Genomic DNA, 107,715 nt, shown 5'->3' on the forward strand with positions numbered 1-107,715 from the left:
GAGTTTAATTTAACTGTGCTGGCGAGTTTACTGGCTATTATTGGTTATTCATTAAATGACTCAATTATTGTTGGCGACAGAGTCAGAGAGCTTTTACGTATTCAACCAGACAATCAACGCATTAACACCCATGTTGTGATTAACGATGCAATTGGTTCTACCTTAACGCGTACGTTGATCACCTCAGGCACAACGCTTGCGACTATTGCCTGCATTTGGTTGCTTGCTGGTGCTGCATTAACGGGCTTTGCCATTGCGTTATTTGTAGGCATTGTGGTGGGAACCTTCTCATCGATTTGTATCGCCGCTACCTTGCCGCAGTTATTGGGGTTAAGTTCAGAAAATTACACCCAAACACTGGATGATAAAACCAAAGCCTATATGGATATGCCGTAAGTCAGTTTTATAACTTACTTTCATCAGCCGCTATTTTTCCATAGAATAGCGGCTTTTCTGTTTTAACTGCTTTGATATGAATAAAACACACGTAATTGAACATTTACGCTTTGCGCTAGAGGCACAACTGCAAAACGCCAAAGCAGCGGCAAAAGCGGCTCATGACGCTGCAACTCACGAAGAAAGTGTCGCTGAAACTCAATACGATACCTTGGGTTTAGAGGCTGCATACTTAGCGCAAGGGCAAGCTGAGCGAGTTAATGAGTGCTACCGTGACATACAAGCATTCAATACAGTGTTTAAAGAAAGCGAGTTTAATAAGGTTCGTGAAGGGGCATTAGTGTGTCTTATCGATGAGCAAGATAACGCAAAGTGGTTTTTTATGGGCCCAAGTGCTGGTGGCCTAGTGGTCACCGTAAAAGAGCAACCGATTTATGTTGTAACCCGAGAAGCGCCGTTAGGTAAGCAATTGATTGGAAGGAGCCTTGATGATGAAGTTGAACTCTCTATTGCTGGCAATAAACAGTTGTACGCCATAGAACAGTTAATTTAATTAATGGTATTTTTAATCAGTAAATTTAATCTTCAAGTAAAAAATATCTCGTTGGTCACAAAGCAAAAAAACCTCTATAAATCACATCAAGCTTAATGCTTATACCAATACGCTAAATTACACAATTATTGTGTATTGGTATTTCAAGCACCCATCTAGTTAAGTGAAGTTTAGCCTCATGCGTTCACTTAATTGGCTGGGTGTTTTTCATTTTATCTATGGCTTAATTTAGGAAAAGTCGTGTTTAAAACCTTGATTGTGGTTGATAACAATGAGCAACGTATTGCTCAAAATTTCGAAAATGTCATTACCTTTGACACCTACTTACGTGATTACCCAAAACATAATGAGCCAAAAACACGCATTTTAAACTTGTGTGATACAGGGCAGTATTTAAGTAAAGGTTATTATTGTTCTTTGCTTGCTGAAGCAAGAAAGCACCAGGTATTACCAAGTGTAAAAACAATTAATGCGCTACGTAGCGATGAGCACAGCACGCGTCATAAAGCGCTTGCTGGTGGCACTGTATTTTTTGGTCACACAGATAAAGAGCAGCAAAGTAAAGCAACCAAAGCGTTATTCTCGCAATATCCTGCGCCTATTTTGGTGTGTGATGAGCAAGGTGTTGTAAAACAAGGCACAATTGCATCATTAGATGACACTGGCTTTACAGAGTTTGTAAAACAACTCAGCAGCTTTACAGAGTCAGTGTGGCGTATTCACGATAAAAAACGTCGTTATCGTTGGGATATGGCTATATTGGTTGATCACCAAGAAAAAGTGCCGCCAAGTGATAAAGATGCCATTGCTAAATTTATAAAAGCAGCCGCTAAGCACGGTATTTATGCTCAAGCACTGACATTTGATGAAATTACCAATATTGCACAATTTGATGCGTTATTTATTCGTCAAACCACAGCCATCGACCATCCAACCTATCGTTTAGCGAGTAAAGCACAAAGCTTAGGGTTAGTGGTCATAGATGATGCAGAATCGATACTGCGCTGTTGTAATAAAGTGTATTTGCACGATGCCTTTAATTATCAAAAAGTGCCGAGTTTAAAAACTCACGTTGTGGCTGATACACGTGAAGAGACAATTGAAAGTTTAGAAGCAAACTTCAGCTATCCGCTGGTATTAAAAATGCCAGAAGGCTCTTTCTCAAAAGGCGTATTTAAAGTCGCTAATCGTGATGAGTTAGTTGCTAAGTTAAAAGAACTGTTTGAGTTCAGTGCACTGGTGCTTGCACAAGAGTACATGTACACCGAATACGACTGGCGTGTCGGTGTGTTAAATGGCCGTGCAATTTATGCGTGTCGTTATTTAATGGCGCGTAATCACTGGCAAATTTACAACCATGATGCAAAACGTTTCTTCTCTGGTGGTTTTGAGACCTTGCCAACCTTTGAGCTACCTAAAGTGGTACTTGATGCAGCATTAAAAGCCTGTAAAACAGTGGGTAAAGGTTTGTATGGTGTTGATGTTAAAGAGCATCAAGGTAAAGCATACGTGTTAGAAGTGAATGACAACCCGAGTATCGACCATAAAGTCGAAGATGCTTATTTAGGTGATGAGCTTTATATGATCATTATGGATGAGTTTAAACAACGCCTAGAAGCACGAGGCCGCGGTTAATGAACGCATCTGTTTGCCAAATCCGTTTTGCTCAGGCAACGGATTTGGCGGCCCTTGTAGCGATTGAAGAACAAAGCTTTAGTCAAGATAGGTTAAGTAGCCGTAGCTTAAAACGCTGGATCAGCGCAACTCACGGCTTATTGATGGTGGCTGAGGTAGATAATCAACTAGTTGGTTATGGTTTAGTGTGGTGCCATAAAGGGACGCGGCTTGCTCGGTTATATTCACTGGCGGTTTTGCAATCTCAGCAAGGCAAAGGTATTGCTTCAAAGTTACTACTTGCGCTTGAAAATGAAACGGCTAAACGGGGCCGTTTATACATGCGTTTAGAAGTTGCGGTAAACAACCAATCAGCAATTCGCTTATATGAAAAACTGGGTTATCAGGTGTTTGGTCATTACAGTGATTATTATGATGACCATAGTGATGCCCATCGAATGCAAAAAAACATTCGTCGTAATATCGAATTTAATGCCGATAAACACACACCTTGGTACCAGCAAACTACCGAATTTACCTGTGGCCCAGCGGCGTTATTAATGGCAATGTCATCATTGAATGATACCGCAATGAGCCAACTCAAAGAGCTGGATATCTGGCGTGAAGCCACGACTATCTTCATGACTTCAGGGCATGGTGGTTGCCACCCTTTAGGGTTAGCGCTTGCTGCAATGAAGCGTGGCTTTAAAGCCGATGTAGTTTTAAATACCCGTGATACCTTGTTTATTGACGGGGTAAGAAGTGAAAAGAAAAAAGCCATTTTGCATACAGTACACAATCAGTTTGTAGCCGAAGCGATAGCTGCAAAATTGCCAGTACGCTATCAAGAATTAACCTTGGCTACCATTGAAGATTGGCTTGTTGAGGGTAAAGCGGTGGTGTTATTGATCAGCACTTATCGGTTTGATGGTAAAAAGTCACCGCACTGGGTGTGTGTAACGCATATTGATGAGCATTGCTTGTACGTGCATGACCCGTTTTGTGAAAACGAAAAGCAATTGGCGATTGATTGTCAGCATGTGCCAATAGCTAAAGCCGATTTTACTAAAATGGCTAGTTTTGGTTCATCACGTCTCAGTACTGCGATGGCCTTTTATTTATAATTTTGATTGTTAGTTTGATTTGGAAGTGCAGTGACACTGAGTAGTTTATTTGATATTGCCCCTTATTCTTGGTCAGCAATAGGTAGCGCCGCTTTTTGCGGCGCAATTATTGGTATGGAGCGTCAATTACGCGGTAAACCTGTGGGTATTCGTACTTCAGCGCTCATTGTGTTGGGTACTTATTTGTTTCTATCAACAGCGTTTATGTTGCATGGGGAAGATATTGATCATTCACGTGTAGTTGGCCAGATCATTACTGGTATCGGCTTTTTGGGTGCAGGGGTAATGCTTGCAAAAGATGGCGCGGTTGTTGGCGTAACATCCGCTGCGACAATTTGGGTGTTAGCTTCAATTGGTGTTGTCATTGCTACTGATAATTTACTCGCTGCGATAAAGCTATCAGTACTGGTGGTGGGTATTTTATATGGCGTAGATGTACTTGAAGCTAAGTTTAAGAGCTTAGGGCGCGGTGTACATGCCCGTGTAAAACGCTATTCAAAGTTGTATTATCGAAAAGAAAAGTGAAATTAGAAGGTAATAGAGGTTAGAAGTTAGAAGTTAGAAGTTAGAAGTTAGAAGTTAGAAGTTAGAAGTTAGAAGTTAGAAGTTAGGAGTTAGGAGTGAGTTTCTAACCATAGGCCTTTAAATGCTTTAGGTAATAATATACTTTGGGCTCATAAGGCACAAAGAAAGGGACTTATATATGAAATTACACTTGCTTATTCTGATTCCATTCTGTTTTGCTATAAGTTCTACGGTTAATGCGATTGTACCAAACACTGAATATTACCAATCAGCGCTAGTGCACATTACTCAGTTAAATGAACAACTTTCGAAAGTTGAAATTGCATTGAAAACAGAACATAACAAAGACGTTTATCAACAATAGCAAAAAAACTTACAAGATGAAATTGTATTAATCCAAAAGCGAGTTGCTTTATACAAACAAATAGAGCAACAAAATTTGATCATGTATTCAAGCACTCATACAACAAAGTAGCGAATGGAAAAAAGTTGCATAATTAAGCCCGCTAGTTTAGAAGATTTGTTACTTGTCGATAGTCAAATTCCTGAGTTTGATGGCCGAAATACCCTCAGTAAATTACAAGCAAAGTGTGCAGATGTTGAGTATTTAATTTTAGTAGCCTTTATCGATAATGAGCCTGTGGCCTACAAACTGGGTTATGCATTAGATTCAAATACTTTCTATAGCAGGCTTGGCGCAGTAGCGCCAAAGTGCAGAGGAAATGGGATCGCACAGGCATTATTAAACGCACAAGAAACATGGGTTCAAGAGCACAATTACCGAGCTATTAAAGTTAAGTCGATGAACCGTTTTCCTGCAATGCTGAGTATGCTGATTAAAAATAGTTATGCAATAGTGGGTTATGAAGACAGAGGCTGCCCACAAGCTAGCAAAATTTTATTCTCCAAAGTCTTTGATTAGCCTAATAAATTCTAGACTACTCATACTCGGTGTGATGCCATTTTTAAACGTTTGACCATGAATATTGGCCATCTCGCCTGTTGTTAAAACAAGAATACTTCCGTCACTGAGCTCAAACGGAGTATTGACGGTAGCTAAGCCACACGTTTTCTCGCCAACGAGTGTTACATTTTCAAGCGATGATAGGCCAATTGCCAATGCTTCTGCAGAACTTGCGACACTAGAGTCAATCAAAACATAAATCCCAATAGGCTGATGTTTTAAATGATAGGTATCTGGTTGGAAATTGATTTTTTGTAGCGAGCTTTCATGGGCTATTCCATCTTTAAAACCAAATCTAGTAATGCTTCCAGATGACAAATGGAATTCACCTAATGTCTGTGTAGCGTCGAAAAAAGGGGAAAGTGCTTGTAACATCGGCCACATATTGCCACCGCTATTTTTTCTTAAATCAATAATCCAGTATCGAGAGTTTTTGTTGTCTTGAGATCTTATTTTATTGATTGAATTACGAACATATTGAGATTTTTCTTTTGTGGTTGTTATACCAATACTGGAAACCTTTAGATAAGCAAGTTTACCTTTATGAAAATGCTGCTTAATTTTGCTGTTACTAACACAGCGTTTTTTGGCGCTGAAAAAAGTTATATTTGAATCTTTATCCTTGAGATAAGTATGAGGTTCATTGAGTGATTTAATAAGCGCTTCAACGTTTGGAGTTTTATAGCCCAGATAGTCTGATTTGTATGAATAATCACTGGTACGGACAAAGTGCTTGTTGATTAATTGCTTAACTTCATCATAGTTTGGCTCTGCTCTAACAAAAGAAGAAATTTGAGTAAATAACATCAATGTAAAAAAGTATGATTTCTTCATTAAAACTTACTTAGGCAAACTAATTAAAAAGTGGGCGCCTAGATCACTTTCTTGTACGCAAATATCGCCTTGCAGTTGTTGGCTAACTATTTTCTTCGCTATGCTGAGGCCAAGCCCTATACCTGATTGGTTGTTTTTACCTTTATAAAATGGGGTGAAAATTGAGCTTAATTCAGTGCTACTGATACCGGTGCCGTTATCGGTGTAGTGAATTTTTAACACCTCATCAAAATCAAAAATATCAATCTCTATTAGAGGGTCTGCAATATTGTTGAATGCATGCTCAATTGAGTTTTGCAATAAAATGAACAGCACTTGCTTGAGTAAGTCTATATCAACTTCAAATTGGTTATGAGGGTTTTGATAATTAATATCTAATTTGATACCGCGATGTTTTATTTGCTCTTCTAAGTGCTTATACAATGACTCAGAGAGTTGCTCTAACGTCATGATTGTTTTGCTTGATTGCGACTTGGTATAAAGCAAATCTTGTAAAATACGTATCTTATAAGCACATGAAGTTAAGTTTCTGTCTAGTAGTTCATTGGTATTTATCAATGTCTCTAAAGTATTTTGCAGTGCCTGTTGGCTAAGTCGTTTTTTTATAAGTCTGGTTTGTGTTTCTTTGACAGCAAGTTGTGTAACATCTACTGCGGTAATACAGTTACCGAGTGGTGTGTTGAGCTCGTGGGCTATCCCTCTAATTAAAGTGGCAAGTTCAGCAAACTGTTGCTGCTCAAACGCTTGTTTTTGCTGATGCAATAATTTCAGTTGGGTTTCGAAGCTTTGCTTAATGGTTTCGAGTAGCTTTATCACAGGCTCATTATATTCATGGGGTTTGCTATCAAGGATACAGATTGTGCCAAATGGGGTGGTGTCTCCTGCACATATAGGTAAACCTAAATAAGAAATCATATTAAGCTTGATATCTGGGTTTTCTTTCCAGTTCTCATCAATAAGTGCGTTTGGTATGTTCAGTAAGTTCTGCGTTTTTACGACATGCTCACAATAAAGGCCTGAATCTTCTAACTCTTCACTGTCACCAATTTCATAAGGATTATCTTGGTTATTGTTTTTTGAAAACACACTAATAATATTGTTTTCTACTTTCATTACTAAGGCGACGGGCACATCAGCAAAAAGGGCTAAAACTTCGAGGGTTTTATTCCAACTTTGCACTAATTCATCATAATCAAGCTGATACATTTTTAGACTCAAACAAATACCTATACAACTAACTAAAAGCTTAGTAATAATTTTTAATTCAGCAACTTAAATATGATTAATCTGACCTTTGCTTGGAACATTTCCGGCATTTTAGCTTTAGCCAAATAGTTTTCGTCTAACGACTGTGCGATATTCACTGGGTGTTTGTGAAAGCACTTTCTTGAATACCCGTGTTAAGTGACCTTGGTCGTTATAACCAACTTCAAGTGCAACTTCTTGAATAGACAAATTTGAAGACGCTAATAACTCTTTTGCAGTTTGTACCCGCAACTGTTGCCAATACTCCACAGGAGTTTGGCTGGTGGCTTGGCGAAAACGGCGTGTAAAGGTGCGGTAGCTTAAACTAAATTGTGCTGCAATTTCTTGCAGAGTCAGTTCAGATGTTAAATTGTTTTTTAACCAAAATTGAATTTGTGCAATGAGTTCGTCTGGGTGTTTATCAACGGCACCCTCAAGGTAGCGCTGATCTTCATAGGGCTTACGAATTTCATGGGAGAAATTACGCTCAACATGTTGCGCCGCTTCTCGGCCGTAATATTGACTAATAATATGCACAATAACATCGGCAAGGGCATTTAGACTCGCAACTGTATACATGCGCTCAGATTGTGTGATGAAAAAGTCAGGCTTAAGCTGCACTTTAGGGTAGTCACGTTTAAATTGTTCTGCGTAATGCCAGTGGGTGGTAGCTGGGTGGCCATCCAATAAGCCTGCTTCTGCAACTAAACAATTACCTGTACCTACTCCAATGATATGACTGCCTTGTTGCCAAGAATCACTAAGCCAGTTCACCAAACTTTGCTGTTTGCTCACCACTGGGCGTGGGTTTCGCCAAATCCCAGGCACAATAATCAAGTCACTAGCAGGCGCGGTGACGGTTTCGCAATCGGGCATAATTGAAAGCCCAGTACGATTAGGGATCGCTTTTAAACTACTTGCCACTAAATTGATGTTTAGAGGTTTAAATTCGTTCTGCTGACGATGGCTTTTTGCAAAGGCCTCACCAGCTCTGAGCATTTCGATAGGCAGGGTTAAACTGGTTATTAGTAAATGGGGATAAACCAAAATACTAATTTCAATGGCTTTTACTTGTTGAAGTTTCGTCACTCAAATTGCTCCGACCAGTTGTTTTTGGCCTATTATGCATGTTATTTGGCTATTTAAGCATAAAGCGTGTTAATTAATCCATTTAAACTTGGTTTAATTCTCATAACACGTTTTCTCAAGGTTTTTTATGACAGCATTACCCGTTATTGTTGGTATGGGTGGTATTAATGCCGCTGGCCGCACTTCTTTTCATCAAGGTTATCGTCGTATCGTGTTAGACAGCTTGGACGCTAAAGCCCGTCAGGAGACATTTTTAGGCTTAGCGACATTAATGAACTTAGTCACTCTTACTGAAGGTGTACTTAAAGATGCCCAAGGCAATACCATTGCCGAATCAGACATCGAAGCTAAGTTCGGTGATCAAATATTAGCTGGCACACTTATTCGTAAAATTGAAAAAAACCACTTCGATGTGGATGCGACTCCATGGCAGCAAAAAATGACGTTAACAGCGTCAGATGAACAGCAGATTGTTTTTGAAACGCGCCGCCGTGATTTACCAACTCCAGTACCAAGTGCTTGGCAAGTTGAAGAATTAACTGATAAAAAAGTGAAAGTCACAATTAGTGCTGATCTTGCTATTAAACATGACAGTACGCGTGATAATCCAATTAAAGCGGCCGGTCAATTACCAACAGGTTTTGAACCTTCGGCTATGTATAACAGCCGTTATCAACCAAGAGGCTTGCAAGCGACTATCTTTGCCGCAACCGATGCGATTCGTTCGACAGGTCTGCCATGGCAGCAGGTAATGAATAGTGTTGAGCCTGATCAAATTGGCACTTACTCAGCTTCTGTGGCTGGTCAAGTTGATGATGAAGGATTTGGTGGACTTATTCGTGCGCGTCAGCAGGGCGACCGTGTGAGTACAAAACAGCTTGCACTTGGCTTAAACACTATGTCTACTGACTTTATCAATGCTTATGTAACAGGCAATGTGGGTACAACCTTTACTACATCAGGTGCATGTGCAACGTTTTTATATAACCTACGTGCTGCAGTAAACGATATTCAAGCGGGTCGTACGCGTGTAGCCATAGTGGCGTCTGTTGAGTGTGCAATTACTCCGGAAATCGTTGAAGGTTTTGGTAATATGAGCGCACTTGCTAATGAAGAGGGCCTAAAGCGCCTTGATAATACAGATGTGGTTGATCATCGCCGTACCAGCCGTCCATTTGGTGAAAACTGTGGCTTTACAATTGGTGAAGGCGCACAAGTTGCTATTTTAATGGATGATGCATTGGCATTAGAGTTAGGTGCTGATGTGTTAGGCAGCGTTGCAGATGTGTTCGTCAATGCCGATGGTATTAAAAAATCAATTACAGCCCCGGGCCCAGGTAACTACATTACGATGGCCAAATCTGTTGCACTAGCAAGCAGTATTGTTGGTCAAGAGGCGGTACAAAAACGTAGCTTTATTTTGGCTCATGGCTCAAGTACACCACAAAACCGCGTAACAGAATCACTGATCTATCATAAAGTGGCAGAAACATTTGCAATTGATAATTGGAAGGTTGCTGCGCCTAAAGCGTATGTTGGCCATACCATTGCTCCAGCTAGTGGTGACCAATTAGCTATGGCATTAGGTGTGTTTAGTCACAACATTATGCCGGGTATTACGACAATCGATAAAGTGGCAGATGATGTGTATAGCGAGCATTTAGACATTCGTACTGAACATTATCAATGTGATGCAATGGATATTGCCTTCATTAACTCAAAAGGCTTTGGTGGTAATAACGCAACGGCGACTGTGTTATCACCAGCAATTACATTAAAGATGCTTGCAAAGCGTCATGGTGATGAGGTTATGGCGCAATATCAAGACCGTCATACTCAGGTAGCCAAAGCGCAAGCTGACTATCAACAACACGCTGATTTAGGTCATTATGAGCTAATTTATCGTTTTGGTGATGGCTTAATTGATGAAAATGGTATTGAATTTAGTGAAGATTCAATGACAATCCCTGGTTTTGATAAAAAAGTTTTATTATCTAAACCAAACCCTTACCAGGATATGTTTTAAGATCAAGGCATGTTTAAGCACATTCTTGACAGCAAGGCGCTTTTAAAGCGCCTTTTTTAGTGCTATAAACGTTCCTATCTAAGGGATTTGGAGCCAATATCATGATTAAATTCACTAAACTCGCAGCACTTTGTTCACTTATCGCATTACCAACACACGCTTTAGCACGAGACGTCAATGACTTAGGTGTTGATGTTCAAGCTGCTACCTCTGCCTATATTGTTAAAAATTCAAACAAACGTTATCCAGGTAGTTATAACGGCTCTCGTCTAGAAGGCTGGGCATTAATGTCTTATGTGGTTGATACACAAGGTAAGGCAAAAGACATTGAAGTGATTATGGCATCTGATACTCGGGGTAGTGAAGAAAATGCAGAGAAATACTTAACCAATTTAGAGTTTGCACCTGCCACAAAAGAAGGCAAAACCGTAGAAGGGGGTTACCTGTTTTCATTTGAAGTAGGTAAGTATTTTAATGGTTACTCAAATGACAAAGCGAGCCGTGGTTTTATTAATGAATACGATGAAATAAATAAAATGCTGCAAGCAAAAGAGTTTAAAAAAGCTGAGCAAGCATTGGCTGAGTTATACAAAGATCATACTAAAAACACCTCTGAACAGGCATTATTTGCATGGTTGAAAAGCCAATATTATTATCATCAACAGCAATGGTTTGGCTTTGATGAGCAGTTGTCTGTAGCCTATTTACTGCGAGCTAAGTTACCAACAGATATACAATATCTAGTCGCTAAAAGTGCTTTACAATGGTACAGCTTCAAGGGCGATTTTAATCTTGCTTACAATGCTATTTATGCGTTAGATAATATCGAGGGTAAACAGTTTTCAGAAGAAAATAAACTTGCCACTATCAAGCAAATTGATGACCTATTGGCGCGAACACCGCAGATTAATTCACAAATCAATGTTTCAAAAGATAAGCTGTCATATTTATCTTTATCTCGCGGTTCTATCAAAATAGAAGGCGCGAGCGATGTTTCTAAATTACAGATCCGCTGTGCAGATCAAGTCATTGACCTTGAAGCAAGTGAATCGGTTAACTATGTCATTGATGAGCAAAGCAGACGTTGCGGTTTATTAGTTAAATCTGCAAGCCCTGCTGAGATTAAAGTTAAACAAACTGGCTATGCCATAGTTAACTCAAAATATGACGCTAGTTAATTGTTTACTTTAAGCGCTTAACATATCTTAGCGTTACGAAATTAATCAACGCCATTAAAAAGGCGATTTCGTAACGACTAAATGCCACAGCAATGCCAATAAGTCCCATGTTCCAAATACTGGCTGCTGTGGCTGTTCCATAGGTAGAGTTTTTGTTCTTCAAAATGGCACCACCGCCAATAAAACCAATACCCGTGATAATCCCTTCGAGTACTTTTGATTCTGCCTCTGAACTTGTTAAAACAGACATGCCGACTAATGCATAACCACATGATGCAACAGCGACTAATGGAAATGTTCGTAGACCTGCACCATTACTGGTTTTTTCTCGATCAAAAGCCATTGGAAGGGCAAGTAAATAGGCAATACCTAGATGAATTAAATTATCGAGAATTTCATACCAATCAATATTAAAGTCCATGCTTTGTTCCTTGCTATAAAGATTATGATAGCTTTGCAATATCAATACCCGATCAACAAATTAAATAAAATGAGGAAACTAGGGACATGTAGCCGGGTTTTAAAAAGTAGGGCTTGCTATAATTTGCGATTTTTACGCAGTGCTATGTCATTTTTTCAGCCTTTTGGCTGTTTGAATTTCAGCCATGCTAACAGTATGCTAAACACGCTGACAAAATAGGCTTCACATTGAAACATTCCATCTCCTCTCTTGAAAAAACCGCGCTTGCACTGTGTATGTTTGGTGCACTGATTGCTGTGATTTTGCCTGATGTTATCACTGAGCAAGTTCAGCCGTTTGTACAAATGCTGTTAAAATGGACTGGTAGTAGCTTTTTCTTATTGGTGAATTTTTTATTGTTTGCCATCATTATTTTAGCCATTAGCCCACTCGGTAGCCGTAAAGTAGGTGGCGAACATGCTGCTGTTGAGTATTCAAACTTTGGCTGGTTTGCCATGTTGTTTGCAGCAGGAATGGGCTCTGGCTTGGTTTTTTGGGGCGTAGCAGAGCCTGCATTACATTCTCTCGACCCACCTCTTAAACAAAGCTTATACCCAGATAGACTAGCCAGTAGCCTCGCTTTAACCCTAGTGAATTGGGGCGCTCATGCTTGGGCACTTTATGCAGTATTTGCGCTAGTGCTTGGGGGATTAACGCAATACAGTGGGAAGTCAGGAGATATTTGTGCCCCTGTTTTAACGGCGCTTGGTAATCGCATTGATAAGTCTGCAAAATTTACTGTGTCGTTTATTGTAAAGTTAATTGCGGTAATCGCTATTTTTTTTGGTGTCGTCGGCACCATAGCTAATTCCACTTTACTGATCAGTAAAGGCGTTGAAATAGAGTTGGGGGTTACTTCAACTTTATTAGTGGGTTCATTAATCGTTTGTTTGTTAACAGTTATTTATTCGCTGTCGGTTAAATTTGGATTACGACGCGGGGTACAGTCACTAAGTATATTTAACGTACTTCTAGCATTTAGTCTGCTTTTTTGGTTGCTACTAGTGGTGCCAATTGAGCCTATTATAAAGATTGCTTTAGATGGAACAGGCTACTATTTACAGTTGCTTGCAACTGGCACTTGGCAATTTGATAGCCAATTAAAAGCGCCTGACTGGGCCGCTCATTGGACATATAACTATTATTTTTGGTGGTTAGCGTGGGGGCCATTTGTTGGTGTGTTTCTAGCCAAAATTAGCCAGGGGCGTAAAGTTTGGCAATTTATTTTGGCGGTTGTGTGTATTCCAACTTTAGTGACTATTATTTGGTTTGCGACCTTTTCGGGGGCAGCAATTGAATGGGATAGACTTAACCAAGCGGGCATTTTAGTTGCTATAAAACAAGATTACAGCCAAGGCTTATTTGTATTTTTTAATCAACTAGACTGGCAAGGAACCGTGTTTATTTGGGCAAGCTTATTACTACTGTTGATATTTGTTGCCACATCCGCTGACTCTGCGATTTTAGTCATAAGAGAGCTGGTCGACTCTGAGCAAAGTAACCGTGTGACACTCTACGCATGGTGTTTAGCATTATTCATATGTAGCTTTGCATTATTGCTGCTACAAGATGAACCATTAAATCGTAGCGTTGCAATTTTAGGCGCTTTACCTTTCTTGTTAATATTCCTATTGCAATTAGTTGGGTTTCTAAAAGAGTTTATTCGCGATATTTGTGATTAATCTACAGTTTTTTACAGTTAAATTACGCGTTTGTTATTATGCTTAGAAAATAAGCTTAAGTGTATTGGAGGATCGATGCTTAAATCTTTGTACGTAATACTATCAGTTAGTTTACTCAGTGGCTGTACTGCAGTTGGCTTAGTTGCAGATGGAATTGGCGGGCGCACGAGTCAAGCACAGCCGGCAAGCGCCTATGCAGATAAAAAAGATAATAACCGAGTTAACTATGGCATGACCATGACGATGCTAGGTTATGAAATCGACAAAGCAATTATTGAAGGCCTAGAGAGCGGTAGTAAAGACAAAGACGTTGAGCTTAAATGTCGTCAAATTAGTCGCGCAGTAAAAGAATGTGTTGAGGTTAAAGCTGAGCCAAAAAAAAGACCTACATTAATGGATAGTTTTAACAATGAAGATTAGCTTTTCAAAACTTGTTATTTGCTTAATTAGCTACCAATTAGTGGGGTGTACAGTGGCGGGGTCAATAGTCGATGGCTATGCAAAAAACTCACAACCAACAAATCTTGCAACTACAAATGCAAATCAAACTAACAGTACTGTAACCGATGCTGAAGGCTTTTCATTCGCAAAGTTAGGCTTTGAAATTGATAGCGCTGTTATTGGTTTACTCAAACCAAAAGAACAACAACCGCAATTAGTTTGCAGGCAAATTACACGCAGTATTAAAGAGTGTGAGGAAGTTAAGCCCTCACACTAAAAATTAAGTATTAATCACAGATACTTTTGATGAAACATCAGGTGTTCGTCAATAAAGCTGCTGATAAAGAAGTAACTATGATCATAACCCGCGTGCATGTTGATCTCAGCTGGGTAATCTTTTTCGTTTACGACAGCAAATAAGTTCTCAGTTTTGAGTTGCTCAGTTAAGAAGTTATCGGCCTCACCTTGATCAATACGCATCGGTAAAAAATCATCAGCGACGGCATTTTTCATTAACTCACAGCTGTCGTATTCAAGCCAACTTGCTTTATCACTACCTAGGTAATTACTGAACGCTTTTTCACCCCAAGGGCAATTAATCGGGTTCACAATCGGGCTAAAAGCACTGGCGCTGACGTATTGTTTAGGGTTTTTAAGTGCAATCATCAATGCGCCGTGACCACCCATAGAATGACCAGCAATGGCTTTTTTGGTCGTCACAGGGAAGTGCGCTTCGATAAGTGCAGGTAACTCAGAAACCACATAGTCGTACATGTTGTAGTGCACATTGTAAGGCGCTTGAGTCGCATTGACATAAAAACCAGCACCTTGACCAAAATCGTAACTTTCATCGTCAGGCACATTTTCACCGCGCGGGCTAGTATCTGGAGCGACAATCGCAATACCTAGTTCAGCCGCTTTTTTAAATGCTCCGGCTTTTTGCATAAAGTTTTCATCTGTACAGGTTAAACCTGACAACCAATACATCACTGGCACTTTATTCGTTTCGCTGGCACCTGGCGGTAAAAAAATCGCAAAGCGCATAGCACAATGTGTGCTGCTAGCTTGGTGGGTATATTGTTTATGCCAGCCACCGCTGACTTTTGTTGAGCTTATGTTTTCTAGCATAACCAAATCCTTGAAACAAAGGCGCTAGGAGTCAACCTAGCGCCAAATTAAAAGATTAATAATGAATAACTGAGCGGATGCTCTTACCTTCGTGCATTAAGTCGAAAGCTTCATTGATATCTTCAAGTTTCATGGTGTGTGTGATGAAATCGTTTAAGGCAAACTCACCATTCATATAGCGCTCAACAATCTCTGGTAACTCAGAGCGACCTTTAACGCCACCAAATGCACTACCGCGCCATACACGACCTGTTACTAGTTGGAAAGGTCGAGTAGAGATCTCTTGGCCTGCACCTGCAACACCAATGATTACTGATTCACCCCAACCTTTGTGACAACACTCAAGAGCAGAGCGCATTACATTAACGTTACCGATACATTCAAATGAGAAATCAACACCGCCGTCAGTCATTTCAACGATAACTTCTTGGATTGGTTTGTCAAAGTCATTTGGATTGATTAAATCAGTTGCACCTAGTTTAGTAGCAAGATCAAACTTACTGGTGTTGATATCAACACCAATGATACGGCCAGCGCCCGCCATTTTCGCACCGATAATCGCCGATAAACCGATACCACCTAAGCCAAAAATAGCCACTGTATCGCCTTTTTGAACTTTTGCTGTTTTAGTAACAGCACCCATGCCGGTTGTTACACCACAACCAAGTAAACAAATTTCTTCAAGAGGCGCTTCTTTGCTTACTTTAGCAAGTGAAATCTCTGGTAATACAGTGTACTCAGAGAAGGTAGAGCAACCCATGTAGTGATAAATTGGTTGACCATCTTTATAGAAACGCGTTGTGCCGTCAGGCATTAAACCTTTACCTTGCGTTTCACGTACCGCAGAGCATAAATTTGTTTTGCCCGATTTACACATTTTACACTCGCCACATTCAGCAGTGTAAAGAGGAATAACATGATCGCCTACTTCAACATGTGTTACACCTTCACCTACGGCTTCAACAATACCGCCACCTTCATGGCCAAGGATTGCTGGGAAAATACCTTCAGGGTCTTCACCAGATAAAGTAAATGCATCGGTATGACAAACACCTGTAGCAACAATCTTTACAAGCACTTCGCCTTTTTTAGGCATCATTACATCCACTTCTTCAATTGATAGTGGTTGATTTGGACCCCAAGCGATAGCCGCTTTTGATTTGATAAAATCAGTCATAACGTTCCCTTATAGTTGTTGGAAGTAAGTATTAAACTTAGTCTATTTTATTTGTTTCTCAATGAATGATAATCTTCGTTTTATTAAAACACTTTTACAGTATGGTAATAATGAATCGTTGGCACGGAATTGATGAGTTTTTAGCGGTAGCAGAAACAGGCAGTTTTACAAAAGCAAGTAAACTACTGGGTATGTCAGTGGCCCATGTAAGCCGGTATGTCAGTCAATTAGAAGAGCGATTAAACACACAATTGTTAACCCGAACAACCCGTAAAGTGGTGCTAACGCAAGAAGGGCAGGTGTTTGCGCATCAAACTAAACAATTACAGCATGCCATGGATGATGCCACGGCACTGCTTGCAGAGCAGCAACTGACACCAAAAGGTAGTATAAAACTAACAGCTCCTGTGATGTATGGTGAAAGTTTCATCATGCCTGCGGTACATTCGTTTATGCAAAAGCACCCAGATATTGAAGTGATCAGCCATTTAAGCAATGAGCAAGTCAATCTTCTAGAAGATGGGTATGATCTCGCTATTCGCCTTGGTCATTTAAAAGATTCATCTTTAAAAGCTCGGCGCATTAGTCAGCGCAGGCTTGTTATTTGTTGTAGCCCTGAATATATCAATAAATTCGGCCAACCACACAGTGTAAGTGAATTACATCAGCACAATTGCCTGATTGGTAATAACAGTTACTGGCGGGTAAAAGAGCAGGGCCAAGACAAGCACATCAAAGTGGCAGGGCGTTTGGCCTGTAACAGTGGTTGGGCATTGGTTGACGCTGCAATAAAAGGGTTAGGCATCGTGCAACTACCAGATTACTATGTCAATGAACACTTAGCCAATGGCAGGTTGACTGCTGTTCTTTCGAATGTTGCTCCTGAACCTGAAGGGGTATGGGGGGTGTATCCACCAAGGCAGTTTATCGCAACCAATGTAAAAGCATTACTTGACCATTTGGTTGCTACTGTTCAAGTATCAGATTTATAATTATTTTTTACAATTTCGCGCATCCCATGCTAGCTAAATCTATGCTAACATGAGCGCATATTTAGCCCTTGGAATACCCATAATTTATTATGTTTCAACCTGTTAGCCTTTTTATAGGGCTGAGATATAGTCGCTCCTCAAAGGGCAATGCCTTTATCTCATTTATTTCATTTTTCTCTATCGCGGGCATTGCTATTGGTTTAATGGCCTTGTTTACAGTCAGTTCAGTAATGAATGGCTTTGAAAATAACCTTAAAACCAACATGCTTGGTTTAATTCCCCATATTGAAGTATCAGCCGAAGATAACTCGAAAGAAACCATGTTGCAGTTAAAGCAGCAACTAGCAAATTCTCAAGATGTTAAACAAGTTAACCTATACCGCCATGGCGAAGCCATTTTACAAACTAACCAAGATTTGCATGGTGTGTTGTTACAAGGGCTCTATGATGAAGGAAGCTCCATCTATAACGTAAAAGATAAAATTGTTGCCGGCAATTGGTCACAAGTAATGGACAGCAACTACCATATTGCGATTAGCCGCTACTTGAGTCGAAAATTGGGTATTTCGCTTGGGGATAAAGTACGGGTGATCATGCCTAATGCCAGTTCGTATACTCCCCTTGGTCGAGTACCGAGTCAGCGCTTGTTTACCGTTGCTGCACTTTATGAAACACAGTCAGAAATTGATATGTCATTGGCATTTACCAGTGGCTATTCGTTAGGCAGAGTTTTAAAACTAGCAAAATCAGCAGCACCCAATTTGAGTGTATCGCTGTATGAACCATTTGCTGTTGAGCAAGTATTGCAATCTCAGTTAGCTATTTTAAACGATTACACAGTGACTGACTGGCGAGCTAGCCAAGGCACACTATTTGCCGCTGTGGCAATGGAAAAGCGCATTATGTCGATGTTACTTGGCTTAATCGTGCTCGTTGCGGTGTTTAATATCGTTTCAGCATTAACCATGATGGTCAGTGAGAAGCAAAGTGAAGTCGCTATTTTACAAACACTGGGTTTAACTCCGTTACAAGTGCAGCACGTGTTTATGATCCAAGGCTTATATAACGGCCTTATCGGTACCAGTATTGGTGCGTTACTTGGTGTGCTATTAAGTAGCAACATTAATGAATTATTGAATATGTTTGGCATCAATTTACTAGCTGGTGTGAGTTTACCCGTTAAATTTGATGTTATGAGTTTGAGTTTAATTGCCGCAGGGAGTATTGCGATGAGCTTTTTAGCTACCTTGTATCCTGCCAGAAAAGCTGCAAAAGTGAATCCAGCAGAGGTATTACGTTATGAGTGATTTAGTTATCAATTGTCAGCAGTTAAATAAAGTCTATCAAGATGGCGATAACGAGGTTGCGGTATTAAAAGGGGTTGATTTAGCACTTAAACAAGGCGAAATGTTAGCCGTTGTAGGGAGCTCTGGCTCTGGCAAAAGTACCTTATTGCACATATTAGGCACCTTAGATAACGAAAGCTCAGGCAAGGTTGAAATTAAAGGTCAGCAAGTTTCCAAATTAAACCGTAAACAACAAGCCTGTTTCAGAAATGAAAATTTAGGTTTTATTTATCAATTCCATCATCTATTAATGGAATTTACTGCCATCGAAAATGTTGCAATGCCACTATTAATTAAAGGCTTAAGCGCAAAAGCGGCAACCGAAAAAGCCCGTAACATGCTAGATAAAGTAGGGTTATCTCATCGTAGTGAACATAAACCTTCGGCGTTATCAGGTGGTGAGAGGCAGCGGGTTGCAATAGCACGCGCATTAGTAACTGAGCCTGCTTTGGTGCTTGCCGATGAACCAACCGGTAACTTAGATAAACAAAACGCAATTAAGATTTACGATTTAATTAAAGAATTAAATACTAGCTTAAAAACCAGTTTTGTTGTGGTAACCCATGATTTAGAACTTGCAGATAAACTAGGTAAAATTGCCTATTTAGATGATGGTAAGCTTGCAATTAAAGAGTCTCAGCATGTTGCTTAGTGCCTTTATTTCAAAACGCTTTCGTGCCCATAGTGGCCAAAAAGACGGACAAAACGGTTTTGTTAGTTTTATCGCTAAAGCATCGACAATCGGCATACTTTTAGGTGTCGCTGTGCTAATTGTTGCTTTATCAGTTATTAATGGTTTTGAGCAGCAGCTAGTACATCGGCTTTTATCGGTTGTACCTCAGGTTGAATATGTTGCCCCTAACAAACCAATCAATAATTGGCAGTCAAAAGTTACACTACTGCGCTCTCAAGCCGGTGTAACAGGTGCTGCGCCGTTTATTAGTGTCAACGGCATGGCGCAATATAAAAGTGAGTTAAAAGCAGTTGAAGTGCGTGGTGTAAGCCCTGAATTTGAAAACCAAGTGTCGGCGTTAAACCAATTTACAGAAGGGCGTTTAGTTAGCCAGCTACAACAAGAAGATGTGCTTTTAGGCCAACAAATTGTTAACCGATTGGGCCTTAAAATTGGCGACCCAGTTACCTTATTAATCCCACAGATAAACCAGCAAAGTAACACTTTATTGGCGCCAAAGCGTGTTAGCTTGAATCTTGCGGGTATTATAAAAATGGGTGGCCCAATTGATGAAACGGCGGCTTTCATTCGCCTTGATAAAGCGCAAAGTGTGTTGAGTTTTGAGCAAAACCAAGTAACCGGCTTACGATTACAAGTAGCTGATGTGTTCGCAGCCCATCAAACGGCGATGCGTGTGGGGCAAATTATTCCTGATTATGTCTATGTCTCGAGTTGGTTTAGAACCCAGGGTAGCTTATATCAAGATATTCAAATGGTTCGCACTATTGTGTATATCGTGGTGTTTTTAATAATTGCGGTAGCGAGTTTTAATATTGTTTCGTCATTAGTGATGGAAGTACGTGAAAAACAGGCAAATATCGCAATTTTAAAAACCATGGGCGCACAAGATAGCACCATTTTAGCAACCTTCGTAATGCAAGGTTTTACACAAGCTTTAATTGGTGTGATCTTAGGCACAGTTATCGGTGTGATGCTTGCATTAAACATCAGTGAACTGTTCACTTGGGCAAGTAACTTATTTGGCGATAACCCGTTACAAGGGGTTTATTTTATAGAGTTTTTACCCAGTAAATTAGTTTGGCAAGATATCGTTATCACGGTGATTGTTACATTTGTTCTCGCTATTTTGGCTACCTTATATCCTGCGTGGCAAGCCACCAGGGTAGATCCGGCAAAAGTACTGGGTAATTAAGAAGAGTTTATGAATAAGCAAAGGATTATCGATTTTTGGTTTGAGGAATTAGGCCCAGAAGCTTGGTATCAGCAATCAGATGAAGTTGATGCCTTAATTACACGTGAGTTTTCAGAATGCCTTTTGCAGGTTATCGCTGGCGAACATGCTGACTGGCGAGTTGATGCTCAAGGCTCTTTAGCTGAAATTATCGTGTTAGATCAGTTTTCACGCAATATTTATCGTAATACGGTGAAAGCGTTTAGCCAAGACCCACAAGCACTATGCTTAGCGCAAAGAGCAATTGAACTTGGCTTTGATAAAAAATTACCTGGCTCTCAAGCTGCGTTTATTTATATGCCGTTTATGCACAGTGAATCGAAAGTCATTCATCAGCAAGCTGAGCAATTGTTTAAAGGCATGAGTAATTATGAATTTGAACTAAAACACAAAGTGATTATTGATAGGTTCGGTCGTTACCCACATCGCAATAAAATTTTAGGTCGAGAATCAACAGCTGAAGAGCTGCAATTCTTAACAGAGCCTAACTCTTCTTTCTGAGTTGACTGAATAGTACGCAAGTAAATTAAAATGCTCTTTGATTGCCCGTAAACACTTGCACAGCGCCATTTTAAACCTTAAAGTGTCAGAAATGTTGTAAAAGAGTAACCACCATGGAACAAAAACAAGCAAGACCATTAACACCAGAAGAACAAGCCGAAGCGCAAAAACAAAGTGTTATTTGGCAAAGAGAATGTTTCCAAAATGCACAAAAGCATTTAGCTGAAAAAGGCGTTATTCCGCAAACTGTTGTAGAAAAAGAAAGCCGTTTTATTGCCCCATTAGTAGCGATTTGGAAATTTAAAGCACAAAACGGTAAGAGCTATTGGGTGATCACGGGTCGTTTACCTACCGATCACGCTGAAGCAAGTGCAGCAAATAATGCACGTGAAGTGTTACGTTATTTCTCAATGCAGTGGCAAATGAAGGCTGATCAGCTAATGCAATCAGGTGCGGTAGATAAAACCAAAGTTGATTTTGCTAACCTGTTAATCAACCGTGCTCATGGTTTATATGAGCTATTTGAAAAAGAAGAAATGTGGCAAAACGAGCCTGCATAACTTCTAATAAAAAAGCTGAATAATGTTATTCAGCTTTTTTATTTAACATATACCTTAATGCACCAAAGTGAATGGCCGCGTATCAAATTGCTTAATAGGGCAGAGCATTCGCTGCCTTGGAATACCAGCCTCCATAAATACTAAGCCATCAGCCGAAAAGCCATTTCGTTTAAATCTATCTACTTCGTTCAATATGCAATTAATGCTGACGCAATCACAACCTTGCTTTTCAGCCATGCCTACTAAGTAATTCAATAATGATTTGTAAACCGAACGGTTACGATGTTCAGGTAAAACAGCAATTCGCCCAATGAGACCATCATTACATAAACGTCCAGTAGCAACTGGGCATTTACACTCGTCGGTCACGAGTACGTGATGTGCTGTTTTATCTAAATGATCAAACTCAATGTCTTTAGGAATATGTAGTTCGCATACAAATACTCGCTCTCTGATCTGTTGTAAGAGTTCCTTGTCGATACTCCATTCAACTTCATCTATTTGATAGCTCATAAACACACGCTCCTAACAAAACCAAATACCCTCATTTAAAAGTGTAGTAAAGGTTTTCAAGAAAATGTGATTATTTTTTGAACTATTTATGTCAGCAGAGGTCAAGTAGGTTTGATCTGTGAGCTTTGTTATTAATTCAAGGTCAGTTAAATCATGCATATAATTAACACCATTAATACTTAAAAGTATTTTATCGTCAATTACTTGATAAATGGCACGGGTACCACCTAAACGCTCAAAAACAACGTCCTCATCATTAAGTAAGTCATTTACGTCATCTAGTGTATATGGCTCCTCTAAAGGCGCTAAATCCATGTCATGTTTTGGCTGACTCATACTGTTACCAAGCCAAGTCTTGAATACTGCGTCATCATTAATCGCAGCAATCATAAGTTGCTTTACTTTTTCTGCTTCAGTTTGGTTAAGTTCACCTTTAGATGAACGCAACTTAAGCTCTGCATCACCATATCGTTGATTACCAAGCTCAGTATCGATGAGGTGATCGGCAAATTGTGATAATAAATCGCGTTGATTTGGCGCTCTAAAACCTACAGAGTAATTAAGTGCATTTTCAACTGCGTAACCTTCATGTGGGCAACCTGGTGGAATATAGAGAATATCTCCCGGCTCTAACACACAGTCGATCACTGCAGGAAATTGCTCAACTTGTAACAGGCTCTTATTTTGTGCAAATTGCTTTAAGTTCGCATCAGGTAAACCAACTCGCCAGTGGCGCTTTCCTTCACCTTGAATAATAAACACGTCGTATTGATCTAAATGCGGACCCACGCCACCACCTGGGGTAGAGTAGCTGATCATTAAATCATCGATACGCCAGTTTGGAATAAAGCGAAATGGCTCCAGTAGTTGTGCTGCATCGCTATGCCAATGGTCAACTGCTTGCACCAGTAATGTTGAGTGCTTTTCAGTTAGCAGGTTAAAGTCTTCAAAAGGACCATGGTATGCTTGCCAATCATCTGAGTGATTGGTCACAATACGTGATTCAATGCTTTCTTCCATGGCAAGACCGGCCAATTCTTCGGGTTCAATCGGATCTGAAAAATCCTTGAAGCCTTGCTTTATAAGTAATGGTTTTTTCTGCCAATACTCAGCTAAAAATTGCTCTTGGGTTAATGAATTGATGGTTAATTGATACATAACATGACCTAAGCGAATTGATATAAAAAAAGCGAAAGGAAGGCCTTTCGCTTTTTTAAGTCTTAATTTGAATTTAAGCTAAGTTGTCGATGAACTCAACAGCGCGGCCAATGTAATTAGCCGGAGTTAATTTTTTCATTTCTACTTTTGCTTCTTCAGGTAACTCAAGACCATCGATGAAATCAGCCATGATTTCTTGGTTTACGCGCTTACCACGAGTAAGGTCTTTAAGTTTTTCATATGGCTTTTCGATACCATATTTACGCATAACCGTTTGGATTGGTTCCGCTAGTAATTCCCAGTTTTTGTCTAGTTCTGCTAATAAACGCTCTTCGTTTACTTCAAGCTTGCTAACACCTTTTAAAGTCGCTTGGTAAGCGATAAGAGTGTAGCCCATACCAACACCTAGGTTACGTAACACTGTTGAGTCAGTTAAGTCACGTTGCCAGCGAGAAACAGGTAGTTTTTGCGCAAGGTGAGTAAAGATAGCGTTTGCAATACCTAAGTTACCTTCAGAGTTTTCAAAATCAATCGGGTTTACTTTGTGCGGCATAGTTGATGAACCAATCTCACCTGCGATTGTTTTTTGTTTGAAGTGGTTAAGTGCAATGTAGCCCCAAACGTCACGGTCAAAATCAAGTAATACAGTGTTGAAACGTGCAACTGCATCGAATAACTCAGCAATGTAATCGTGTGGCTCGATTTGTGTTGTGAACGGGTTGAATGTTAAACCTAGGCTCGTTACGAACTGCTCAGCGTGGCTGTGCCAATCGTAATCTGGGTATGCACTTAGGTGAGCGTTGTAGTTACCTACAGCACCGTTGATTTTACCTAACATTTCTACGTTAGCAATTTGGTCACGTTGACGCTTTAAGCGCATGTAGACGTTTGCAAACTCTTTACCCATTGTAGAAGGGGTAGCTGGTTGACCGTGGGTACGTGTCATCATTGCAACTGACTTGTACTCAACTGCTTTTTCTTTTAATGCATTTAGAAGTTGGTCACAGTATGGAAGTAATACTTTGTCACGCGCTTCGGTAAGCATTAAACCGTGAGACAGGTTATTGATGTCTTCTGAAGTACATGCAAAGTGAATGAATTCGTTAACTGCGTTAAGCTCTGCGTTATCAGCTACTTTTTCTTTAAGTAGGTATTCAACTGCTTTTACGTCATGGTTAGTTGTGCGCTCGATCTCTTTAACGCGTGCTGCATCAGCTTCGCTAAAGTTATCAACAATGGCATTAAGTAAAGCATTAGCCTCGTCGCTAAATGCCGGTACTTCTTTGATTGCGCTAGCTGCAGATAAAGCTTGTAACCAACGAACTTCAACAGTTACACGGTATTTGATTAAACCAAATTCGCTGAAAATACTGCGTAGTTCCGTGGTCTTGTTGCCATAGCGACCATCTACCGGAGAGATAGCGGTTAACGCTGAAAGCTCCATAATGACTCCTAAATTGTCTAGTTTGAACGATAATTAAATTGATTGTTTAGCAATGGCGAGGATTTTTCTTTTTGCAAAGAAAAAGTGACGGCGTTTACCGCCCATTTGTCGCCATAACACGGCACTACGAATTCCGGCCAATAATAGGGCACGAATTTTGTTTTGCGTGAGCTGCTGTTTTAATAACTCTGGCTTGCCATACACTTGAATACGATGCCCAAGGGGGCTTAGCACCGATGAGTAAATATCAGCAAGCGCTGCTACTACAGTATCATCTGTGATAGCAAAGTGGTCGAGGCGACGTTTAACATCATCAATGCGACGACCTAATTCATTTAAGCTGTTTTGTTTTGAACTTAATGCACGTTCTAATTGCATTAAACCACCCACATATTTTACGATTTCGACGTCTTTGTCTGCGCCGGCAGAAAGCTGTGCAATCAAAATGCGATAGCCTTCACGTAAATTATGTTTACCCTGATACACGTCTTCAGGGCTATTTGGTGATGTTTCGACAATACAGTTTAGTAATTTTTCTAATTCGTGATCACTGCCTTGGCCATATTGCGCAACTTTTTGTACTTGTTTAGCAACTTGACACATGGCAGCTAAAGCCATGACTTGGTGCTCTGTCATTATTTGATCACCGAATCAATAATACCACCACCTAAACATACTTCGTCAGCGTAGAATACGGCTGATTGGCCCGGTGTCACTGCTTTTTGTGGCTCATCAAATAATACGCGTGCCATACCATCTTCACCAACAAGTAAAGTACAGCTGATATCTTCTTGGCGATAACGAGTTTTAACAGTACAGCGTGTGGTCCCTTTAGGACCTTCGCGATCAACCCAGTGAAGCTGGTTTGCATTTAAACCATTACTGTACAGGCGAGGGTGGTCTTTACCTTGACCAACCACTAATACGTTTCGATCAACGTCTTTATCAACTACATACCAAGGTTCACCCGAACCTTCTTTCATGCCGCCAATTAATAGACCTTTACGTTGACCAAGTGTGTGGTACATCAAGCCTTCGTGCTCACCCACTTCATTGCCATCGGTATCTTCAATTTTACCTGGCTGTGCTGGTAAGAATTTTTGTAAGAAGTCTTTAAATTTACGCTCACCAATAAAACAGATACCGGTACTGTCTTTTTTATCGTGAGTGATTAAGTCTTGCTCTTCAGCGATGCGGCGTACTTCAGGCTTAGCAATATCGCCAACAGGGAAAAGTGTTTGCGCAATATGCTCATGGCTTAGAGTGTATAAGAAATAGCTTTGATCTTTGTTGTCATCAAGGCCACGACACATGACATATTTATCACCGCGCTTTTCACGGCGAACATAGTGGCCAGTAGCAATGTAATCAGCACCGAGTGCTTGTGCTGCAAATTCTAAAAATGCTTTGAATTTGATTTCTTTATTACACATGATGTCTGGGTTTGGTGTACGACCTGCTTTGTACTCTGCTAAAAAGTATTCAAACACGTTGTCCCAGTATTCGGCTGCAAAATTTACAGTGTGAAGCTCAATACCTAGCTTATCGCACACAGCTTGTGCGTCTTGTAGGTCTTCAGCTGCAGCGCAATATTCATCATTATCGTCTTCTTCCCAGTTTTTCATGAACAGGCCTTCAACTTGATAGCCTTGTTGCTTTAATAAATACGCTGATACAGAAGAATCAACACCGCCGGACATACCCACGATGACTTTAATGTGACTATTTTCGCTCATAATATTCGCTGTCATTTTTTAACTGCTATGGAAAGGCCGATATTATAGCATGCTTTTAGACGCCCAAACCAGCCAAAATCACAGCGGTTATTGGTAAATCAAACTAAGTGGGTAGGCTTTACCAGCTAAATGATCTTCAATGCATTTTAAAACCAAAGGGCTTCTTAGCGGCAGGTTTTTAATTTGTTCAAGGCTAAACCAATCTGCGCTAAGAATGTCATCATCTTGGGGAGATGGTTCAAATAGCTCTGGGCTATTAAAAGCAAAGCTAAAACGCATATAGTGAACGCCATTTGCGGCATGCAAATTATAAATGCCAACAAGGTGATTGGCATTAAGGCTAATGCCTGTTTCTTCAATAAGTTCGCGATGAGCTGCTTCTGCTAAGGTTTCATTGGCTTCTAAATGACCCGCAGGCTGGTTATAGCAAATATCACCTGTGTGTTTATCGCGCTCTTTAACAAGTAAAAATTTGTCTTGGCATGTGACGATGGCGGCCACTGTGACATTGGGTTTATGCATCAGGGTTGTTCACTACTTTAAACTGGCCATTCTCTAATCCATCAAGGGTATAGTTACCAATGCTGTAACGAATTAATCGCAAAGTAGGGAAGCCAACATGCGCTGTCATACGGCGAACTTGGCGATTACGGCCCTCAGTGATAGAGATTTCTAACCAACTGGTTGGTATCTTTTTACGCTCGCGAACGGGCGGGGTACGTGGCCAAATTGACGGCTCGTCAATACGCCTAACTTTGGCAGGCTTGGTCATGCCATCTTTAAGCTCTACACCTTTGTTAAGTGCAAAGATAGCCTCATCAGTAACATCACCTTCTACTTGCACCCAATAAGTTTTAGCTGTTTTTTTATTGGGTTCAGTGAGTGTGTGTTGTAATTTACCGTAGTTAGTAAGGAGCAACAGTCCTTCGCTATCTCTGTCTAGGCGTCCTGCTGCATACACGTCTTTAATAGTAATAAAGTCGGCAAGCGTTTTGCGGTTTTGATCATCGGTAAATTGGCAAAGCACATCAAATGGTTTGTTAAATAGCACCACTTTGCGCTGCTCAGGACTAATTGTTTTTTTAACTTGGCGTTTTTGAGTAGGCCTTGAATAAGTCCGACCGCTGCTGCGGCGTGGTTTGCTATTGGCTTTATTAACCATTAAATACACCTAGCCGGTTTAGGTAAACCTGCAATTTTAGTTGCTTGCTTTGCTGGGCCTTTAGGGAATAGCTTATACAAATACATGCTATTACCTTTTTCCTCACCTAGCTTTTGGGCCATTGCTTTGACCAGCATGCGTATTGCAGGGCTGGTGTTGTACTCTACGTAAAAATCACGCACAAAATGCACAACTTCCCAGTGCTGCTCACTTAAGGTAATGTTCTCTTGCTCAGCAATAATGGATGCAAGCTCTTCACACCAATCGTTTGAATCAAGTAAATACCCTTGTTTGTCCGTTTCTATCTGTTTGTTATTAAATTCAAGCATGGTTTACCAAGTAATCGTGTTTTTTGCGTTTAAAGTCATTTCTACAAACTGCCCGTAGTTTATTGCGATATCGCCTTGATTAAATGAAATATCACGGGCTGCAGCGTCTTCTTCTAGTAAATGAATTGCTGAAGAGAACTGCTTAAACTGCATGTTGTTATAACAAGCGTCACTAACAAGTAGAACTGTATCTTGCGAAGAAATTAAATTTGCTAACATATTATTGCAATAGTGAGCTAAGGGTTTTGAAAAAATATGCAAGGTACTCATAAGGTCACCACCTGATGCTGTTGGCTAATTAAGTCTCGCTGTTGCTCAAAGTTAGCTACTTTAACATCGATAATCAGACTATCTTCTGAAAGGTTAAAATCCATCAACGACTTTTCACATACATATATGTTTTCAAAATCGTATAACTCAAGGGTTTTAATGGTTTTAAAATAGTTTTTTATGCCAAGTTGCTCTGGCTGTTGATTTTTTTTCAAAGCTAAAACAGCCTCACCACTTAGAAGCCAACTAATGTTTTGTTCAATAGCAGCAAAAATCAGTGTAGTGTCGAGTGATTCACGAATATGTTGATCATCAAATGGGCTATGTTGGCTTATTACTAAAATGTTTTTCATTTAAATTGCACCCATTTATCCGCTTCACTGACAAGCATCGCAAATTCTGCAAGTCCAGCGACGGTAAAAACGCCTGTGTTATCGATATCTAAGCCACGCTTTTCAGCAGCAGTGACACATAGCAGTAAAGGGATCTCTTGCTCACTTAACGATTGCCACAAACGATTAATTGGAAGCTCGTCGCTGGCAAGTTCTAAATGGTTACTTGCGTGGTAAACACCAGCTTGATAAAGAAAGATAGCTGCAATTGAGTGACCAGAGTCAAGACAGGCCTGTGCAAATTTAATTAGCCGTTGAGTTGTGTCGTGATCGGTCGGCGCGGTATGAAGAGAAAGTACAAATTGTGCCAAAACGCATCCAATAAAAAAGCCCCTAGAAAGGGGCTATTTTAGCAGAACTATTTAATTAGTCATCACTTGCACCAAGTAGGTGAAGAAGAGACGTAAATAAATTATACACATTCAGGTATAAAGCAACTGTTGCGCGGATGTAATTAGTCTCGCCGCCATTAATGATACGGCTAGTGTCAAATAAGATTAAACCAGACATAATTAGCACAACTGCAGCATTAATAACCATAAAGGTAATTGAGCTGCCAATAAATAAGTTAACTAGGCTTGCAATAATAACCACGATTAAACCCACAGTTAAAAAGCCACCCATGAATGAGAAGTCTTTTTTAGTGGTAAGCGCATAAGCCGACAAACCAAAGAAGATTAACGCAGTAGAGCCTAACGCTTGCATAATAAGCATAGGACCATTTGGCATTGCAGCGTAGTAGTTAAGCATTGGACCAAGTCCTGCGCCCATTAAACCTGTGAAAACAAATACCCAAGCAACACCTGAAGCACTGTCTGCCTTTTTGTTAACAACAAAAAGCACACCAAGTGAAATCAAGCTAAATACTATCCCCATAAAATAAGGTAGATCCATTGCCATTGATATACCTGCTGTCACTGCGCTAAATGCCAGTGTCATCGCCAGTAAGAAATAGGTATTCTTTAAAACTTTATTGGTTTCAATAGTCGACATTACTGGTCTTGCAGTATTGTACGATTGATTAAACGCCATTGTTAGAGCTCCTTTAAATGAACTTATACGTTCGTTAGTTCCAATTATTAAACTGAACTAAGCCTATCAAGAGTTATATATTTGGGCAAACTATTGTGGATCAATAGACAAGATAAATAATAGAAAAGTTCAATGTTGCGCACAATCTAAACGCTGTTGTACTAATGCTGAGCAAATTAATTGTTTTTTAATCACTTAAACAGTTTTTTGAAAAAAAAGCTTCACAAGCACGGCCGCTTTATCTATTATGCACGCCGTCGGAGAGATGGCAGAGTGGTCGAATGCACCGGTCTTGAAAACCGGCAGGGGTTTGTAGCCCCTCTAGGGTTCAAATCCCTATCTCTCCACCATTATTTTTACTACTGGCGTAAGCGGGTAGGTTTTCGCATTCGGAGAGATGGCAGAGTGGTCGAATGCACCGGTCTTGAAAACCGGCAGGGGTTTGTAGCCCCTCTAGGGTTCAAATCCCTATCTCTCCACCATCATTGAAGCCGCTGAATTTATTCAGCGGCTTTTTTGTTTCTTGTGCTTTTCATTTGTTCTGCAAATTACGACTATTGTCGATATTTCGCATTTTAACTAGTTAGTCCATGCTTAACACTTCTCGTATTATCTTTGTGACATTAGGGAATTTATGAAACATCGTTTAGCAAAGAGTGTAGGACTTTCTTTATTATCGCCTGTGATCATCGGTTGTATCTTAGGCCTTTATTATGCGTTTACACTTGAAGGAAATGGTTTAAACATTTTCTTTAACTTATTCGTTAGCGCAATCGCCAATGCCCACATTGTAGGTCTAACTATGGCAGCGTTTGTGGTGCCGGGTTATTTACTTATGTATAAGTATGCAAAGGTTAATTATTCAGGTGTTCTGACACTTGGCTTACTAGGTGGCGCTATATTCAGCTACTTACTTAGCGCTACAACAGGTATGGCTTTTATAGTCAATGCTGTGATGTCTGCTCTGGCAGCTGGACTGTTTTTATTTGGTTTAAGACAGGGCCTTACAACACAATCTTCTCATCAATAGCAGAATATTTAATCAAGCTGACTGAAATTGAGGGCAAAATGTTTTTTTTTGCCCTCAAAAGGTTTCATTTGTCGTCTACAAAGAGTACCTTTAGCTACTGTATGTTTAATAAGAAGTAGTTTGGTATGCAAAAGCAAGATTTTTACCAGTCATTAGTTAAACAAACTGAGTCGCTAATCACTGGTGAATCAAATGTTATTGCCAACATGGCAAATATTAGTGCGCTGTTATTTACCTCTTTAGAGGATATCAATTGGGCGGGCTTTTATTTAATGGATTCACCTGAAGAATTAGTGCTAGGGCCGTTTCAAGGTAATCCTGCATGTATCCGTATTCCAGTAGGTAAAGGGGTATGTGGAACTGCCGCGCAAACACAACAAACACAACTCATTGAAGACGTGCATGCATTTGCTGGTCATATTGCCTGTGATGCTGCATCTAACTCAGAAGTAGTTGTGCCGATTTTCAAAGACGGTAAAGTATTTGCTGTACTTGATATCGACAGCCCAAGCATTGCGCGATTCGATGCTGATGATCAAGCTGGTTTAGAAGCATTGGTAAAATGCTTTGAGGCAAATCTAAAATGAAAGATCTGCTAAATGTGCAAGATTACCTCTTTGCAATCCAAGATGTTGGTGATTGGGAAGGGGAAGAAGAAGTTGTTGCTGAAAGGCTCAACGACTTGATTCACATGGCATGGGAACGTCTACCGGATGACCTTGACTGTGAATCAATTGATGAAATTATAAATGGTATTTGGGAACACCTTCGAGGTGATTTAGCGCTTATCGAAGCGGACTTCGAAGAGTTGACCGACTGGGTAACACACTATGTCGATTCATCACTTGATGAAAAGATGTAATAAAAGGTTCTAACATGGAAACCACAAACAAGCTAAAAGATATTAATGAAGTACTGGATTTCTTATACCAAGAATTTCCAAAATGTTTTAAACAAAAAGACGGTATTCAGCCGCTTAAAGTAGGTATTTTTAAAGATATCGCTGAGCGTATTGAAGGTTCTGAGAAAGTAAGTAAAACTCAGGTTCGTCAAGCACTAAGAAAGTACACCTCAAACTGGCGCTATTTAGAAGCTGTGACTAAGTCTGAGTTCCGTATCGACCTTGATGGTAATCAAGACGAAAAAGTAGAACAAGAGCACATTGAGCACGCACAAAAAGCGTTAGAAGAAAGTCGCGCTAAAATGGCGAAGCGTAAGAAGCCACAACGTCCTCGTAAAGACGGTGACACAAAATCTTACAAAAAGAATAGCGGCCACCACGCTAAATCTGGCGAAAAAGGCGCTAAAGTAAATAATAAGCCTGCTAAAGCTGCTCCTGCAAAACGTTCAGGAAAAGTTGAACCTTTACCTGCCTCAGAGGTCAAGGTTAATAGCAAAGTTAAAGTTAAACTTGGCCAAGCACTTGTAAACGCGGTTATTACTGAAGTGAATAAAGATGAAGTTCACGTCGAGTTAGTAACAGGAATGCAAGTTAAGACCAAAGCAGACAGCCTGTATATCATTTAATAGCTGTAAAAAATAAAGGAGTTGTGTATGAGTAAAAAGTTTACGCTCATTCCGTTAGTCGCTGCCCTGTTTTCAGGTTCATTATTGGCATCTTCAGACAATCTGACTGAAAAAGACCTGCCAGTACTCAAGCAAGAAAGCCAACATAGTACGGCAAGCAAACGGGTGACAAACTTATTTACTCGTGCACACTACAAACCAATTAAATTTAACGATGAATTATCTGAGAAGGTTTTTGATCGTTACATTGAATCTCTCGACTACAATAAAAATGTGTTTTTAGCCTCTGACATTGCCTCGTTTGAGCAATATAAAGACCAATTTGATAATGCATTGTCGACAGGTAAATTGGGATTTGCCTTTGATATTTTTAACTTAAGTTTAAAACGTCGTTTTGAACGCTATGACTATTCTTTATCGTTACTTGAAAACGAAATGAAGTTCGATAAAGAAGATGAGTATCTGTTTGACCGCGAAGACGCTAATTGGGCAACTAGCCAAGCTGAGCTTGATGAACTTTGGCGTCAGCGCGTTAAATACGATGCTTTACGATTAAAAATGACTGGTAAAGATTGGCAAGGCATTAAAGAAGTCTTGACCAAACGTTACCACAATGCGCAAAAGCGTTTAGTACAAACGAACAGTGAAGATGCTTTCCAAATCGTGATGAACTCATTCGCACGAAGCATTGAAGCGCATACCTCTTATTTATCACCTCGTCGCGCTGAGCAATTCAAGATGGACATGGATCTTGAATTAGAAGGTATTGGTGCGGTACTCAGTTATGACGAAGATTACACGGTAATCCGCAGCTTAGTACCTGGCGGCCCGGCTGATAAGTCTGAACAAATTAAAGCAGATGACCGTATCATTGGTGTTGCCCAAGAAGGTGAAGACTTTGTTGATGTAATTGGCTGGCGTTTAGATGACGTAGTTGATTTGATTAAAGGCCCGAAAGGGACAAAAGTTCGCCTGCAATATCTAAAAGGGGCAGATGCTCACGGCACACCAAAAGTGGTTGAAATCACACGTGATAAAATTCGCTTAGAAGACCGCGCTGCAAAATCTGAAGTATTTGAAGCAAAATATTCAGACTTAACCAGCAAAATTGGTGTGATTGAAATCCCTGGTTTCTATAATAATTTATCGCAAGACGTTAAAGTTGAAATTGCAAAATTAAAAGAAGCCAAAGTAGACGGTATCATCATCGATTTACGTCAAAACGGCGGCGGTTCACTTTACGAAGCGACTCAGCTTTCTGGCTTATTTATCGATCAAGGTCCTGTAGTACAAATTCATACGCTAAATAATCGTATTGAAGAGCAAAAAGACCGTGACGGCGTCACTTTTTATGATGGCCCACTCACTGTGTTGGTTGATCGCTACAGTGCATCTGCCTCAGAGATTTTTGCAGCAGCGATGCAAGATTACGGCCGTGCTATTGTGATTGGTGAGCAAACCTTTGGTAAGGGTACTGTACAGCAGCACAAACCACTTGGCCGTGCTTATGACTTATACGACCATCCATTAGGTAGCGTGCAGTATACCATTGCAAAATTCTACCGAATTAATGGCGGAAGCACACAGCACAAAGGCGTGATTCCAGATGTGTCATTCCCATCGGCAATTGAGCCATCAGAGTGGGGCGAGAGTCAACAAGACAACGCGCTACCTTGGGATAGCATCATACGTGCTAAGTACAACTCTGTTGATAACCTAAAACCAGCGATTGCTTACGTTAATAAGCTTCATGATGCGCGTATTGCAGATGAGCCTGAATTTGGTTATGTGTTTGCTGACATTGAGCGCTATCAAGAAGAGAAAGACCGTAAGACTATCTCATTGGTTGAAGCGACCCGTCTAAAAGAGAAAGACGAAGGTGAAGAACGCGCGTTAGAACGTGCTAATGAACGACTTGTTCGCCTTGGTGAAAAGCCAGTAGAGAAGCTTGACGATTTACCTGATAGCCTTGACGAGCTAGACCCTTTCTTAGAAGAAGCGGCATTAATCACCCAAGATTATATAAAATATGGTCGTATCGCTAAGAAATAATTAGCAATTAATTAGCAATATCGATTAATAAAAAGGCGCTTAAGCGCCTTTTTTGCTACCTAAAACAGGTTAGATTGGTATAATCACAAAATCTGGCTGCATAAGGCCACTGAAGTTTTGCGTCAAAGCTTACAATAATAATTAAACACGCCACATAAGACGTGTAGGAGACTATCTTTTGAATTCAATTGAAGAGAAGCCAATTAAACAGGCCAGTTTTTTAGATGCCTTAATCCCAATTACTGTGCTCGTGTGCCTACTAGGCGCTGCTGTTTATTTATTCGGTGATAACTCATCATCGGGTCCTAACCAAATCGCTTTATTATTCGCTACATTTACCGCGGCATTAATTGGCTTAAAAAATGGTTACACCTGGAAGAAACTAGAACAAGCCATGATTGAGGGGATCACCTTATCCCTTGGAGCAATCATTATACTGTTAATGGTGGGTGCCTTAATCGGTACTTGGCTGTTATCAGGAACTGTACCCACTCTAATTTACTATGGCTTACAAATTATCAATCCTAGCTGGTTCTATGCCGCTAGCTGTTTGATTTGTGGCATTGTGGCTATGAGTATTGGTAGCTCTTGGACTACAGCTGCGACTATCGGTGTGGCGTTATTAGGTGTTGCAACTGGTCTTGGCTTAGAGCAAGTCGTCACGGCAGGTGCGGTCATTTCTGGTGCCTACTTTGGTGATAAATTAAGCCCGCTTTCTGAAACAACAAACTTAGCACCAGCAGTGGCAGGGGCAGATTTATTTGAGCATATCCATCATATGCTTTGGACTACAGTGCCAAGCTTCATTATTGCGTTAATTATTTTTATCTTTATGGGCTTTAATGCCGGTGGTTCTGCTGAAGCTGGCCGTATTGATGAAATCGTTAATTTATTAGAGCAAAACTTTAATATTGGTTTTGAAATGCTAGTACCACTGGTGGTGTTATTGTTTTTAGCAATTCGTAAAATGCCAGCTTTCCCTGCTATTTCGATTGGTGCGGTGCTAGGTGCGATTTGGGCTATGTTATTTCAATCAGATTTAATAAATAGCCAAATTGATGCATCACAAGGCCAAGCAATTGGTTACTTCAAATTAGTTTGGACAACATTCTTCGATGGTTTCAGCATTGACACTGGCGATGAAAAAATGGATTCACTATTAAGCGGTGGTGGTATGGCTGGCATGCTAACAACCACTTGGCTGATTATGACGGCCTTGATGTTTGGCGCTATCATGGAAAAAACCGGCTTACTTGATATGTTCGTTAAGAGCATCTTAAAGATTGCTAAAAGCACAGGTTCTCTTATCACTGCAACGATTGCAACGTGTATTGGTACCAATGCGGTTGCAGCTGACCAATATATCGCGATTGTTGTTCCTGGTCGTATGTTTAAAGACGAATATGAAAAACGCGGTTTAAAACCTGTAAATTTATCTCGCACATTAGAAGATGGTGGCACAATTACTAGCCCACTTATTCCTTGGAATACCTGTGGTGCCTATATGCAAAGTGTTTTACTAATCAATCCATTTGACTATGCAATGTACGCGTTCTTTAATTTAATTAATCCATTCTTAGCGGTTGTTTATGCCTATTTTGGTATTAAAATTTTACGTATTACCCCAAAACATCTTAAACAAGAAGCTAACGCCGAATAAACTATTTAGGCCCTGCTAAGCAGGGCCATTTGGAGTCAGTAATGTCTGCTACGAGTAAACCTCAAGCTCAATATTTAAAAGATTACCAAGCCCCACAATTCTCAATTCAACACATCGATTTACGCTTCGAATTAGCCCCTTTAAAAACATCAGTGCAGTCAACAATGACAATCAATCGTACCGATGAAAGCAATGCAGATCTTGCGCTAGATGGTGTTGATTTAACGCTAATTTCATTGATGGTTGATGACAAAGCGTATGATGATTACACGCTTGAAGATGAAAAGCTGATCATTCATAACTTACCTGAAAGCTTTATTCTGAAAATTGAAAACCATATTGACCCGCAAACGAATACCTCGTTAGAAGGTTTATACTTGTCGGGTGGTGCTTACTGTACGCAATGTGAGGCAGAAGGTTTTAGAAAGATTACTTATTACCTTGACCGCCCAGACGTACTTGCTAGCTTCGATGTAACCATTATTGCCGACAAAAAGTACACTCACTTACTGTCTAATGGTAACCAAATTGAATCAGGTAACTTAGATGACGGCCGTCATTTTGTAAAATGGCAAGACCCATTTAAAAAGCCTAGCTACTTATTTGCATTAGTCGCCGGTGATTTTGACGTATTACGTGACCATTACACGACGCAGTCTGGACGAAAAGTTGAATTAGCCTTGTTTGTTGATAAAGGTAATTTATCAAAAACGCCTCATGCCATGACTTCTTTAAAGAAATCAATGCAATGGGATGAAGAGCGCTTTAACCTTGAATACGATTTAGATATTTACATGATTGTTGCCGTTGATTTCTTCAACATGGGCGCAATGGAAAATAAAGGCCTGAATATCTTTAACTCTAAATGTGTTCTTGCTAATCAAGAAACAGCTACAGACAAAGATTACCATACGATTGAATCAATTGTAGGTCACGAGTACTTCCATAACTGGACCGGCAACCGTGTGACTTGCCGTGACTGGTTCCAGTTGTCTTTAAAAGAAGGCTTAACGGTTTTCCGTGACCAAGAGTTTAGTAGCGACTTAGGCTCACGTGCGCTTAATCGTATTGATGCGGTTAAAGTAATGCGTACTCACCAATTTAGTGAAGATGCAGGCCCTATGGCTCACCCAATTCGCCCTGAAAAAGTCATTGAAATGAATAACTTTTATACAGTGACTGTGTATGACAAAGGGGCTGAAGTTATTCGCATGATGCACACCTTACTTGGAGAAGAAAAGTTCCAACAAGGTATGGCATTGTATTTCGAGCGCCATGACGGACAAGCAGTTACTTGTGATGATTTTGTCGCTGCCATGAGTGATGCGTCTGGCATTGATTTAACGCAATTTAAGCGCTGGTATAGTCAAGCGGGTACACCTAAGCTCAATGTAGAGCAAGCTTATGATGAACAAAACCAAACTTTCACATTAAGCATTGAGCAGTTTGCACCTGATAATCAGCCTAACAATGCCTTACTGCATATTCCTTTTGCTATTGAACTTTTAGATAGTGAAGGGCAGTCGCTACCACTTGTGATTGATAATCAGCCACAAGATTCGGTATTGAATGTCACAGAAAAAACACAGCAGTTTGTTTTTGAGGGCATTAAACAGCGCCCAGTCGCAGTACTACTAGAAGATTTCTCTGCGCCATGCATCGTTAATCAAAATACATCTGCAGCGGAACTGTTACATATTATGCGTTTTGCTCGCAGTGACTTTTCACGTTGGGATGCTCAGCAGCGCTTATTTACTAATGAAATGAAAGCGGCGATTGCCAGTGGTGAAGCTTGCTTATCGGATGATATCTTGTCGGCATTAAAGCTACTAGTTGATAATCGTGAAGGTGACCTTGCGCTGATTTCGGAGCTGTTAAAACTGCCTAGCTACGATACTCTTGCAGCTGAATATGCTGTCATCCCTGTTGATGACATTATTGCTGTTCAAAATGCATTTGAATCGCAAATTGCCAACTTCCTAACAGAATCATTGGTTAATTGTTATAACGCGCTTGAAGATGATGGTTCAACATCTGCTACAGCCGTTGCAGTGCGTGCTCTTAAGCAACTTTGTTTACACTATTTAGCGAAAACAAATCACAGCGACGTTAATGGCCTTATCGAAGAGTCTGCCCACAGTAATAATATGACTAATGCACTTGCTGCATTAAGTGCTATTGTAAAAGCAAATCACTCACTATGTGATACGCTTTTAACAGAGTTTGATGCCAAATGGCGTCATGATGTGCTCGTTATGGATAAATGGTTTGCACTGCAAGCGATGAAAGATTCAGCATCGAGTATCAGCGATATTAAAGCGCTCTATGATCACCCAAGTTTTGACTTTGGTAATCCTAACCGTGTGCGAGCTTTGGTTGGTAGCTTTAGCCACTTTAATATCACTCAATTCCATCGAGCCGATGGTGAAGGGTATCAGCTATTAGGTGACTTATTAGTGAAGCTTAACGATATTAATCCGCAAAATGCATCACGCATGCTAACGCCATTTATGTCATGGAAACGCTATGATGAAAATCGTTCTGCGGCAATGAAAGCACAACTTCAACGTTTAGCTGATTTAGACGGCCTTAGTGATGATCTGTTTGAAAAAGTAGAGAAAGCACTCGAAAGTTAATGACAGAGTACTATTTTGCCTTGTATCTGAGTTACTCAGAGTGTCTTGACTACTATCATGGTAAATATAAATCTGTGCAAGTTACAGAGGATGGTGGCAAGACAGTTCGCTTTGACGCTCACCATTTGCGTCCTTTTATTTCTTCACTAGGAATAAGAGGGCGCTTTAGGTTGACATTAACGGCTGAAAATCAGTTTTTAAAACTCGAGAAAATTAGTTAAAAAAGCAGCAATAGCTGCTTTTTTTGTAATATTTGTCGTCCAAAATGCTAAATTTCACTGTCCCCAATTCGCTAAATTTATTATATTTTTGTTAATTCGATTTGTTCTATTGTTAATTTACGTGTATAAAATATCTGGTATGACGTCTTACCAATACGTAAACGTCACATTTTTAAATAAATATTAACCGATTGAACGCGTTCTATATTGTAATTTTACTGTTTCGCTTCTATCGTTAGAAAGATACTAAAAACAACAATTTGATCACAAAACAACCCGTTACAGGGGGATGAACACAATGATAAAACGATCGCTTTTTGTTAAAAACAAAATAGCTTTGGGACTCGCGGCGGCTACACTCGGACTCTCAAGCACATCTTTGCATGCGGCAAACTTTGAGTTAGGTGACTTCGATATACGTTTTGACTCTAACTTCTCTTATGGCCAAAGCATTCGTGTTGAAGACCGAGATTTTCAACATATAGGTAAGAGTAATAATCCTTCATTTGACTGGACGGGTTATCATTCTGCTTTAAATCCAATTTATTCTTCTGCTGATGTATGGAACCAACCAGGTGCATACTCAAATAATGGTGATGCAGGTAACCTCAATTTTGATAGTGGTGATTCATTCTCAAAATTATTAAAAGGTAACCATGAGTTATCAATCAGCAAAGATAATTTTGGTTTCTTCACTCGCTTTATGTACTTTTACGACTTTGCCTTGATGGATGGTGATTACGCTTATAGCAACCCAACATCAGGTAACAAAGTAGACCCATGTGACGATGACGACACAAAAGAACAAGTGTGTGCTGATTTACGTTTACTAGACGCTTATGTTTGGGCAAACTTTGATTTAAATGAAGGCCGTAACCCGCTGTCTATTCGTTTAGGCCAACAAGTTGTGAACTGGGGTGAGAGTACCTTGATTTCTCATGGTATTAACGTTAACCCAGTTGATATCGATCGTTTAAAAGCGCCAGGTGCAGAGTTAAAAGAAGCTTTCATACCTGTTGGTATGCTTTGGGCATCACTAGGCATCACAGATAATTTAACGCTAGAAGGTTTCTACCAATATGAATGGCATGAAACACGTCTTCCAGCGGCTGGTACATACTTCTCGACGAACGATTTCGCGTCAGAAAATGGTTATCAGCAAAATATTCAATTGGGCTTCACGTCTAACCCGGATATTGATTTAGCATTCTTAACTGAAAGCTTAAATAATTTAGATGACATTGTTCGCTCGCAAGGTGTTGATCCTACATCAGCACAAGGCCAAGCAATGATGGCGCAAATGTACTTAGCTTACCCAACCAAAGTGGCGTTAAAAGGCAAAGGTGGTGCAGGTAAAAACGAGCCAGACGATGGTGGCCAGTATGGTTTACGTTTAGGTATGTACTTACCTGAATTAAACGACACTGAAGTGGCGTTATACCACATTAACTATCATAGCCGTCGTCCGGTAATTTCTGGTCAGGTATCAAACTTCACTGATGCGGCAATCGCTGCTGATATCGGTATGTTATTAACAACAGATATCACAGAAGATAATGTAACTAATCTTCAAGCATTCACTAAAGGCCAGTTAGAATACCCTGAAGATATTAAACTGTACGGTCTTAGCTTCAACACATCTGTAGGCGAAACGGCACTTGCTGGTGAATTTGCATTCCGCCAAGATGAGCCTCTGCAAATTGATGACGTAGAGCTGTTATATGCGGGTATGCCTGAGCAATTAGCAGTTGCAGGTATTCGTCCTGACTTTGCTGGTATTTCACAAATGAGCCCAGGCGATGCTACAAGCGTTGTCGGCCCTGGTGAAGTAGCACAAGGTTTTATCCTACGTAACACTGCACAATTACAATTTACAGCAACACACCTATTTGGCCCTTCACTTGGAGCTGATAGCTGGGCGGTAGTTGGTGAAATTGGTGGTGTACGCATTAACGATATGCCAGATTACGATGAGCTTCGTTTAAATGTTGCTGGTACTGGTCGAAGCGGTATTATGCAAGGCCCATTAAGTGATGATTATTCAACACTGCACTTAGGTCTTTCTAATGGTCCTGAAACGAACCCGTTCCCAACGGCTTCTGCGTGGGGTTATCGTTTAATTGCGAAAGGTGATTATTATAACTTCTTCAGTGGTGTTAACTTCTCACCACGTTTTGTGTTCTCGCACGATGTGAATGGTATTACACCTGATCCAATGTTCTTATTTGTTGAAGACCGTAAATCGCTCGGTGTTACCATGAACTTCAACTATCAAAATGCGTGGTCGTTCGACTTTAGCTACAACTCATTCTGGGGTGGTGGCGCAACGAATACTTTCTCTGACCGCGATTATGTATCTTTCAATATTAAATATTCAATCTAAGGGTAAATTATGATTATTAGAAAACCTACCCTCATTGCTGCAGCATTTTGTGGCGTTTTCGCAAGCTCAAGTGTACTTGCAAAAATTACCGCTGATGAAGCGGCACGTTTAGGTAAAGATTTAACACCTATTGGCGCAGAAAAAGCTGCGAATAAAGACGGTTCTATCCCAGCTTGGGATGGTGGTATTACAACACCACCTGCTGGTTATAAACCGGGAATGCATCATCCTGATCCGTTTGCTGATGATAAAATCTTATTCACGATTGATAAATCGAATGTAGCTGAGTACAAAGATTTCTTAAGCCCAGGTCAAATTGAATTATTCAATACCTATCCTGATACGTTTAAGATGAACATCTATCCAACTCGTCGTAGCGCGTCTTATCCTCAGTTTGTATATGATGCAACTAAAAAGTATGCAACGACAGCTGAGTTAGTAGAGGGCGGTAACGGTATTAAAAATACCGCTGTGGGTGTTCCGTTCCCAATCCCTAAAGATGGCTTAGAAGCTATTTGGAACCACTTATTACGTTTCCGTGGTTTATCAATAGAGCGTTCTGGTGGCCAAGCTGCACCAACAGCATCTGGTTCATATAATTATGTAGGTTTTGATGAGCAACTGTTAGTTGAGTATTCATCACCTGAAGCAACGCCTGAAAAGCTACAAGAATCTAATATCTTGTTTAAGTTTAAGCAAAAAGTAACTGAGCCAGCGCGTCTTGCTGGTACTGCGTTACTAGTTCATGAAACAATGGACCAAATCTTAACGCCACGCCAAGCATGGACATACAACTCAGGTCAGCGTCGTGTTCGTCGTGCACCTAATGTTGCCTATGATGCACCGGGAACAGCTGCTGATAGCTTACGTACGACTGATGACTTTGATATGTTCAACGGTTCTCCAAATCGTTACAACTGGACATTAAAAGGTAAGCAAGAGCTTTATATTCCTTATAACAGCTATAAGCTTCACAGTGACAAACTAAGCTACGATGATATTCTGCAAGCAGGTCATATCAATCCTGAACATGTTCGTTATGAAAAACACCGTGTTTGGGTTGTTGAAGCGAACCTGAAAGAGGGCACGCGTCATATCTATAAAAAACGTGTTTTCTATATTGATGAAGATAGCTGGCAAGTTCATGTAACGGATATCTATGATAACCGTGATCAAATGTATCGTGTAGCGATGGCGCATGGTCTTAACTACTATGAAGTACCAACTCATTGGAGTACGTTAGAAGTTTACCATGACCTTAACTCTCGTCGTTATTTAGCAATTGGTTTAGACAACCAAGAAAAAATGTATGATTTCTCACAATCATTCAACGATAACGAGTTTACTTCAAGCGCATTACGCCGCGAAGGTCGTTAATCAAATTAAGGCACCTGACCCCAGGTGCCTTTTGCAATTCGCGTAAGTCATCAGTACACGCAATAGATTTCTCAGTGGCTTTTTTGACTTCTCTTTTTATTTTTTCGAAGGCGATTTATCTTTATGAAGTATTTGCTTTATGCCTGTCTTGCTTATAGTGCTTCATGTTTTGCTCAAGACATGCCTATGCCGCAACAAGCGATTAGCGCTGTTAACGCAAACAAAACTCTTCTCACCGACATTGAACTAGCTGGCCCAAATCTCATTGCAGTTGGTAAACACGGTGTGGTTATCACAAGTACAGACGCTCAAACTTGGCAACAAGCCAGTGTGCCTACTCAAGTGCTGCTAACAGCCGTTGATTTTTATAATAACGATTTAGGCTGGGCATGTGGTCATGATGCAACCATCATTAACACAGTGGATGCAGGAAAAACCTGGCAGTTACAGCAATCTTTACCAAACATGGATAAGCCATGTTTAGATATTTTATTTACTACTGAAAAACATGGCTATGCAGTTGGTGCATACGGAATGTTTTTTGAAACTAACGATGGTGGCCAAACTTGGCAGAAACGTTTTTTAGATAGTTTGTTATTTGAAGAAGACCGTGAATACCTAAATGATTTAAAAGACAGTGACCCAGAAGGCTATGAAATTGAAACTGCTTCAATACTGCCGCATTTTAATCGCATCGTTAAAACCGATAAGAGTCTATTTCTAGCCGGTGAAATGGGTTTAATGGCACAAAGTTTCGACAATGGTCAAACCTGGCAGCGTCTTGAAGAGATCTATATGGGCTCTTTCTTTACGTTTGCGTCAACTGCGGATCAAGGTGGTGAAGACCTAGTTGCAGGCCTTCGAGGCAACATTTTCACTCGCCAAGCTGGCAGTGATCAATGGCAACAAATACCACACGACAATTATGCAACCGTGAATAGCGCGATTAAATACAACAACCAGTGGTTATTATTTGCCAACAGCGGGGTGATTTTCCAAATTGAAGATGGCCAATTATCAGAACAACAAATGGCCGATGGTAAATCGTTACTTGATGGTGTTGTGTTTCAAGACAAACTAGTTATGGCTTCAGAAAATGGCATTAAAGTGAAGGAGTTGAATCCGTAATGCGTGGTTTTTTAGATATTTTAGAAAGAGCGGTGTTTCGTCATCGCTTATTCGCAATTATTTCCTTTGCTTTGATCACTTGTTTCTTATTATTCAAAGCAACACAAATTCAATTAGACGCGTCGTTTAATAAAAATATTCCGCTTAATCATGACTACATGAAAGTTTACACCAAACATGAAAAACAGTTTGGCGGAGCTAACAGCATTTTGATTTCTGTCTGTGATGCAGATGGTGATATTTTTAATGAGGAATTTTTCACCCAACTTAAAGCAGTTCATGATCAGCTTTACTTTATTCCGGGTGTAAATCGTCCGTTAGTTAATTCAATCTTCGCACCGAGTGCGCGTTTTGTTGAAGTGGTTGAAGATGGTTTTGCTGGCGGTCCAATTATTCCAGCAAACTTTACCGCTGATAAACGTGGTCTTGCGGTTGTAAAAGAAAACATCGAAAAAGCAAAAGTCGTTGGCCGTATGATTGCCAGTGACTACTCATGTGCGATGGTGACAGCCCAGCTACTCGAAACTGATCCACAAACGCAAGAAAAACTAGATACTTTAGCCTTTGCTGAAAAGTTAGAAACACAAGTTCGTGAACCGCTAAGTACTGACAAGGTTAGTATTCATATTATTGGTTTTGCGAAAATGGCAGGGGATGTCGCAGAGGGGGCTAAAGGCGTACTGTTATTTTTTGCTATTGCCATTGCTTTCACATTCGTAATGGTTTGGCTGTTCTGCCATTCTTTAAAACTGACTATTTTACCAATTGCCTGTTCAATCATTGCTGTTGTTTGGCAGTTAGGCTTGCTTTCAAGCTTAGGCTTTGGTTTAGACCCTATGTCAATTTTAGTGCCGTTTTTAGTGTTTGCGATTGGTGTAAGCCATGGCGTGCAAATGATTAATGACATCGGTAAAAAAGTGTCTACGGGTAGTTCAACTCGGGTTTGTTGTCAGGCAAGCTTTAGAGCACTTCTGATCCCAGGTGGTATTGCACTGCTATCAGACACAATTGGTTTCTTAACCTTACTCACCATTGATATTGGTATTATTCGTGAACTTGCTATCACAGCGAGTTTAGGTGTAGCGGTAATTATTTTCACCAACTTAATTTTATTACCTGTATGGGCATCGTACATGCGTTTTGAAGGTTCTGTGCGTATTCAAGCAGGTACTCACACAGACAAACCAAATCTACTAGACAAGTTACGCGAGCTATTAGTAAAAGCGACTGATCGTAAAACAGCTGGTTTTATTATCGTCTTTACGGCTGTGTTATTTGTAGTGGGTTACTGGCAAGCTGACAAAATGCGTATTGGTGACTTACATGCTGGTGCGCCATCTTTGCACCAAGATGCCCGCTATAACCAAGACACCTTTTTGATTTCTGATAAATACACCATTTCATCAGATATCCTAAAAGTGATTGTAGAAGCGTATCCTGCTGCGTGTACTGAGCATGATGTTATGGAGCGTATTAGTCGTTTCCAATGGCAGATGGAAAACGTTGCAGGGGTACAATCTGCTGTGAGCTTAAGCTCAGTTGCGCAATCTGTGAACGCCGGCTTCAACGAAGGTAACTTAAAATGGCAAAGCTTGCCGCGCAATACGGCAAGTTTAGTGCAAGCTACTTCACGGGTTGAAACAAGCTCAGGTTTACTTGATGGAAACTGCTCTGTAATGCCTGTGATTATTTTCTTAAATGACCACAAAGCAGAAACAATTGACCATGTGGTAGCTAAAGTTAAAGAGTTTGCTAAGGCTGAAGAAACCGATGAATTAAAGTTTAAACTAGCGTCAGGCCCTGTCGGTGTAATGGCTGCAACGAACGAATCGGTATCGGCTGCACAGCTACCGATGATGCTTTACGTTTACGGCGCCGTAATCCTGCTATGCTTAATTAGCTTTAGAAGTGTTAAGGCAACGGTCGCGGTTGTATTACCTCTGTACATCGTATCAACCTTAGCGCAAGCGTTGATGGTACAACTTGAAATAGGTTTAACAGTGTCGACATTACCAGTTATCGCTTTAGGTGTTGGTATTGGTGTCGATTACGGGATTTACATACTTTCATCAATGATGGGGCAGCTAAAACAAGGTGTGGCACTCGAAGTGGCTTATCGTAATGCATTAGCAGAGCGTGGTAGTGCAGTGCTGTTCACAGGTATTACCTTAGCCATTGGTGTTAGCACATGGATTTTCTCTGATCTGAAGTTCCAAGTGGATATGGGTATTCTGCTAACCTTCATGTTTTTGGTTAACATGTTGGGTGCAGTACTACTTTTACCTGCAATTGGTAGCTTCCTCTGGACTGACCAGAAAAAATAATGTGAATAATTGTGCTCCAATATGGCCAGTAATGGCCATTTATATCTATATTTTGTGAATAGATGACCAAATAGCTGAAAAGCTTAAAATGATTTCATCGAAAAGGCTGTTTATTAGCTGTAAAAGAGTTAGAATTTACCTGACTCCACGCTAATAAATGGCTGTACAAATATTCTACTAATCGATAAGTAGTATAGATTAAGGAACATACAATGACACGAAATGAAGGGCAAGCCTCGGTTATCTTAGATAATGTCTGTAAGCTGATCCAGAAAAAAGTTCACGCTGATAATGTGTTACTCGTTGAGAAATTCGCCAAAGCCTTGTACAGCAATATGTCTAAAGAGGATTTGGCTCATCGCAACGATAGTGACTTATATGGCGCTGCACTAAGCCTATGGAACTCGCTAGAAAAAAATAATTCTGATGACGCGGTTGTCCGTGTTTTCAATCCTGAAGTAGCAAAAGATGGCTGGCAGTCATCGCACACTATTGTTGAAATCATCGCGAAAGACATGCCTTTCCTCGTTGATTCTGTGCGTATGGCCATGACCCGCGCAAACATCGCTTCTCACTTATTACTTCACTCTCCGCTGAAAATCCAACGTGATAAAAATGCTAAAATCACGGGTATTTCAAGCTTAAAAGCAGAGCAAGAATCAACGTCGACAAAAACTGTGTTCTTTATCGAAATTGATCGTCAAACAGATGCAAAAGTAATTGAGTCTTTCAAAAAAGAACTTGAGTCTGTGTTAGTTGACGTATCTATCGCTGTAGAAGATTGGCAGCCAATTCGTGAAAAGCTAATTGCGGTAACGAAAGACTTACCTAAACGCCACCATAATAATAACGAAAGCGAAGTTGCAGAAACGGTAGAGTTTTTAGACTGGTTAGCTAAAGATAACTTTACGCTAATGGGTTACCGTGAGTATGAACTTTCGCCAGTGCAAGGTGATTACCAGTTAAAAGGTAAAAAGGGCACTAGCCTTGGTCTAATGAAAAACACAGACGAAGAGCATAGCCGCTTACTTTCTGAGTTACCTGAAGTAGCGCGCCAAGAAGCGCGTAGCAGCAACTTATTAATTTTAACGAAAACAAATTCAGTGTCTCGTGTACATCGACCTGCATACATCGACTACGTGGGTATTAAGCGTTTTGATGATGAGGGCAACGTAATTGGTGAAGACCGTTTCCTTGGTTTATTCTCATCAAGCTTTTACAACAACAGCGCCGCTGATGTACCTGTACTGAAAAGTAAGATTAACCGCATTATGGAAATGTGTGACTTTGCTAAAGGCACCCATGCATACAAAGCGGTATTAAATATTTTAGAAACGTATCCACGTGATGAGCTTGTGCAAGCACGTGAAGCTGAACTACTTGAAGTTGCCATGGGTGTATTACAAGTACAAGAGCGTGATATGTGCCGTATTTTTGTGCGTAAAGACGCATATGGCCGTTTCTTCTCTTGCATGGTATATGTTCCGCGTGAGCGCTATAACACGGCACTACGTCGTGAAACGCAACGTATCTTAGCCAATGCATTTAATTCTGACGATAAAGTCGAATTTACTACTTTCTTCTCTGAGTCAACATTAGCCCGTACACATTACACGGTGCGTGTGACTGACAATAATATTGAATATAACGTGAAAGACATCGAAAACAACCTAATTGAAGCTGCCCGTACTTGGGAAGATAGACTCCAATCTGCACTACTTGAAAGCGCAGGTGAAGCACGCGGTAAAGAACTAAACCGTAAATATGCACAAGCGTTTGCAAGTGCGTATAAAGATCAGGTTTTACCAAGTGCAGCGGTTGTTGATATTGAAAAGCTAGAGCTTCTGAATGACGAGAACAAACTTGAGATGTTGTTCTACCGTCCACAAGAAGAAGCAAACACAAATGTTGTTCGTTTAAGCTTATTCCATAAAGATGTGCCAATCCACTTATCTGACGTAATGCCGATGTTAGAAAACTTTGGTTTACGCGTAGTGGGTGAAACGCCTTACTCTGTGAAAACGACTGACGGTAAAGTTAATTGGATCATGGACTTCACCATGCTAATTGACAACAAGGGCATTGCTGACTTTGATAAAGTCTCAGCGCGTTTCCGTGCAGCGTTAACGAACGTGTGGAATAACCGTTTAGAAAATGATGGTTTCAACCGTTTAGTATTAATGGGTGGCTTAACAGGTCGTGAAGCGTCTATTCTTCGTGCCTACGCTAAATACATGCGTCAAATTGGTGTAACTTTCTCGCAAACTTACATCGAAAGCACATTTGCAAATTACCCACACATTGCATCTCAAATCGTTAACTTATTCACTAAAAAGTTCTCAGTTAAGAACCCTGGTAGTGAAAAGACACTTGAGAAGCTAGTTGCACAAGTTAATCTTGAACTAGAAAACGTAGCAAACCTAGATGATGACCGTATCATCCGTTTATACGTTGATATGATCAATGCAACTCTTAGAACGAACTTCTTCCAAAAAGAAGCTGATGGCCAATTTAAGTCATATGTATCGTTCAAAGTTCAGCCTTCTATGATCCCAGAAATGCCATTACCACTGCCTGCGTTTGAGATCTTTGTATACTCGCCGCGCGTTGAAGGTGTGCATTTACGTGGTGGTAAAGTTGCTCGTGGTGGTTTACGTTGGTCTGACCGTCGTGAAGACTTCCGTACTGAAGTACTGGGTCTTGTTAAAGCACAACAAGTTAAAAACACGGTTATCGTGCCAGTCGGTTCGAAAGGTGGTTTCGTATGTAAACAGCTACCGACAGACCGTGAAGCATTCTTCAAAGAAGGCCAAGAGTGCTACAAGATTTTCATCCGTGGTTTATTAGATATCACAGATAACATTGAACGTGGTGAGATTGTGCCTCCAGTTGATGTTGTTCGTCATGATGAAGATGACCCGTATTTAGTTGTTGCTGCCGATAAGGGTACTGCGACTTTCTCTGATATCGCTAACGGCATCGCAAATGAATATAACTTCTGGCTAGGTGATGCATTCGCATCAGGTGGCTCAGTAGGTTACGACCACAAGAAAATGGGTATCACTGCAAAAGGTGCGTGGGAATCTGTTAAGCGCCATTTCCGTGAAATGGATATTGACTGTCAAACAACTGATTTCACTGTTGTGGCAATCGGTGACATGGCGGGTGACGTGTTTGGTAACGGTATGTTGCTTTCTAAGCACATTCGCTTACAAGTAGCGTTTAACCACATGCACATCTTTGTTGATCCAAACCCAGATGCAGCGACATCTTACCCAGAGCGTGAGCGTTTATTTAATCTACCGCGTTCTTCTTGGGAAGATTACAACAAGGACCTCATTTCTCAAGGTGGTGGTATTTTCTCTCGTGCGGCTAAATCAATTAGCTTAAGCCCAGAAATGAAGAAAATGCTTGGCACTAAGAAAGCGAGCATGACACCTAACGAGTTAATCAAAGCAGCTCTAATGATGGAGTTTGATTTACTTTGGAATGGTGGTATCGGTACTTACATCAAGAACTCTAAAGAGACTGACGCTGATGTGGGTGACCGCGCGAATGATGCACTTCGTATTAACGGTTCTGAGCTTGGTGCGAAGATCCTAGGTGAGGGCGGTAACTTAGGTGCGACTCAATTAGGTCGTATCGAATTTGCGGCTAAAGGCGGTCGTGTTAACACTGACTTCATCGATAATGTAGGTGGGGTTGCGTGTTCAGATAACGAAGTAAACATCAAAATCTTACTTAATGGCCTAGTTGCTGAAGGTGACTTAACACGTAAACAGCGTGATGAGTTACTTTATTCAATGACTGATGAAGTGTCTGAGTTAGTATTAAAAGACTGTTATCGTCAAACGCATACCTTATCGATTACTCAATCAAAAGGTACGTCTACGCTTAAAGAAAAAGTACGTTTCATCCATGCCCTTGAAAAAGATGGCAAGCTTAACCGTGCAATTGAGTTCATCCCAACGGATGAAGAACTTGCAGAGCGCGCAGCAGCGGGTAAAGATTTAACTCGTCCAGAGCTTTCTGTACTTGTTTCTTACGCGAAGATGGTATTAAAAGAGTCTCTAGTGGTTGATGAAATCACTGAAAACCCTTACTACCGTCAGTTATTAGTTAAGTCGTTCCCAGTGCCACTTCGTGAGAAGTTTAACGATGCAATGGATAACCACCCACTTCGTAAAGAGATTATCGCAACGAAACTTGCAAACAACATCGTTAACGATATGGGTCTTAACTTTATGGTTCGTATGCACGAAGAAACAGGTGCTAACGAAGCTGAAATCGCACTTTGCTACTCAATTGCAAAAGAAGTGTTCCAGATGCCAGAAACATGGTCATCAATTGTTGCACTTGATAATAAGATCCCAGCAGCTGTACAAACAGAAATGCTATATCAATTACGTCGTACGGTTCGTCGTGCAACACGTTGGTTCTTACGTCATCGCAATAAAGCACAAACGATTGAGCAAGCAATTGAATTCTTTGCACCAACATTTGCTGATTTAAGTGAAAACTTAAACAGCTACATGGTTGAAAAAGAAAGCGAGCGCCTAGTTAAAGCGGCAGATAAGCTAATTGACAGCAATGTACCAAAAGCACTTGCAACACGTATTGTGTCACTATCAAGCTTATTCTCTGTAATGGACTTAGCTGAAATCGCTAACAATTCAGAGCGTAGCATTGATATGGTTTCTAATACCTACTTCAAGCTAGGTGCGCGTATGGGCTTACATTGGTTCCTTGACCAAATCACCAACCAACCAGTTGCGAACCACTGGCAAGCACTTGCTCGTGCTTCTTACCGTGAAGAGCTGGATTGGCAACAACGTACATTATCAGCTGTGGTACTTAATAGCTTTGCTGCAGACAGCAAAGACATTGATGCACAAATTGATGAGTGGATGGATAACCAAGATCTACTATTACAACGTTGGAAGCAGATGCTATCTGAGTTCAAAACATCGCAAAGCCATGATTTTGCGAAGTTCTCAGTGGCACTTCGTGAACTAATGTTGTTAAGCCACAACTGTGACACTTCCAAATAAGTGAAAAGTCGTTAAAATACATACCCCAGCTCGCTGGGGTATTTTTTTGCCCTTAATTTGCAATGGTCCGTTTATAAACGGCTACCTTGTTTATTTTTACCTAAGGAACAAACCATGTTTTATGATCTAGCTCGCCGTTTTATGTTTACCCGTGATGCGGAGTGGGCTCATGAATTTGCACTTAATAATTTACGCCGATTTGCTCATACGCCATTGAGTGCTGCGTGGTCTCAATCTGTCCCTAATAAACCCGTTAATTTTTTAGGTTTAGAGTTTAAAAATCCAGTAGGTTTAGCGGCAGGCTTAGATAAAAATGCCGAGTGTATTGATGCATTTTCGCAAATGGGTTTTGGTTTTGTTGAAGTAGGTACTGTTACACCACGTCCTCAAGCGGGTAATGACAAGCCGCGTATTTTCCGCTTACCTGAATCAAATGCGATTATTAACCGCATGGGCTTTAACAATAAGGGCGTTGATAACCTAGTTAACAATGTTAAAGCAGCGAAATACGACGGTATTCTAGGTATTAATATTGGTAAAAATAAAGATACACCAAACGAGCAGGGTAAAGATGATTACATTCACTGTATGCGTAAAGTATTTGAGCATGCATCGTATATCACAGTAAATATTTCTTCACCGAATACCCCAGGTCTTCGTGATTTACAATACGGCGAAGCGCTTGATGACTTATTGCAAAGCTTAAAGAATGAACAACTTGATCTAGTTGCTAAACATAACAAGCAAGTGCCTATGCTAGTTAAGATCGCCCCTGATCTTGATGAAGTACAAATCGGCCAAGTTAGTGAGTCATTGATCAACAATAAGATCGATGGTGTTATTGCTACAAACACCACACTTGAGCGTGCAATGGTCCAAGGTCAACAATACGCAAATGAAGCGGGTGGTTTATCAGGCCAGCCTGTCCGTCAGCGTTCAACCCACGTGGTTAGTGAACTTAAGCGTTTAACCGAAGGTAAACTACCTATTATTGGTGTGGGTGGTATTGACGATGCTGATTCGGCAAAAGAGAAATTTGCAGCAGGTGCAGACCTTGTACAAGTTTACACTGGTTTCATTTATAAAGGCCCAGAATTGGTAAAAACGATCCTTAACAGCTTATAAGGATCAGTTATCTAAGCAATTGATCATTAATAAAATGTTCTAAGAAATCATTTTATTAATGGTCTGCTTTAGTTATAATTTGTGATTATGCGCACAGTATTTATTCGTTAGGGAGGAGACATGTTACAAGCATCTAAGCAATGGAAATGGCTTGCTTGTGCAAAAAATAATCGTCTTTTGGTTGACCTAGACCAAGATATGCAACTGTGCACGCCTTACAAACTTCGCCAACTCACCGATGCTGTTTTACAAGAGCCTAACTTTAGCCTTGAAGACGCTGCATTTTATCAGCAAGTTTATCAATACCTCGAAACTTTCTCACTATGGAACCCTGCAGAGCTTTGCCAAATCGCGCTAAATGCTACTGCGGTCAAATTTCATTTAAAGCCAGTACTTGCAAAAAGTTGGTTCTTTCATGAGTATCATGGTAGCCAACCAAGTGTCGAAGCTGTAGTGAAGTTGTGCTCACAGGCACAAGAAGGTGAGTTTTTGATTGTTGATCACTCAAGCGAAGCCTCAGTGTGTATTAACCTAAGCCAACACTTTCAACTAGACGAAAACCTTTCTCTTGAACAGTTTGAGGCTATTAAGGTTTTAAATAACCGTATCCATCCTGTTTATATTCAACAAAAACAGTTTAAATCTGCCTAGGGCGTGTTGACCTTTGTGAATTGAAATTTGTTCACTTTAGGAGCGATTTAATCGCCGCGAGAGATTCGTAACCTAGTGAGCTAAGTAAAAATCCAGCTAATATCCCTGCAAATGTTGGCGTTTTTGTTCGCCAAGCTATGCTATAATCCTGCGCAATTAGCATTTAAGGGTTTTTACTTTGCAATTTATCGCACTTACTTCTATCGGAATAGAAAATTTACTTGTTGATGAGCTTACAGCACTAGGTGCAGAAGTCTCAAAACAAACCGTGGGCTCTGTACGTTTTGAAGCAGATAGCTTATTAGCACAAAAGATTTGTTTATCGAGCCGTTTTGCGACTCGTATCATGATGCTGATAGAAGAAAAGGAAGGCGTAAAAGACAAAGACAGCCTTTATCAATTTGCGCGCTTGCAGCCTTGGCAGGAGTGGTTTGGCCCTAAACAAACCTTTGCTGTTGACTTTAGTGGTACTAATAACGATTTAAAAAATACGCAATTTTCAGGTCTAGTTGTAAAAGATGCGATTGTTGATTATTTCGCGGATTTATTCGAGCAACGTCCTGATGTTGATAAATACAATGCCAATGTACGTGTTGTAGCAAGGTTGAATCGTCAAGGTGTTGCGCTTTATATCGATTATTCAGGCCCGCGTTTATCTGAGCGTGGTTATCGTCAAGATCAAGGCAAAGCGCCGATTAAAGAGCATTTAGCTGCAGCCCTTGTAAAACGAAGTGGTTGGCTTGAAAACGTACAACAACCTTTATTCGATCCATGCTGTGGTTCGGGTACCATTTTAATTGAAGCCGCAAGCATGGCACGCAATGAAGCGCCGGGCTTATTCCGTGAAGGCTTTGCCTTTGAGCGCTTGCCTAGTTTCCGTATTCAAAAGTACAAAGAATTAAAAGCAGAACTAACTGCACAAATTACAGATCCTAAACTTTGGCTTATTGGCCATGATATTGACGCCAGTGTGATTTCAAAAGCGCAAGAAAACGCAGAGCGTGCTGACCTTGGTAATGTGATTAAGTTTAAACAAAGTGATGCCACTAAGTTAACCTCAGTTGCGAAACTACCTGGTGTGGTGATTTCAAACTTACCTTATGGCGAACGTTTAGGCTCAATGGCTGAGCTGGTTAACTTACACCGTAGCTTAGGTGTTGGCTTCAAAAAGCACTTTAATCATTGGAAACTTGCTTTACTTGGCACTGACGAAAGCTTATTTAAGTTATTAAAGTTAGTTAAGTTAAAACGCTATAAGTTTAAAAATGGCCCGTTAGATGTTGTATTAAATCTTTACCAACTTGACGATAAACAAGTAGAACTTAGCAAAGAAGATAAGCCGGCTCTTAATTTTGAAGGTTCAACAGCCTTTGCAAACCGTTTAAAGAAAAATAAGCAAAATTTAAAGAACTGGTTAAAGCAAAATGAAGTAAGCTGCTACCGTGTTTATGATGCGGATATTCCAGAATATAACGTAGCTGTTGATGTATACGATGATTCAGCGGTTATTTTTGAATATGCTGCACCGAAAGAAATCGATGACAATACGGCTCAAAAACGTTTGCAAGATGTGATCAGCTTGACCGCTGATCAGTTAAAGATAGCACCAGAAAATATTGCAGTTAAAGTGCGTAAAAAGCAAAAAGGTGAAGAGCAATATACCAAGGTAGCAAAACAAAATCGTACTCAAGTAGTTGAAGAGTTTGGCGCTAAATTCAAAGTAAACTTATTTGATTATTTAGATACTGGTTTGTTTTTAGATCACCGATTAGCTCGTCGTTATATCCAACAAAACGCACAAGGCAAACGTTTCTTAAACTTGTTTGCTTATACAGGCAGCGCATCTGTGCATGCTGCTGTGGGTGGTGCTAAAGCCATTACCACCGTTGATATGTCAAAAACCTACTTAAAGTGGGCGCAAGAAAACTTTGCTCTGAATGATATCAGTAATACCCGTTATCGTTTTGAGCAAGCAGACTGCTTGAAGTGGCTTGAGTATGCACAAGGCCAATATGATTTAATTTTCTTAGATCCACCGACGTTCTCAAACTCAAAACGTATGAAAGATGCGTTTGATGTACAACGCGACCATATCAAACTACTTACCTGGGTTAAGAAAATTTTAAGCCCGAACGGTACGCTTATATTCTCAAACAATAAGCGTGGCTTTAGCATGGATGAAGTAGGGCTAATGGGTCTGGGTTTAAAAGCAGAAAACATTTCTGACAAGACTTTATCACCAGATTTTAAACGTAATAAGCAAATTCATAATAGCTGGCTTATTACCCATGGCTAACTTTACCCTGTACCACACTGATGGCTGTCATCTGTGTGAAATGGCCGATGAATTATTAATTGCTACAAACGCTTCGTTTGTAGCAAAAGATATTATGGACAGTGAACAGCTGATTGAACTTTACCAAACCAGTATTCCGGTTGTGGAATCTCATCAAGGCAAGAAATTATTTTGGCCTTTTGATGCTGAGCAATTAGCGCAATTTATTGCTGATAATAAATAATAAGAGTAGTAATCACGATGGATTTAATCAGAATAGCCAAAGCTCAACTCGCTTATGGTACGCATCCACTACTAGATGATGCCGATGCCGTTATTGAGTCAGGTGAGCGTGTTTGTATCGTTGGTCGAAACGGTGCAGGTAAATCAACACTACTAAAAGTGCTTGATGGCCAAGTGACATTGGATGATGGCGAAATCAACCAATTAGGCGGTATTCGCATTTCTCGTTTAGAGCAAGATCCACCAAAAGGGGCGGCAGGCTCAGTATTTGATTATGTCGCGCAGGGCATGCCTGACATTGCTAACTTACTGATAGAATATCACCAAGTTAGTAATCAAATGCAAACAGACTATAACGATAAATTGCTTAACAAATTAGAGCGTTTATCTAATCAATTAGAAACCGTTGATGGCTGGCGTTTTGATACCCGTATTCAGCTCGTTTTATCTCGTTTAGAGCTAGACCCAGAAGCCAAGCTTGAATCATTATCGGGTGGTTGGTTACGTAAAGTTGCTCTTGCACGAGCCTTGGTTAGTGAACCCGATTTACTGCTACTTGATGAGCCTACCAACCACTTAGATATGAGTAGTGTTATTTGGCTTGAGCAATTTTTAAAAGAGTTTAAAGGCGGCATCGTTTTTATTTCTCACGACCGTGCATTCATTCGAGCAGTTGCAACCCGTATTCTTGATTTAGACCGTGGTAAGCTGGTTTCATACCCTGGCGATTACGCGACGTACCTTGAACAAAAAGCGCATGATCTAAAAGTAGAAGAAACACAAAACGCATTATTTGATAAGCGCTTAGCAGAAGAAGAAGCGTGGATCCGCCAAGGTATTAAAGCACGTAGAACGCGTAATGAAGGCCGTGTACGTGCTTTAAAAGAGTTACGTAAAGAGCGTAAGCAGCGTGTTGATCAGGTAGGTAAAACCGATTTCAATATTGAAACAGCAGATCGTTCAGGTAAATTAGTATTCGAAGCGAAAAACATCTGTCATGCATTTAAAGATAAAGTCATCGCAAAAGACTTTTCAACCCTTGTTATGCGTGGCGATCGTGTTGGCCTTGTTGGGCCAAATGGTATTGGTAAAACAACACTGCTTAAAATTTTATTTGGTGACCTAACAGCAGATAGCGGCAGTGTTAAGCAAGGTGTTAACTTAGAGTTTGCTTATTTTGATCAGTATCGTCAAAAGCTTGATGAAGAAGCTACAGTACAAGATAACGTAGCTGAAGGTAAGCAAGAAGTTATGATGGGCGGGCGCTCACGTCATGTGCTTGGTTACTTGCAAGACTTCTTATTTCCACCGGCAAGAGCGCGTACGCCAGTAAAAGCGCTTTCAGGTGGTGAGAAAAACCGCTTATTATTAGCAAAGTTATTTTTAAAGCCATCTAACATTATTGTTCTCGATGAGCCTACCAATGACCTCGATATTGAAACTTTAGAGCTTTTAGAAGAGATCATTAACCAATATCAGGGCACTGTACTGATTGTAAGCCATGACCGTGAATTTATTGATAATACTTGTAATTCTGTATGGGCATTTGAAGGTAACGGCAAGATCACCGATATTGTCGGAGGCTATAGCGACTATGAAGCGTATGCCGCTCATTTAGCTGAGCAAGAAAAACAACAACAGCAACAAATTAAGCAAGAAAAGCCGGCCGTTGTTAGCCAAGATAAAACACCAAAGAAAAGTAATAAACTCTCTTACAAATTAAAACTTGAATTAGAAGAATTACCCAGTAAAGTGGAACAACTTGAAAAAGCGTTAGACGCTCAGCAAGTTGTGGTTAATGACCCTGACTTTTTTAAGCAAGATGCTGCAATTACAACAGAAGCATTGAACCATTTAGCCGAGTTAGAGTCTGAGCTTGAAGTCGCTTTTGAGCGCTGGGAAGAACTCGAAGATTTAAAGAATCAGTAGTAAGGATTAAAATGAAATACAAATTACTCGCTGCCAGTATTTTAGCCACCCTAAGTACCTCAGCGATGAGCGCAACCTATAAATTAGAAGAATTAGGTGGAATTGATGGCGCTAAATTTAACTACGTAACAGATGTTAGTGAAAACGGTCACATCATAGGCTTAGCAAATGGCCTTTACAAATTACCCGTTGATGTCACTTATATCGATTTTACAGATTCGTCGATCAAAGATGCTTATGATACAGCTAAAAAGCAGTATGAACTCATTGATAAAGAAATTACATTCACGCTTGATGATATTGAGAATAACGATGCGGTAAATACAAATGCCGATGCTCATGCATTTATGGTAAGTTTTTTAACAGGTCGTTCAACTGACTCAGAATATCAAAAATTATCAAGTGCAATTACAACACTTTACACATCTGAAGGTGCTTCAGAACAAGTTTTATTTGATGAACAGTCTCTTGATTTTGATGGCTTAACACGCTCGACTTCTAATCTACTAAATGCTGTAACAGATGACGGTGTGATGGTTGGTTGGGGCAGTGCACCTTACGAAAAAACATCGTTCACTCAAACAGATGAAGACGAAGAAGAAACCCACTTTTTAAGAGACTTCATTAGCCGTGCAATTGTTATCAGCGAAGACGGTGTGAAAGTTGAAATAGCACCAGAGTTTGATGAGTATGGTGGTGTTAGCTCAGCAAATGATATTATCAAAACAGCAAATGGCTATGAAGTAGTAGGCACTGTCTCTACTGACATTGCGGTTGATCCACTGGATGATATTACTGATAACTGTGACGGAGAAGATGAACCAGTTTCAGACTGTGTAGAAGCGTACAACCGTACTTATTCAACGGGTATTTATAATAAACGTGCTGTTAAGTGGACATTAGACAGTAATCTAAACATCACCAATACAGAAATGTATGGCTTAGGTTTAACGCCTGAAGATGATGAAGATTTCGCGTTCCGTAGTAACGCACTTGCGATCAACGAAAATGGTTTAGTGGTTGGTACGTCTGATGTGCGTTATAAGAGTAATAGCACACGTATTACTATGCCTGTTATTTTCGAAAATGGTGAAGTAAAAGAATTTATCGACCAAGAAGATGATTGGATTTCAGGTCAGCCTTTAGCGGTTAATAATAACGATGTTATTGTTGGCTATGCGAGCAAGCGAATCGACGGTACAACGCGTACAAAATTTTTCTACTACGATAAAAATAGCGATAGCGTTGTTTTCCCAACGGATTACTTTTCAAGCTCAAGTTCATTAGCTAACGATATCAATGACAATGGTATTATTGTTGGTGAGGGCGAAACAGATATTTACAATACTTCTACCCGTCGTCGTGAAGGTTTCATGTACACCATTGGTGAAGATTCAGTTGTTAACTTAAACGATTTATTACCTTGTTATGAAGAAGATGGTGAGACTCGCTTTAAATACACGGTTGCTGAAGCGAAATCAATTAACAACAATAATGAAATCTTCGGTGTTGCGACTAAAACTGTTGAAAAGACAGATTCATTCGGTAACGTTGTAGTCGATGTTAATGGCAATATCGAATATGAAAGTGTCGCAGTGGCTGTTAAGTTAACACCAATTGATGGCAGTGTTGAAGAATGTCCTGCAGAAGAGATTGAACAATACGAGCGTCAATCAGCTAGCTTCCCTTGGTATGCATTATTGCTATTACCATTTGCAGCAGCACGTCGTGTATTTCGTAAGAAGTAATAATACCAACCCGCAATAATACTTAATTAAGCGGATTGGTATATTAGAGAGCTTTATGCAAAGCAAATAGCTTTCTTGCAAGAAATAAAAAACCCAGCTTTAAGCTGGGTTTTTTGTCTATACTGAAATCAGTTATTTTTTATGGCGGTGTATCCATGCTTTACGGACTGAGCGTTTCCAAAGCATGTCGGTACCAAAATAACCAATGATTGCCGCAGCTGTTGCACAAATAAATGAACCTACTAAAAATGCTGGGCCAATTGTTGTAAGGCTATCTATAAACCATTGCCAGCTTGGTTCAAATTGGAAGTGCTGCTGTGGTTGAGCAAGGGCAATCGTGCCTACAATATATGAACAATAGAAAATAGGAGGCATGGTCAGTGGGTTAGTGATCCACACTGTTGCAACAGAAATCGGTAAATTTACTCGAAATGGAATAGCCAGGGCGGCTGCAAGAACCATTTGAAAAGGAACAGGGATGAACGCAAAAAATAAACCAACAGCAAATGCACCGCGTGCTGAGCGTCTATTTAAGTGCCATAAATTGGCATCATGCAATAAACGACCAAAAATTCTTAAATACTTGTGTTCTTTTACCTTGTTATGATCAGGTAAAAAGCGTTGGATCGTTTTCTTAGCCATTTAAAGCAACCATTTACATCTATTTGGTTATGCAGCGGCTTTGTCATAGGCTGTTTTTTCACCCTATATACATTTGGCACTGCGGCGTTTTATATAATGAGTTTTGCTGTATTGCTAGCAGGTGCCTATTTTAAGCCTTTTTTAACTCTATTGTCAGGGTTTATTTGCGCTATTTTAGTAGTGATTTTTCATTACTTCATTTTTTACTCAATCTCTGACTGTCAAATCAATTATCAACAAAGCCGATTAGTTCGATTTGAGGTAGTTGAAACATACAGTGAACAAAGCCCTTATTACATTAAAGCAAGTCTGAAAAATATTGAATATTGCTCTACAGGCATTCGACCTGCTCCTAATGCAATGCTAAGCATTACTTCAGATCAACCTGTTACTCGTGGAGATGAATTAAGCGCAGAACTCAAACTTAAACCTTACAGATCGGTAAAAAATTTCTATAGTTTTGATAGAGAACGGCAAGCATTACTTGAGCGAGTATTTTATAAAGGCCGAAGCGTAGGGGAGATAAGCAATTTAAATCATCATCGATATAACTCCCTGCGTATGAGTTACCGCACATATATTGAAAAAGTGACGGCAAGCACCCAATTACAATGGCTTTATTATGCGCTTTTAACCGGTGACAAAAGTAAAATAAGCTATGAAGATAGAAAACACTTACGTGAATTAGGTTTGTCTCATCTACTAGCTATTTCAGGTCTTCATATCGGACTTATCTTTGCAGTCGGCTTTTATAGTAGTAAGTGGCTGTTAAGAATGAGTCATTTACGCGTAAGCCAATCAATTCAATTAAATAAGTTATTTGTTTTTGTAGGGTTCAGTTGCACGTTCGTCTATGTCTACTTAAGTGATTTTATAGTTTCCGCAAGCCGAGCGCTGCTGATGTTAGGCTGTTACCTTGTTATTTATAACCTAGGGAAAAACCCAGTGCGTTGGCGTTCAATTTTGTACGCCTTGAGTGTTGTGTTGTTTATAGACCCATTTGCACTTTTGAACCCTGGGCTCTATTTCAGTTTTTTGGCCGTTACGATCATCTTTCTACTGACTAAAAACACAGTTAATTTGTCACTTGGTTTTTTAAAGCGATTTGCACAGCTACTGCAAGTTCAGTGCGCTTTATTTGTCGGTCTACTGCCTCTATCCTTATATTACTTCTCAGGCACTAGTGTCATAGGTTTATTGATTAACCTTATTGCTGTGCCCTTGGTTGGTGTGCTGTTATTGCCTTTCTTAATTTTTTATAGTTTGGTTTCTAGTCTACAGGATATTTCTGGTTTGTTATCACTCGTCGACACTGCGCTGTATTATGGCTATCAATTACTACTTTCTATCCCTAATGACTGGCGTTGGTTCTCGCTCAATGAGTTTAGTTTTTCATTATTGATCATAAGTTACATAACACTTCTGCTGTTGTACATTAGCCCAAATAAATATGTGTGCTTAATTCCTGTTTGTGTATATGCCGTTGATAGTGAATTACAGCCAGAAGCTAAGTTTCAGTTAGATGTGTTTGATGTCGGGCATGGATTAATGGTGATGGTAAGCCACAAAAACAAAGCGATAATTTATGATTTAGGCCCACAGTATTTTGGCCGTTATGATTATGTACGCCGTGTATTACTCAACAACATCATTAAACAACAGTTATCTGTTATCGCAACAATAATAAGCCACTTAGATAACGACCATTCTGGCGGTTTAACAAGTTGGCAAATGGCAGGGTTTCAAGACACTCTAACTATCTTTCATCCTCAGGGGCTGGGAAATAAGTGCAAAACAACAACGCTCAAGCTTGATGAGCTTAAAATCAGAAGTTTTACAGCAAAGGTAGAAAATGCGAGTCGTAATGATCAGTCGTGTTTATTAAAAGTAACGGGTTTTAATTACTCAGTGTTACTGACTGGGGACATATCCGCAGCGGCAGAAACTAAGCTTGTTGAAGCGGGGAAGGATTTACGAGCGACTATTTTAATAAGCCCCCATCATGGTAGTAATACTTCTTCAAGTTATGAATTTATAGATTCAGTAAACCCTGAAGTAGTTATCCATTCATCTGCTTATCAAGGGCAATGGCGCTTTCCTCATCCTGAGGTTGTAAATCGTTATAACCAACACCATATACAGCAGTTATCGACGGCAGAATATGGCCATATACGCATAAAATTTTACGAAGATAAATATCGCTTAGAATTTGCGCGAGAGCAGGAAAGTTATTGGTTCGAACAAGATTGACGTTTTGTTTTTACCCCCTAAAGGCTACAATAGTCGAAGTCTATGAATAAGAGAGTGTTATGGATCAAACTACATCCCAAATCTATAAGCGATTAATCAGTTATGTGGGTGATTATAAGTTAATCGCGTTTTTCGCCATTGTAGGCATGATTGGCTATTCCGCCATGGATGCATTGTTTATCAATTTAATGAAGCCCTTCATTGATGAAGGTTTAAATGATCGTAACACTGATGTTTTAACTTATGCACCATTTGTTGTAATTGCATTGGTATTAGGTCGTGGCATGTTTAACTATATGTCGTCGTACTGTTTAAGTTATGTAGGCTCTCAAGTTGTAAGAACGTTGCGCCAACAATTATTCGAACATATTTTACATCTGCCGGTGTCTTTTCATGACAAAAATTCTAATGGTGATTTAATTTCTAAAATCACTTTCGATACAGAGCAAGTACAACAGGCAATTACTAAAGCGCTGTTAATTGTGGTGAGAGAAGGGGCGTTTGTTGTTTTCTTACTATTTAATATGTTTTATACCAGTTGGAAGCTATCACTGATATTTTTAGTCATTATTCCGCTGGTGGCCGTGATCGTTGCCTTTGTATCGAAACGTTTTCGTATGATTTCGAAAAAAATCCAATCTGCTATGGGCCAAGTAACTCGCAGTTCAGAGCAAATGCTATCTGGTCACAAGGTGATTCATGGCTTTGGTGGTCAACAGCAAGAGATATCGCAATTCTCGGCTATTAATAATCATAATCGTCAGCAGCGCATTAAAATGGATGCAACTAAAGCGTTAAGCGTTTCTGTTATCCAAATTTTGGCAGCAAGCGCGATGGCCGTGATTTTATGGGTTGTGTCTATGCCGTCGATGATTGATACCATCAGTTCAGGTGACTTCGTATTACTTATTTCATCAATGATGATGTTATTACGCCCACTGAAGCAACTTTCTAACGTTAATAGCGATTTACAACGTGGTATTTCGGCAGCGCAAAGTATCTTTTTAGTACTTGATGAAGAAGTAGAAAAAGACACTGGCACTTACAGCGTTGACAAAGTAACTGGGAAAATTGAAGTGAACAATGTGACCTTTAAATACCCAACGAAAGATGAGCCTGTATTAAAGAATTTATCTCTTTCGATTAATGCAGGCGAAAGCATCGCATTGGTTGGCCGTTCTGGATCAGGTAAATCGACCATCTCAAATTTATTACCGCGTTATTATGAGCTTGAAGGTGACAGTGAAATTTTGCTTGATGGCGTCAACATTGCTGATTACAAACTGACAGACTTACGTAAGCAATTTGCACTGGTATCTCAGCAAGTGGTTTTATTTAACGACACTATTACGAATAACATTTGCTATGGCCTTGACCGCGAATTAACAAACGAGGAGTTAATGGCGGTTGCCAAGCAAGCCCATGTTTGGGAGTTTGTTAAAGACTTACCAGAAGGTTTAGATACCATGGTGGGTGAAAACGGCGTTATGTTATCAGGCGGTCAGCGTCAGCGAATAGCCATTGCTCGTGCAATATTAAAAGATGCCCCTATTTTGATTCTTGATGAAGCGACATCTGCGCTTGATACTGAATCTGAAAAACTGATCCAGCAAGCACTTGATAGCTTAATGAAAGAAAAAACATCGATTGTGATAGCACACCGTTTATCAACAATAGAAAACAGTGATTGCATTTATGTTATCGACCATGGTCAAGTTATCGAAAAGGGCACGCATGGCGAGCTACTTGAAAAAGACGGTACCTATAGTGCGTTATGTAAGATGCAGTTTGGTGAGCAGTAGTGAGTGTTATTGAAAAAAGCTGGTATAAAAAGCCAGGCTTACTCAGCGTTCTGCTGTTACCTTTCAGTGTGCTTTTTTGGCTTATCTCAACGCTTCGTGCTTTGTTATATAAGCTTAATATACTAAAAGCATTTAAAGCGCATCTTCCTGTCATTGTTGTTGGTAATATTAGTGTGGGTGGAAACGGCAAAACGCCATTTGTTATTTGGCTCGCTGAGTACTTACAGCAGCAAGGTTTAAAAGTAGCGGTGATCAGTCGTGGCTATGGTGGACAGTCTGATTCGTATCCTTTGTTAGTGACTGAACAAACGAGCACAGCGCAAGCTGGTGACGAACCTGTACTTATTAAACGCCGCCTAGGTTGTGTTGTAATGGTTGGCCCTGACCGACAAGCGAGTATAAAAAAATTAGAGCAACATGATATCGATGTCATTATTTCTGATGATGGCATGCAGCATTATAAAATGGCGCGTGATATCGAATGTTGTATCGTTGATAGTGAACGCCAATTTGGTAACGGTTTATTAATGCCTGCAGGTCCACTTCGTGAAACCAAAGCGCGCTTAAAATCGGTTGATTTAGTCATAGAAAATGGTGGCAACGCTCAAAGCCGCTATGATTTAACATCAAGCCCATTTCGTACCGTAAGTAATTCAGAACTTGTCAATTCAGTTCAAGATAAAGGCCATGCGGTCAGTGCTATTGGTAACCCCAAACGCTTTGAAATAAGTCTTGAGCAGCAAGGCATTAACTTACTATCAACTCATCATTTTCGTGATCATTATGCCTACCAAGCAAATGACTTTAGCGATTTTGCAGATGACGCTGTATTTATGACAGAAAAAGATGCAGTTAAATGCTTTAGTTTTGCTAAACCAAATTGGTATTATTTACCTGTTGATGCAAAGCCAACAGCAGCAGTTATCGAAAAACTTAATTTATTATTAAAACAAAAAGGGATCCTCAATGGCCTTTGATACAAAATTACTTGAAATTATCGCTTGCCCAGTGTGTAAAGGTAAATTACGTCTTGATAAAGAAAATCAAGAGCTTATCAGTACTGCTGCGAAACTAGCGTACCCAATCAAAGACGATATCCCGGTGCTTTTAGAAAATGAAGCCCGTGAATTAAGCCAAGAAGAGGTTGATAAGTGGAATTCGTAGTCGTTATCCCAGCTCGCTACGCATCGACGCGTTTACCAGGTAAACCACTTGCTGATATTTGTGGTAAACCAATGATCCAACATGTTTATGAAAAAGCGGTTGCATCAGGTGCATCACACGTTTATGTAGCGACTGATCATCAAACAGTGTTTGATGCAGTAAAGAAGTTTACTGATAATGTATTGATGACACGAGAAGATCACCAATCAGGCACAGAACGTTTAGCTGAAGTTGTTGAACAGTTAAAACTTGAAAGTGACACTATTGTTGTCAACGTGCAAGGTGATGAGCCTTTATTGGCAAGCGAAAATGTATCTCAAGTTGCCATGCTACTTGCTGATTCTGATGCGCCAATGGCGACTTTGAGCACCAGCATTGATGAGATTGATGATATATTTAATCCCAACTGTGTAAAAGTCATTAACGATGCAGACAACAATGCACTGTATTTTTCGCGTTCGCCAATCCCTTATCACCGTGATGCGATGATGAATGATGACCGAGATAAGCTAGATCTTGCTGATTTTGCGCGCCATATTGGTATTTATGCTTATCGTGCTGGCTTTATTAAGGACTACATCGAATTACCAGAATCTCGTTTAGAGCTTTTAGAGTCATTAGAGCAGCTTCGCGTACTTTATCATGGTCACAAAATTAAAATCGCAAAAGCTCTGTGTGCACCGCAAGCAGGCGTAGATACCCCTGAAGACTTAGCGCGCGTTATTGCAGTGCTTGGCAACTAAAAATGCATGATGTAAACAATGTTCATCTTCATGCCAGTGAAGATGACTTCTTTGTTTTTTATAAACCAGCAGGTGTGAGCTTTCATAGTGAACAATGTGCTGGTTTTGTCGTACTTGCTGAAGAGCTTGTTAATGAGAAGCTCTATCCGGTTCATAGGCTAGATAAAGTAACATCAGGTTTAATTATATTAGCCCGTAACAAAGAAGCAGCAGCCGAATTCACTTCGCTATTTTCTGATCATAAAATAAATAAGTTTTATCTAGCCGTAAGTGATGCTAAGCCTAAGAAAAAGCAAGGTTGGATAAAAGGGGATATGCAGAAAAGTCGTCGTGGTGCATTTAAGCTGTTAAAGAGCCAAACGAATCCAGCTATCACACGCTTTTACTCAAAAAGTATTCGACCAGGGCTTCGTGCATACTTGTTAAAGCCATTCTCTGGTAAGACACATCAGCTTAGAGTCGCGATGAAAAGCTTAGGCGCTCCAATTCTAGGTGATAGTACCTATGCTGGTAGTAAAGACGAACGCACAAACTTGCATGCCTATGCACTACAATTTAGCTATAAAGAGCAGCTTAAAGAGTATCGATGTGATTACACTTTAGGTACTCATCTTAATGAAGTTTTTAACTCAGACGAATTCAAAGAGTGGACAGCTCCTTGGACGTTGGATTGGTAAATGAAAGAAACAACACAAGACATCCGTTTTGGTGGCATTAAACGTTTATATGGCCATCAACAATTTGATTGGTTACAACAAGCACATTTTTGTGTCATTGGTATTGGTGGCGTAGGGAGTTGGGCTGCTGAAGCATTGGCTCGAACGGGTGTAGGGCAACTAACCCTCATTGATTTAGATGATATTTGTGCAACCAATGTTAATCGTCAAATTCATGCTTTAACTGGCACCGTAGGCGAAGCAAAAGTAGAAGCGATGAAAACACGTTGTGAGCTTATAAATCCAGATATCAAAATTAATGTTATTGACGATTTCATTACGCTTGATAACATTCGTGAGCATATTCAAGGTTTTGACTATGTGATTGATTGTATTGATGCTGTAAAAGAAAAAGCTGCGCTTATTGCTCACTGTAAACGCATAAAACTACCGGTTATTACAACCGGAGGCGCAGGCGGGCAAACCGACCCTAGTCAAATCAGTTTTGGTGACGTTGCAAAGACAACCCATGATCCATTGCTTGCAAAAGTACGTTATATTTTGCGAAAACAGTACAACTTTAGTAGCAATCCAAAGCGAAAATTTAACGTCGATTGTGTTTATTCTACAGAGCAGCTTGTATATCCAACCTCTGAAGGTGAGGTTTGCCAAGCAAAACAAGGTGCAGATGGTTCAATGAATATGGACTGTAATAATGGTTTTGGCTCTGCAACCATGGTGACAGGCAGCTTTGGCTTTTTTGTTGCAGCCAAAGCGATTAGAAAATACCTTGATAAAAAACAGCGTAGTTTATAAAACTTATTGTTTTTGTTCAGCCATGGTTTGAATTTTATCAACCATGGCTTTAATACCATTACCACGAGAAGGGCTCAAATGGCTAATTAGACCGAGTCGTTCAAATTCATCATAGGCATTTATTTGCGCTGCTTGCTCCGGTGTTAGACCATTGTATAAGGCTAAAATTAAAGCCAATAGTCCTTTAACGATGCGAGTATCTGAATCGCCCGCTAAAACTAGGCTGTTTTCTGTATGATCAAAGTCGATATACAGCCACACTTTACTTTCACATCCTTTAACAAGGGCATCATCTACTTTGAGTACTTCAGGCATAACAGGTAATTGCTTACCTAAGAGCATTATTTGGCGATATTTTTGCTGCCACCCAGCAGCTGTTTCAATGTTTTTACTAATGGCTTCAAACGCTGAATTCATAACTTATCCAAAATTAATCTAATAACTCAATACTACTTTTAACAGCACTGATAAATGCATCGACATCAGCTTTAGTGTTATATAACGCAAAACTTGCTCGTACAGTACCTGGGATGCCTAAATGACTCATTATAGGTTGCGTACAATGATGGCCACTACGCACGGCAACGCCAAATCCATCAAGTAGGGTGGCTAAATCAAACGGATGTTCATCGCGATAATTAAAACTAATGTTACCGATGTTATCTGTTTGGTTTGAATAGATATTAATACCATCAATAGCTGATAATTGTTTTATCGCATAGTCAAAAACTGTATGCTCATGTTGACGCATTTGCTGAAAATCTAACGATATTAAATAATTTATTGCCTCACTAAAGGCAATGACACCTGCAATATTGGGTGTTCCTGCTTCAAATTTACCCGGCGCATCACGAAAAGTGCTGTGTGTTAGGTTCACTGTTTCGATCATTTCGCCACCGGTTTGATATACATCGAGCGAATTTAACAGCTCAAATCGGCCATATAGGCCTCCTAAACCTGTCGGCCCGAGCATTTTATGGGCAGAAAACACGTAAAAATCACAGGAAATTTCTTGTAAATTAGGGCGTAAATGCATCGCTGCCTGCGCACCATCAATAACAGAAATAGCATTAATGGCTTTACATGCGCTAATGATTGGCGCTAAATCAGTGATATTCCCAAGGGTATTTGATGCATGGGTAATAGCGACTATTTTAGGCTTTTGTTGCTTGATAAATTCACTACAGTGCACGCTATTAATAGTTAAATCATTTTCTATCGGCAAAATAATGACTTCTGCATCGGTACGCTGAGCTAGCTGTTGCCAAGGGACGATGTTAGCGTGGTGTTCAATAGCAGATAGGGCAATTTTATCGCCAGCATTAAGCCTCGAAGCCAGACCATTTGCGATTAAATTAATCGATTCGGTTGCCCCTTTGGTCCACACTATCTCATTATTTTTTACAGAAAAATAATCTGCAAGTAGCGTTCGTGTATGCTCATATTGGCGTGTCGCGTTTTCACTGAGTGTATGGCGGCCGCGGTGCACATTGGCGTTCTCGTGGCTATAAAAACGGCTAAGAGCATTAATAACTGCCTGTGGCTTTTGCGAGGTAGCTGCTGAGTCTAAATACACCAAAGGCTGCTCATTGACTGTTTCATTCAGTATGGGAAAGTCAGCACGTATTTTTGTGATATCGAACATGAAAGGCCTTAAGCTACAAGAATGCGACGATTTTAATTACTTTGCACAAATAGACAAGTGCAGGGCAACAAAAAAGGCCGCATAGCGGCCTTTTTTAAACGCAAATTCGTATTAACGCTTGTCTGTTGGTACGTAATCGCGTGAAGTTTCACCAGTGTATAACTGACGAGGGCGGCTGATCTTGTGACCAGGTTGAGAAAGCATCTCATCCCAGTGAGAGATCCAACCAACAGTACGTGACATTGCAAAGATTACAGTGAACATGCTTGTTGGAATACCGATTGCTTTTAAGATGATACCTGAGTAGAAATCTACGTTAGGGTAAAGTTTCTTCTCAACGAAGTATGGGTCTTCAAGTGCAATTTGCTCAAGCTTCATAGCGATATCAAGAAGTGGATCTTGAATGTTTAGCTCAGCAAGTACTTCGTGACATGTTTGACGCATTACTGTCGCACGTGGGTCGAAGTTTTTGTATACACGGTGACCAAAGCCCATAAGACGGAAAGGATCAGACTTATCTTTCGCTTTAGCAACGTACTCGTCAATACGGTCAACAGAGCCGATTTCTTCTAACATGTTAAGACATGCTTCGTTAGCACCACCGTGCGCAGGGCCCCATAAAGATGCGATACCAGCCGCGATACACGCGTAAGGGTTAGCACCTGAAGAACCAGCTAGACGAACAGTTGACGTTGATGCGTTTTGCTCGTGGTCAGCGTGAAGCATGAAGATTTTGTCCATTGCTTTAGCAAGAACAGGGCTTACTTTGTATTCTTCAGCTGGTACTGAGAACATCATGTGTAAGAAGTTTTCAGCGAAGCTTAAGTCGTTACGTGGGTAAACAAACGGTTGACCTACATTGTATTTGTAAGCCATCGCAGCGATAGTTGGTAATTTAGCAACTAGCTTGATTGCGCTTGTTTTACGTTGTGTTGCGTCAGTGATGTCTAAATCTTCGTGGTAGAAAGAAGAAAGAGCACCTACAACACCACACAGCATTGCCATTGGGTGAGCGTCAAAGCGGAAACCTTGGAAGAAGTTTGCGATTTTAGTATCAAGCATTGTGTTGTGCGTGATTTCTTGAGCAAACGCTTCGTATTGTTCTTTAGTCGGTAATTCGCCGTTTAATAGTAAGTAGCAAAGCTCGATGTAGTTTGATTCATCAGCTAATTGCTCGATTGGGTAACCACGGTGTAGTAAAACACCTTTGCCGCCATCGATGTAAGTGATTGAAGATTCACAAGAACCGGTCGACATGAAACCTGGGTCGTAAGTGAAGTGACCGTGTGAACCTAACGTACGTACGTCGATTACGTCTTGGCCAGCAGTGCCTTGGTAAATTGGAAGTTCGATTGGATCAAGACCATCAATATGGACCGTGGCTTTCTTATCCGCCATCTATTTATCTCCTATTAAGATAACAACTCTGATTGTTATGTTCTGAATCTGTTTAAGCACATTCTTTTCATTTTAACGTGAAAGAGGGGTATAAAGTCAATTTTTATAAACATTATGCACAAATGGATAATAAATATTCTGCCAGGATTAAATATTATACTATTGGCTAATTCGCAAACGTCTCTTACTAAACAAGAATTGTAAAAAGACCTTTGGCTATATATACTATCCAAGGTTTTATACCGTATTGTCTGTAGGTAAACTTTATTTTTACATTTGAGTTTTGCATAAGTGTGAACTTTTTGTGTATCAACACGGTTTACTTAGATAGTTCCATCGAAATTCATTTTGATGGGTTTTAGAAAAACAAGTAGATGAGCTCCTTAGTGGGCAAGATGGGCAAGTAACTGTGAAAAAGCAAAGACCTGTAAATCTAGATCTAACAACTATATCTATGCCGGCAACGGCTAAAGCATCAATTTTTCACCGCGTCACCGGTGTTGCATTATTTTTTGCTTTAACGTTTGTCATTTGGGCTTGGTCTGAGTCTCTTTCTTCTGCAGAAGGTTTTGAATTCGTCAAGGGTCTGTTCAGCGGATTAATTGCCAAATTCATAGCATGGGGCACCATTTCTGTATTGGCGTATCACTTAATCGGTGGTATCCGTCATATCATTATGGACATGGGTCACTGGGAAGAACTTGAATCAGGTAACTTCAGCGCTAAAGTCGCATTAGCTTTAGGTGTTGTAGCTGCAATTCTAGCAGGAGTGTGGATATGGTTTTAAATCAAGCAACTCTTAAACGTGATGGTGTACAAGATTTCGTATCACTACGTGCAACAGCATTAATAATTAGCGCTTACGCGATTTTTATTATCGGCTATTTTTTATGTACGCCAGAAGTCACTTTCGAAGCCTGGCAAGGCCTATTCTCTAACCTAGCAATGAAAGGGTTTACCTTAATTACCCTAGTTTGCATCATGGTTCACACCCGTATCGGCCTTTGGCAAGTTCTTACTGACTATGTTAAATGCGCTAAATTACGTGCTGTTTTAGGCTTTGTATTAAACCTTATGGCTGTTGCTTACGTAGCAATTGGTCTAATCGTTTTATGGGGTGTTTAAGTGAATTATTCTGTTCGTGAATTTGACGCTGTAGTGATTGGTGCAGGTGGTGCGGGTATGCGCGCAGCACTAGCTATCACTGAATCAGGCAAAACCTGTGCACTTATCTCAAAAGTTTTCCCTACACGTTCTCACACTGTGTCTGCACAGGGTGGTATTACGGTTGCTCTGGGTAACTCGCATGAAGATAACTGGGAATGGCACATGTACGATACTGTTAAAGGTTCCGATTTCATCGGTGACCAAGACGCTATCGAATATATGTGTAAAACAGGCCCAGAAGCTATTACTGAATTAGAAAACATGGGTTTACCATTTTCTCGTTTTGAAAATGGCCGTGTTTACCAACGTCCTTTCGGCGGTCAGTCGAAAAACTTTGGTGGTGAACAGGCTGCACGTACTGCAGCAGCAGCTGACCGTACTGGTCACGCGCTATTACACTGTTTATACCAACAGAACGTTAAAAACAAAACTAACGTATTCTCTGAGTGGTACGCACTAGATTTAGTTAAAAACAGCGACGGTCACGTTGTTGGTTGTACAGCAATCGACATCGAGTCTGGCGAAGTTGTTTACTTCAAATCAAAAGCTGTTGTTTTAGCAACAGGTGGTGCAGGCCGTATCTACGCATCGACAACGAATGCACACATCAATACTGGTGACGGTGTTGGTATGGCTACACGTGCTGGTGTTGCAATGCAAGATATGGAAATGTGGCAGTTCCACCCAACAGGTATCGCCGGTGCCGGTGTACTTGTAACTGAAGGTTGTCGTGGTGAAGGTGGTTACCTTCTAAATAAAGACGGCGAACGCTTCATGGAACGTTACGCACCAAATGCAAAAGACTTAGCGTCTCGTGACGTTGTTGCTCGTTCAATGATGACTGAGATCCGTGAAGGTCGTGGTTGTGATGGTCCTTACGGCCCACACATCAAGCTTAAGCTTGACCACTTAGGTGAAGAAACACTTAACTTACGTCTTCCAGGCGTATGTGACCTTGCGAAAACATTCGCACACGTTGATCCAGCTAAAGAACCAATTCCAGTTATCCCAACATGTCACTACATGATGGGTGGTGTTCCAACTAACGTAAATGGTCAAGCATTACAAATTGATGCAAACGGCCAAGAGAAAGTAGTTGAAGGTTTATTCGCTGTTGGTGAGATTGCATGTGTATCTGTACACGGTGCTAACCGCCTAGGTGGTAACTCACTACTTGACTTAGTTGTATTCGGCCGCGCAGCTGGTAATTTCTTAGGTAAGTACCTTAACGGTGTTGAAGCAGGTAAAGACGCGTCTGATTCAGACCTTGAAGCATCACTTGCACGTTTTAACCGTTGGGAAAACTCTAAAGCTGGCCAAGGTGAAGACCCAGTACAAATCAAGAAAGACCTACAAATGTGTATGCAACTTAACTTCTCGGTATTCCGTGAAGGTGATGCAATGGCAACAGGTCTTAAAGAGCTTAAAGAAATTCGTGAACGTCTTCAGTACGCTCGTCTTGACGACAAGTCAACTGAGTTCAACACTGCACGTATCGAATGTCTAGAGCTTGATAACTTGATGGAAACAGCATACTCAACAGCAGTAGCTGCAAACTTCCGTACAGAAAGCCGTGGTGCACACTCTCGTTTTGACTTCCCAGATCGTGATGACGATAACTGGCTATGTCACTCTATCTATAACCCAGTTACAGATGAAATGACAAAACGTGAAGTAAACTACGCGCCGAAACTGCGTGAAGCTTTCCCACCTAAAGCACGTACATACTAGGAGCGAGACGATGGCACAAGTACAATTTTCGGTTTATCGTTACAATCCAGATGTTGATAATGCACCACGTATGCAGGATTTCTCGCTAGAAACGCAAGAAGGCCAAGATATGATGGTATTGGATGCGCTTATGCAATTAAAAGAGCAAGATCCAACATTATCATTCCGTCGTTCATGCCGTGAAGGTGTGTGTGGTTCAGACGGTATCAACATGAATGGTAAAAACGGTTTAGCGTGTATTACTCCTTTATCAACGCTACTTAAAGGTGGCAAAGGTAAAATTGTAATTCGTCCTTTACCAGGTTTACCTGTGGTACGTGACCTTGTTATTGACATGAGTCAGTTCTACACTCAATACGAAAAAGTTAAGCCTTACCTAATCAACGACACGCCTGCGGCGGGTGAGCGTCTTCAGTCAATCGAAGAACGTGATAAGTTAGATGGCTTATATGAGTGTATCTTATGTGCATGTTGTTCAACATCGTGTCCTTCGTTCTGGTGGAATCCAGACAAGTTCATCGGTCCTGCGGGTCTTCTTCATGCGTATCGTTTCTTGGCTGATAGCCGCGATACAGCTACTGAGGAGCGTCTTGCTGACCTTGACGATGCGTTCAGCGTGTTCCGTTGTCACAGTATCATGAACTGTGTTAGCGTGTGTCCAAAAGGTCTTAACCCGACCAAAGCAATTGGACAAATCAAATCAATGCTATTAAACCGCGCTGTTTAAAGCTTGAATATGTAAGGTGGTTAAGTGATTAACCACCTTGTTTTTACAACAATTAATTTCTGCGCTAAAGAAAAGGGCTTATAAATGCACGAAGGTGTGATGAAGGCATGGCTAGAATCTTCTCACTTAAACGGCGGTAACGTTGCTTACGTAGAAGAGCTTTATGAAGCGTACTTAGATGATGCGACTTCTGTGCCAGAAGAATGGCGAGAAGTGTTCGAACAATTACCAAAAGTTGATGGTGTGGATGTTGACGTTAAACATTCAGAAGTTCGTTCACAATTTGCACAGCTTGCTAAAAACAAGCATAGAGAAGTAGTGGTAGCAGAGGGTGGCTCTGGCGATCCTAAACAGGTCAAGGTGCTACAACTTATTAATGCTTTCCGTTTCCGTGGTCACCAAAATGCCAACCTAGATCCATTAGGTATTTGGCAACGCGAACGTGTTCGTGATCTAGAATTAGAGTACCACGATTTATCTGAAGCTGATTTTGACCGTGAATTCAATGTGGGTTCGTTTGCTGTCGGTCGCGAAACCATGCCATTAGGTGAGCTATATCAAGCACTCAAAACGACTTATTGTGGGTCGGTAGGTGCTGAGTATATGCACATCACTTCAACTGAAGAAAAACGTTGGTTACAACAACGTTTAGAATCAGTGCAATCACGTCCAACGTTCTCTAAAGAAGAAAAGCTACGTATCCTTAAAGGATTAACAGCTGCAGATGGCCTTGAAAAATATTTAGGGGCTAAGTTCCCTGGTGCAAAACGTTTCTCACTTGAAGGTGGTGATGCGTTAGTACCAATGCTTAAAGAACTAATTCATCGTGCAGGTGAAAGCGGACAAAAAGAAGCTGTTATTGGTATGGCTCACCGCGGTCGCTTGAACGTACTAGTGAACGTTTTAGGTAAAAACCCATCAGAATTATTCGATGAGTTCGCTGGTAAACACAAAGACACATTAGGCTCAGGTGATGTTAAATATCACATGGGTTATTCATCTGACTTTGCAACTAACGGTGGCAACGTGCACATGGCACTTGCATTTAACCCGTCTCACTTAGAAATCGTTAACCCAGTGGTTATGGGTTCGGTACGTGCTCGTCTAGACCGTCTAGGTGATAAGTCAGGTATTAAAGCATTACCAATTACTATTCACGGTGACTCTGCAATCGCAGGTCAAGGTGTTGTACAAGAAACATTTAACTTATCGCAAACTAATGCATTTAGTTGTGGTGGTAGTATCCGTATCGTTGTAAATAACCAAGTTGGTTTCACAACGTCTAAACAGTCTGATGTACGTTCTACACCATACTGTACTGATATTGCGAAAATGGTTCAGGCACCAATTTTCCACGTTAACTCTGACGATCCTGAAGCGGTTGCATTTGTTACTCAAATCGCACTTGATTTCAGAAACCAGTTTAAACGTGATGTAGTGATTGATTTAGTATGTTATCGCCGTCATGGTCATAACGAAGCGGATGAGCCGAATGCGACTCAACCACTTATGTACCAAAAAATCAAAAAGCATCCAGTACCTCGTCTAATTTACGCAGACCAATTAGTTGCTGAAGGTTCATTCTCAGAAAATGAAGTTAAAGCACTTGCTGATGATTACCGTAACGGTTTAGACAAAGGCAACTGTGTTGTTGAAGAAATTCAACTAGAAACATCACACTCTTCTGATTGGGCTAAGTTTGTTGGTCATGATTGGGATGTTGAGTACGATGCAACAGTATCGGTTGAAAAGTTAAAAGAGCTTGGCGAAAAAGTAGCAAGCTTCCCAGAAAGCCACAAAGCACAGTCGCGCGTTAAGAAAATCTACGACGACCGTAAGCTAATGGCGACAGGTGAAAAACCACTTGATTGGGGTATGGCTGAAACACTTGCTTATGCAACACTTGTTGATGCAGGTACAGATATCCGTTTAACAGGTCAAGATTCAGGCCGTGGTACATTCTTCCACCGTCATGCTGTTGTTCATAACCAAAAAGATGCATCAACATACTTGCCGCTGCAAAATATCAGCGAAAAGCAAGGTGCATTTGAAGTGTATGACTCAGTTCTGTCTGAAGAAGCAGTACTTGCATTTGAATATGGTTACGCAACAGCTGAACCTACGTCACTTGTAATGTGGGAAGCACAATTTGGTGACTTCGCTAACGGTGCACAAGTTGTATTTGACCAATTCTTAAGTTCAGGTGAGCAGAAGTGGGGCCGTTTATGTGGTCTTACATGTTTACTTCCACACGGTTATGAAGGTCAAGGTCCTGAGCATAGCTCGGCACGTTTAGAGCGTTTCTTACAGTTGTGTGCTGATCACAACATGCAAGTATGTGTTCCTTCAACACCTGCGCAAGTTTATGCAATGCTTCGTCGTCAATCTGTACGTCCACTTCGTCGTCCATTGATTGTTATGACGCCTAAGTCGCTACTTCGTCACCCGTTGGCAACATCTTCACTTGAAGAGTTATCTGAAGGTGTGTTCCACAATATGATCGATGAAATCGATGATATTGCTGCAGATAAAGTAGAACGCGTTGTATTCTGTAGCGGTAAAGTTTACTACGAGCTACTACAAGAGCGTCGTAAGCAAGAATTAAATAACATTGCTATTGTTCGTGTAGAACAATTATATCCATTCCCACACGCTGAGATGGATACAATCATGCAGCGTTACCAACACGTTAAAGATTTTGTTTGGTGTCAAGAAGAGCCACAAAACCAAGGTGCATGGTATTGTTCTCAACACCACTTTGTTGATGCAATCCCAGCCGGTGCTAAATTAACTTACGCAGGTCGTAAAGCATCAGCATCACCAGCGTGTGGTTACATGTCAGTGCATAATAAAGAACAACAAGCGCTCGTTGCAGATGCGCTTACTATTGAAAAGAAAGGATAAGCAATGAGCACAGAAATTAAAGTTCCTGTACTTCCTGAGTCGGTTGCTGATGCTACTGTTGCAACATGGCACGTAAGTGTTGGCGACAAAGTAAGCCGCGACCAAAACTTAGTAGATATCGAAACAGATAAAGTTGTTTTAGAAGTTGTTGCACCAAATGACGGTGTAATCACTGAAATTTCACAAGAAGAAGGTGCAACGGTACTTGGCGAACAAGTAATTGCATTACTTGGTGATGCAGATGCTGCACCAGCAAGTGACGAATCAGCACCAGCTAAATCAGAAGACGCGCCAGCGGCGCAATCAGCACCAGCATCAGAAGGTAAAGAAGTGGACATTAAAGTACCTGTACTTCCAGAATCAGTCGCAGACGCGACAATTGCTACTTGGCACGTTCAACCAGGTGAAGCGGTAACTCGCGACCAAAACCTTGTTGACATCGAAACTGATAAAGTTGTTCTTGAAGTTGTTGCTCAAGAAGACGGTATCATGGGTGAGCACATTCACGCTGAAGGCGAAACAGTACTTGGTGAGCAAGTAATTGGTACAGTTAAAGCGGGTGCAGCACCGGCAGCAGCAGCTCCTAAAGCTGAAGCAGCACCAGCAAGCGAATCAAATGACAGCTCTGACGTATTAACGCCGTCAGTTCGTCGTTTAATCGCTGAGAAAGGCCTTGATGCATCAAAAATTAAAGGTACTGGCAAAAATGGCCGTGTAACTAAAGAAGATGTTGATACATTCTTAAAAGCACCGGCAGCAGCTCCTAAAGCAGAAGCAGCAGCGCCAGCAGCACCTATGGGTGACCGTACACAAAAACGTGTTCCTATGACTCGTTTACGTAAAACAATCGCTAATCGTCTTCTTGAAGCGAAAAACTCAACTGCAATGTTAACGACTTTCAACGAAGTTAACATGAAGCCAATCATGGACCTTCGTAAGCAGTACCAAGAAGTATTCGAAAAGCGTCACGGTATCCGTTTAGGCTTCATGTCTTTCTACGTGAAAGCAGTTACTGAAGCACTTAAGCGTTTCCCTGAAGTAAATGCGTCTATCGACGGTGATGATATTGTTTATCACAACTACTTCGACATCAGCATCGCGGTTTCTACACCACGTGGTCTTGTTACTCCAGTTCTTAAAGACTGTGACAAGCTATCAGTTGCTGAAATCGAAAAAGGTATCCGTGAGCTAGCGCTTAAAGGTCGTGACGGTAAATTATCAATTGATGACATGACAGGTGGTAACTTCACTATCACTAACGGTGGTGTATTCGGTTCATTACTATCTACACCAATCATCAACTTACCACAGTCTTCAATCTTAGGTATGCACAAAATCCAAGAGCGTCCTATGGCTGTAAATGGTAAAGTTGAAATCTTACCAATGATGTACTTAGCGTTATCTTATGATCACCGCCAAATCGATGGTAAAGAATCAGTAGGTTTCTTAGTAACAATTAAAGAGTTACTTGAAGATCCGACTCGTTTACTACTAGATGTTTAATCTGGTTGTATGAAAACTAAGCTGTGAACCTCGTTCACAGCTTTTTTTTTGCGCCTTTGGTCTAACTGGGGTTTTCATGTGGAGCCTTGGGATTTATACTAAGTGCGCAATTTGGGATAGCTGTTTATTTTGCATAAATATTCAGCTCTTTTAGTATAAAAAATTGGATAAAGCATCATGAATTTGCATGAGTATCAGGCAAAACAACTTTTTGCCGAATATGGTTTACCAGTTTCTCAAGGTTTCGCTTGCGATACACCTGAAGAAGCTGCAGCAGCTGCTGAGAAAATCGGCGGTGATATGTGGGTTGTTAAAACACAGGTTCACGCAGGTGGCCGTGGTAAAGCTGGCGGTGTTAAGCTAGTTAAAACAACTGACGAAGTTAAAGAGTTCGCTGCGAACTGGTTAGGTAAAAACTTAGTTACTTACCAAACAGACGAAAATGGTCAGCCAGTATCAAAAATTCTTGTTGAAAGCTGCACTGACATCGCTAACGAATTATACCTTGGCGCTGTAGTAGATCGTGCTTCTCGTAAAGTTGTTTTCATGGCATCTACTGAAGGTGGTGTTGAAATCGAGCAAGTTGCAGAAGAAACTCCAGAACTAATTCACAAAGCTGAGATCGATCCACTAGTTGGTCCTCAAGCTTACCAAGCTCGTGAGTTAGGCTTCAAACTAGGTTTAAACCCTACTCAAATGAAACAGTTCGTTAAGATCTTCATGGGTCTTGCTAACATGTTCAACGACTTCGATTTCGCTCTATTAGAAATCAACCCTCTAGTAATCACAGACGAAGGTAACCTTCACTGTCTAGACGGTAAAATCGGTGTAGATGGTAACGCGCTTTACCGTCAACCTAAAATCCGTGAAATGCACGATCCTTCACAAGAAGATGCGCGTGAAGCTCACGCTGCAAGCTTCGAGCTTAACTACGTTGCACTAGACGGTAACGTTGGTTGTATGGTTAACGGTGCAGGCCTAGCAATGGGTACTATGGACATCGTAAACCTACACGGTGGCAAGCCAGCTAACTTCCTAGATGTTGGTGGCGGTGCAACTAAAGAGCGTGTATCTGAAGCATTCAAGATCATCTTATCTGACGACAACGTTAAAGCTGTTTTAGTTAACATCTTTGGTGGTATCGTACGTTGTGACATGATCGCAGAAGGTATCATCGGCGCAGTTAAAGAAGTAGGTGTTAACGTTCCTGTAGTAGTACGTTTAGAAGGTACTAACGCTGAACTTGGTCGTGAAGTACTAGCTAGTTCTGACCTTAACATCATCGCTGCTGAATCACTAACAGACGCAGCTGAAAAAGTTGTTGCTGCTGCGGAGGGCAAATAATGTCTGTATTAATCAATAAAGATACAAAAGTTATCTGTCAAGGTTTCACAGGTGGCCAAGGTACTTTCCACTCTGAGCAAGCGCTTGAGTACGGTACACAAATGGTTGGTGGTGTAAGCCCAGGTAAAGGCGGTCAAACGCACCTTGGTCTTCCAGTATTCAACACAGTACGTGACGCTGTTGAAGCAACTGGCGCAACTGCATCAGTTATCTACGTACCAGCACCTTTCTGTAAAGATGCAATCTTAGAAGCTATCGATGCTGGCATCGAGCTAATCGTTTGTATCACTGAAGGTATCCCAACACTAGACATGGTTGACGTTAAAGTTAAGCTTGATGAAACTGGTGTTCGTATGATCGGTCCTAACTGCCCAGGTGTTATCACTCCGGGTGAAACTAAGATCGGTATCATGCCTGGTCACATCCACAAGCCTGGTAAAGTAGGTATCGTATCACGTTCTGGTACTCTTACTTACGAAGCGGTTAAGCAAACTACTGACGCTGGTTTCGGCCAATCAACATGTGTTGGTATCGGTGGTGACCCAATCCCTGGCACTAACTTCATCGACGTTTTAGAAATGTTCGAAAAAGACGAGCAAACTGAAGCTATTGTTATGATCGGTGAAATCGGTGGTACTGCAGAAGAAGAAGCTGCAGAATACATCAAGCACAACGTGACTAAACCAGTTGTTTCTTACATTGCGGGTGTTACTGCACCTCCAGGTAAGCGTATGGGTCACGCTGGTGCAATCATCGCAGGCGGTAAAGGTACTGCTGATGAGAAATTTGCTGCATTAGAAGCTGCTGGCGTAAAAACTGTACGTTCATTAGCTGATATCGGTAATGCACTTAAAGAGAAAACAGGCTGGTAATCAGTTCTAATCTCTTAAAAAAGGCTCGCTTATGCGGGCCTTTTTTGTATCTATCACATCCTTCTACCCGACAAGAAAATTCCAACCACAAATTAAGAATAATAATGCTTTATTTGTGAATATAAATTCTCTACACTTGTGGCTTGTATATCTGTTTTCATTAAAACACTCGACTTTAATAAGGTAAATATTACGTGCGTACCACAGAATTGGTAGATGGATTTCGCCAGTCAACCCCATACGTTAATGCTCACCGCGGTAAAACATTCGTTGTTATGCTTGGCGGAGAGGCGATCGATCAGTCTGGTTGTCGCAGCATCATCAACGATGTCGCGTTATTAACTAGTCTTGGTATTAAGATTGTTTTAGTGTTTGGTGCTCGCCCACAGTTTAACGCAGCGCTTGAACAAGTTGGCATAACTAGTCAGTTTCATAATGAGATACGTGTAACTGATAACGCAACATTTGATGTAATTAAAAAAGTTGCGGGTGCAATGCAGTTCGATATAACCGCGCGTTTATCTACGTCTTTAAGTAGCACCCCAATGTCTGGCTCATTTTTAAATGTGGTGAGTGGTAATTTTGTTATTGCTCAGCCTTTAGGTGTTGATGAAGGTGTTGATTATCATCATTCAGGTAGAGTGAGACGTATCGATGTTGCGGGTATTCGCCACCAGTTAGATAACAACGGAATTGTTCTGCTTGGGCCAATAGCGGCGTCTGTTACAGGTGAAAGCTTTAACTTAACTGCTGAAGAAATTGCTACGCAAGTAGCTCTCAAACTACGCGCCGATAAAATGCTTGGCTTTTGTAAAGAAGCCGGTATTTTGGATGAAAATGGTGAGGCGATTGCAGAGCTAATGCCAAATGAAGCTGAGCAGCTACTAGTAAACTATCGCAAGCAACCTGACTCATGTGTAAGCGCAACCGTATTCTTACAAGCTGCAATTGATGCTTGTCGAGGTGGCGTACATCGTTGCCATCTTGTTAGTTACAAAGAAGATGGCGCCTTATTACAAGAGCTGTTCTCTTTAGATGGTATTGGTACACAAATCGCACCACAAAGCTCTGAGCAATTACGAAGTGCAAGTATTGCTGATATTACCGGAATCATTAACCTTATAAGACCCCTTGAACAGCAAGGTTATTTGGTGCGCCGTTCTCGTGAACAGCTAGAAATCGAAATTGAACAATTTACGGTTATTGAGCGTGATGGTCTTATTATAGCGTGTGCGGCTTTGTATCCGTTTGCAGATGAACAAGTGGGGGAGTTTGCAAGTTTGGCTGTTCACCCTCAGTACCGAGATGCCGATCGCGGCAGTTATCTACTAAGGTTTATTATTAATAAGGCTAAACGTGCGGGTTATTCGCATTTATTTGCACTCACTACACGCAGCATTCACTGGTTTTTAGAGCAAAGCTTTGAATTAGTGACAGTTGATGAACTACCTGCGAAGAAAAAAGCGCTTTATAACCATGAACGCCGCTCTAAAGTATTGCGGCTAGATTTAACTAAGCTAGGTAATAAGAGGTGACGCATGCGTCACCTCTTATATACCCAAACATCCTCAGGGTGCGAGTTTCAGCATCTTGAGGGGGCTTGGGTATACTCTTAATATTGATAGTTAATGTGCTGATAAAAACGCACGCGTAAATCTTGGCGAGTTGGATTAAATGCCAGCTCGTCAGTAACTTCATTTATCGCACTTTGCACTTGATTCATAAACTTACCATAACCAATGTCATGCTTGTCTTTATCGGCTGCGGCAATCACAAAATGTAGTGAATCTACAAGTTGATCTGCATCCCAATACTGTTGTAATTGCACCTGCTCAGAGCTGCAATCAAAGGTTAGCTTTTGCAGTTCGCTGTTACTTTGTGCGTTATCAATATTGCTATTACGAACAATAGGGCGGGTACCGTTAGCGATGAAAGCGCCGAGTGTTAATCCGCGTTTATCACATGCTCGTTTGAATGCATCAAAGATGTATTGATAAAACTGCGTGTAATTCTCTTCATTCAACATATGCTGAAATTGCGTTTTAATGGCGCGAGTTACTGGAATCGAAAACCCAGCGTATGTCATCTCACTGTGTTCATTTGGTAAATGACATTGGCGAGACTGGTAACGTGGATATAAGCTACGTAATTTATAGCCATAGCTTTCTTTGTGACCTTTCGCTTTAGCAAATAAATCATAAGTTAGATGTTGGTGGTCACGAATTTTAAGAGGTGGTTGGCCGCTTAGTAGTTTTTCTTGTAGTGAATTGATCACTCTTTGCACGTTATGATGAAAACTAGCCGCATGAGCGCGAATATCTTCACCGGTCGCTAAGAATAATAAACGAATTTTTTTGCATTTTTGCTCACCATCAGCAAATACATTATGTGCTTCATGGTATTGTGGGTTATAGAAAAACAAAATTTGCTTAGCGGTTTCTAAGCTATATGCCTCATCATGGTAACGTACCACTGGCAGTTTATCGTTGGCGATTAGGTGTACATTATGTAATTCATACTCATCACATAGTGCAAATAACTCCCTTGCAAGACGCTTATAAGCACAGCTCACATTGGTGAACTGGGCAAAAAACTCATCAGTAGGTTTAAATTCAACTAACACATACTGGTTTGCACGTGCTGAGCTTGGAATATAGACTCGATGTTGATTGAGCGAAGCCATCTTTTTTCCTTATTGGTAGTGAAACTGACGGCACTATATCGCTAGTCAATGATCATTTTATTGCGTTAGAACAATTTTTTTACCGATTTTGTCGAGTCTGTGAACTATGTATTCAACAATCGACGTAATATCTTCAATAAACATGATGCAACCACTGTATGTTAGGGTTTGTTTTTGTAATAATGCATTAGTTTTGTCACCATGCAATATTCAGAGGATTATGCTCCTATGGCGGAAATTGAGAATCGCCCAAGTAACTTTATTAGAACGCGTATCGACGAAGATCTAGCAAGCGGTAAGCATGCGACTACACACACGCGTTTTCCACCTGAACCAAACGGTTTTTTACACATTGGTCATGCAAAGTCTATTTGTTTGAATTTTGGTATCGCCCAAGATTATCAAGGTCTTTGTAACTTACGTTTTGATGATACGAATCCAGAAAAAGAAGACATCAACTACGTAAATTCGATTAAAGAAGATGTGCAGTGGTTAGGTTTCCAGTGGGATGGTGAAATTAAGTATTCATCTAACTATTTCGATGCCTTATACGGCTATGCTGTTGAGCTTATCGAAAAAGGCCTAGCGTATGTGTGTTTCTTATCGCCAGATCAAGCACGTGAATACCGTGGTACTTTAAAAGAGCCAGGTAAAAATAGCCCATACCGTGATACGCCAGTTGAAGAAAACTTAGCGCTATTTGAAAAAATGCGTAATGGTGAATTCAAAGAAGGTGAGTGTGTACTGCGTGCTAAAATCGATATGGCAAGCTCATTCATGGTACTGCGTGATCCAATTTTATACCGCGTACGTTTTGCTCATCACCACCAAACAGGTGACAAGTGGTGCATTTACCCAATGTACGACTTCACACACTGTATTTCAGATGCGCTAGAAGGTATTACACATTCATTATGTACGCTTGAGTTCCAAGATAACCGTCGCTTATACGATTGGGTATTAGATAACATCAGCCTTGAGTGTCATCCTCAACAAATCGAGTTCTCACGATTAAATCTTGAGTACACCATTATGTCTAAACGTAAATTAAACGACTTAGTAGTAAATGGTCATGTTGAAGGCTGGGACGATCCACGTATGCCAACAATTGCGGGTCTACGTCGTCGTGGTTATACACCTGCATCAGTGCGTGAGTTCTGTTCTCGTATCGGTATCACTAAACAAGAAAACATGGTTGAAATGGGCATGCTAGAAGCTTGTATCCGTGAAGACCTAAATGAACATGCACCTCGTGCAATGGCTGTTCTTGATCCTGTGAAGATTGTTATCGAAAACTATGACGCAGATAAAGTAGAGACGTTATCTGTTGCTAATCACCCGAATAAAGAAGAGATGGGTCGCCGTGACGTACCTTTCACTCGTGAACTTTATATCGAGCGTGAAGACTTCCGTGAAGAAGCAAACAACAAGTTTAAGCGTTTAGTTCTTGATAAAGAAGTACGTTTACGTGGTGCTTATGTCATTAAAGCTGAGCGCGTTGAAAAAGACGAAAACGGCGAAATTACGACTATCTTCTGCTCTTACGATCCTGAAACTTTGGGTAAAAACCCAAGTGATGGCCGTAAGGTTAAAGGTGTAATTCATTGGGTATCAGCGAGTGAATCTATCACAGCTGAAGTTCGTTTATACGACCGTTTGTTTAACGTGCCAAACCCAGCGGCAGCAGAAGACTTTAACGCAACACTAAACCCTGAATCACTTGTGGTTCTTGAAAATGCGAAAGTTGAGCCATCACTTGCAAATGCACAAGCAGAGCAGGGCTTCCAGTTTGAGCGTACAGGTTACTTCTGTCGTGATAGCAAAGCAGGAACATTAGTATTCAATCAAACTGTGGGTCTTCGTGATTCATGGGCGAAGATTGAACAAAAGGGCTGATAGCTAATCTATTTAGTTTCTATGCTTAATAAAAAACCCTTTCACTTTAAAAGTGAAAGGGTTTTTTTATAACTATTAAAAGCGATTAGAAATAACCGCGAATACCCAAGCTGAAGTTACGACCAGGTAGTGGTGCTTTTTCTTTAATGAATGAGCTGTGTACGAAACCAAGTTCATCGGTTAAGTTGTCAACATTAATATAAAGCTGTGTATCAACAGGACCTAAGTCAAGTTGGTAGTTAGCTGATGCATCAAACAGGGTATAACCATCAGTTTTTGTCTCGTAAGCAGTAATGTCAGACTGCTCAAAATAATGAGTACCGGTTAGGCTAAACTTCCAATCAGAAACTGTGTACTGTAATTCAGAACCCAGTTTATTAGCCGGAATACGCGGTAAGTAACCTTCATCATCTTTTAGCTTAGCCGTTGTTGAATCACCAAACACTTTAACTAGCGCACTTGGCGTCACTTGATAATGTACGTCAAATTCAATACCGTATAATTTCGCATCTTTACTTGTGAATTGGTAAACCGCCATTGCATCTTCATCTGCATCAGCTGCTGATTCTAAGCCATGCTCTTCGTCGAAAACTAAACCGGTATTTTGCTGGTAGTAGTAGTTTTCAATGTCGTTATAGAAGAAGTTAACTGTGTAACCAAAGTCACCAATAAAACGGCGGAAACTTAAATCAAAGTTCGTTGCAGTTTCTTGCTCGATATCTTCTGGCTCAAAATGAATTTCGCCATCTTCAATATGATAACCAAGGCCTAGCTCGTAAGTACCTGTTGAGATATGAATACCGTTTGAAAGTAATTCAGCACTCAGCGGCGCACGTTCTGAACGAGATACACTTAAAGCAACACTTTGGCCTTCTTGATATTGCCAAATTGCACCTGCAGATAAGCTTAGGTTTGTGAAATCTTCACTGTAGTTAATGATTTCAGCTTCTTCTTCGTCATGGTGCTCTTCTTCCTCTTCATGATCGTGATGATGCTCAGCCATGCTTACAGCAGAATCGATTTGATAATCTTCAAGGCGTGCACCTAGCTCAATGGTCACATCACCAAACTGGCGCTCTTCAAGAACGAATAACGCGTTTGTTTTAGTGACACTTGCTGGCGTAAAGGCTTCTTCACCATCTGCATCATAGTCAGACTCAGTGTAGTGGTAACCAGCCATACCGTGCCAAAGGCCTAACTTGTGCTCAACGGTTGCACGTGCTTCGGTTGTTTTGTTTGTAAACACCGTGCCCACTGCACCATCTTCAATTTCAGCGTGTTTGTAGTCTGTGTAGCCAACGCGTAGTGAGATATTTTCAATCCAGTTATCATGAAGTGCATAGCTCATGTAACCTTGCCAGCGGTCTTGCTCTAGCTGTGCAAATACTGATTCTTCGTGCTCTTCTTCACCTTCATGTTCATCATGATCTTCCTCTTCTTCTTCATGATGATGATGCTCATGAGCAGGAATACCGTAATCTGTTTCGATGCGGCCGAATGACACACCTAGCGTTAGATGATCGCCCACGTAACTAGTACCAAAGTTAACTGTTTGGCTATCGATAAAGGTGTTTTCTACGCTGTTAGCTGTTTCGTGTTCTTCATGCTCTTCACCTTCATGTTCCTCGTGCTCTTCATGTTCTTCAGGGAGCTCAAAGTTTGGCGTGTCATAATCGTGACCTTTGCGCTTTGTACCATCAAAATGGAAGTTGAAACCATCATTACCGGTTTCAAGTTTTGCAGCATAGGTGTTGGTATTTGATACTGTATCGTGTGTGTATTGTGCAGCACCGGTTAAAGACTCGATGTTATCGGTAGGAATACGGTTATCAACAACGTTCACCACACCACCGATAGCGCCAGAGCCATAAAGTAGGGTAGCAGGGCCGCGAAGTACTTCGATTTGCTCTGCTGCTAGGCTATCATTTGATGTTGCGTGGTCAGGGCCAATACGTGATGCATCACTGCTATCAAGGCCATTTTGGGTGATCTTTACACGCGGACCATCTAAACCACGAATAATTGGACTTGATGAAACTGGGCCAAAGTAGCTTGCATTAACGCCTGGTAAACCTTTTAGTGTTTCGCCTAATGTCGGTTTTGCTTTATCTTTTAACTCATCACCGGCTAAAACATTCACTGGCGAAATCATTTCAAGACTATTTTTATGAAGTGCTGATGCATAAACAACAACAGTTTCAACTGATGTTGGTGTAAGCGTAACCACAACATTTTGGTCTTCGCCATTAATAGCAACACGCTTATCGATGAAATTGTTTTTACTGATGTGAAGCTGACCTTTACTGTCTACATCAATTCTAAACTGACCTTGTTTGTCAGTGACAACGCTTTGTGATTTGCCGTGTACATGTATTTCAGCATTGCTGATAGGTTTTTGGTTTTTATCTAATACTTGACCTGTGATCACAGCAGCCATTGTTGATTGAGAAAACAGCGCAGCGGCAACAGCACTAGAAAGAATTGAAACTTGTTTCATCATTACTACTTCTAAGTTTGTTGTTGAGTGTGGTGATATAATATAACACCGCAATTTTTTTACTGCAATAACGTTATACTATAACTTCACCTTAAGTCGCGATTTTAACACCATACACTATACTTAGACTGTTACACCAAGATGGCCAAATCTTATGTCTGATAAAAATAGGGTATTCAAAGCAAATTTTACCATTGCTGATTTAAGAGAGCACCGTAATCACAAAGAGGTGTTTACCACTGCTTGTGACCGTCGTGAAAGCTATCAACACTTTGTACTCAAGCTTTTAAGTTATTGCTTATTTTCACACAACGAAACAGCCATATTGAATGCAAGGTTCAGTCATGCTGAACCAGATGTATCAATAAAAGCGCTTGATGACCACTATCAAACATGGCTTGCTGTTGACCAACCAGATATTTTACAGCTCAACAAAATCGCTAAGCGGGTCGATGAACTATGGGTCGTGACAACCTTAAACAATGATTGGCTTAAAGAAAATGAACACCAGTTTGAACTTATCAATAATGGTCATTTAATTGCGTTTGATAACAGCTTTATTGAGGAATTAGCGAGTCATCTAACTAAAAACTTACAGTGGGATGTTACGATTGATCAGCAAATGGTGAGTGTGTCGGATAAAGAAAATTTCTACCAAACCAGTGAGCTTATTTGGCATTAAAGCTCAATTTTTACTTTCCCATTGGGTTTACTACAACACAGTAACACTTCGCCAGCTCTCACGAACGCAAGTGGCTCTTGATTATAGCTCACATTACCTTCGATTAATTTTGCACGGCAAGCGCCACAATAACCTTCACGGCATTGGTAGGGGACATCTATTTTGTTTTGTTCTAGGCATTCAAGGAGAGATGAACAGCCAGAATCAAATTCAAGATTCTGGCTGTCTGTTCCTGCAAGGATAACCTCTGCAGTTTTGTTTGAGCTCATTACAGGTCGAAGTCACCAAAGTCAGATGCATCAACTTGAGAGTCAATTTGACCAACAAGGTAAGAGCTGATTTCAGCTTCTTGTGGAGCAACTTGAACATTGTCTGATACTAACCAAGAGTTGATCCACGGAATAGGGTTACTCTTACTTTCAAACTGTGCAGGTAGGCCTACTGCAGTCATACGTGCATTAGTGATGTATTCAACGTATTGGCATAAGATATCTTTGTTAAGACCAATCATAGAACCATCTTTGAACAGGTATTCTGCCCAATCTTTTTCTTGTTCTGCTGCTTCAACAAACATCTGAATTGCTTCTTCACGACATTGTGCCGCAACGATTGCCATTTCTGGGTCGTCTTTACCTTCTTGCATAATGTTCAAGATGTGCTGTGTACCAGATAAGTGTAACGCTTCATCACGGGCGATTAGCTTGATGATTTTTGCATTACCTTCCATTAATTCACGCTCAGCGAAAGCAAATGAACAAGCAAAGCTTACATAGAAACGAATCGCTTCTAAGATGTTAACCGACATCATTGCTAGGTAAAGTTGCTTTTTAAGATCAAATAAGCTGACTTTAACCTCTTCACCATTGATCACATGTTTACCTTCACCATATAGGTTGTAAACAGAAATCATGTTTATTAAATCATCGTAATACTTAGTTACCGCATCAGCACGCTCACTGATTTTCTCGTTGCTTACGATATCGTCAAAGATAAGTTCAGGAGATTGCGTAACGTTACGAATAATGTGTGTGTATGAACGGCTGTGAATAGTTTCACTAAATGCCCATGTTTCAATCCAAGTTTCTAGCTCAGGAATAGACACAATAGGTAGTAACGCAACGTTAGGCGAACGACCTTGCACACTATCAAGTAGCGTTTGATATTTTAAGTTACTTAAAAAGATGTGCTTTTCGTGCTCTGGTAACGCTTGGAAGTCAAGACGGTCTTTACTTACATCAACTTCTTCAGGACGCCAAAAGAACGAAAGTTGCTTTTCAATTAGCTTTTCGAAGATAGGGTACTTTTGTTGGTCGTAACGTGACACGTTTACCGTTTGGCCGAAAAACATCGGTTCTTGTAATTGGTTATTATGATTTCGGCTAAAAGTTGTATATGACATAGTGATTTCTCAAAAAACAGTCAGGACAAAGCGGGCTAATGAGCCCGCTTTTGTTATGTTATTAATTTAATTAGATTTTACAAGCGCCGCCTGCACAACCGTCATCTTCTACCTCAGGTGTTAACTCATCTTGAGAGTCTGATGCACCATCACGTGTGTTGTGATAGTACAGGGTTTTAACACCAAGTTTATACGCAGTCAGTAGGTCTTTTAATAGCACCTTCATAGGTACTTTACCGCCTTCGTACTTAGATGGATCATAGTTAGTGTTTGCAGAGATCGTTTGGTCAACGAATTTTTGCATAATACCAACCAGTTGTAGGTAACCATCGTTTGAAGGAATATCCCACAGTAGCTCGTAGTTATCTTTCAGATTTTCATAATCTGGCACTACTTGCTTTAAGATACCATCTTTACTTGCTTTAACGCTGATATGACCACGTGGTGGCTCAATACCATTTGTTGCGTTAGAGATTTGCGATGATGTCTCTGAAGGCATAAGGGCAGATAGCGTTGAGTTACGCATACCGTGCTCTTTAATGCTTTCGCGTAATGAATCCCAATCTAAGTGAAGAGGCTCATCACAGAACTGATCTAGGTCACGTTTGTAAGTATCTGTTGGCATAATGCCTTGAGAATACGTTGTCTCGTTAAATTTAGGACACGCACCACGTTCTTTCGCTAACTCATTTGATGCTTTCATTAGGTAATATTGAATTGCTTCAAATGTTTTGTGAGTTAGGGCATTTGCGCTGCCATCTGAGTAACGCTTACCATTTTTCGCTAAGTAGTATGCGTAGTTAATAACACCAATACCTAGCGTACGACGACCCATAGTCGCGTTTTTCGCCGCAGGAACAGGGTAGTCTTGGAAATCAAGTAAGTTATCAAGGGCACGTACTGCAAGTTCAGCAAGTTCCTCTAATTCGTCAAGTGATTCAATTGCACCTAAGTTAAACGCTGACAGCGTACAAAGTGCAATTTCACCTTCTTCATCCATTACATTGCTAAGTGGCTTAGTTGGTAATGCAATTTCTAAACATAAGTTAGATTGACGAATTGGCGCCACAGTCGAGATGAACGGGCTGTGCGTATTACAGTGGTCAACGTTTTGTAAGTAGATACGACCTGTGCTCGCACGCTCTTGTGCAAACATTGAGAATAACTCAATCGCCTTAATACGTTTTTTACGAATTGACTCGTCTTGCTCGTATTTGATGTATAGCTCATCAAACTTTGCTTGATCTTCAAAGAACGCATCGTATAGACCTGGTACATCTGAAGGGCTAAATAATGTGATGTAATCGTCTTTGATTAAACGGCTATACATTAATTTATTGAACTGCACACCGTAGTCAAGGTGACGTACACGGTTATCATCAACACCACGGTTGTTCTTAAGAACAAGTAGGTTTTCAACTTCTAAGTGCCAAAGTGGGTAGAACAGTGTTGCTGCGCCACCACGAACACCACCTTGTGAACAGCTCTTAACTGCTGTTTGGAAGTGCTTATAAAACGGAATACAACCTGTGTGGTACGCTTCGCCGTTACGAATAGGGCTACCAAGCGCACGGATGCGACCGGCATTAATACCAATACCCGCACGTTGTGAAACGTATTTAACAATCGCAGACGATGTTGCATTAATAGAATCTAGGCTATCACCACATTCAATAAGTACACATGAGCTGAACTGACGTGTAGGGGTACGTACACCAGCCATGATAGGTGTAGGTAATGAAATTTTGAATGTAGATACTGCATCATAAAAACGCTTGATGTAATCAAGGCGTGTCTCTTTTGGATAATCAGAGAATAAGCTTGCAGCAACTAAGATATATAAAAACTGTGCACTTTCGTAGATTTCACCAGTAACACGGTTTTGAACTAAATACTTACCTTCAAGTTGCTTTACAGCAGCGTAGCTGAAGTTTAAGTCACGGTTGTGATCGATGTAAGCATCTAACTCGTCAATTTCTTGCTCGGTATAATCAACAAGTAGGTGTTGATCATAACGCTTGTCTTCAACTAATTTCGTGATGTGATCGTATAAGCGTGGTGGCTCAAATTGACCGTACGCTTTTTTACGTAAATGGAATACAGCTAAGCGAGCAGCTAGGTATTGGTAATCAGGCGTATCTTTAGAGATCTGATCAGCTGCAGCTTTGATGATTGTTTCATGAATGTCATCGGTACGAATGCCGTCGTAAAATTGAATATGTGATTTTAATTCAACTTGTGAGACAGACACATTCTCTAGACCTTCTGCGGCCCAAGCGATCACGCGATGGATCTTATCTAGATCAAGTGACTCTTTACGGCCGTCACGTTTGCTTACAGATAGCTGTTGGTTCATAGTTTTGCCTGTATTCCTTGGGAAATTATAGTTGTAAAGACAAAGGTATTCTTTATGTAATTATTATTATTAAACGCCAGGGTGATCTAATTGAATAACATTTAGCCACAATATCTGGTGTTGTTTAAATTGCAGATCACAAGATAGTGTGGTCTGCGCTGTTTTGCAAGGGATAGAATTGCCCCATTTTGTGGATAACTATTGGATAAACGCATTGTGTTAGTGACCATTAACCTTTGAACATTCATAGACGACGAAATTTGTAGAAATCAACAAAAGATCCAGAAAATTTACCGTTTTTAAAAATAAATTTTGACTGATTTTTTTATCATCAATGAATGCTCAAAAGTAAATCAAATCACAATATATGGTGTTTCAGTTATCAAATAACACTATATATGGTTAAAACCATCAATCGGCGTTTGCCAATTGAAATCCGCTTGCCAGCCAAGTGCGGCATCTACACTGGGTATATAACCCCATAACGCTGTTGCGCTGTACATATTGGCCGCTTTTGCAGCTTGAATATCACGTTCAGCATCACCGATATACAAACAACGGCTCGGATCAACGTCTAAGATCTCAGCGGTGTGTAATAGTGGATCCGGTGATGGTTTTGATACTGCTAATGTATCGCCACTCACAACCGCCTTTGCATCACGCAAAGAGGGAATAGCTTGCACTAAGGGCTTAGTTAAAAAGCCGGGCTTATTAGTCATAATGCCCCACTTAATATTGTTTTGCTCAAGTGCAATTAAAAGCTGTTCTATGCCATTGAAACATTTACTGTGCACAGCAATATCTTCGGCGTAGTAGTCAAGAAGCTGCTGACGCAAGGCGAGTTGTTCAAGTTCAGGCCATTTATCACCAAAGCCCACTTCTAATAATGCATTTGCACCGTTAGAAGCTGCAGGGCGATAAACATGCTCAGCAACAGGCGCCACATTAGCATCTGCTAACACTCGGTTTAATGCACCACCTAAGTCATCCGCGGTATCGAGTAGTGTGCCATCTAAATCAAAGATAAACGCATCAAAATCGATAGAGGGTGCTTGCACACCACTCATCAGGCTAGTTTCTCAAAGTGCAGGATGTAATTAACACTTACATCATCATTTAAGCTGTACTGTTTAGAAAACGGGTTATAATGAAGGCCGGTACTGGCGCGTACTTTTAATCCCGCTTCTTCTGCCCATGCAATAAGCTGTGCAGGTTTAATAAACTTTTTATGGTCATGTGTACCTTCAGGTACCATTTTCAAAAGCTTTTCAGCACCGACAATAGCAAACAAATAAGCTTTTGGTGTTTTATTTAATGTTGAAAAGAATACATCGGCGCCCGGTTTAGCAAGTTCTGCTACAGCACGAATAATAGAAGCAGGGTCTGGAACATGCTCAAGCATTTCCATACAAGTCACTACATCAAAGCGAGCAGGGTGCTCAGCAGCGAATTGCTCTGCAGGTACTTTTATATAATCAACAGGTACGCCTGTTTCTAAACTATGTAACTTAGCAACGGTGAGTGGCTCTTGGCCCATATCGATACCGGTTACTTTAGCGCCCATACGCGCCATACTTTCACTTAAGATGCCGCCACCACAGCCAACATCTAAGGTTTCCTTATCAAATAAGCCGCCTACTTTATCAGCGACAAAATCCAAACGTAGAGGATTTATTTCATGAAGGGGTTTGAACTCTCCGTCGCGGTCCCACCAACGTTCTGCGATGGCTTCAAACTTTGCAATTTCTGCATTATCTACATTTTGATGCTCGGTCATAAAAAACTTCCTCGTTAATCTGAGGCCATTATATAGGGGGAAATTAATAAATCGCAAAGATTTAGCGCCTGTAAATCTAAATAAATTGTGATAGCATGGTCTGGAAATAATAACTAAAGCTCTTAAGACGGCGGTTTGCCTCTTAATGAGTCAATACTGAAGGAATGTGAAATCAAATGACTGATCTCGCCAATGAAATTCTGCCAGTCAATATTGAAGATGAATTAAAAAACTCCTACCTTGATTACGCGATGAGTGTAATCGTAGGACGTGCATTGCCAGACGTACGTGACGGCTTAAAGCCAGTTCACCGCCGCGTTCTATTTGCAATGAACGAACTCAATAATGATTGGAATAAACCTTACAAGAAATCAGCACGTGTTGTTGGTGATGTAATCGGTAAGTACCACCCACATGGCGACAGCGCGGTATATGACACTATCGTTCGTATGGCGCAGCCTTTCTCATTACGCTACATGCTTGTTGACGGCCAAGGTAACTTTGGTTCTGTTGACGGTGACTCTGCGGCAGCAATGCGTTATACGGAAGTCCGTATGGCGAAAATGTCACATGAATTATTAGCTGATTTAGAAAAAGAAACGGTTGATTACGTACCGAACTACGACGGTACTGAGCAAATTCCTGACGTATTACCTACTAAAGTACCTAACTTATTAGTAAATGGTTCTTCGGGTATCGCGGTTGGTATGGCGACAAACATTCCACCTCATAACTTAACAGAAGTTATCAATGGTTGTTTAGCGCTTATTCAAAACCCTGATATGTCAATTGCTGACCTTATTGAATATATCCCAGGTCCAGATTTCCCGACTGCGGCGATTATCAATGGTAAAAAAGGCATTGAGCAAGCGTACTTAACCGGTCGTGGTAAAGTATATATCCGTGCTCGCGCTGAAATCGAAGTTGACGAAAAAACCGGTCGTGAAACAATCATCGTTCACGAAATCCCTTATCAAGTTAACAAAGCACGCCTTATTGAAAAGATCGCAGAGCTTGTTAAAGATAAGAAGATTGAAGGTATTAGCGCACTACGTGACGAATCAGATAAAGACGGTATGCGTATCGTTATCGAAATCAAACGTGGTGATGTTGGTGAAGTAATCTTAAACAACCTATATGCACAAACTCAGTTACAAACTGTGTTTGGTATGAACATGGTTGCACTTGATAACAACCAACCTAAGTGTTTCAACTTAAAAGAAATGCTTGAAGCGTTTATCGTACACCGCCGTGAAGTTGTTACACGTCGTACCGTATTCGATTTACGTAAAGCCCGTGACCGTGCTCATACGCTTGAAGGCTTAGCGATTGCCCTTGCGAATATCGACCCAATTATCGAACTTATTCGTAAGTCACCAACACCAGCAGAAGCAAAAGCTGCACTAACAGCACGTCCTTGGGAACTAGGCACTGTTAAAGCAATGCTTGAAAAAGCAGGTGAAGATAACGTAGCACGCCCTGATTGGTTAGCGGCTGATTTAGGTATCCGTGACGGTCAGTACTATTTATCTGAGCAACAAGCACAAGCAATTCTAGACCTACGTTTACACAAACTAACAGGTCTTGAGCATGAGAAGATCTTAGACGAGTACCAAAACTTACTTGATCTAATTGCTGAGCTTTTACATATTCTTTCAAGCCCAGAGCGTTTAATGGAAGTTATCCGCGACGAGCTAGTAGAAATTAAAGAGCAATATGGTGACGAACGTCGCACTGAAATCAGTGCAGCTGCTCACGATATTAGCCTTGAAGACCTAATCAATGAAGAAGACGTTGTTGTAACGCTTTCTCATGAAGGTTACGTTAAGTATCAACCATTATCTGACTACGAAGCACAGCGTCGTGGTGGTAAAGGTAAATCAGCAACGAAGATGAAAGATGAAGACTTCATCGAACGTCTGTTAGTTGCTAACACGCACGATACAATCCTGTGCTTCTCAACAGCAGGTCGCTTATACTGGTTGAAAGTATATCAGTTACCATTAGCAAGCCGTGCAGCGCGTGGTAAGCCAATTGTTAACTTATTACCACTTGAAGCTGATGAACGTATTACTGCTATCTTACCAGTACGTGAGTACGAAGAAGATAAATACATCTTCATGGCAACTGCGTTTGGTACAGTTAAGAAAACACCACTTACAGCATACAGCCGTCAACGTGCGAGCGGTATCATCGCTGTTAACCTAAATGAAGGCGATAGCCTAATTGGTGTTGATATCACTGATGGCACGAATGAAATCATGCTATTCACTGATGCTGGTAAAGTTGTTCGCTTTAAAGAAGCAGAAGAGACAGAAGTTGTTGATGAAAATGGTAACCCAGTTCTAGACGAAAACGGTAACCCAGAAATCCGCTTCAAAGGTGTACGTCCAATGGGTCGTACAGCAACAGGTGTTCGTGGTATTAAGATGGCTGACGACCAACGCGTTGTGTCGTTAATCGTACCTAAGTCAGATGGTGCAATCCTAACTGTGACAGAAAACGGTTACGGTAAGCGTACAGCACTTGAAGATTACCCATCGAAGAGCCGTGCAACACAAGGTGTTGTATCAATCAAAGTAAGCGAGCGTAATGGCGCTGTGGTTGGTGCAGTACAAGTTGACGATAACGACGAAATCATGATTATCTCGAATCGCGGTACCTTAGTACGTACCCGTGTAAACGAGGTTTCTACGGTTGGTCGTAATACTCAAGGCGTTATTTTGATACGAACTATTGACGAAGAGCAAGTAGTTGGTTTACAACGTATCGAAGAAATCGAAGTTGATGAGCTTGAAGCCATCGAAGGCGAGGCCGTTGAAGTAGTCGATACCAATACTGAAGAAACGGGTGATAACCCACCTTCAGAATAACATTGATTTAAAAAGCGGCTTCGGCCGCTTTTTTTATCCGCACTATAATTACTGGAATGAGGCAAAGTAATGACTAAGTATAATTTTTGTGCAGGACCGGCAATGCTACCGCCGGCAGTTATGCAAAAAGCACAAAAAGAATTTATAGATTGGCAAGGTTTAGGTGTCTCTGTGATGGAAATTAGCCATCGCAGCAGCGACTTTTTAGCGCTTACCACTAAATGTGAAGCAAGCCTGCGTCGTTTAATGAATATTAGCGATGAGTTTGAAGTGTTATTTATGCACGGCGGTGGCCGTGGTCAATTCAGTGCTGTACCACTGAACCTTCACCTTGATGATAAGCCAGCTGTGTACTGTGAAAACGGTGTATGGTCTAAAGGGGCTACTTCAGAAGCGGCAAAATTCACTGCAGTTGAAAGCATCAATGTACGTGATGATGAGCAGCAAAATGGCCAGTTCTCTATTAAACCAGCAAGCAGCTGGGAATTACCTGCTGATGCGTCATACATTCACTATTGTCCGAATGAAACCGTAGATGGCATAGAAATTTTTGACGTACCATCACACCCATCAGCACCGATTGTGGCTGATATGTCATCGACTATTTTATCGCGCGAGTTTGACGTAAATCAGTTTGATCTTATTTACGCTGGCGCACAAAAGAATATTGGCCCGTCTGGTTTATCGATTGTTATTGTTCGCAAAACGCTTCTTGAGCGCGAAGGTCTTGCAAAGCCAGGTATTCTTGATTACGCATTAGAAGCAAAACAAGGCAGCATGTATAACACACCACCGACATTCGCGTGGTACTTAGCTGCTGAAGTATTTGAATGGCTTGAAACAAACGGCGGCGTTAAAGCGATGGAAGAACAAAACATCGCAAAAGCAGAACTTCTTTATAACTACATTGATAGCTCAGATTTTTACAGCAACAAAGTTGCTAAGCATTGCCGTTCGCGAATGAACGTACCATTTTGGTTAAATGACGAATCACTGAATGATAAATTCATTAGTGAATCAAAAGATGCAGGCTTATTAGCCCTTGAAGGTCACCGTATTGTCGGTGGTATGCGCGCAAGCATTTATAATGCGATGCCACTTGAAGGTGTTCAAGCCTTGGTTAATTTTATGGAAAAATTCGCCAAGGAGAACAGCTAATTATGGAACAGCTTCGTCTTGAACCGATTACAAAGGTAAATGGTAGTGTGACACTGCCAGGCTCAAAAAGTTTATCAAACCGTATCTTGTTACTAGCTGCTTTAGCAGAGGGCACAACGGTTGTTGAAAACCTACTAGACAGTGATGACATTCGTCACATGCTAGGTGCATTAAATCTTTTAGGCGTGAATGTATCGCTTAATGAAGATAAAACAGTGGCCACCGTAGAGGGTGTTGCAGGTAAATTTAAAACCCCAAGCGAGCCTTTATTTTTAGGTAATGCCGGTACAGCTTATCGTCCACTGACAGCGGTTTTAGCTGCTGTAGATGGCGAGTACCAGCTGGTGGGCGAGCCTCGTATGGAAGAGCGCCCAATCGGCCATTTGGTTGATGCACTGCAAGCTCTGGGTGGTGATGTTGAATACCTTAAGCATAAAGATTACCCACCACTGGCCATAAAAGGCGGCAAAATCAACGGTGGTAAAGTTGAAATTGATGGCAGCATTTCTAGCCAGTTCTTAACAGCGTTACTAATGGCAGCGCCATTATTTAATGGCGATACAGAAATCACCATTAAAGGCACGCTGGTATCAAAGCCATACATTGATATTACCCTAGATGTAATGAAGCGTTTTGGCGTTACAGTAAGCCATGACAATTACGAAACATTTTACGTTGAAGGCTGTCAGCAGTATCAAGCACTTGAGCGCATTATGGTTGAAGGTGATGCATCAAGCGCCTCTTATTTTGTTGCGGCGGCTGCAATAGCAGGTGGCGAAATTGAAATTAACGGGGTAGGTGCGGCATCTGTTCAAGGTGATATTGGTTTTGCCAAAGTTATGGAGCAAGTAGGCGCCAAAATCGATTGGTATGATGAAAAGCTGGTGGTTCGTAAAGGCGAGCTAAACGCGGTCGATATTGATGCCAATGCAATCCCTGATGCGGCAATGACACTAGCCACTGTTGCGCTTTTTGCTAAAGGTAAAACAGCTATTCGTAATATCTATAACTGGCGTGTAAAAGAAACAGATCGCTTATATGCCATGGCGACTGAGCTTCGTAAAGTTGGTGCAGAAGTGGTTGAAGGTGAAGATTTCATCGAAATTACACCACCAGAAACATTTAACGATGTAGCGATTGATACCTATAACGATCACCGTATTGCCATGTGTTTTGCAATGGTTGCCGTTGGCGGAAAGCCGATAACCATTAACGATCCTAAGTGTACATACAAAACTTTTCCAACGTTTTTCAAAGTACTAGAGTCTGTCTCAAGTCAATAAAACAGAAGAAAATATAAAAAGTTACATTCTAAATGCGGATCTATTTCTAGAACTGGCGTATAATATCGCGGTTTTATTTTGGTGTGCATTGCAGGAGGTTATAAATGCAGGCGTTATCAATGCCCGTAATCACCATCGATGGCCCAAGTGGTTCAGGTAAAGGAACTGTTTGTCGCTTGTTAGCCGAGAAATTAGGTTGGGATGTATTAGACAGTGGAGCGATTTACCGTGTGCTGTCACTTGCAGCGCTTCATCATCAAATTGAACTAGATAATGAAGATGCGCTAGTTCCGCTAGCTGCAAACTTAGATGTACAGTTTTTGGTCGATAGCCAAACGCATACTTCTAAAATTGTCTTGGAAGGCGAAGACGTCACAACCACAATTCGTAACGAAGAAGTGGGTGCTGCGGCATCAAAAATTGCTGCATTACCACGGGTGAGAGAAGCATTATTACGTCGTCAACGTGCGTTTCGTACTGAGAGCGGCTTAATTGCCGATGGTCGTGACATGGGCACAGTTGTGTTCCCAGATGCACCATTGAAGATTTATTTAACCGCATCAGCTGAAGAGCGCGCTCGTCGTCGCTTTGCTGAGTTGAACGAACGCGGTCTTGATGTTACACTAAGTGGTCTACTTGAGGACATAAAAGCTCGCGATCACCGTGATATGACGCGTGAAGTTGCGCCGCTTGTTCCTGCAGAAGACGCCATTGAGCTCGATACTAGCGAGCTTAATGCAATGCAAGTGTTTGATAAAGTAGTAACTTTACTCGACGAAGCAGTACTTGCAGGAAAGCTTCCAAAAGCTTAAAAGTAATTTATTAAGGTACCGGCAGGAAGCTAGTGCTATTTTAACAACCCCATGCAGCATGGTTGCTAATTGGTTATTTAATTATTTAGAGACGTATAATGTCAGAAAATTTTGCGCAGTTATTTGAAGAAAGCCTTAAGGGTTTTGAAGCAGAGCAAGGCTCTATCGTTAAAGGTACTGTTATCTCAATCGAGAACAACATCGTACTTGTTGATGCTGGTCTTAAATCTGAAAGTGCAATCCCTGCTGAGCAATTCAAAAATGCTGCTGGTGAACTAGAAGTTGCTGTTGGCGACGAAGTAGATGTTGCTTTAGACGCAATCGAAGACGGTTTCGGTGAAACTATCCTTTCTCGTGAGAAAGCGAAGCGTCACGAAGCGTGGATCCGCTTAGAAAAAGCATGTGAAGAGCAAGAGACTGTTACTGGTGTTATCAACGGTAAAGTTAAAGGCGGTTTCACTGTTGAAGTTGATTCAATCCGTGCCTTCCTACCTGGTTCACTTGTTGATGTTCGTCCAGTACGTGACACAACTCACCTTGAAGGTAAAGAGCTTGAGTTCAAAGTAATCAAGCTTGACCAAAAACGTAACAACGTTGTTGTTTCTCGCCGTGCAGTTATCGAATCAGAGAACTCACAAGAGCGTGAAGAACTTCTTGCTAACCTTGTTGAAGGTCAAGAAGTTAAAGGTATCGTTAAGAACCTTACTGACTACGGTGCGTTCGTTGACCTTGGTGGTGTTGACGGTCTACTACACATCACAGACATGGCGTGGAAGCGTGTTAAGCACCCTTCAGAAATCGTTAATGTTGGCGACGAAATCGCAGTTAAAGTTCTTAAATTCGACAAAGAAAAGACTCGTGTATCTCTAGGCCTTAAACAGCTTGGCGAAGATCCATGGGCAGCTATCGCTGGTCGTTACCCAGAAGGTTCTAAGCTTTCTGGTCGTGTAACTAACCTTACTGACTACGGTTGTTTCGTTGAAATCGAAGAAGGCGTAGAAGGTCTAGTACACGTTTCTGAAATGGATTGGACTAACAAGAACATCCACCCTTCAAAAGTTGTTTCACTAGGTGACACTGTTGAAGTTATGGTTCTTGAAATCGACGAAGAGCGTCGTCGTATTTCTCTTGGTCTTAAGCAATGTATTGCTAACCCATGGCAAGAATTTGCTCGTCTACAAAACAAAGGCGACCAAGTTACTGGTAAGATCAAATCAATCACTGACTTCGGTATCTTCATCGGTCTTGAAGGCGGTATTGACGGTCTTGTTCACCTTTCAGACATTTCTTGGAACACACCAGGCGAAGAAGCTGTACGTGAATTCAAGAAAGGCGACGAAATCACTGCTATCGTATTACAAGTTGACCCAGAGCGTGAGCGTATCTCTCTAGGCGTTAAACAAATCGAAGCTGACCCATTCAATAACTACCTGGACGCAAACAAAAAAGGTGCTATTGTTAAAGGTAAAGTGACTGAAGTTGATGCGAAAGGCGCAACTGTTGAGCTAATCGAAGGCGTTGAAGGTTACATCCGTGTAGCTGATATCGCTCAAGAGCGTGTTGAAGATGCTACTACTGTAGTTTCTGCAGGCGACGAAATCGAAGCGAAATACGTTGGTGTTGATCGTAAGAACCGCACTTTAAGCTTATCTGTTAAAGCTCTTTTCGAAGCAGAAGAGAAAGAAGTACTAGAGAAGCTTAAGAAAGAAGAGCCAGCGTTCGAAAACGCTATGGCTGCAGCATTCAAAAATGCTCAAAAAGACTAATATCTAGTCTTTTAAAATTGGAAGGGCAGTTTTGCCCTTCCTTTACCACTCTTTAAGGAAACGCTATGACTAAGTCAGAATTGATAGAACAACTTGCCGAGCAACACGCACACATCCCTGTGAAAGATGTTGAAAATGCCGTTAAAGAAATTCTTGAACAAATGGCCGGCTCATTATCTAGCTCAGATCGCATCGAGATCCGTGGCTTTGGAAGTTTCTCATTGCATTATCGTTCTCCTCGCACAGGTCGTAATCCAAAGACTGGCGAAACAGTTGAGTTAGACGGTAAGCACGTACCACATTTTAAACCAGGTAAAGAATTACGTGACCGCGTAAATGCGAGTATTGCCTAGTTTTATACAGGAGTAGTTACTTGTTTAGGGTATTAAAAATTGTATTAATTGCGCTATGTTTATTTATTGCGTTTGTACTTGGTTCACAGAATCCACAATTGGTGCAAATCAATTATTTAATCGCCAGTAATACTTTGCCCCTAGCTGTTGTAATAAGTATCTGCTTTATTTTAGGTGTCGCAATTGGTTGTTTTATAAGCTTTACACTGTTTTCTCAGTTAAAGTGGCAAAATTATCGCTTAAAGAAAAAATTAGCGCCTGAAAAAAACAATAAAAAGCTTGTTGCTAATAAAGACACCTAATCATGATTGAGCTTCTGTTTTTACTTTTACCCGTTGCAGCCGGTTACGGTTGGATAATGGGTAAAAACAGCGCTAAAAACCAAGCTCATCAGCTTAATCGGCAAATTACCTCTGAATATTCTAAAGGCCTTAAATTTCTCTTAGACAGAGAAGAAGACCAAGGCTTAGAGCACCTTATTAATCTACTCGAAGTTGCCGCTGATTCTGTTGAACACTATTCAACGCTTGCAACTATGTTCCGCCGCCGTGGCGAACTTGACCGCGCCATTAAAATTCATGAGCTGCTATTAAAACATCCAAGTCTTGATGAGCAACAAGCTGCAACCAGCCGCTTAGAACTTGCTGAAGATTACATTATGGCAGGCTTGTTAGATGGTGCAGAAGAGCATTTAGTATGGCTTGTTAAGGCAGGCTATAAAGAAGCCTTAGAGCCAATTATTAATCTTTATTCACAAACCCGTGAATGGGAAAAGGGCATTAACATGTACGAGGCTCACAGTGAGTTGTTCACTAAACCTCAGCATGTAAAAGCGATTGCCAATTTTTACTGTGAAGCAGCTTTACAAGATAACGATACGCAAATTATGCGTAAAGCTATTAGCTTAAACCATAAAGCTATTCGCCCATTGTATGAGCTTGGCCACAGTGCTTTTACCAAAGAAGATTATGTAAAAGCAATTTACTACTGGCGCGAGCTTATTAGCCAATTCACGTTTTTTGCGCCGGTATTTATTGAAGAATTAGCGCTCAGTTATCAAAAGCTTAATTTAACGCATCAGTTTTACGAATTACTCAATGAACTGCTCGATAAAGGTGGCGTATTAATAAAAATAAAACACTGCCAAGCATTACTTGAGCAAGGCCACATAGAGCAAGCAATTAAATTTTTAACGGATAGTTTAAAGCGTCATCCGACTATTCGTGGCTTTAGCTTTTTATTACAGCTACTTGCCAAACAAAACAACGATATTAAAGATGTACTCGATCAAATTGATAAGCTAGTAACGTCTTATATCGCAACCAAACCTGATTTTCAGTGCCAACACTGTGGCTTTACCAGTCATACCATTTATTGGGTATGTCCATCTTGTAAGCACTGGGAAACAATTGTCCCAAGCCGTGGCATAGACGGTTTTTAATTCATATTAGTCCATTAGTTTTTAGGAAAGTTATGTCTGTCGAAGATTCAAAAAAAGTATTAATTGCCCTTGATTATGATGATCAACAAACAGCTCTTGCGTTTGTAAAGCAATTATCGCCTGATACGTGTCGCCTTAAAGTAGGCAAAGAAATGTTCACGTATTTTGGTCCTAGCTTTGTTAAGGAACTAATCGACTTAGGTTTTGATGTATTCTTAGACCTAAAATTTCACGATATTCCAAACACAGTGGCTAAAGCTGTAACCGCAGCTGCAAAAATGGGTGTATGGATGGTTAACGTGCATGCCTCTGGTGGCGTTGAAATGATGACTAAAGCAAAGCAAGCTTTAGAGCAGTTTGGTGATGATGCTCCATTACTGATTGCAGTAACTGTACTAACCAGTATGGATGCCGCAGAACTTACTCGTTTAGGTGTAGATAAAACACCAGAAGAACAAGTAATTTACCTAGCAAATCTTGCTAAAGAATCAGGCCTTGATGGGGTAGTGTGCTCAGCACAAGAAGCGAAAAAGCTAAAAGCAGAACTTGGTGCAGACTTTAAACTAGTTACTCCGGGTATTCGCCCAGCAGGCAGCGATGCAGGTGACCAAAAGCGCATCATGACACCAAAACAAGCCGTTGAAGATGGCAGCGACTATTTAGTTGTAGGCCGCCCAATCACTCAATCGGCAGATCCAGTTGCAACACTAAAAGAAATTAACGACTCACTAAAATAACCCTCGTTATTTTAAAATAGTCTTTAAAGAGCATTGTAAGCGTGATTTATTGCGCTATATACAATGCTCTTTTTGTTTTTGTGGCAAGCTCACAATACTTAATCTGGTGAATTCCCTAGAACTCTAGCGATCAAAAAGTGTTTATTAAGATTGGCTAAATATCATGTTGAAACAACTGTTAAACTGCTCTTTTCATATATATCAATGAAAGTGAACGTTGCGATCAGATTACTCATTTTAATTTGACTTTGATGTCTTAAAAAACTTCGTGGTAGTAATAACTTAGGGAATTTGTTAAAAATATAGAAACCAGATAATTGGCGTTAACTTTGCAAAGTATGCGCGATGAACGCACCATTTAAATGTTAGGTTTCTATGGATAAAGTATACCTACTAGAGCATTTGCACATAATTTCTGAAAACAATGAATGTGTAAAGACAATCGGGATTTATGCTTCTGAGCAAGAGGCCATTGCTGCTGTTGGAAGGCTAAAAGAGCAACCTGGGTTTAGAGATTTTCCAAATATTAACCCCGCTGCTTGTGACGAAAGTGGTTTCTATATATCGTGTTACCCACTTGGTAAAGATTATTGGGCTGAAGGTTTCGTAATAATCGACACTTAACACATATCAACATGCTTGGATAAAGTATGCATAACGATTCTTTTTTGCTTCTTTAAGTAGCTACTTATCAACCCAAGAAGAGAGTATTACCGAATTATAAACAATGAAAGCTGAAATATAAGAGTTCGTTAATAAAGAAGCATCAACTGATGAAGAACATGATTGGATTTTAGCGTTTGTTGGTAGGCATTGAATACTTACAAACTACATTAAACTTTATTTATTAAATTTGGATTTTGAATGATTCTTTTGATTTTGTGTGCTTTATCAATTTTATCTATGTTGATGTATTTCCATAGAAAACATAAGAATAATAAACGTAGACAATGTGCTTACGGATGTATAAAAGCTTACAACGTTTTAGATAAACCTGACCAATACAGTGACCTTAAAGAGTTATTTGAAACATTAGATAGCCATGAGGAGCGTTATTTTTATTCTGTAAGTATGTCTCGAATAATGTTTCCTCAAGCTTTAGATAAGTGGACAAATTCGCATCCAGACTCCGGGGATGCTCTACTTTGTTATGGTGCTCGTTTACTACAATGGTCTTGGTCTGCAAGGGGCTATGGTCGTGGAGCTGAAATATCAGAAGCTCAATGGAAAGAGTTTTTCAGGCGATTGGATAAAACTAGGCAAGTATTATTAGAATGTGCAGATAAAACACCAGAGGATCCTACACCATGGGCATACTTGATTATGGTAGCTACATGGTACTCAGATAGCGATGAACTTAAATTTAAATATTATGAGGAAGCAATAGCTAGAGATCCTTATAACTGGGCTGCACACATGCACATGATCATTGCTTTATCTGAAAAGTGGGGCGGTGATAACGAAGAAATGCTTGAGTTTGCAAGAAAAGCTTCTAGGAATGCCCCGACAGGTAGTGATCTTAAGCTTATTTTAGTTAAAGCTTACATCGAATATTGGAAGTATTTAGATTTGTTTGAGAATAAAATTGATGAAGCAAATGACTTCCTTATGGACAAAAATATTCAGAAAGACATAGTTGATTTATATAACGACTCGTTAAATCATGAGAGTTTTAAAGATACGAAAGTAACTATTTTTGTGAGATATAATTTAAGTGGTTGGTTTTGGCTTACCAGAGATAGAAGCCGCTTAAAAAAAGAGTTATCAATACTAGGCAATAAGATTGAAGACATTCATTGGCGGTGGGTTTGTACAGAAGGGCAACTTGAAGACGCTAGGTTGTTTGCTAATGAAAGCTAGAGAATTACCCGTAATCAAAAACTCTTTACTGTACATTATTTACAGTTGTAGCAAGGTGTAAAATTGACATACGAGTTTCCTGATGAAGTAGAGTTTTTTGAAAAAGGATTTGGTTATTCTTGCGAATATGATCATGATGAAGGGCTATTCTCATTCATTAAGACCTATGAGAACAACAAAAAATTAATATTTACTCATTCACCATTTATGAATAACTCAGTGAGTGTAAAGTTATTTTACGGAACGGAGTTAGTATTTCATATTTATAAAGAAGAAATTACAAGAATTGCCTTTCAAGCGTGGGGCGGTGAGTTGGTTTTAAGAGTCTATTTAGCGAACGACGATAATAACTTCTTGGTTTATTTTGAACCAAAACCAAGGCTTAGATATGTTGAGCCGAATATCTAATTGCATATAAAAACCTGTTTTCGCTTAAAAGGATTGAATTAATGGAAATCAAACTAGGGCATGGAATCGACACAATTCAATTTGCCAAATAAACACTTAAATTTTCAACTCTAGAGGGAGCTATGAGTAAATTTTTAAATGGACTTGCCTTATTACCTATGAGCAGTTTTATAGTGACTATGATTTATATCTTAATGGTTAAGGGTGAGATCTATATAAATCACTATTGGTTTGTTGTTGCCTTGGTGTCACTCCAATCTACTGCAAATCGTCTTAAAAACGTAAGTTCAGTATGTATAATAATATTTGTTTCTAGTATCCTAGCGAACATACTATTGCTTATAGCATCCGGATTTGATTTAAAAATTACTCCAACTACTGTTGGGCTTTTTTTAGGCTATTTAAGTTTTGGTTTACTAATTGTATATGGGAATTTAGCTATAAATTGGTTTAAGCGCTTGAGTAATAACAAAGCTTTATAGCCGCATTTGCGACTGTTAGTAGGTTTTGCTTTAACAAAAAATCGCTCAAAATAGTTTAAAAAATTTACGATAATCAAAACTAGAAAAAAAAGAGTAAAGCTTTCACTTTACTCTTTCAGATAATTCAATATCTTGTTAACTCAATGGTATGGACTCCCCACCTTTGTCAAAATCGACTAAGGTGAAAGTGACAAACAAAAAGGAGCCCATACCATGACACAGTCTAGCACTATAACGATTGATTTAGCCAAAACAGTCTTTCAAGTCGCTTTCTTTAATAAGTTCGGTGTTTTGAAGTCGAATGAGAAAATGACTGAACACAAGATGCTTTCGTTTATTGTTAACCATCCAGAAGCACTTATATGTATGGAAGCTTGTAGCAGCGCTCACTATTACGGTCGTAAATTTGAAGGACAAGGACACAAAGTTAAGTTACTCCCTCCTCACATAGTTGCCAAGTACCGAGCAGGTAATAAAAACGATGCAAATGATGCTTTGGCTATTTATGAGGCACTTAAACGCCCAAATATTTATTCTGTTGCGGTAAAATCAATTAGCCAACAAGACCTTGCATCATTACTTAAGCTTCGTAAAGGGTATATAAAACAGCGAACACAGGTGTCGAACAGAGCTCGTGGTTTAGGTGCAGAATACGGTGTTAAGCTGCCTGAAGGTATTACGTCACTCAAAAAGCGTTTACCAGATATCCTTGAAGATGATGGTAATCAATTA

At 40.5% G+C, this 107,715-nt stretch carries 98 protein-coding genes and 2 tRNA genes (1 of these 100 running past the window's edge); 71 read left to right on the top strand and 29 right to left on the bottom strand.

The features are described 5' to 3' along the window. The 7 genes from secF to WA256_RS11790 all read left to right on the top strand — a co-directional run. Positions 1 to 396 carry the 3' portion of a protein translocase subunit SecF gene (secF, locus tag WA256_RS11760; RefSeq protein WP_335991669.1) on the top strand. Its footprint begins 525 nt before the window's first position, so the window shows 396 of its 921 coding nt (coding positions 526–921); its start codon lies off the left edge, out of view; its stop codon occupies positions 394 to 396. A gap of 76 nt (positions 397 to 472) precedes the next feature. Continuing rightward, positions 473 to 949: a transcription elongation factor GreAB gene (locus WA256_RS11765; protein ID WP_335991671.1), complete on the top strand. Its 477-nt coding sequence runs from the start codon at positions 473 to 475 to the stop codon at positions 947 to 949. Positions 950 to 1,189: 240 nt separating this feature from the next. Next, on the top strand, positions 1,190 to 2,584 hold the full coding sequence (locus WA256_RS11770; protein ID WP_335991674.1) for a RimK family protein: 1,395 nt from the start codon (positions 1,190 to 1,192) through the stop codon (positions 2,582 to 2,584). Further along, positions 2,584 to 3,687 carry a GNAT family N-acetyltransferase/peptidase C39 family protein gene (locus WA256_RS11775; RefSeq protein WP_269408036.1) on the top strand — a complete coding sequence of 368 codons (1,104 nt, stop codon included), beginning with the start codon at positions 2,584 to 2,586 and terminating at the stop codon, positions 3,685 to 3,687. The genes WA256_RS11770 and WA256_RS11775 overlap by 1 nt, the downstream gene beginning before the upstream one ends. A 30-nt stretch (positions 3,688 to 3,717) precedes the next feature. Next, the gene (locus tag WA256_RS11780) at positions 3,718 to 4,212 is read left to right on the top strand and encodes an MgtC/SapB family protein (RefSeq protein ID WP_054551426.1); all 495 of its coding nucleotides are present in this window, start codon (positions 3,718 to 3,720) and stop codon (positions 4,210 to 4,212) included. A 178-nt stretch (positions 4,213 to 4,390) separates the two neighbouring features. Continuing rightward, complete coding sequence (locus tag WA256_RS11785) at positions 4,391 to 4,576, top strand: hypothetical protein (RefSeq protein WP_335991680.1); 186 nt, start codon at positions 4,391 to 4,393, stop codon at positions 4,574 to 4,576. 114 nt (positions 4,577 to 4,690) lie between these two features. Then, complete coding sequence (locus tag WA256_RS11790) at positions 4,691 to 5,134, top strand: GNAT family N-acetyltransferase (RefSeq protein ID WP_335991682.1); 444 nt, start codon at positions 4,691 to 4,693, stop codon at positions 5,132 to 5,134. Here WA256_RS11790 and WA256_RS11795 read toward each other — a convergent pair. From WA256_RS11795 to WA256_RS11805, 3 genes are all read right to left on the bottom strand, one after another. After that, positions 5,111 to 6,010: a S41 family peptidase gene (locus WA256_RS11795; protein WP_269408033.1), complete on the bottom strand. Its 900-nt coding sequence runs from the start codon at positions 6,008 to 6,010 to the stop codon at positions 5,111 to 5,113. The genes WA256_RS11790 and WA256_RS11795 overlap by 24 nt on opposite strands. Before the next feature lie 6 nt (positions 6,011 to 6,016). Next, the gene (locus WA256_RS11800; RefSeq protein WP_335991685.1) at positions 6,017 to 7,228 is read right to left on the bottom strand and encodes a GAF domain-containing sensor histidine kinase; all 1,212 of its coding nucleotides are present in this window, start codon (positions 7,226 to 7,228) and stop codon (positions 6,017 to 6,019) included. A 105-nt stretch (positions 7,229 to 7,333) separates the two neighbouring features. Then, entirely contained in the window at positions 7,334 to 8,344 is a 1,011-nt protein-coding gene (locus WA256_RS11805; RefSeq protein WP_063530050.1) for a GlxA family transcriptional regulator, read from the bottom strand. Positions 8,345 to 8,471: 127 nt separating this feature from the next. Here WA256_RS11805 and WA256_RS11810 point away from each other — a divergent pair, with 127 nt between their 5' ends. After that, positions 8,472 to 10,370, top strand: a complete 1,899-nt coding sequence (locus WA256_RS11810; protein WP_335991689.1) for a beta-ketoacyl synthase — start codon at positions 8,472 to 8,474, stop codon at positions 10,368 to 10,370. Between the two features lie 101 nt (positions 10,371 to 10,471). Next, positions 10,472 to 11,548: an energy transducer TonB gene (locus tag WA256_RS11815; RefSeq protein WP_175079572.1), complete on the top strand. Its 1,077-nt coding sequence runs from the start codon at positions 10,472 to 10,474 to the stop codon at positions 11,546 to 11,548. Between the two features lie 4 nt (positions 11,549 to 11,552). On the opposite strand, the gene WA256_RS11820 is transcribed toward WA256_RS11815, so the two are convergent. Further along, a complete protein-coding gene (locus WA256_RS11820; protein WP_054561617.1) occupies positions 11,553 to 11,969 on the bottom strand; it encodes an MgtC/SapB family protein in 417 nt (138 codons plus the stop codon). A 227-nt stretch (positions 11,970 to 12,196) separates the two neighbouring features. Between WA256_RS11820 and WA256_RS11825 the strand changes: the two genes are divergently transcribed. The 3 genes from WA256_RS11825 to WA256_RS11835 all read left to right on the top strand — a co-directional run bounded on the left by WA256_RS11825 (position 12,197) and on the right by WA256_RS11835 (position 14,408). Then, on the top strand, positions 12,197 to 13,690 hold the full coding sequence (locus WA256_RS11825; protein WP_335991695.1) for a BCCT family transporter: 1,494 nt from the start codon (positions 12,197 to 12,199) through the stop codon (positions 13,688 to 13,690). Between the two features lie 75 nt (positions 13,691 to 13,765). After that, entirely contained in the window at positions 13,766 to 14,110 is a 345-nt protein-coding gene (locus WA256_RS11830) for a hypothetical protein (protein ID WP_063527461.1), read from the top strand. Beyond that, the gene (locus WA256_RS11835; RefSeq protein ID WP_063527462.1) at positions 14,100 to 14,408 is read left to right on the top strand and encodes a hypothetical protein; all 309 of its coding nucleotides are present in this window, start codon (positions 14,100 to 14,102) and stop codon (positions 14,406 to 14,408) included. The genes WA256_RS11830 and WA256_RS11835 overlap by 11 nt, the downstream gene beginning before the upstream one ends. Before the next feature lie 14 nt (positions 14,409 to 14,422). Here the strand turns inward: WA256_RS11835 and fghA are convergent, their stop codons facing one another. After that, the gene (fghA, locus tag WA256_RS11840) at positions 14,423 to 15,259 is read right to left on the bottom strand and encodes an S-formylglutathione hydrolase (protein ID WP_063529342.1); all 837 of its coding nucleotides are present in this window, start codon (positions 15,257 to 15,259) and stop codon (positions 14,423 to 14,425) included. A gap of 55 nt (positions 15,260 to 15,314) precedes the next feature. Beyond that, positions 15,315 to 16,436 (bottom strand): S-(hydroxymethyl)glutathione dehydrogenase/class III alcohol dehydrogenase, encoded by a 1,122-nt coding sequence (locus WA256_RS11845; RefSeq protein ID WP_054561612.1) that lies wholly within the window; start codon positions 16,434 to 16,436, stop codon positions 15,315 to 15,317. 110 nt (positions 16,437 to 16,546) lie between these two features. Here WA256_RS11845 and WA256_RS11850 point away from each other — a divergent pair, with 110 nt between their 5' ends. From WA256_RS11850 to WA256_RS11875, 6 genes are all read left to right on the top strand, one after another. Continuing rightward, positions 16,547 to 17,428, top strand: coding sequence for a LysR family transcriptional regulator (locus WA256_RS11850; protein ID WP_304637344.1), 882 nt, complete (start codon positions 16,547 to 16,549; stop codon positions 17,426 to 17,428). Positions 17,429 to 17,517: 89 nt separating this feature from the next. Beyond that, a complete protein-coding gene (locus WA256_RS11855; RefSeq protein ID WP_335991700.1) occupies positions 17,518 to 18,735 on the top strand; it encodes a lipoprotein-releasing ABC transporter permease subunit in 1,218 nt (405 codons plus the stop codon). Further along, positions 18,728 to 19,426: a lipoprotein-releasing ABC transporter ATP-binding protein LolD gene (gene lolD, locus WA256_RS11860; protein WP_335991702.1), complete on the top strand. Its 699-nt coding sequence runs from the start codon at positions 18,728 to 18,730 to the stop codon at positions 19,424 to 19,426. Before WA256_RS11855 ends, lolD begins: the two co-directional genes overlap by 8 nt. After that, on the top strand, positions 19,416 to 20,660 hold the full coding sequence (locus tag WA256_RS11865; RefSeq protein WP_335991703.1) for a lipoprotein-releasing ABC transporter permease subunit: 1,245 nt from the start codon (positions 19,416 to 19,418) through the stop codon (positions 20,658 to 20,660). Before lolD ends, WA256_RS11865 begins: the two co-directional genes overlap by 11 nt. Positions 20,661 to 20,669: 9 nt before the next feature. After that, positions 20,670 to 21,200 (top strand): DUF924 family protein, encoded by a 531-nt coding sequence (locus WA256_RS11870; RefSeq protein WP_269408025.1) that lies wholly within the window; start codon positions 20,670 to 20,672, stop codon positions 21,198 to 21,200. Positions 21,201 to 21,313: 113 nt separating this feature from the next. Then, positions 21,314 to 21,760, top strand: a complete 447-nt coding sequence (locus WA256_RS11875; protein ID WP_054561606.1) for a DUF4826 family protein — start codon at positions 21,314 to 21,316, stop codon at positions 21,758 to 21,760. A gap of 54 nt (positions 21,761 to 21,814) precedes the next feature. Here the strand turns inward: WA256_RS11875 and WA256_RS11880 are convergent, their stop codons facing one another. The 12 genes from WA256_RS11880 to WA256_RS11935 all read right to left on the bottom strand — a co-directional run bounded on the left by WA256_RS11880 (position 21,815) and on the right by WA256_RS11935 (position 29,796). After that, complete coding sequence (locus tag WA256_RS11880; protein ID WP_054561605.1) at positions 21,815 to 22,273, bottom strand: GNAT family N-acetyltransferase; 459 nt, start codon at positions 22,271 to 22,273, stop codon at positions 21,815 to 21,817. 12 nt (positions 22,274 to 22,285) lie between these two features. After that, positions 22,286 to 23,431 carry a cupin domain-containing protein gene (locus tag WA256_RS11885; protein ID WP_130167177.1) on the bottom strand — a complete coding sequence of 382 codons (1,146 nt, stop codon included), beginning with the start codon at positions 23,429 to 23,431 and terminating at the stop codon, positions 22,286 to 22,288. A gap of 73 nt (positions 23,432 to 23,504) precedes the next feature. Then, positions 23,505 to 24,875, bottom strand: coding sequence for an adenylosuccinate lyase (purB, locus tag WA256_RS11890; protein WP_335991709.1), 1,371 nt, complete (start codon positions 24,873 to 24,875; stop codon positions 23,505 to 23,507). 33 nt (positions 24,876 to 24,908) lie between these two features. After that, positions 24,909 to 25,511 (bottom strand): high frequency lysogenization protein HflD, encoded by a 603-nt coding sequence (gene hflD, locus WA256_RS11895; RefSeq protein WP_054561602.1) that lies wholly within the window; start codon positions 25,509 to 25,511, stop codon positions 24,909 to 24,911. Further along, on the bottom strand, positions 25,511 to 26,611 hold the full coding sequence (mnmA, locus tag WA256_RS11900; protein ID WP_130167192.1) for a tRNA 2-thiouridine(34) synthase MnmA: 1,101 nt from the start codon (positions 26,609 to 26,611) through the stop codon (positions 25,511 to 25,513). Before mnmA ends, hflD begins: the two co-directional genes overlap by 1 nt. 87 nt (positions 26,612 to 26,698) lie before the next feature. Then, positions 26,699 to 27,133 (bottom strand): NUDIX hydrolase, encoded by a 435-nt coding sequence (locus WA256_RS11905; protein ID WP_130167178.1) that lies wholly within the window; start codon positions 27,131 to 27,133, stop codon positions 26,699 to 26,701. Beyond that, on the bottom strand, positions 27,126 to 27,773 hold the full coding sequence (locus WA256_RS11910; RefSeq protein WP_335991713.1) for an rRNA large subunit pseudouridine synthase E: 648 nt from the start codon (positions 27,771 to 27,773) through the stop codon (positions 27,126 to 27,128). Before WA256_RS11910 ends, WA256_RS11905 begins: the two co-directional genes overlap by 8 nt. Further along, the gene (locus WA256_RS11915; protein WP_335991715.1) at positions 27,773 to 28,102 is read right to left on the bottom strand and encodes a TusE/DsrC/DsvC family sulfur relay protein; all 330 of its coding nucleotides are present in this window, start codon (positions 28,100 to 28,102) and stop codon (positions 27,773 to 27,775) included. Before WA256_RS11915 ends, WA256_RS11910 begins: the two co-directional genes overlap by 1 nt. Positions 28,103 to 28,105: 3 nt before the next feature. Beyond that, complete coding sequence (locus tag WA256_RS11920) at positions 28,106 to 28,321, bottom strand: DsrH/TusB family sulfur metabolism protein (protein WP_335991717.1); 216 nt, start codon at positions 28,319 to 28,321, stop codon at positions 28,106 to 28,108. A 47-nt stretch (positions 28,322 to 28,368) separates the two neighbouring features. Then, a complete protein-coding gene (gene tusC / locus WA256_RS11925) occupies positions 28,369 to 28,725 on the bottom strand; it encodes a sulfurtransferase complex subunit TusC (protein ID WP_335991719.1) in 357 nt (118 codons plus the stop codon). Further along, a complete protein-coding gene (tusD, locus tag WA256_RS11930; protein WP_054551401.1) occupies positions 28,722 to 29,075 on the bottom strand; it encodes a sulfurtransferase complex subunit TusD in 354 nt (117 codons plus the stop codon). Before tusD ends, tusC begins: the two co-directional genes overlap by 4 nt. Positions 29,076 to 29,130: 55 nt before the next feature. After that, positions 29,131 to 29,796 (bottom strand): Bax inhibitor-1/YccA family protein, encoded by a 666-nt coding sequence (locus WA256_RS11935; protein WP_335991723.1) that lies wholly within the window; start codon positions 29,794 to 29,796, stop codon positions 29,131 to 29,133. A gap of 259 nt (positions 29,797 to 30,055) precedes the next feature. Between WA256_RS11935 and WA256_RS11940 the strand changes: the two genes are divergently transcribed. The 21 genes from WA256_RS11940 to WA256_RS12040 all read left to right on the top strand — a co-directional run bounded on the left by WA256_RS11940 (position 30,056) and on the right by WA256_RS12040 (position 59,156). After that, positions 30,056 to 30,146, top strand: a tRNA-Ser gene (locus WA256_RS11940). A 41-nt stretch (positions 30,147 to 30,187) separates the two neighbouring features. Further along, a tRNA-Ser gene (locus WA256_RS11945) sits at positions 30,188 to 30,278 on the top strand. Positions 30,279 to 30,430: 152 nt separating this feature from the next. Next, the gene (locus WA256_RS11950) at positions 30,431 to 30,826 is read left to right on the top strand and encodes a hypothetical protein (RefSeq protein ID WP_054561595.1); all 396 of its coding nucleotides are present in this window, start codon (positions 30,431 to 30,433) and stop codon (positions 30,824 to 30,826) included. A gap of 125 nt (positions 30,827 to 30,951) precedes the next feature. Continuing rightward, positions 30,952 to 31,413, top strand: coding sequence for a GAF domain-containing protein (locus tag WA256_RS11955; RefSeq protein WP_054561594.1), 462 nt, complete (start codon positions 30,952 to 30,954; stop codon positions 31,411 to 31,413). After that, positions 31,410 to 31,688 (top strand): hypothetical protein, encoded by a 279-nt coding sequence (locus WA256_RS11960; RefSeq protein ID WP_054561593.1) that lies wholly within the window; start codon positions 31,410 to 31,412, stop codon positions 31,686 to 31,688. Before WA256_RS11955 ends, WA256_RS11960 begins: the two co-directional genes overlap by 4 nt. 14 nt (positions 31,689 to 31,702) lie before the next feature. Continuing rightward, positions 31,703 to 32,353, top strand: coding sequence for an RNA chaperone ProQ (gene proQ / locus WA256_RS11965; protein WP_055022158.1), 651 nt, complete (start codon positions 31,703 to 31,705; stop codon positions 32,351 to 32,353). A gap of 27 nt (positions 32,354 to 32,380) precedes the next feature. Beyond that, positions 32,381 to 34,405, top strand: coding sequence for a carboxy terminal-processing peptidase (gene prc / locus WA256_RS11970; RefSeq protein ID WP_062564479.1), 2,025 nt, complete (start codon positions 32,381 to 32,383; stop codon positions 34,403 to 34,405). A gap of 178 nt (positions 34,406 to 34,583) precedes the next feature. Beyond that, entirely contained in the window at positions 34,584 to 36,065 is a 1,482-nt protein-coding gene (nhaC, locus tag WA256_RS11975) for a Na+/H+ antiporter NhaC (RefSeq protein WP_054561590.1), read from the top strand. 41 nt (positions 36,066 to 36,106) lie between these two features. Further along, positions 36,107 to 38,701, top strand: coding sequence for an aminopeptidase N (pepN, locus tag WA256_RS11980; protein ID WP_335991731.1), 2,595 nt, complete (start codon positions 36,107 to 36,109; stop codon positions 38,699 to 38,701). Continuing rightward, positions 38,701 to 38,922, top strand: a complete 222-nt coding sequence (locus WA256_RS11985; protein WP_082401568.1) for a DUF2835 domain-containing protein — start codon at positions 38,701 to 38,703, stop codon at positions 38,920 to 38,922. Before pepN ends, WA256_RS11985 begins: the two co-directional genes overlap by 1 nt. A 298-nt stretch (positions 38,923 to 39,220) precedes the next feature. Next, complete coding sequence (locus tag WA256_RS11990) at positions 39,221 to 41,305, top strand: DUF1302 domain-containing protein (RefSeq protein WP_055022161.1); 2,085 nt, start codon at positions 39,221 to 39,223, stop codon at positions 41,303 to 41,305. 12 nt (positions 41,306 to 41,317) lie between these two features. After that, on the top strand, positions 41,318 to 42,682 hold the full coding sequence (locus WA256_RS11995; protein WP_252948783.1) for a DUF1329 domain-containing protein: 1,365 nt from the start codon (positions 41,318 to 41,320) through the stop codon (positions 42,680 to 42,682). 123 nt (positions 42,683 to 42,805) lie between these two features. Next, positions 42,806 to 43,810 carry a WD40/YVTN/BNR-like repeat-containing protein gene (locus WA256_RS12000; protein WP_269408018.1) on the top strand — a complete coding sequence of 335 codons (1,005 nt, stop codon included), beginning with the start codon at positions 42,806 to 42,808 and terminating at the stop codon, positions 43,808 to 43,810. Continuing rightward, entirely contained in the window at positions 43,810 to 46,134 is a 2,325-nt protein-coding gene (locus WA256_RS12005) for an efflux RND transporter permease subunit (protein ID WP_335991735.1), read from the top strand. Before WA256_RS12000 ends, WA256_RS12005 begins: the two co-directional genes overlap by 1 nt. 212 nt (positions 46,135 to 46,346) lie before the next feature. Then, entirely contained in the window at positions 46,347 to 51,185 is a 4,839-nt protein-coding gene (locus WA256_RS12010) for an NAD-glutamate dehydrogenase (protein WP_062564475.1), read from the top strand. Between the two features lie 114 nt (positions 51,186 to 51,299). Beyond that, complete coding sequence (gene pyrD / locus WA256_RS12015; RefSeq protein ID WP_054561585.1) at positions 51,300 to 52,310, top strand: quinone-dependent dihydroorotate dehydrogenase; 1,011 nt, start codon at positions 51,300 to 51,302, stop codon at positions 52,308 to 52,310. Positions 52,311 to 52,430: 120 nt separating this feature from the next. Then, positions 52,431 to 52,961: a cell division protein ZapC domain-containing protein gene (locus tag WA256_RS12020; protein ID WP_055022164.1), complete on the top strand. Its 531-nt coding sequence runs from the start codon at positions 52,431 to 52,433 to the stop codon at positions 52,959 to 52,961. 178 nt (positions 52,962 to 53,139) lie between these two features. Further along, positions 53,140 to 55,257 carry a bifunctional 23S rRNA (guanine(2069)-N(7))-methyltransferase RlmK/23S rRNA (guanine(2445)-N(2))-methyltransferase RlmL gene (gene rlmKL / locus WA256_RS12025; RefSeq protein WP_335991738.1) on the top strand — a complete coding sequence of 706 codons (2,118 nt, stop codon included), beginning with the start codon at positions 53,140 to 53,142 and terminating at the stop codon, positions 55,255 to 55,257. Next, positions 55,250 to 55,480 (top strand): glutaredoxin family protein, encoded by a 231-nt coding sequence (locus WA256_RS12030; protein WP_335991740.1) that lies wholly within the window; start codon positions 55,250 to 55,252, stop codon positions 55,478 to 55,480. Before rlmKL ends, WA256_RS12030 begins: the two co-directional genes overlap by 8 nt. A gap of 17 nt (positions 55,481 to 55,497) precedes the next feature. Beyond that, positions 55,498 to 57,408, top strand: a complete 1,911-nt coding sequence (gene uup / locus WA256_RS12035) for an ATP-binding cassette ATPase Uup (protein WP_062564472.1) — start codon at positions 55,498 to 55,500, stop codon at positions 57,406 to 57,408. An 11-nt stretch (positions 57,409 to 57,419) separates the two neighbouring features. Next, positions 57,420 to 59,156, top strand: a complete 1,737-nt coding sequence (locus WA256_RS12040; protein WP_335991743.1) for a DUF3466 family protein — start codon at positions 57,420 to 57,422, stop codon at positions 59,154 to 59,156. Positions 59,157 to 59,288: 132 nt separating this feature from the next. Here WA256_RS12040 and WA256_RS12045 read toward each other — a convergent pair whose 3' ends face one another. Next, complete coding sequence (locus WA256_RS12045; protein ID WP_054561579.1) at positions 59,289 to 59,798, bottom strand: DUF2062 domain-containing protein; 510 nt, start codon at positions 59,796 to 59,798, stop codon at positions 59,289 to 59,291. Between the two features lie 96 nt (positions 59,799 to 59,894). Here WA256_RS12045 and WA256_RS12050 point away from each other — a divergent pair, with 96 nt between their 5' ends. Genes WA256_RS12050 through tcdA form a run of 7 tightly spaced genes read left to right on the top strand, consistent with a single transcriptional unit; the run spans position 59,895 to position 67,229 of the window. Then, positions 59,895 to 62,048 (top strand): DNA internalization-related competence protein ComEC/Rec2, encoded by a 2,154-nt coding sequence (locus WA256_RS12050; RefSeq protein ID WP_335991748.1) that lies wholly within the window; start codon positions 59,895 to 59,897, stop codon positions 62,046 to 62,048. Positions 62,049 to 62,107: 59 nt separating this feature from the next. Beyond that, a complete protein-coding gene (gene msbA, locus WA256_RS12055) occupies positions 62,108 to 63,850 on the top strand; it encodes a lipid A export permease/ATP-binding protein MsbA (RefSeq protein ID WP_138617495.1) in 1,743 nt (580 codons plus the stop codon). Then, entirely contained in the window at positions 63,850 to 64,827 is a 978-nt protein-coding gene (gene lpxK, locus WA256_RS12060; RefSeq protein WP_335991751.1) for a tetraacyldisaccharide 4'-kinase, read from the top strand. The genes msbA and lpxK overlap by 1 nt, the downstream gene beginning before the upstream one ends. Continuing rightward, complete coding sequence (locus WA256_RS12065) at positions 64,817 to 65,014, top strand: Trm112 family protein (protein ID WP_036968654.1); 198 nt, start codon at positions 64,817 to 64,819, stop codon at positions 65,012 to 65,014. Before lpxK ends, WA256_RS12065 begins: the two co-directional genes overlap by 11 nt. After that, positions 65,002 to 65,757, top strand: coding sequence for a 3-deoxy-manno-octulosonate cytidylyltransferase (gene kdsB, locus WA256_RS12070; protein WP_335991754.1), 756 nt, complete (start codon positions 65,002 to 65,004; stop codon positions 65,755 to 65,757). Before WA256_RS12065 ends, kdsB begins: the two co-directional genes overlap by 13 nt. 2 nt (positions 65,758 to 65,759) lie before the next feature. Next, a complete protein-coding gene (locus WA256_RS12075) occupies positions 65,760 to 66,434 on the top strand; it encodes a TIGR01621 family pseudouridine synthase (protein ID WP_063529407.1) in 675 nt (224 codons plus the stop codon). After that, the gene (gene tcdA, locus WA256_RS12080; protein ID WP_054561573.1) at positions 66,435 to 67,229 is read left to right on the top strand and encodes a tRNA cyclic N6-threonylcarbamoyladenosine(37) synthase TcdA; all 795 of its coding nucleotides are present in this window, start codon (positions 66,435 to 66,437) and stop codon (positions 67,227 to 67,229) included. A gap of 3 nt (positions 67,230 to 67,232) precedes the next feature. On the opposite strand, the gene WA256_RS12085 is transcribed toward tcdA, so the two are convergent. From WA256_RS12085 to WA256_RS12095, 3 genes are all read right to left on the bottom strand, one after another. Continuing rightward, positions 67,233 to 67,646, bottom strand: a complete 414-nt coding sequence (locus WA256_RS12085) for a SufE family protein (RefSeq protein ID WP_335991759.1) — start codon at positions 67,644 to 67,646, stop codon at positions 67,233 to 67,235. Between the two features lie 13 nt (positions 67,647 to 67,659). Next, positions 67,660 to 68,874, bottom strand: a complete 1,215-nt coding sequence (locus tag WA256_RS12090) for an aminotransferase class V-fold PLP-dependent enzyme (RefSeq protein WP_335991761.1) — start codon at positions 68,872 to 68,874, stop codon at positions 67,660 to 67,662. Positions 68,875 to 68,985: 111 nt separating this feature from the next. Then, entirely contained in the window at positions 68,986 to 70,272 is a 1,287-nt protein-coding gene (locus WA256_RS12095; protein ID WP_054551373.1) for a citrate synthase, read from the bottom strand. Between the two features lie 409 nt (positions 70,273 to 70,681). Between WA256_RS12095 and sdhC the strand changes: the two genes are divergently transcribed. The 9 genes from sdhC (at position 70,682) to argA (ending at position 82,055) form a co-directional block, all read left to right on the top strand. Further along, a complete protein-coding gene (gene sdhC / locus WA256_RS12100) occupies positions 70,682 to 71,059 on the top strand; it encodes a succinate dehydrogenase, cytochrome b556 subunit (RefSeq protein WP_335991764.1) in 378 nt (125 codons plus the stop codon). Next, complete coding sequence (gene sdhD / locus WA256_RS12105; protein WP_054551371.1) at positions 71,050 to 71,397, top strand: succinate dehydrogenase, hydrophobic membrane anchor protein; 348 nt, start codon at positions 71,050 to 71,052, stop codon at positions 71,395 to 71,397. The genes sdhC and sdhD overlap by 10 nt, the downstream gene beginning before the upstream one ends. Beyond that, on the top strand, positions 71,398 to 73,170 hold the full coding sequence (sdhA, locus tag WA256_RS12110) for a succinate dehydrogenase flavoprotein subunit (protein WP_054561569.1): 1,773 nt from the start codon (positions 71,398 to 71,400) through the stop codon (positions 73,168 to 73,170). It abuts the gene before it with no gap. Positions 73,171 to 73,180: 10 nt separating this feature from the next. Beyond that, complete coding sequence (locus WA256_RS12115) at positions 73,181 to 73,897, top strand: succinate dehydrogenase iron-sulfur subunit (RefSeq protein WP_054551369.1); 717 nt, start codon at positions 73,181 to 73,183, stop codon at positions 73,895 to 73,897. Positions 73,898 to 73,981: 84 nt separating this feature from the next. Then, positions 73,982 to 76,801 (top strand): 2-oxoglutarate dehydrogenase E1 component, encoded by a 2,820-nt coding sequence (locus WA256_RS12120; protein ID WP_063529502.1) that lies wholly within the window; start codon positions 73,982 to 73,984, stop codon positions 76,799 to 76,801. A 3-nt stretch (positions 76,802 to 76,804) separates the two neighbouring features. Beyond that, complete coding sequence (gene odhB, locus WA256_RS12125) at positions 76,805 to 78,304, top strand: 2-oxoglutarate dehydrogenase complex dihydrolipoyllysine-residue succinyltransferase (RefSeq protein ID WP_130166315.1); 1,500 nt, start codon at positions 76,805 to 76,807, stop codon at positions 78,302 to 78,304. 177 nt (positions 78,305 to 78,481) lie between these two features. Beyond that, positions 78,482 to 79,648, top strand: a complete 1,167-nt coding sequence (sucC, locus tag WA256_RS12130; protein ID WP_054561566.1) for an ADP-forming succinate--CoA ligase subunit beta — start codon at positions 78,482 to 78,484, stop codon at positions 79,646 to 79,648. Then, complete coding sequence (sucD, locus tag WA256_RS12135; RefSeq protein WP_054561565.1) at positions 79,648 to 80,520, top strand: succinate--CoA ligase subunit alpha; 873 nt, start codon at positions 79,648 to 79,650, stop codon at positions 80,518 to 80,520. Before sucC ends, sucD begins: the two co-directional genes overlap by 1 nt. A gap of 194 nt (positions 80,521 to 80,714) precedes the next feature. Next, the gene (gene argA, locus WA256_RS12140) at positions 80,715 to 82,055 is read left to right on the top strand and encodes an amino-acid N-acetyltransferase (protein ID WP_335991771.1); all 1,341 of its coding nucleotides are present in this window, start codon (positions 80,715 to 80,717) and stop codon (positions 82,053 to 82,055) included. A gap of 77 nt (positions 82,056 to 82,132) precedes the next feature. Here the strand turns inward: argA and WA256_RS12145 are convergent, their stop codons facing one another. Then, positions 82,133 to 83,203: a DUF3083 family protein gene (locus tag WA256_RS12145; protein WP_054561563.1), complete on the bottom strand. Its 1,071-nt coding sequence runs from the start codon at positions 83,201 to 83,203 to the stop codon at positions 82,133 to 82,135. Positions 83,204 to 83,431: 228 nt separating this feature from the next. Here WA256_RS12145 and glnS point away from each other — a divergent pair, with 228 nt between their 5' ends. Next, positions 83,432 to 85,099, top strand: coding sequence for a glutamine--tRNA ligase (gene glnS / locus WA256_RS12150; protein ID WP_335991774.1), 1,668 nt, complete (start codon positions 83,432 to 83,434; stop codon positions 85,097 to 85,099). A gap of 85 nt (positions 85,100 to 85,184) precedes the next feature. Here the strand turns inward: glnS and WA256_RS12155 are convergent, their stop codons facing one another. Beyond that, positions 85,185 to 87,596: a TonB-dependent receptor gene (locus WA256_RS12155; RefSeq protein WP_335991811.1), complete on the bottom strand. Its 2,412-nt coding sequence runs from the start codon at positions 87,594 to 87,596 to the stop codon at positions 85,185 to 85,187. A gap of 154 nt (positions 87,597 to 87,750) precedes the next feature. On the opposite strand from WA256_RS12155, the gene WA256_RS12160 reads away from it, so the two are divergent. Beyond that, positions 87,751 to 88,278, top strand: coding sequence for a YaeQ family protein (locus WA256_RS12160; protein WP_335991775.1), 528 nt, complete (start codon positions 87,751 to 87,753; stop codon positions 88,276 to 88,278). Here the strand turns inward: WA256_RS12160 and yfaE are convergent. The 5 genes from yfaE to ubiG form a co-directional block, all read right to left on the bottom strand. Then, positions 88,275 to 88,547: a class I ribonucleotide reductase maintenance protein YfaE gene (gene yfaE, locus WA256_RS12165; RefSeq protein WP_250659322.1), complete on the bottom strand. Its 273-nt coding sequence runs from the start codon at positions 88,545 to 88,547 to the stop codon at positions 88,275 to 88,277. The genes WA256_RS12160 and yfaE overlap by 4 nt on opposite strands. Beyond that, positions 88,547 to 89,677 carry a class Ia ribonucleoside-diphosphate reductase subunit beta gene (gene nrdB, locus WA256_RS12170; RefSeq protein ID WP_054551358.1) on the bottom strand — a complete coding sequence of 377 codons (1,131 nt, stop codon included), beginning with the start codon at positions 89,675 to 89,677 and terminating at the stop codon, positions 88,547 to 88,549. The genes yfaE and nrdB overlap by 1 nt, the downstream gene beginning before the upstream one ends. A gap of 70 nt (positions 89,678 to 89,747) precedes the next feature. Further along, a complete protein-coding gene (gene nrdA, locus WA256_RS12175; protein WP_054551357.1) occupies positions 89,748 to 92,033 on the bottom strand; it encodes a class 1a ribonucleoside-diphosphate reductase subunit alpha in 2,286 nt (761 codons plus the stop codon). Between the two features lie 392 nt (positions 92,034 to 92,425). Continuing rightward, positions 92,426 to 93,100: an HAD family hydrolase gene (locus WA256_RS12180; RefSeq protein ID WP_335991780.1), complete on the bottom strand. Its 675-nt coding sequence runs from the start codon at positions 93,098 to 93,100 to the stop codon at positions 92,426 to 92,428. Then, positions 93,100 to 93,810 carry a bifunctional 2-polyprenyl-6-hydroxyphenol methylase/3-demethylubiquinol 3-O-methyltransferase UbiG gene (gene ubiG / locus WA256_RS12185; protein WP_058585083.1) on the bottom strand — a complete coding sequence of 237 codons (711 nt, stop codon included), beginning with the start codon at positions 93,808 to 93,810 and terminating at the stop codon, positions 93,100 to 93,102. Before ubiG ends, WA256_RS12180 begins: the two co-directional genes overlap by 1 nt. 176 nt (positions 93,811 to 93,986) lie before the next feature. Here ubiG and gyrA point away from each other — a divergent pair, with 176 nt between their 5' ends. The 14 genes from gyrA to WA256_RS12255 all read left to right on the top strand — a co-directional run. Next, positions 93,987 to 96,683 (top strand): DNA topoisomerase (ATP-hydrolyzing) subunit A, encoded by a 2,697-nt coding sequence (gene gyrA, locus WA256_RS12190; protein WP_062564456.1) that lies wholly within the window; start codon positions 93,987 to 93,989, stop codon positions 96,681 to 96,683. Positions 96,684 to 96,752: 69 nt separating this feature from the next. Continuing rightward, positions 96,753 to 97,841, top strand: a complete 1,089-nt coding sequence (gene serC / locus WA256_RS12195; protein WP_335991785.1) for a 3-phosphoserine/phosphohydroxythreonine transaminase — start codon at positions 96,753 to 96,755, stop codon at positions 97,839 to 97,841. Positions 97,842 to 97,843: 2 nt separating this feature from the next. Beyond that, entirely contained in the window at positions 97,844 to 99,124 is a 1,281-nt protein-coding gene (gene aroA / locus WA256_RS12200) for a 3-phosphoshikimate 1-carboxyvinyltransferase (protein ID WP_062564455.1), read from the top strand. A 104-nt stretch (positions 99,125 to 99,228) separates the two neighbouring features. Continuing rightward, the gene (gene cmk / locus WA256_RS12205) at positions 99,229 to 99,936 is read left to right on the top strand and encodes a (d)CMP kinase (protein WP_058585079.1); all 708 of its coding nucleotides are present in this window, start codon (positions 99,229 to 99,231) and stop codon (positions 99,934 to 99,936) included. 98 nt (positions 99,937 to 100,034) lie between these two features. Continuing rightward, the gene (rpsA, locus tag WA256_RS12210) at positions 100,035 to 101,702 is read left to right on the top strand and encodes a 30S ribosomal protein S1 (protein WP_054551350.1); all 1,668 of its coding nucleotides are present in this window, start codon (positions 100,035 to 100,037) and stop codon (positions 101,700 to 101,702) included. Between the two features lie 65 nt (positions 101,703 to 101,767). After that, positions 101,768 to 102,055, top strand: coding sequence for an integration host factor subunit beta (gene ihfB / locus WA256_RS12215; protein ID WP_036968575.1), 288 nt, complete (start codon positions 101,768 to 101,770; stop codon positions 102,053 to 102,055). Between the two features lie 20 nt (positions 102,056 to 102,075). Further along, the gene (locus tag WA256_RS12220) at positions 102,076 to 102,357 is read left to right on the top strand and encodes a lipopolysaccharide assembly protein LapA domain-containing protein (protein ID WP_054551349.1); all 282 of its coding nucleotides are present in this window, start codon (positions 102,076 to 102,078) and stop codon (positions 102,355 to 102,357) included. Between the two features lie 2 nt (positions 102,358 to 102,359). Next, positions 102,360 to 103,496 carry a lipopolysaccharide assembly protein LapB gene (gene lapB, locus WA256_RS12225; protein ID WP_058585078.1) on the top strand — a complete coding sequence of 379 codons (1,137 nt, stop codon included), beginning with the start codon at positions 102,360 to 102,362 and terminating at the stop codon, positions 103,494 to 103,496. A gap of 32 nt (positions 103,497 to 103,528) precedes the next feature. Further along, a complete protein-coding gene (pyrF, locus tag WA256_RS12230) occupies positions 103,529 to 104,233 on the top strand; it encodes an orotidine-5'-phosphate decarboxylase (RefSeq protein WP_063705476.1) in 705 nt (234 codons plus the stop codon). A 375-nt stretch (positions 104,234 to 104,608) separates the two neighbouring features. After that, a complete protein-coding gene (locus WA256_RS12235) occupies positions 104,609 to 104,857 on the top strand; it encodes a hypothetical protein (protein ID WP_062564453.1) in 249 nt (82 codons plus the stop codon). A 240-nt stretch (positions 104,858 to 105,097) separates the two neighbouring features. Next, the gene (locus tag WA256_RS12240; RefSeq protein WP_335991799.1) at positions 105,098 to 106,093 is read left to right on the top strand and encodes a hypothetical protein; all 996 of its coding nucleotides are present in this window, start codon (positions 105,098 to 105,100) and stop codon (positions 106,091 to 106,093) included. Positions 106,094 to 106,156: 63 nt separating this feature from the next. Continuing rightward, complete coding sequence (locus WA256_RS12245; protein ID WP_250659316.1) at positions 106,157 to 106,501, top strand: hypothetical protein; 345 nt, start codon at positions 106,157 to 106,159, stop codon at positions 106,499 to 106,501. A gap of 122 nt (positions 106,502 to 106,623) precedes the next feature. After that, positions 106,624 to 106,983, top strand: a complete 360-nt coding sequence (locus tag WA256_RS12250) for a hypothetical protein (protein WP_250659315.1) — start codon at positions 106,624 to 106,626, stop codon at positions 106,981 to 106,983. Between the two features lie 213 nt (positions 106,984 to 107,196). Beyond that, on the top strand, positions 107,197 to 107,715 hold a 519-nt coding region (locus tag WA256_RS12255), incomplete at its 3' end, for a transposase (RefSeq protein WP_335991802.1).

It is taken from the genome of Pseudoalteromonas sp. CH_XMU1449-3 (genome assembly GCF_037027245.1).
GTDB lineage: Bacteria > Pseudomonadota > Gammaproteobacteria > Enterobacterales > Alteromonadaceae > Pseudoalteromonas > Pseudoalteromonas shioyasakiensis.

What these genes read in the sequence shown, in the direction of transcription:
- WA256_RS11765 (WP_335991671.1), top strand. Translation starts at nt 473, where the DNA reads ATGAATAAAACACACGTAATTGAACATTTACGCTTTGCGCTAGAGGCA.
- WA256_RS11775 (WP_269408036.1), top strand. Translation starts at nt 2,584, where the DNA reads ATGAACGCATCTGTTTGCCAAATCCGTTTTGCTCAGGCAACGGATTTG.
- WA256_RS11785 (WP_335991680.1), top strand. Translation starts at nt 4,391, where the DNA reads ATGAAATTACACTTGCTTATTCTGATTCCATTCTGTTTTGCTATAAGT.
- WA256_RS11790 (WP_335991682.1), top strand. Translation starts at nt 4,691, where the DNA reads ATGGAAAAAAGTTGCATAATTAAGCCCGCTAGTTTAGAAGATTTGTTA.
- WA256_RS11795 (WP_269408033.1), bottom strand. Translation starts at nt 6,010, where the DNA reads ATGAAGAAATCATACTTTTTTACATTGATGTTATTTACTCAAATTTCT.
- WA256_RS11810 (WP_335991689.1), top strand. Translation starts at nt 8,472, where the DNA reads ATGACAGCATTACCCGTTATTGTTGGTATGGGTGGTATTAATGCCGCT.
- WA256_RS11815 (WP_175079572.1), top strand. Translation starts at nt 10,472, where the DNA reads ATGATTAAATTCACTAAACTCGCAGCACTTTGTTCACTTATCGCATTA.
- WA256_RS11820 (WP_054561617.1), bottom strand. Translation starts at nt 11,969, where the DNA reads ATGGACTTTAATATTGATTGGTATGAAATTCTCGATAATTTAATTCAT.
- WA256_RS11830 (WP_063527461.1), top strand. Translation starts at nt 13,766, where the DNA reads ATGCTTAAATCTTTGTACGTAATACTATCAGTTAGTTTACTCAGTGGC.
- WA256_RS11835 (WP_063527462.1), top strand. Translation starts at nt 14,100, where the DNA reads ATGAAGATTAGCTTTTCAAAACTTGTTATTTGCTTAATTAGCTACCAA.
- fghA (WP_063529342.1), bottom strand. Translation starts at nt 15,259, where the DNA reads ATGCTAGAAAACATAAGCTCAACAAAAGTCAGCGGTGGCTGGCATAAA.
- WA256_RS11845 (WP_054561612.1), bottom strand. Translation starts at nt 16,436, where the DNA reads ATGACTGATTTTATCAAATCAAAAGCGGCTATCGCTTGGGGTCCAAAT.
- WA256_RS11850 (WP_304637344.1), top strand. Translation starts at nt 16,547, where the DNA reads ATGAATCGTTGGCACGGAATTGATGAGTTTTTAGCGGTAGCAGAAACA.
- WA256_RS11855 (WP_335991700.1), top strand. Translation starts at nt 17,518, where the DNA reads ATGTTTCAACCTGTTAGCCTTTTTATAGGGCTGAGATATAGTCGCTCC.
- lolD (WP_335991702.1), top strand. Translation starts at nt 18,728, where the DNA reads ATGAGTGATTTAGTTATCAATTGTCAGCAGTTAAATAAAGTCTATCAA.
- WA256_RS11865 (WP_335991703.1), top strand. Translation starts at nt 19,416, where the DNA reads ATGTTGCTTAGTGCCTTTATTTCAAAACGCTTTCGTGCCCATAGTGGC.
- WA256_RS11870 (WP_269408025.1), top strand. Translation starts at nt 20,670, where the DNA reads ATGAATAAGCAAAGGATTATCGATTTTTGGTTTGAGGAATTAGGCCCA.
- WA256_RS11875 (WP_054561606.1), top strand. Translation starts at nt 21,314, where the DNA reads ATGGAACAAAAACAAGCAAGACCATTAACACCAGAAGAACAAGCCGAA.
- WA256_RS11880 (WP_054561605.1), bottom strand. Translation starts at nt 22,273, where the DNA reads ATGAGCTATCAAATAGATGAAGTTGAATGGAGTATCGACAAGGAACTC.
- WA256_RS11885 (WP_130167177.1), bottom strand. Translation starts at nt 23,431, where the DNA reads ATGTATCAATTAACCATCAATTCATTAACCCAAGAGCAATTTTTAGCT.
- purB (WP_335991709.1), bottom strand. Translation starts at nt 24,875, where the DNA reads ATGGAGCTTTCAGCGTTAACCGCTATCTCTCCGGTAGATGGTCGCTAT.
- hflD (WP_054561602.1), bottom strand. Translation starts at nt 25,511, where the DNA reads ATGACAGAGCACCAAGTCATGGCTTTAGCTGCCATGTGTCAAGTTGCT.
- mnmA (WP_130167192.1), bottom strand. Translation starts at nt 26,611, where the DNA reads ATGAGCGAAAATAGTCACATTAAAGTCATCGTGGGTATGTCCGGCGGT.
- WA256_RS11905 (WP_130167178.1), bottom strand. Translation starts at nt 27,133, where the DNA reads ATGCATAAACCCAATGTCACAGTGGCCGCCATCGTCACATGCCAAGAC.
- WA256_RS11910 (WP_335991713.1), bottom strand. Translation starts at nt 27,773, where the DNA reads ATGGTTAATAAAGCCAATAGCAAACCACGCCGCAGCAGCGGTCGGACT.
- WA256_RS11915 (WP_335991715.1), bottom strand. Translation starts at nt 28,102, where the DNA reads ATGCTTGAATTTAATAACAAACAGATAGAAACGGACAAACAAGGGTAT.
- WA256_RS11920 (WP_335991717.1), bottom strand. Translation starts at nt 28,321, where the DNA reads ATGTTAGCAAATTTAATTTCTTCGCAAGATACAGTTCTACTTGTTAGT.
- tusC (WP_335991719.1), bottom strand. Translation starts at nt 28,725, where the DNA reads ATGAAAAACATTTTAGTAATAAGCCAACATAGCCCATTTGATGATCAA.
- WA256_RS11935 (WP_335991723.1), bottom strand. Translation starts at nt 29,796, where the DNA reads ATGGCGTTTAATCAATCGTACAATACTGCAAGACCAGTAATGTCGACT.
- WA256_RS11950 (WP_054561595.1), top strand. Translation starts at nt 30,431, where the DNA reads ATGAAACATCGTTTAGCAAAGAGTGTAGGACTTTCTTTATTATCGCCT.
- WA256_RS11955 (WP_054561594.1), top strand. Translation starts at nt 30,952, where the DNA reads ATGCAAAAGCAAGATTTTTACCAGTCATTAGTTAAACAAACTGAGTCG.
- WA256_RS11960 (WP_054561593.1), top strand. Translation starts at nt 31,410, where the DNA reads ATGAAAGATCTGCTAAATGTGCAAGATTACCTCTTTGCAATCCAAGAT.
- proQ (WP_055022158.1), top strand. Translation starts at nt 31,703, where the DNA reads ATGGAAACCACAAACAAGCTAAAAGATATTAATGAAGTACTGGATTTC.
- prc (WP_062564479.1), top strand. Translation starts at nt 32,381, where the DNA reads ATGAGTAAAAAGTTTACGCTCATTCCGTTAGTCGCTGCCCTGTTTTCA.
- pepN (WP_335991731.1), top strand. Translation starts at nt 36,107, where the DNA reads ATGTCTGCTACGAGTAAACCTCAAGCTCAATATTTAAAAGATTACCAA.
- WA256_RS11985 (WP_082401568.1), top strand. Translation starts at nt 38,701, where the DNA reads ATGACAGAGTACTATTTTGCCTTGTATCTGAGTTACTCAGAGTGTCTT.
- WA256_RS11990 (WP_055022161.1), top strand. Translation starts at nt 39,221, where the DNA reads ATGATAAAACGATCGCTTTTTGTTAAAAACAAAATAGCTTTGGGACTC.
- WA256_RS12000 (WP_269408018.1), top strand. Translation starts at nt 42,806, where the DNA reads ATGAAGTATTTGCTTTATGCCTGTCTTGCTTATAGTGCTTCATGTTTT.
- WA256_RS12005 (WP_335991735.1), top strand. Translation starts at nt 43,810, where the DNA reads ATGCGTGGTTTTTTAGATATTTTAGAAAGAGCGGTGTTTCGTCATCGC.
- WA256_RS12010 (WP_062564475.1), top strand. Translation starts at nt 46,347, where the DNA reads ATGACACGAAATGAAGGGCAAGCCTCGGTTATCTTAGATAATGTCTGT.
- pyrD (WP_054561585.1), top strand. Translation starts at nt 51,300, where the DNA reads ATGTTTTATGATCTAGCTCGCCGTTTTATGTTTACCCGTGATGCGGAG.
- WA256_RS12020 (WP_055022164.1), top strand. Translation starts at nt 52,431, where the DNA reads ATGTTACAAGCATCTAAGCAATGGAAATGGCTTGCTTGTGCAAAAAAT.
- WA256_RS12030 (WP_335991740.1), top strand. Translation starts at nt 55,250, where the DNA reads ATGGCTAACTTTACCCTGTACCACACTGATGGCTGTCATCTGTGTGAA.
- uup (WP_062564472.1), top strand. Translation starts at nt 55,498, where the DNA reads ATGGATTTAATCAGAATAGCCAAAGCTCAACTCGCTTATGGTACGCAT.
- WA256_RS12040 (WP_335991743.1), top strand. Translation starts at nt 57,420, where the DNA reads ATGAAATACAAATTACTCGCTGCCAGTATTTTAGCCACCCTAAGTACC.
- WA256_RS12045 (WP_054561579.1), bottom strand. Translation starts at nt 59,798, where the DNA reads ATGGCTAAGAAAACGATCCAACGCTTTTTACCTGATCATAACAAGGTA.
- WA256_RS12050 (WP_335991748.1), top strand. Translation starts at nt 59,895, where the DNA reads ATGAGTTTTGCTGTATTGCTAGCAGGTGCCTATTTTAAGCCTTTTTTA.
- msbA (WP_138617495.1), top strand. Translation starts at nt 62,108, where the DNA reads ATGGATCAAACTACATCCCAAATCTATAAGCGATTAATCAGTTATGTG.
- WA256_RS12065 (WP_036968654.1), top strand. Translation starts at nt 64,817, where the DNA reads ATGGCCTTTGATACAAAATTACTTGAAATTATCGCTTGCCCAGTGTGT.
- WA256_RS12075 (WP_063529407.1), top strand. Translation starts at nt 65,760, where the DNA reads ATGCATGATGTAAACAATGTTCATCTTCATGCCAGTGAAGATGACTTC.
- tcdA (WP_054561573.1), top strand. Translation starts at nt 66,435, where the DNA reads ATGAAAGAAACAACACAAGACATCCGTTTTGGTGGCATTAAACGTTTA.
- WA256_RS12085 (WP_335991759.1), bottom strand. Translation starts at nt 67,646, where the DNA reads ATGAATTCAGCGTTTGAAGCCATTAGTAAAAACATTGAAACAGCTGCT.
- WA256_RS12090 (WP_335991761.1), bottom strand. Translation starts at nt 68,874, where the DNA reads ATGTTCGATATCACAAAAATACGTGCTGACTTTCCCATACTGAATGAA.
- WA256_RS12095 (WP_054551373.1), bottom strand. Translation starts at nt 70,272, where the DNA reads ATGGCGGATAAGAAAGCCACGGTCCATATTGATGGTCTTGATCCAATC.
- sdhD (WP_054551371.1), top strand. Translation starts at nt 71,050, where the DNA reads ATGGTTTTAAATCAAGCAACTCTTAAACGTGATGGTGTACAAGATTTC.
- WA256_RS12115 (WP_054551369.1), top strand. Translation starts at nt 73,181, where the DNA reads ATGGCACAAGTACAATTTTCGGTTTATCGTTACAATCCAGATGTTGAT.
- WA256_RS12120 (WP_063529502.1), top strand. Translation starts at nt 73,982, where the DNA reads ATGCACGAAGGTGTGATGAAGGCATGGCTAGAATCTTCTCACTTAAAC.
- odhB (WP_130166315.1), top strand. Translation starts at nt 76,805, where the DNA reads ATGAGCACAGAAATTAAAGTTCCTGTACTTCCTGAGTCGGTTGCTGAT.
- sucC (WP_054561566.1), top strand. Translation starts at nt 78,482, where the DNA reads ATGAATTTGCATGAGTATCAGGCAAAACAACTTTTTGCCGAATATGGT.
- sucD (WP_054561565.1), top strand. Translation starts at nt 79,648, where the DNA reads ATGTCTGTATTAATCAATAAAGATACAAAAGTTATCTGTCAAGGTTTC.
- WA256_RS12145 (WP_054561563.1), bottom strand. Translation starts at nt 83,203, where the DNA reads ATGGCTTCGCTCAATCAACATCGAGTCTATATTCCAAGCTCAGCACGT.
- glnS (WP_335991774.1), top strand. Translation starts at nt 83,432, where the DNA reads ATGGCGGAAATTGAGAATCGCCCAAGTAACTTTATTAGAACGCGTATC.
- WA256_RS12155 (WP_335991811.1), bottom strand. Translation starts at nt 87,596, where the DNA reads ATGAAACAAGTTTCAATTCTTTCTAGTGCTGTTGCCGCTGCGCTGTTT.
- WA256_RS12160 (WP_335991775.1), top strand. Translation starts at nt 87,751, where the DNA reads ATGTCTGATAAAAATAGGGTATTCAAAGCAAATTTTACCATTGCTGAT.
- yfaE (WP_250659322.1), bottom strand. Translation starts at nt 88,547, where the DNA reads ATGAGCTCAAACAAAACTGCAGAGGTTATCCTTGCAGGAACAGACAGC.
- nrdB (WP_054551358.1), bottom strand. Translation starts at nt 89,677, where the DNA reads ATGTCATATACAACTTTTAGCCGAAATCATAATAACCAATTACAAGAA.
- nrdA (WP_054551357.1), bottom strand. Translation starts at nt 92,033, where the DNA reads ATGAACCAACAGCTATCTGTAAGCAAACGTGACGGCCGTAAAGAGTCA.
- WA256_RS12180 (WP_335991780.1), bottom strand. Translation starts at nt 93,100, where the DNA reads ATGAGTGGTGTGCAAGCACCCTCTATCGATTTTGATGCGTTTATCTTT.
- ubiG (WP_058585083.1), bottom strand. Translation starts at nt 93,810, where the DNA reads ATGACCGAGCATCAAAATGTAGATAATGCAGAAATTGCAAAGTTTGAA.
- gyrA (WP_062564456.1), top strand. Translation starts at nt 93,987, where the DNA reads ATGACTGATCTCGCCAATGAAATTCTGCCAGTCAATATTGAAGATGAA.
- serC (WP_335991785.1), top strand. Translation starts at nt 96,753, where the DNA reads ATGACTAAGTATAATTTTTGTGCAGGACCGGCAATGCTACCGCCGGCA.
- aroA (WP_062564455.1), top strand. Translation starts at nt 97,844, where the DNA reads ATGGAACAGCTTCGTCTTGAACCGATTACAAAGGTAAATGGTAGTGTG.
- cmk (WP_058585079.1), top strand. Translation starts at nt 99,229, where the DNA reads ATGCAGGCGTTATCAATGCCCGTAATCACCATCGATGGCCCAAGTGGT.
- rpsA (WP_054551350.1), top strand. Translation starts at nt 100,035, where the DNA reads ATGTCAGAAAATTTTGCGCAGTTATTTGAAGAAAGCCTTAAGGGTTTT.
- ihfB (WP_036968575.1), top strand. Translation starts at nt 101,768, where the DNA reads ATGACTAAGTCAGAATTGATAGAACAACTTGCCGAGCAACACGCACAC.
- lapB (WP_058585078.1), top strand. Translation starts at nt 102,360, where the DNA reads ATGATTGAGCTTCTGTTTTTACTTTTACCCGTTGCAGCCGGTTACGGT.
- pyrF (WP_063705476.1), top strand. Translation starts at nt 103,529, where the DNA reads ATGTCTGTCGAAGATTCAAAAAAAGTATTAATTGCCCTTGATTATGAT.
- WA256_RS12235 (WP_062564453.1), top strand. Translation starts at nt 104,609, where the DNA reads ATGGATAAAGTATACCTACTAGAGCATTTGCACATAATTTCTGAAAAC.
- WA256_RS12240 (WP_335991799.1), top strand. Translation starts at nt 105,098, where the DNA reads ATGATTCTTTTGATTTTGTGTGCTTTATCAATTTTATCTATGTTGATG.
- WA256_RS12250 (WP_250659315.1), top strand. Translation starts at nt 106,624, where the DNA reads ATGAGTAAATTTTTAAATGGACTTGCCTTATTACCTATGAGCAGTTTT.